Annotated in this window: 110 protein-coding genes, 3 tRNA genes, 2 pseudogenes and 1 other annotated feature (2 of these 116 cut by a window edge); of the genes and pseudogenes, 50 read left to right on the top strand and 65 right to left on the bottom strand. The window is 53.3% G+C overall.

Going from position 1 to position 114,008, the window contains the following annotated elements; genetic code table 11:
• Nucleotides 1-2,498: the 3' portion of an RNA polymerase-associated protein RapA gene (rapA, locus tag ACFX4O_RS14770; RefSeq protein ID WP_380209085.1), read on the top strand. 409 nt of this gene lie to the left of the window's left edge; the window shows 2,498 of its 2,907 coding nt (coding positions 410-2,907); its start codon lies beyond the left edge, outside the window; it ends in the stop codon at nt 2,496-2,498.
• Between the two features lie 11 nt (nt 2,499-2,509).
• Nucleotides 2,510-3,169 carry a bifunctional tRNA pseudouridine(32) synthase/23S rRNA pseudouridine(746) synthase RluA gene (rluA, locus tag ACFX4O_RS14765; RefSeq protein ID WP_131408130.1) on the top strand — a complete coding sequence of 220 codons (660 nt, stop codon included), beginning with the start codon at nt 2,510-2,512 and terminating at the stop codon, nt 3,167-3,169.
• Nucleotides 3,170-3,208: 39 nt separating this feature from the next.
• On the opposite strand, the gene djlA is transcribed toward rluA, so the two are convergent.
• Complete coding sequence (gene djlA, locus ACFX4O_RS14760) at nt 3,209-4,030, bottom strand: co-chaperone DjlA (RefSeq protein WP_131408132.1); 822 nt, start codon at nt 4,028-4,030, stop codon at nt 3,209-3,211.
• Nucleotides 4,031-4,226: 196 nt separating this feature from the next.
• Between djlA and lptD the strand changes: the two genes are divergently transcribed.
• From lptD to apaH, 6 genes are read left to right on the top strand one after another with little or no spacing between them, the layout of a single operon-like run.
• Entirely contained in the window at nt 4,227-6,569 is a 2,343-nt protein-coding gene (lptD, locus tag ACFX4O_RS14755; protein ID WP_380209083.1) for an LPS assembly protein LptD, read from the top strand.
• Between the two features lie 53 nt (nt 6,570-6,622).
• The gene (surA, locus tag ACFX4O_RS14750) at nt 6,623-7,909 is read left to right on the top strand and encodes a peptidylprolyl isomerase SurA (protein ID WP_131408136.1); all 1,287 of its coding nucleotides are present in this window, start codon (nt 6,623-6,625) and stop codon (nt 7,907-7,909) included.
• Nucleotides 7,909-8,895 (top strand): 4-hydroxythreonine-4-phosphate dehydrogenase PdxA, encoded by a 987-nt coding sequence (pdxA, locus tag ACFX4O_RS14745; protein ID WP_380209080.1) that lies wholly within the window; start codon nt 7,909-7,911, stop codon nt 8,893-8,895. Before surA ends, pdxA begins: the two co-directional genes overlap by 1 nt.
• A complete protein-coding gene (rsmA, locus tag ACFX4O_RS14740; RefSeq protein WP_131408140.1) occupies nt 8,892-9,713 on the top strand; it encodes a 16S rRNA (adenine(1518)-N(6)/adenine(1519)-N(6))-dimethyltransferase RsmA in 822 nt (273 codons plus the stop codon). The genes pdxA and rsmA overlap by 4 nt, the downstream gene beginning before the upstream one ends.
• A 3-nt stretch (nt 9,714-9,716) precedes the next feature.
• Entirely contained in the window at nt 9,717-10,094 is a 378-nt protein-coding gene (apaG, locus tag ACFX4O_RS14735) for a Co2+/Mg2+ efflux protein ApaG (protein ID WP_131408142.1), read from the top strand.
• 4 nt (nt 10,095-10,098) lie between these two features.
• The gene (gene apaH / locus ACFX4O_RS14730) at nt 10,099-10,947 is read left to right on the top strand and encodes a bis(5'-nucleosyl)-tetraphosphatase (symmetrical) ApaH (RefSeq protein ID WP_380209078.1); all 849 of its coding nucleotides are present in this window, start codon (nt 10,099-10,101) and stop codon (nt 10,945-10,947) included.
• A 63-nt stretch (nt 10,948-11,010) separates the two neighbouring features.
• Here apaH and folA read toward each other — a convergent pair whose 3' ends face one another.
• The 13 genes from folA to ribF form a co-directional block, all read right to left on the bottom strand.
• A complete protein-coding gene (gene folA, locus ACFX4O_RS14725; protein WP_380209076.1) occupies nt 11,011-11,490 on the bottom strand; it encodes a type 3 dihydrofolate reductase in 480 nt (159 codons plus the stop codon).
• A 185-nt stretch (nt 11,491-11,675) separates the two neighbouring features.
• Nucleotides 11,676-13,532 (bottom strand): glutathione-regulated potassium-efflux system protein KefC, encoded by a 1,857-nt coding sequence (gene kefC, locus ACFX4O_RS14720; protein ID WP_131408148.1) that lies wholly within the window; start codon nt 13,530-13,532, stop codon nt 11,676-11,678.
• Nucleotides 13,525-14,055, bottom strand: coding sequence for a glutathione-regulated potassium-efflux system oxidoreductase KefF (gene kefF, locus ACFX4O_RS14715; protein WP_380209074.1), 531 nt, complete (start codon nt 14,053-14,055; stop codon nt 13,525-13,527). The genes kefC and kefF overlap by 8 nt, the downstream gene beginning before the upstream one ends.
• Nucleotides 14,056-14,187: 132 nt before the next feature.
• Nucleotides 14,188-14,421, bottom strand: a complete 234-nt coding sequence (locus ACFX4O_RS14710) for a YgdI/YgdR family lipoprotein (protein WP_131408153.1) — start codon at nt 14,419-14,421, stop codon at nt 14,188-14,190.
• A gap of 141 nt (nt 14,422-14,562) precedes the next feature.
• Entirely contained in the window at nt 14,563-17,787 is a 3,225-nt protein-coding gene (gene carB, locus ACFX4O_RS14705) for a carbamoyl-phosphate synthase large subunit (RefSeq protein WP_380209072.1), read from the bottom strand.
• Between the two features lie 16 nt (nt 17,788-17,803).
• Nucleotides 17,804-18,952, bottom strand: a complete 1,149-nt coding sequence (carA, locus tag ACFX4O_RS14700) for a glutamine-hydrolyzing carbamoyl-phosphate synthase small subunit (RefSeq protein WP_380209070.1) — start codon at nt 18,950-18,952, stop codon at nt 17,804-17,806.
• Between the two features lie 454 nt (nt 18,953-19,406).
• Nucleotides 19,407-20,228, bottom strand: coding sequence for a 4-hydroxy-tetrahydrodipicolinate reductase (dapB, locus tag ACFX4O_RS14695; RefSeq protein ID WP_380209069.1), 822 nt, complete (start codon nt 20,226-20,228; stop codon nt 19,407-19,409).
• 136 nt (nt 20,229-20,364) lie between these two features.
• A complete protein-coding gene (rihC, locus tag ACFX4O_RS14690) occupies nt 20,365-21,279 on the bottom strand; it encodes a ribonucleoside hydrolase RihC (protein ID WP_380209067.1) in 915 nt (304 codons plus the stop codon).
• Nucleotides 21,280-21,355: 76 nt separating this feature from the next.
• Nucleotides 21,356-22,306: a 4-hydroxy-3-methylbut-2-enyl diphosphate reductase gene (ispH, locus tag ACFX4O_RS14685; RefSeq protein WP_131408164.1), complete on the bottom strand. Its 951-nt coding sequence runs from the start codon at nt 22,304-22,306 to the stop codon at nt 21,356-21,358.
• Nucleotides 22,287-22,757, bottom strand: a complete 471-nt coding sequence (gene fkpB / locus ACFX4O_RS14680) for an FKBP-type peptidyl-prolyl cis-trans isomerase (RefSeq protein ID WP_380209065.1) — start codon at nt 22,755-22,757, stop codon at nt 22,287-22,289. Before fkpB ends, ispH begins: the two co-directional genes overlap by 20 nt.
• A gap of 74 nt (nt 22,758-22,831) precedes the next feature.
• The gene (lspA, locus tag ACFX4O_RS14675; protein ID WP_086870449.1) at nt 22,832-23,332 is read right to left on the bottom strand and encodes a signal peptidase II; all 501 of its coding nucleotides are present in this window, start codon (nt 23,330-23,332) and stop codon (nt 22,832-22,834) included.
• On the bottom strand, nt 23,332-26,148 hold the full coding sequence (gene ileS, locus ACFX4O_RS14670; protein WP_380209062.1) for an isoleucine--tRNA ligase: 2,817 nt from the start codon (nt 26,146-26,148) through the stop codon (nt 23,332-23,334). The genes lspA and ileS overlap by 1 nt, the downstream gene beginning before the upstream one ends.
• 45 nt (nt 26,149-26,193) lie before the next feature.
• Entirely contained in the window at nt 26,194-27,135 is a 942-nt protein-coding gene (gene ribF, locus ACFX4O_RS14665; protein ID WP_020456497.1) for a bifunctional riboflavin kinase/FAD synthetase, read from the bottom strand.
• 326 nt (nt 27,136-27,461) lie between these two features.
• On the opposite strand from ribF, the gene rpsT reads away from it, so the two are divergent.
• A complete protein-coding gene (gene rpsT, locus ACFX4O_RS14660; protein WP_003856458.1) occupies nt 27,462-27,725 on the top strand; it encodes a 30S ribosomal protein S20 in 264 nt (87 codons plus the stop codon).
• A gap of 47 nt (nt 27,726-27,772) precedes the next feature.
• Here the strand turns inward: rpsT and nhaR are convergent, their stop codons facing one another.
• The 4 genes from nhaR to dnaK form a co-directional block, all read right to left on the bottom strand.
• The gene (gene nhaR, locus ACFX4O_RS14655; RefSeq protein WP_131408170.1) at nt 27,773-28,672 is read right to left on the bottom strand and encodes a transcriptional activator NhaR; all 900 of its coding nucleotides are present in this window, start codon (nt 28,670-28,672) and stop codon (nt 27,773-27,775) included.
• Between the two features lie 21 nt (nt 28,673-28,693).
• A complete protein-coding gene (gene nhaA, locus ACFX4O_RS14650) occupies nt 28,694-29,857 on the bottom strand; it encodes a Na+/H+ antiporter NhaA (RefSeq protein WP_131408172.1) in 1,164 nt (387 codons plus the stop codon).
• Nucleotides 29,858-30,022: 165 nt separating this feature from the next.
• Entirely contained in the window at nt 30,023-31,168 is a 1,146-nt protein-coding gene (gene dnaJ / locus ACFX4O_RS14645) for a molecular chaperone DnaJ (RefSeq protein ID WP_131408174.1), read from the bottom strand.
• An 85-nt stretch (nt 31,169-31,253) separates the two neighbouring features.
• Nucleotides 31,254-33,167, bottom strand: coding sequence for a molecular chaperone DnaK (gene dnaK / locus ACFX4O_RS14640; RefSeq protein WP_380209057.1), 1,914 nt, complete (start codon nt 33,165-33,167; stop codon nt 31,254-31,256).
• Nucleotides 33,168-33,462: 295 nt separating this feature from the next.
• On the opposite strand from dnaK, the gene satP reads away from it, so the two are divergent.
• Nucleotides 33,463-34,029: an acetate uptake transporter gene (gene satP, locus ACFX4O_RS14635; protein WP_380209055.1), complete on the top strand. Its 567-nt coding sequence runs from the start codon at nt 33,463-33,465 to the stop codon at nt 34,027-34,029.
• 49 nt (nt 34,030-34,078) lie between these two features.
• On the opposite strand, the gene ACFX4O_RS14630 is transcribed toward satP, so the two are convergent.
• From ACFX4O_RS14630 to tal, 3 genes are all read right to left on the bottom strand, one after another.
• On the bottom strand, nt 34,079-35,386 hold the full coding sequence (locus tag ACFX4O_RS14630) for an MFS transporter (protein WP_380209053.1): 1,308 nt from the start codon (nt 35,384-35,386) through the stop codon (nt 34,079-34,081).
• A 126-nt stretch (nt 35,387-35,512) separates the two neighbouring features.
• Nucleotides 35,513-36,100 carry a molybdopterin adenylyltransferase gene (gene mog, locus ACFX4O_RS14625; protein WP_131408180.1) on the bottom strand — a complete coding sequence of 196 codons (588 nt, stop codon included), beginning with the start codon at nt 36,098-36,100 and terminating at the stop codon, nt 35,513-35,515.
• A 107-nt stretch (nt 36,101-36,207) separates the two neighbouring features.
• Nucleotides 36,208-37,161: a transaldolase gene (gene tal, locus ACFX4O_RS14620; protein ID WP_380209051.1), complete on the bottom strand. Its 954-nt coding sequence runs from the start codon at nt 37,159-37,161 to the stop codon at nt 36,208-36,210.
• 295 nt (nt 37,162-37,456) lie between these two features.
• On the opposite strand from tal, the gene ACFX4O_RS14615 reads away from it, so the two are divergent.
• Both ACFX4O_RS14615 and yaaA read left to right on the top strand, forming a co-directional pair.
• Nucleotides 37,457-38,887 (top strand): alanine/glycine:cation symporter family protein, encoded by a 1,431-nt coding sequence (locus ACFX4O_RS14615; protein ID WP_380209049.1) that lies wholly within the window; start codon nt 37,457-37,459, stop codon nt 38,885-38,887.
• 79 nt (nt 38,888-38,966) lie between these two features.
• Nucleotides 38,967-39,740 (top strand): peroxide stress protein YaaA, encoded by a 774-nt coding sequence (gene yaaA / locus ACFX4O_RS14610; RefSeq protein ID WP_380209047.1) that lies wholly within the window; start codon nt 38,967-38,969, stop codon nt 39,738-39,740.
• 42 nt (nt 39,741-39,782) lie between these two features.
• Here yaaA and thrC read toward each other — a convergent pair whose 3' ends face one another.
• The 6 genes from thrC to yjjY all read right to left on the bottom strand — a co-directional run bounded on the left by thrC (nt 39,783) and on the right by yjjY (nt 46,052).
• Nucleotides 39,783-41,069, bottom strand: coding sequence for a threonine synthase (thrC, locus tag ACFX4O_RS14605; protein ID WP_380209045.1), 1,287 nt, complete (start codon nt 41,067-41,069; stop codon nt 39,783-39,785).
• 3 nt (nt 41,070-41,072) lie between these two features.
• Entirely contained in the window at nt 41,073-42,002 is a 930-nt protein-coding gene (gene thrB, locus ACFX4O_RS14600; protein ID WP_131408190.1) for a homoserine kinase, read from the bottom strand.
• A gap of 1 nt (nt 42,003) precedes the next feature.
• Complete coding sequence (gene thrA / locus ACFX4O_RS14595) at nt 42,004-44,466, bottom strand: bifunctional aspartate kinase/homoserine dehydrogenase I (protein ID WP_380209043.1); 2,463 nt, start codon at nt 44,464-44,466, stop codon at nt 42,004-42,006.
• A 24-nt stretch (nt 44,467-44,490) separates the two neighbouring features.
• Nucleotides 44,491-44,608 (bottom strand) — a sequence feature (Thr leader region).
• Nucleotides 44,547-44,615 (bottom strand): thr operon leader peptide, encoded by a 69-nt coding sequence (gene thrL, locus ACFX4O_RS14590; protein WP_110093700.1) that lies wholly within the window; start codon nt 44,613-44,615, stop codon nt 44,547-44,549. Its footprint overlaps the feature before it by 62 nt.
• A 211-nt stretch (nt 44,616-44,826) precedes the next feature.
• The gene (locus ACFX4O_RS14585) at nt 44,827-45,513 is read right to left on the bottom strand and encodes a tRNA/rRNA methyltransferase (protein ID WP_131408194.1); all 687 of its coding nucleotides are present in this window, start codon (nt 45,511-45,513) and stop codon (nt 44,827-44,829) included.
• Nucleotides 45,514-45,911: 398 nt separating this feature from the next.
• Nucleotides 45,912-46,052: a protein YjjY gene (yjjY, locus tag ACFX4O_RS14580; RefSeq protein ID WP_086870418.1), complete on the bottom strand. Its 141-nt coding sequence runs from the start codon at nt 46,050-46,052 to the stop codon at nt 45,912-45,914.
• Nucleotides 46,053-46,146: 94 nt separating this feature from the next.
• Between yjjY and arcA the strand changes: the two genes are divergently transcribed.
• Nucleotides 46,147-46,863, top strand: coding sequence for a two-component system response regulator ArcA (gene arcA, locus ACFX4O_RS14575; protein WP_003856501.1), 717 nt, complete (start codon nt 46,147-46,149; stop codon nt 46,861-46,863).
• Between the two features lie 42 nt (nt 46,864-46,905).
• Here the strand turns inward: arcA and ACFX4O_RS14570 are convergent, their stop codons facing one another.
• The 3 genes from ACFX4O_RS14570 to creA are packed head-to-tail and all read right to left on the bottom strand — an operon-like array spanning nt 46,906 to nt 48,847.
• On the bottom strand, nt 46,906-47,661 hold the full coding sequence (locus ACFX4O_RS14570) for an inner membrane CreD family protein (protein WP_380209227.1): 756 nt from the start codon (nt 47,659-47,661) through the stop codon (nt 46,906-46,908).
• A gap of 11 nt (nt 47,662-47,672) precedes the next feature.
• Nucleotides 47,673-48,368 (bottom strand): two-component system response regulator CreB, encoded by a 696-nt coding sequence (gene creB / locus ACFX4O_RS14565; RefSeq protein WP_380209039.1) that lies wholly within the window; start codon nt 48,366-48,368, stop codon nt 47,673-47,675.
• Nucleotides 48,369-48,373: 5 nt separating this feature from the next.
• The gene (gene creA, locus ACFX4O_RS14560; RefSeq protein WP_131408200.1) at nt 48,374-48,847 is read right to left on the bottom strand and encodes a protein CreA; all 474 of its coding nucleotides are present in this window, start codon (nt 48,845-48,847) and stop codon (nt 48,374-48,376) included.
• A 214-nt stretch (nt 48,848-49,061) separates the two neighbouring features.
• Between creA and robA the strand changes: the two genes are divergently transcribed.
• A complete protein-coding gene (gene robA / locus ACFX4O_RS14555) occupies nt 49,062-49,937 on the top strand; it encodes an MDR efflux pump AcrAB transcriptional activator RobA (protein WP_380209037.1) in 876 nt (291 codons plus the stop codon).
• Here the strand turns inward: robA and gpmB are convergent.
• On the bottom strand, nt 49,934-50,581 hold the full coding sequence (gpmB, locus tag ACFX4O_RS14550; protein WP_017457855.1) for a 2,3-diphosphoglycerate-dependent phosphoglycerate mutase GpmB: 648 nt from the start codon (nt 50,579-50,581) through the stop codon (nt 49,934-49,936). The genes robA and gpmB overlap by 4 nt on opposite strands.
• A gap of 98 nt (nt 50,582-50,679) precedes the next feature.
• Here gpmB and yjjX point away from each other — a divergent pair, with 98 nt between their 5' ends.
• On the top strand, nt 50,680-51,195 hold the full coding sequence (yjjX, locus tag ACFX4O_RS14545) for an inosine/xanthosine triphosphatase (RefSeq protein WP_380209035.1): 516 nt from the start codon (nt 50,680-50,682) through the stop codon (nt 51,193-51,195).
• Here the strand turns inward: yjjX and trpR are convergent.
• Together trpR and sltY are read right to left on the bottom strand one after the other, a co-directional pair.
• A complete protein-coding gene (gene trpR / locus ACFX4O_RS14540; protein WP_131408206.1) occupies nt 51,186-51,515 on the bottom strand; it encodes a trp operon repressor in 330 nt (109 codons plus the stop codon). The two genes, yjjX and trpR, sit on opposite strands and share 10 nt — an antisense overlap.
• Before the next feature lie 74 nt (nt 51,516-51,589).
• Nucleotides 51,590-53,530 (bottom strand): murein transglycosylase, encoded by a 1,941-nt coding sequence (gene sltY / locus ACFX4O_RS14535; RefSeq protein ID WP_380209033.1) that lies wholly within the window; start codon nt 53,528-53,530, stop codon nt 51,590-51,592.
• A gap of 214 nt (nt 53,531-53,744) precedes the next feature.
• Between sltY and ettA the strand changes: the two genes are divergently transcribed.
• Nucleotides 53,745-55,412, top strand: coding sequence for an energy-dependent translational throttle protein EttA (gene ettA, locus ACFX4O_RS14530; RefSeq protein WP_017457851.1), 1,668 nt, complete (start codon nt 53,745-53,747; stop codon nt 55,410-55,412).
• Between the two features lie 325 nt (nt 55,413-55,737).
• The gene (locus ACFX4O_RS14525) at nt 55,738-56,232 is read left to right on the top strand and encodes a hypothetical protein (RefSeq protein ID WP_380209031.1); all 495 of its coding nucleotides are present in this window, start codon (nt 55,738-55,740) and stop codon (nt 56,230-56,232) included.
• Between the two features lie 47 nt (nt 56,233-56,279).
• Here the strand turns inward: ACFX4O_RS14525 and nadR are convergent, their stop codons facing one another.
• From nadR to serB, 3 genes are read right to left on the bottom strand one after another with little or no spacing between them, the layout of a single operon-like run.
• Complete coding sequence (gene nadR, locus ACFX4O_RS14520; RefSeq protein ID WP_131408212.1) at nt 56,280-57,506, bottom strand: multifunctional transcriptional regulator/nicotinamide-nucleotide adenylyltransferase/ribosylnicotinamide kinase NadR; 1,227 nt, start codon at nt 57,504-57,506, stop codon at nt 56,280-56,282.
• 30 nt (nt 57,507-57,536) lie between these two features.
• Nucleotides 57,537-58,919 (bottom strand): DNA repair protein RadA, encoded by a 1,383-nt coding sequence (gene radA / locus ACFX4O_RS14515; protein WP_380209029.1) that lies wholly within the window; start codon nt 58,917-58,919, stop codon nt 57,537-57,539.
• A gap of 8 nt (nt 58,920-58,927) precedes the next feature.
• The gene (serB, locus tag ACFX4O_RS14510; protein WP_380209027.1) at nt 58,928-59,899 is read right to left on the bottom strand and encodes a phosphoserine phosphatase; all 972 of its coding nucleotides are present in this window, start codon (nt 59,897-59,899) and stop codon (nt 58,928-58,930) included.
• A gap of 118 nt (nt 59,900-60,017) precedes the next feature.
• On the opposite strand from serB, the gene ACFX4O_RS14505 reads away from it, so the two are divergent.
• On the top strand, nt 60,018-60,662 hold the full coding sequence (locus ACFX4O_RS14505) for a YtjB family periplasmic protein (RefSeq protein WP_131408218.1): 645 nt from the start codon (nt 60,018-60,020) through the stop codon (nt 60,660-60,662).
• Between the two features lie 49 nt (nt 60,663-60,711).
• Nucleotides 60,712-61,728 carry a lipoate--protein ligase LplA gene (lplA, locus tag ACFX4O_RS14500; protein WP_131408220.1) on the top strand — a complete coding sequence of 339 codons (1,017 nt, stop codon included), beginning with the start codon at nt 60,712-60,714 and terminating at the stop codon, nt 61,726-61,728.
• Nucleotides 61,729-62,009: 281 nt separating this feature from the next.
• On the opposite strand, the gene deoD is transcribed toward lplA, so the two are convergent.
• The 4 genes from deoD to deoC all read right to left on the bottom strand — a co-directional run bounded on the left by deoD (nt 62,010) and on the right by deoC (nt 66,243).
• Nucleotides 62,010-62,729, bottom strand: coding sequence for a purine-nucleoside phosphorylase (gene deoD / locus ACFX4O_RS14495; RefSeq protein ID WP_131408222.1), 720 nt, complete (start codon nt 62,727-62,729; stop codon nt 62,010-62,012).
• Between the two features lie 63 nt (nt 62,730-62,792).
• Nucleotides 62,793-64,016, bottom strand: coding sequence for a phosphopentomutase (gene deoB / locus ACFX4O_RS14490; RefSeq protein WP_131408224.1), 1,224 nt, complete (start codon nt 64,014-64,016; stop codon nt 62,793-62,795).
• A 51-nt stretch (nt 64,017-64,067) separates the two neighbouring features.
• The gene (deoA, locus tag ACFX4O_RS14485; RefSeq protein ID WP_380209024.1) at nt 64,068-65,390 is read right to left on the bottom strand and encodes a thymidine phosphorylase; all 1,323 of its coding nucleotides are present in this window, start codon (nt 65,388-65,390) and stop codon (nt 64,068-64,070) included.
• 73 nt (nt 65,391-65,463) lie between these two features.
• On the bottom strand, nt 65,464-66,243 hold the full coding sequence (gene deoC, locus ACFX4O_RS14480; protein WP_131408228.1) for a deoxyribose-phosphate aldolase: 780 nt from the start codon (nt 66,241-66,243) through the stop codon (nt 65,464-65,466).
• 254 nt (nt 66,244-66,497) lie between these two features.
• On the opposite strand from deoC, the gene ACFX4O_RS14475 reads away from it, so the two are divergent.
• On the top strand, nt 66,498-68,048 hold the full coding sequence (locus ACFX4O_RS14475; RefSeq protein ID WP_380209225.1) for a YjjI family glycine radical enzyme: 1,551 nt from the start codon (nt 66,498-66,500) through the stop codon (nt 68,046-68,048).
• Nucleotides 68,020-68,883, top strand: coding sequence for a YjjW family glycine radical enzyme activase (locus ACFX4O_RS14470; protein ID WP_380209022.1), 864 nt, complete (start codon nt 68,020-68,022; stop codon nt 68,881-68,883). Before ACFX4O_RS14475 ends, ACFX4O_RS14470 begins: the two co-directional genes overlap by 29 nt.
• On the opposite strand, the gene ACFX4O_RS14465 is transcribed toward ACFX4O_RS14470, so the two are convergent.
• The 8 genes from ACFX4O_RS14465 to ACFX4O_RS14430 all read right to left on the bottom strand — a co-directional run bounded on the left by ACFX4O_RS14465 (nt 68,872) and on the right by ACFX4O_RS14430 (nt 75,328).
• A complete protein-coding gene (locus ACFX4O_RS14465) occupies nt 68,872-69,654 on the bottom strand; it encodes a TatD family hydrolase (protein WP_380209020.1) in 783 nt (260 codons plus the stop codon). The two genes, ACFX4O_RS14470 and ACFX4O_RS14465, sit on opposite strands and share 12 nt — an antisense overlap.
• Nucleotides 69,651-70,721, bottom strand: coding sequence for a patatin family protein (locus ACFX4O_RS14460; protein ID WP_380209019.1), 1,071 nt, complete (start codon nt 70,719-70,721; stop codon nt 69,651-69,653). Before ACFX4O_RS14460 ends, ACFX4O_RS14465 begins: the two co-directional genes overlap by 4 nt.
• A gap of 120 nt (nt 70,722-70,841) precedes the next feature.
• Complete coding sequence (locus tag ACFX4O_RS14455) at nt 70,842-71,003, bottom strand: DUF1328 domain-containing protein (RefSeq protein ID WP_007373037.1); 162 nt, start codon at nt 71,001-71,003, stop codon at nt 70,842-70,844.
• 129 nt (nt 71,004-71,132) lie between these two features.
• The gene (gene osmY, locus ACFX4O_RS14450) at nt 71,133-71,750 is read right to left on the bottom strand and encodes a molecular chaperone OsmY (RefSeq protein WP_131408236.1); all 618 of its coding nucleotides are present in this window, start codon (nt 71,748-71,750) and stop codon (nt 71,133-71,135) included.
• Nucleotides 71,751-72,134: 384 nt separating this feature from the next.
• Complete coding sequence (prfC, locus tag ACFX4O_RS14445; RefSeq protein WP_380209017.1) at nt 72,135-73,724, bottom strand: peptide chain release factor 3; 1,590 nt, start codon at nt 73,722-73,724, stop codon at nt 72,135-72,137.
• Between the two features lie 91 nt (nt 73,725-73,815).
• Nucleotides 73,816-74,493 (bottom strand): pyrimidine 5'-nucleotidase, encoded by a 678-nt coding sequence (gene yjjG, locus ACFX4O_RS14440; protein ID WP_380209015.1) that lies wholly within the window; start codon nt 74,491-74,493, stop codon nt 73,816-73,818.
• Nucleotides 74,494-74,505: 12 nt separating this feature from the next.
• Nucleotides 74,506-74,946, bottom strand: coding sequence for a ribosomal protein S18-alanine N-acetyltransferase (rimI, locus tag ACFX4O_RS14435; protein WP_131408243.1), 441 nt, complete (start codon nt 74,944-74,946; stop codon nt 74,506-74,508).
• A complete protein-coding gene (locus ACFX4O_RS14430; RefSeq protein WP_380209012.1) occupies nt 74,915-75,328 on the bottom strand; it encodes a DNA polymerase III subunit psi in 414 nt (137 codons plus the stop codon). Before ACFX4O_RS14430 ends, rimI begins: the two co-directional genes overlap by 32 nt.
• 134 nt (nt 75,329-75,462) lie before the next feature.
• On the opposite strand from ACFX4O_RS14430, the gene rsmC reads away from it, so the two are divergent.
• The 4 genes from rsmC to ACFX4O_RS14410 all read left to right on the top strand — a co-directional run bounded on the left by rsmC (nt 75,463) and on the right by ACFX4O_RS14410 (nt 76,979).
• Nucleotides 75,463-76,491, top strand: coding sequence for a 16S rRNA (guanine(1207)-N(2))-methyltransferase RsmC (rsmC, locus tag ACFX4O_RS14425; RefSeq protein WP_380209010.1), 1,029 nt, complete (start codon nt 75,463-75,465; stop codon nt 76,489-76,491).
• A gap of 168 nt (nt 76,492-76,659) precedes the next feature.
• A tRNA-Leu gene (locus tag ACFX4O_RS14420) sits at nt 76,660-76,746 on the top strand.
• A gap of 28 nt (nt 76,747-76,774) precedes the next feature.
• Nucleotides 76,775-76,861, top strand: a tRNA-Leu gene (locus ACFX4O_RS14415).
• Nucleotides 76,862-76,892: 31 nt separating this feature from the next.
• Nucleotides 76,893-76,979, top strand: a tRNA-Leu gene (locus tag ACFX4O_RS14410).
• A gap of 33 nt (nt 76,980-77,012) precedes the next feature.
• Here the strand turns inward: ACFX4O_RS14410 and ACFX4O_RS14405 are convergent.
• A complete protein-coding gene (locus ACFX4O_RS14405) occupies nt 77,013-77,291 on the bottom strand; it encodes a DUF1435 domain-containing protein (protein WP_380209008.1) in 279 nt (92 codons plus the stop codon).
• Nucleotides 77,292-77,508: 217 nt separating this feature from the next.
• On the opposite strand from ACFX4O_RS14405, the gene ACFX4O_RS14400 reads away from it, so the two are divergent.
• The gene (locus tag ACFX4O_RS14400; protein WP_380209007.1) at nt 77,509-78,573 is read left to right on the top strand and encodes a GGDEF domain-containing protein; all 1,065 of its coding nucleotides are present in this window, start codon (nt 77,509-77,511) and stop codon (nt 78,571-78,573) included.
• Between the two features lie 102 nt (nt 78,574-78,675).
• Complete coding sequence (gene fhuF / locus ACFX4O_RS14395; protein WP_380209005.1) at nt 78,676-79,464, top strand: siderophore-iron reductase FhuF; 789 nt, start codon at nt 78,676-78,678, stop codon at nt 79,462-79,464.
• Between the two features lie 43 nt (nt 79,465-79,507).
• On the opposite strand, the gene ACFX4O_RS14390 is transcribed toward fhuF, so the two are convergent.
• Nucleotides 79,508-80,848 carry a PTS sugar transporter subunit IIC gene (locus ACFX4O_RS14390; RefSeq protein ID WP_131408256.1) on the bottom strand — a complete coding sequence of 447 codons (1,341 nt, stop codon included), beginning with the start codon at nt 80,846-80,848 and terminating at the stop codon, nt 79,508-79,510.
• Between the two features lie 339 nt (nt 80,849-81,187).
• Between ACFX4O_RS14390 and ACFX4O_RS14385 the strand changes: the two genes are divergently transcribed.
• Nucleotides 81,188-81,646, top strand: a complete 459-nt coding sequence (locus ACFX4O_RS14385; RefSeq protein WP_017457826.1) for a YbaK/EbsC family protein — start codon at nt 81,188-81,190, stop codon at nt 81,644-81,646.
• Between the two features lie 51 nt (nt 81,647-81,697).
• On the opposite strand, the gene bglJ is transcribed toward ACFX4O_RS14385, so the two are convergent.
• Both bglJ and ACFX4O_RS14375 read right to left on the bottom strand, forming a co-directional pair.
• Nucleotides 81,698-82,318: a DNA-binding transcriptional activator BglJ gene (gene bglJ / locus ACFX4O_RS14380; RefSeq protein WP_131408274.1), complete on the bottom strand. Its 621-nt coding sequence runs from the start codon at nt 82,316-82,318 to the stop codon at nt 81,698-81,700.
• 11 nt (nt 82,319-82,329) lie between these two features.
• Nucleotides 82,330-83,052 carry a LuxR C-terminal-related transcriptional regulator gene (locus ACFX4O_RS14375; RefSeq protein WP_131408260.1) on the bottom strand — a complete coding sequence of 241 codons (723 nt, stop codon included), beginning with the start codon at nt 83,050-83,052 and terminating at the stop codon, nt 82,330-82,332.
• A gap of 533 nt (nt 83,053-83,585) precedes the next feature.
• On the opposite strand from ACFX4O_RS14375, the gene ACFX4O_RS14370 reads away from it, so the two are divergent.
• From ACFX4O_RS14370 to opgB, 8 genes are all read left to right on the top strand, one after another.
• Complete coding sequence (locus tag ACFX4O_RS14370; RefSeq protein ID WP_131408262.1) at nt 83,586-84,362, top strand: threonine/serine exporter ThrE family protein; 777 nt, start codon at nt 83,586-83,588, stop codon at nt 84,360-84,362.
• On the top strand, nt 84,353-84,826 hold the full coding sequence (locus ACFX4O_RS14365) for a threonine/serine exporter (protein ID WP_131408264.1): 474 nt from the start codon (nt 84,353-84,355) through the stop codon (nt 84,824-84,826). Before ACFX4O_RS14370 ends, ACFX4O_RS14365 begins: the two co-directional genes overlap by 10 nt.
• A gap of 346 nt (nt 84,827-85,172) precedes the next feature.
• Nucleotides 85,173-85,628 (top strand): MarR family winged helix-turn-helix transcriptional regulator, encoded by a 456-nt coding sequence (locus ACFX4O_RS14360; protein WP_380209001.1) that lies wholly within the window; start codon nt 85,173-85,175, stop codon nt 85,626-85,628.
• 83 nt (nt 85,629-85,711) lie between these two features.
• Nucleotides 85,712-86,140, top strand: a complete 429-nt coding sequence (locus tag ACFX4O_RS14355; RefSeq protein WP_380209000.1) for an organic hydroperoxide resistance protein — start codon at nt 85,712-85,714, stop codon at nt 86,138-86,140.
• A 160-nt stretch (nt 86,141-86,300) separates the two neighbouring features.
• A complete protein-coding gene (gene dnaT / locus ACFX4O_RS14350) occupies nt 86,301-86,840 on the top strand; it encodes a primosomal protein DnaT (RefSeq protein ID WP_380208998.1) in 540 nt (179 codons plus the stop codon).
• Nucleotides 86,841-86,842: 2 nt separating this feature from the next.
• The gene (gene dnaC, locus ACFX4O_RS14345; protein WP_131412702.1) at nt 86,843-87,580 is read left to right on the top strand and encodes a DNA replication protein DnaC; all 738 of its coding nucleotides are present in this window, start codon (nt 86,843-86,845) and stop codon (nt 87,578-87,580) included.
• Between the two features lie 75 nt (nt 87,581-87,655).
• On the top strand, nt 87,656-88,153 hold the full coding sequence (locus tag ACFX4O_RS14340; RefSeq protein ID WP_131412704.1) for a DUF2501 domain-containing protein: 498 nt from the start codon (nt 87,656-87,658) through the stop codon (nt 88,151-88,153).
• Nucleotides 88,154-88,375: 222 nt separating this feature from the next.
• Nucleotides 88,376-90,664: a phosphatidylglycerol--membrane-oligosaccharide glycerophosphotransferase gene (gene opgB, locus ACFX4O_RS14335; RefSeq protein WP_380208996.1), complete on the top strand. Its 2,289-nt coding sequence runs from the start codon at nt 88,376-88,378 to the stop codon at nt 90,662-90,664.
• A 3-nt stretch (nt 90,665-90,667) separates the two neighbouring features.
• Here opgB and ACFX4O_RS14330 read toward each other — a convergent pair whose 3' ends face one another.
• Together ACFX4O_RS14330 and tsr are read right to left on the bottom strand one after the other, a co-directional pair.
• Nucleotides 90,668-91,480 (bottom strand): GNAT family N-acetyltransferase, encoded by an 813-nt coding sequence (locus ACFX4O_RS14330; RefSeq protein WP_380208994.1) that lies wholly within the window; start codon nt 91,478-91,480, stop codon nt 90,668-90,670.
• Nucleotides 91,481-91,565: 85 nt separating this feature from the next.
• Nucleotides 91,566-93,236 (bottom strand): methyl-accepting chemotaxis protein, encoded by a 1,671-nt coding sequence (tsr, locus tag ACFX4O_RS14325; RefSeq protein ID WP_380208992.1) that lies wholly within the window; start codon nt 93,234-93,236, stop codon nt 91,566-91,568.
• Between the two features lie 348 nt (nt 93,237-93,584).
• Here tsr and ACFX4O_RS14320 point away from each other — a divergent pair, with 348 nt between their 5' ends.
• The 3 genes from ACFX4O_RS14320 to yjiA all read left to right on the top strand — a co-directional run bounded on the left by ACFX4O_RS14320 (nt 93,585) and on the right by yjiA (nt 97,082).
• The gene (locus tag ACFX4O_RS14320; protein WP_017457813.1) at nt 93,585-95,738 is read left to right on the top strand and encodes a carbon starvation CstA family protein; all 2,154 of its coding nucleotides are present in this window, start codon (nt 93,585-93,587) and stop codon (nt 95,736-95,738) included.
• Nucleotides 95,739-95,911: 173 nt separating this feature from the next.
• Complete coding sequence (locus ACFX4O_RS14315) at nt 95,912-96,115, top strand: YbdD/YjiX family protein (protein WP_007373011.1); 204 nt, start codon at nt 95,912-95,914, stop codon at nt 96,113-96,115.
• Nucleotides 96,116-96,125: 10 nt separating this feature from the next.
• Nucleotides 96,126-97,082 carry a GTPase gene (yjiA, locus tag ACFX4O_RS14310; RefSeq protein ID WP_380208989.1) on the top strand — a complete coding sequence of 319 codons (957 nt, stop codon included), beginning with the start codon at nt 96,126-96,128 and terminating at the stop codon, nt 97,080-97,082.
• Nucleotides 97,083-97,110: 28 nt separating this feature from the next.
• Here yjiA and ACFX4O_RS14305 read toward each other — a convergent pair whose 3' ends face one another.
• The 3 genes from ACFX4O_RS14305 to ACFX4O_RS14295 all read right to left on the bottom strand — a co-directional run bounded on the left by ACFX4O_RS14305 (nt 97,111) and on the right by ACFX4O_RS14295 (nt 99,184).
• Entirely contained in the window at nt 97,111-97,416 is a 306-nt protein-coding gene (locus ACFX4O_RS14305) for a BrnA antitoxin family protein (RefSeq protein ID WP_380208987.1), read from the bottom strand.
• Nucleotides 97,403-97,684 (bottom strand): BrnT family toxin, encoded by a 282-nt coding sequence (locus ACFX4O_RS14300; RefSeq protein ID WP_380208985.1) that lies wholly within the window; start codon nt 97,682-97,684, stop codon nt 97,403-97,405. Before ACFX4O_RS14300 ends, ACFX4O_RS14305 begins: the two co-directional genes overlap by 14 nt.
• 129 nt (nt 97,685-97,813) lie before the next feature.
• On the bottom strand, nt 97,814-99,184 hold the full coding sequence (locus ACFX4O_RS14295) for an NAD-dependent succinate-semialdehyde dehydrogenase (RefSeq protein ID WP_380208983.1): 1,371 nt from the start codon (nt 99,182-99,184) through the stop codon (nt 97,814-97,816).
• A gap of 135 nt (nt 99,185-99,319) precedes the next feature.
• On the opposite strand from ACFX4O_RS14295, the gene ACFX4O_RS14290 reads away from it, so the two are divergent.
• The 3 genes and pseudogenes from ACFX4O_RS14290 to ACFX4O_RS14280 all read left to right on the top strand — a co-directional run bounded on the left by ACFX4O_RS14290 (nt 99,320) and on the right by ACFX4O_RS14280 (nt 101,588).
• Nucleotides 99,320-99,739, top strand: a complete 420-nt coding sequence (locus ACFX4O_RS14290; protein WP_380208981.1) for a hypothetical protein — start codon at nt 99,320-99,322, stop codon at nt 99,737-99,739.
• 484 nt (nt 99,740-100,223) lie between these two features.
• A pseudogene (locus ACFX4O_RS14285) lies at nt 100,224-101,117 on the top strand (DEAD/DEAH box helicase family protein); the annotation flags it as partial.
• Nucleotides 101,099-101,588 (top strand): annotated as a pseudogene (locus ACFX4O_RS14280) (VOC family protein). The pseudogenes ACFX4O_RS14285 and ACFX4O_RS14280, both read left to right, overlap by 19 nt.
• 3 nt (nt 101,589-101,591) lie before the next feature.
• On the opposite strand, the gene ACFX4O_RS14275 reads toward ACFX4O_RS14280, so the two are convergent.
• From ACFX4O_RS14275 to ACFX4O_RS14265, 3 genes are read right to left on the bottom strand one after another with little or no spacing between them, the layout of a single operon-like run.
• On the bottom strand, nt 101,592-102,695 hold the full coding sequence (locus ACFX4O_RS14275; RefSeq protein WP_380208980.1) for a M20 peptidase aminoacylase family protein: 1,104 nt from the start codon (nt 102,693-102,695) through the stop codon (nt 101,592-101,594).
• Between the two features lie 17 nt (nt 102,696-102,712).
• A complete protein-coding gene (locus ACFX4O_RS14270; protein ID WP_017457806.1) occupies nt 102,713-103,180 on the bottom strand; it encodes a YjiG family protein in 468 nt (155 codons plus the stop codon).
• Nucleotides 103,173-103,856, bottom strand: a complete 684-nt coding sequence (locus tag ACFX4O_RS14265) for a nucleoside recognition domain-containing protein (protein WP_131412716.1) — start codon at nt 103,854-103,856, stop codon at nt 103,173-103,175. The genes ACFX4O_RS14270 and ACFX4O_RS14265 overlap by 8 nt, the downstream gene beginning before the upstream one ends.
• 377 nt (nt 103,857-104,233) lie before the next feature.
• On the opposite strand from ACFX4O_RS14265, the gene ACFX4O_RS14260 reads away from it, so the two are divergent.
• The 8 genes from ACFX4O_RS14260 (at nt 104,234) to ACFX4O_RS14225 (ending at nt 110,491) form a co-directional block, all read left to right on the top strand.
• Nucleotides 104,234-105,130: a LysR substrate-binding domain-containing protein gene (locus ACFX4O_RS14260; RefSeq protein ID WP_131412718.1), complete on the top strand. Its 897-nt coding sequence runs from the start codon at nt 104,234-104,236 to the stop codon at nt 105,128-105,130.
• A gap of 42 nt (nt 105,131-105,172) precedes the next feature.
• Nucleotides 105,173-105,943, top strand: a complete 771-nt coding sequence (locus tag ACFX4O_RS14255; RefSeq protein ID WP_380208977.1) for an AraC family transcriptional regulator — start codon at nt 105,173-105,175, stop codon at nt 105,941-105,943.
• A 49-nt stretch (nt 105,944-105,992) separates the two neighbouring features.
• Entirely contained in the window at nt 105,993-106,634 is a 642-nt protein-coding gene (locus ACFX4O_RS14250; protein WP_380208975.1) for a LysE family translocator, read from the top strand.
• A gap of 40 nt (nt 106,635-106,674) precedes the next feature.
• Nucleotides 106,675-107,955, top strand: a complete 1,281-nt coding sequence (locus ACFX4O_RS14245) for a DUF445 domain-containing protein (RefSeq protein ID WP_131412724.1) — start codon at nt 106,675-106,677, stop codon at nt 107,953-107,955.
• A gap of 16 nt (nt 107,956-107,971) precedes the next feature.
• Complete coding sequence (locus ACFX4O_RS14240) at nt 107,972-108,211, top strand: DUF2164 domain-containing protein (protein ID WP_131412726.1); 240 nt, start codon at nt 107,972-107,974, stop codon at nt 108,209-108,211.
• A gap of 118 nt (nt 108,212-108,329) precedes the next feature.
• Nucleotides 108,330-109,481, top strand: a complete 1,152-nt coding sequence (locus tag ACFX4O_RS14235) for a double-cubane-cluster-containing anaerobic reductase (protein ID WP_131412728.1) — start codon at nt 108,330-108,332, stop codon at nt 109,479-109,481.
• Between the two features lie 9 nt (nt 109,482-109,490).
• The gene (yjiL, locus tag ACFX4O_RS14230) at nt 109,491-110,255 is read left to right on the top strand and encodes a putative 2-hydroxyacyl-CoA dehydratase activator YjiL (RefSeq protein WP_380208972.1); all 765 of its coding nucleotides are present in this window, start codon (nt 109,491-109,493) and stop codon (nt 110,253-110,255) included.
• Complete coding sequence (locus ACFX4O_RS14225; protein ID WP_380208971.1) at nt 110,255-110,491, top strand: DUF3343 domain-containing protein; 237 nt, start codon at nt 110,255-110,257, stop codon at nt 110,489-110,491. Before yjiL ends, ACFX4O_RS14225 begins: the two co-directional genes overlap by 1 nt.
• Before the next feature lie 86 nt (nt 110,492-110,577).
• On the opposite strand, the gene ACFX4O_RS14220 is transcribed toward ACFX4O_RS14225, so the two are convergent.
• The 5 genes from ACFX4O_RS14220 to ACFX4O_RS14200 form a co-directional block, all read right to left on the bottom strand.
• Nucleotides 110,578-111,645, bottom strand: coding sequence for a DUF2955 domain-containing protein (locus ACFX4O_RS14220; protein WP_380208969.1), 1,068 nt, complete (start codon nt 111,643-111,645; stop codon nt 110,578-110,580).
• Nucleotides 111,635-112,702: an HlyD family secretion protein gene (locus ACFX4O_RS14215; RefSeq protein WP_380209223.1), complete on the bottom strand. Its 1,068-nt coding sequence runs from the start codon at nt 112,700-112,702 to the stop codon at nt 111,635-111,637. Before ACFX4O_RS14215 ends, ACFX4O_RS14220 begins: the two co-directional genes overlap by 11 nt.
• 4 nt (nt 112,703-112,706) lie before the next feature.
• Nucleotides 112,707-113,174, bottom strand: a complete 468-nt coding sequence (locus tag ACFX4O_RS14210; RefSeq protein ID WP_380208968.1) for a MarR family transcriptional regulator — start codon at nt 113,172-113,174, stop codon at nt 112,707-112,709.
• A 93-nt stretch (nt 113,175-113,267) separates the two neighbouring features.
• Nucleotides 113,268-113,684 (bottom strand): FosA family fosfomycin resistance glutathione transferase, encoded by a 417-nt coding sequence (locus ACFX4O_RS14205; RefSeq protein WP_380208966.1) that lies wholly within the window; start codon nt 113,682-113,684, stop codon nt 113,268-113,270.
• Nucleotides 113,685-113,762: 78 nt separating this feature from the next.
• A protein-coding gene (locus tag ACFX4O_RS14200) for a DUF1176 domain-containing protein (protein WP_380208964.1) crosses the window boundary here: on the bottom strand, nt 113,763-114,008 show its end. 804 nt of this gene lie beyond the right edge of the window; the window shows 246 of its 1,050 coding nt (coding positions 805-1,050); its start codon lies off the right edge, out of view — the gene reads right to left on this strand; the stop codon is at nt 113,763-113,765.

Genomic DNA, 114,008 nt, shown 5'->3' with positions numbered 1-114,008 from the left:
GTGAACAGTACCGTATGCCGTGGAGCGGCTTGCGTGGCCAGCGCACCAACCTGATCCCGCACCAGTTGCACATCGCGCATGATGTGGGCCGTCGCCATGCCCCGCGCGTATTGCTGGCAGATGAAGTGGGTCTTGGAAAAACCATCGAAGCCGGGATGATCCTGCACCAACAGTTACTTTCTGGTGCAGCTGATCGCGTGCTGATCGTGGTGCCGGAAACCCTGCAACATCAGTGGCTGGTCGAAATGCTGCGCCGCTTCAACCTGCGTTTCGCCCTGTTTGATGATGAACGTTACGCCGAAGCGCAGCACGATGCCGACAACCCGTTCGAGACCGAGCAACTGGTGATTTGCTCGCTCGATTTCGTGCGCCGCAATAAGCAGCGCCTGGAGCATCTGTGCGATGCCGAATGGGATCTGCTGGTGGTCGACGAAGCGCACCATCTGGTGTGGAGCGAAAACGAAGCCAGCCGTGAATATCAGGCGATTGAGCAACTTGCCGAGCGCGTACCGGGTATTCTGCTGCTGACCGCTACCCCGGAACAACTGGGGATGGAGAGCCACTTTGCACGCTTGCGCTTGCTGGATCCGAACCGTTTCCATGATTTCGCCCAGTTCGTTGAAGAGCAGCAAAATTACCGTCCGGTCGCCGACGCCGTTGCCCTGCTGCTGGCGGGTGAACGCCTGAGTAACGATGATCTCAATATGTTGAGCGATCTGGTGGGCGAGCAGGATATCGAACCGCTGCTGCAAACCGCCAACAGCGATCGCGACGGCGCGACTGCCGCGCGCCAGGAACTGATTTCCATGCTGATGGACCGACACGGCACCAGCCGTGTGCTGTTCCGCAACACCCGTAACGGTGTAAAAGGTTTCCCGAAACGCGAGCTGCACACCGTTAAGCTACCGCTGCCGACGCAGTATCAAACGGCGATTAAAGTCTCCGGCATCATGGGTGCGCGTAAAAGTCAGGAAGAGCGCGCTCGCGATATGCTCTACCCGGAGCAGATTTATCAGGAATTTGAAGGTGATACCGGTACATGGTGGAACTTCGACCCACGTGTTGAGTGGCTAATGGGCTATCTCACCAGCCACCGCTCGCAAAAAGTGCTGGTGATTTGCGCCAAAGCCGCCACCGCGCTGCAACTGGAGCAGGTGCTGCGTGAACGCGAGGGTATCCGTGCGGCGGTGTTCCATGAAGGTATGTCAATCATTGAACGCGACCGCGCAGCGGCGTGGTTCGGTGAAGAGGACAGCGGCGCGCAGGTCCTGTTGTGCTCGGAAATCGGTTCTGAAGGGCGTAACTTCCAGTTCGCCAGCCATCTGGTGATGTTCGATCTGCCGTTTAACCCGGATCTGCTGGAGCAGCGCATCGGCCGTCTGGATCGTATTGGTCAGGCGCACGATATTCAGATCCATGTGCCTTATCTGGAAAAAACCGCGCAGTCTGTGCTGGTGCGCTGGTATCACGAAGGGCTGGACGCCTTTGAGCACACCTGCCCGACCGGGCGCACTATCTACGATAGCGTCCACAATGATCTGATTAATTACCTGGCAGCGCCGGAAGATACCGATGGTTTTGATCAGTTGATCAAAACCTGCCGTGAGCAGCATGACGCGCTGAAAGCACAGCTGGAACAAGGCCGCGACCGCTTGCTGGAGATCCACTCTAACGGCGGTGAAAAAGCGCAGGCGCTAGCCGAAAGCATTGCCGAGCAGGACGACGACACCGCGCTTATTGCCTTCGCCATGAACCTGTTCGATATCATTGGTATTAACCAGGACGATCGCGGTGAAAACATGATCGTCCTGACGCCATCGGATCATATGCTGGTGCCGGATTTCCCGGGCCTGCCGGAAGATGGCTGCACCATTACCTTTGATCGTGACGTCGCGCTTTCACGCGAGGATGCGCAGTTTGTCACCTGGGAACACCCGATCATTCGTAATGGTTTGGATCTGATCCTTTCTGGTGATACCGGCAGCAGTACCATTTCGCTGCTGAAAAACAAAGCGCTGCCAGTCGGTACGCTGCTGCTGGAGCTGATTTACGTAGTGGAAGCGCAGGCACCGAAACAGCTGCAACTTAACCGCTTCTTGCCATCAACGCCGATCCGCCTGCTGATGGACAAAAACGGCACTAACCTCGCCGGCCAGGTGGAGTTCGAAAGCTTTAACCGCCAACTTAGCGCAGTGAATCGCCATACTGGCAGCAAGCTGGTAAACGCGGTTCAGCAGGAGGTTTACACCATTCTGCAAAAAGGTGAAGCGCAGGTGGAAACGGCCGCACGCGAACTGATTGAGGCCGCGCGCAGCGAAGCGGATGAAAAGCTGTCGGCAGAACTGGCGCGTCTGGAAGCATTAAAAGCGGTTAACCCGAACATTCGCGACGACGAACTTGCCGCCATTGAGAGCAACCGTCTGCAAGTGATGGAAAGCCTGGCGCAGGCGGGCTGGCGGCTTGATGCGCTGCGTTTGATTGTCGTGACGCACCAATAACGGAGCCCGCAATGCTGATGGAACCCTACAATCCGCCGCAGGATCCCTGGCTGGTGATTCTGTATCAGGATCAGCACATTATGGTCGTCAACAAGCCCAGTGGTTTGTTGTCGGTGCCAGGACGTCTGGATGAGCATAAAGACAGCGTGATGACGCGTATTCAGCGCGACTTCCCGCAAGCTGAATCCGTACACCGCCTGGATATGGCGACCAGCGGTGTGATTGTAGTGGCGCTGACCAAAGATGCCGAGCGTGAGTTAAAACGCCAGTTCCGCGAACGTGAGCCGAAAAAGCAGTATCTGGCACGCGTTTGGGGTCATCCGGAAAAAGCCGAAGGGCTGGTAGATTTACCGCTGATTTGCGACTGGCCGAACAGACCAAAGCAGAAAGTGTGTTTTGAAACCGGCAAAGCGGCGCAGACCGAGTATGAAGTGCTGGCGTATGAGGAAGATGGCACCGCTCGCGTGCGTCTGAAGCCGATTACCGGGCGCTCGCATCAGTTACGCGTGCATATGTTAGCGTTAGGACATCCGATCCTCGGTGACCGTTTTTACGCCACGCCAGAAGCGCTGGCTATGGCACCGCGTTTGCTGCTGCATGCAGAGACGCTGACCATCACCCATCCGGCATTTGGCAATAGCATGACATTTAAAGCACCGGTGGATTTTTAAAAGGTTCCCCGGCTTTGCGCCCGGGGAACCTTTATAACGTTAACGAAAACCCTTCTGCTCGCGAATCAGCTCGTAAGCTTTCTGAATTTCCTGCGCTTTTTGTTTCGCCATCTCCATCATCTCCGGCGGCAGCCCTTTCGCTACCAGTTTGTCCGGATGATGCTCGCCCATCAGCTTACGGTAGGCACGCTTGATGGTGGTCGCATCGTCCGACGGCTTCACACCCAGCACATTACAGGCATCTTCCAGCGTCGGTCCACGTTGCGCCTGCTGCCAGCCACCACCACCCGCTTGCTGCTGATGCTGATAACCACCGCCAAACTGCGCTCCGCCCTGCATCATGCGCAAAAACTGATCGAATTGCAGACGCGAAATACCCAGCTCCTCGGCGATAACGTACAACACTTCACGTTCGCTGGGGTGCAAAGAACCATCGGCGAAGGCCGCCTGGATTTGAATTTCCAGAAACATCCTAATCAAGTCGAAACGTCCGAAACAGACGCTGCGAAACTGACGCATCTTGTCGCGTAACGGGTAATTATCCGTCTTGCCGACGCGAAACGCCTGCTGCGCTGCGCTGCGCGACTCACCGTGCAGGTTTAAGCGATCCATAAACAAGCTGGCCACCTGGATATCCGCCTCGGTCACCCGGCCTTTCGATTTGGTTAGATGCCCCATCACCTCAAAGGTGGTGGCGAAAAAGAGCGTCTGACGTTCGCGCTGGTTGGCAAACCACGCCATTTTTCGGCTGCGCGCCTTGTCAAAAAAGTGCCCGACTAACAACCCAAGAACCGCGCCCCAAAAGCCGCCGCCCATGAAAAGAGCGATGACAACACCAACCACTTTTCCCCAATACTGCATATACTCCCCAAATCGTCATGCCGTCGGCTAAAATTTGCTTTATCATACCCGTCATTCTATGCCATGCACAGGCGCAGTCTTCTCCCCCTGGCTCGAACGCGGGCAGGATTAAAACTAGCGTTGCAAAGGCGAGTAAGTTAGTCTCAGACCGTTTGCCAGCGTAAAGCCACAGATGACGGAACAACAAATACAACGTATGAAAAAACGTATCCCCACCCTCCTGGCCACCATGATTGGCTCTGCCCTTTACAGCCAGCAGGGGATGGCAGCCGATCTTGCCTCGCAGTGTATGCTTGGCGTTCCCAGCTACAACCGCCCCCTGGTACAGGGCGACACCAATAATTTGCCGGTGACGATCAATGCCGATCACGCAAAAGGTAACTACCCTGACGATGCCGTTTTTACCGGCAATGTCGATATTAATCAGGGAAATAGCCGTTTGCAGGCCGATGAGGTGCAGCTTCATCAGCAGCAGCCAGAAGGTCAGACGGACCCGGTTCGCACAGTGGATGCACTCGGTAATGTGCACTATGACGATAACCAGGTCATCCTGAAAGGTCCTAAAGGTTGGTCAAACCTGAACACCAAAGATACCAATGTCTGGCAAGGTGATTACCAGATGGTGGGTCGTCAGGGGCGCGGCACCGCCGATCTGATGAAACAGCGTGGACAAAACCGCTACACCATTCTGGACAATGGGATGTTTACTTCTTGCCTGCCTGGTTCAAACACCTGGAGCGTTGTCGGCAGTGAAGTTATTCAGGATCGCCAGGAGCAGGTTGCAGAAATCTGGAATGCGCGCTTTAAGCTCGGCCCGGTGCCGGTGTTCTACAGCCCGTATTTGCAATTACCTATCGGTGACAAGCGCCGCTCAGGTTTTCTGATCCCCAATGCCAAGTACAGCACGACGAACTATTTCGAGTTCTATCTGCCCTACTACTGGAACATTGCGCCAAATATGGATGCGACGATCACGCCGCACTACATCCATAAACGTGGCAACGTGCAGTGGGAAAACGAATTCCGTTATCTGACGCAGGCAGGTGCTGGCCTTATTGAGTTCGATTACCTGCCTTCAGACAAAGTGTTCCAGGATGAATACCCGACCGAAGGGGAACGTCACCGCTGGCTATTTTACTGGCAACATGCCGGGGTGATGGATCAAGTTTGGCGCTTTAACGCCAATTACACGAAGGTCAGCGATCCACACTACTTTAACGATTTTTCGTCGAAATATGGTTCCAGTACAGACGGCTATGCCACGCAGATTTTCAGTGCGGGTTATGGAGTAGAGAACTTCAATGCCACAGTAACAACCAAACAGTTCCAGGTATTTAATCGCCAGAACAGTAACTCGTACGCTGCGCTACCGCAGGTGGATGTTAACTGGTATCACAACGATCTGGGTCCGTTTGATTTCCGTATGTACGGCCAGGCGGTGAAATTTACCAATACAAATTCGAGTTTACCTGAAGCGACGCGTGTGCATCTGGAACCTACGCTCAGTCTGCCCGTTTCCAACGCCTGGAGCAGCCTGAACACCGAAGTGAAAATGCTGGCGACCCACTACCAGCAAAGTAACCTCGACGCTTACAACACCAGTAACAGCACCAACTATAAAGAGTCCGTTAGCCGCGTTATGCCGCAATTTAAAACGGACGGGAAACTGGTGTTTGAGCGCGATATGAACTGGGCGGAGGGCTATACCCAGACGCTGGAGCCGCGCGCTCAGTATCTGTATGTGCCGTATCGCGATCAGAGCCATATCAACAACTACGACTCCTCGCTGCTGCAATCCGACTACAGCGGGCTGTTCCGTGATCGCACTTATGGCGGTCTGGATCGTATCGCGTCAGCAAACCAGGTTACCACCGGCGTCACAACCCGCATTTATGATGAAGCGGCGGTTGAACGTTTTAACGTTTCTGTTGGTCAAATCTACTATTTCACCGAGTCCCGTACCGGTGATGACAACATTAACTGGGAGAAAGACAACAAAACAGGTTCGCTGGTGTGGGCAGGCGATACGTACTGGCGTATCTCCGATCGTTGGGGTCTGCGCGGCGGGGTGCAGTATGACACCCGTCTGAATAATATCGCTAACAGCAGCTCGTCGCTGGAGTATCGCCGCGATGAAGACCGGATGCTGCAATTGAGCTACCGTTACGCCAGCCCGGAATACATTCAGGCTACGCTGCCCAACTATGCAACCGCAGCGCAGTATAAAGATGGTATTTCGCAGGTAGGTGCCGCAGGAAGCTGGCCAATTGCGGACCGCTGGTCCATCGTTGGTGCGTATTATTTCGATACCAATACCAGTAAACCTGCCGATCAGATGGTGGGGCTGCAATATAACTCCTGCTGTTATGCGATTCGCGTTGGCTATGAGCGCAAAATCAACGGCTGGGAAAATGAACAAAGCAAATATGACAAAGTCATCGGTTTCAACATTGAGCTGCGTGGCTTGAGCTCCAACTACGGTCTGGGGACGCAACAAATGCTGCGTTCGAACATTCTGCCGTACCGTAGCTCAATGTGATCTCTTTGATTTGCAACGTAATCCGCATTGCGGTTAATTGAAATGGAAAAGGTATGAAGAACTGGAAAACGCTGCTTCTCGGTATCGCTATGGTTGCGAATACCAGTTTTGCCGCGCCTCAGGTTGTTGATAAAGTCGCCGCCGTGGTCAATAACGGCGTGGTGCTGGAAAGTGACGTTGATGGTTTGATGCAATCCGTGAAGGCCAACGCAGGCCAGGCGGGGCAACAGTTACCGGACGACGCAACGCTGCGCCACCAGATCCTTGAACGTCTGATCATGGATCAAATCATTTTGCAGATGGGCACGAAAATGGGCGTCAAAGTAACTGACGAACAGCTTGATGCCGCCATTGCTGACATTGCCAAACAAAACAATATGACGATGGATCAGATGCGTAGCCGTCTGGCCTATGACGGGGTGAATTTCAACACCTACCGCAATCAGATCCGCAAAGAGATGATCATCTCAGAAGTCCGTAATGGTGAAGTTCGCCGTCGCGTTACCGTTCTGCCGCAGGAAGTTGAAGCCCTGGCGCAGCAGGTTGGCAACCAGAATGATGCCAGCACTGAGCTGAACCTGAGCCACATTTTGATCCCATTACCGGAAAATCCAACCTCCGATCAAGTGAACGAAGCAGAAAGCCAGGCGCGTTCAATTGTGGAACAAGCTCGTAATGGCGGTGACTTTGGCAAATTGGCCATCACCTACTCTGCCGATCAGCAAGCACTGAAAGGCGGCCAGATGGGTTGGGGCAGAATCCAGGAACTGCCGAGCATTTTTGCACAGGCACTGAGCACGGCGAAAAAAGGCGATATAGTTGGCCCAATCCGTTCAGGTGTTGGCTTCCATATCCTGAAAGTGAACGATCTTCGCGGTCAGACACAGAGTATCTCTGTGACGGAAGTTCATGCCCGCCATATCCTGCTGAAGCCGTCACCAATCATGAGCGACGATCAAGCACGCGTGAAACTCGAACAGATCGCAGCCGATATTAAGAGTGGCAAAACCACTTTTGCTAACGCGGCGAAAGAGTTCTCTCAGGATCCGGGCTCTGCAAACCAGGGCGGCGATCTCGGCTGGGCGTCAGCGGATATTTACGATCCGGCCTTCCGCGATGCGCTGATGAAACTGAAACGCGGTCAGATGAGCGGCCCGGTTCACTCCTCCTTTGGCTGGCACCTGATCGAAATGCTGGATAGCCGTAACGTCGACAAAACCGATGCGGCGCAAAAAGACAAAGCCTATCGCATGCTGATGAACCGTAAGTTCTCTGAAGAAGCGGCAACCTGGATGCAGGAACAGCGCGCCAGCGCCTATGTCAAAATTCTGAGCAACTAATGAAAACACAGCGTGTCGTTATTACTCCCGGCGAACCCGCCGGGATTGGCCCGGATCTGGTAGTGCAACTCGCCCAGCGCGACTGGCCGGTTGAACTGGTTATCTGTGCAGACGCAACGCTGCTTACCGACCGAGCCTCACGGCTCGGTCTACCGCTTCAACTGCGCGGTTATGACCCAATGGCCGCCGCAGTACCACAACAGGCAGGCACATTAACGCTGTTGCCAGTTCCTCTGCATACGCCCGTCACCGCTGGCGTACTCAATACGCTTAACGGTTCTTATGTTGTTGAAACTCTTGCCCGCGCCTGCGATGGCTGCCTGAGTGGTGAATTTGCCGCGCTGATTACCGGCCCGGTGCATAAAGGGGTGATCAACGATTCAGGAACACCGTTTACCGGTCACACGGAGTTTTTCGAAGAGCGCTCTCACGCTGCAAAAGTGGTGATGATGCTGGCAACCGAAGAGCTACGCGTGGCGCTAGCGACCACACACTTGCCCATTAAAGCCGTGGCCGACGCCATTACGCCTGATTTGCTGCGAGAAGTGATCGGCATTCTGCACACGGATCTGCAACAGAAGTTCGGTATCTCCCAACCGCATATTCTTGTTTGCGGCCTGAACCCTCATGCCGGTGAAGGCGGCCACATGGGGACGGAAGAGATTGATACCATTATTCCGGTGCTCAATGAAATGCGCGCGCAGGGCATGAATTTAAGCGGTCCGCTGCCTGCCGACACGCTCTTTCAGCCCAAATACCTTGATAATGCCGACGCCGTACTGGCGATGTACCACGATCAGGGTCTGCCCGTGCTAAAATACCAGGGCTTTGGCCGCGGCGTGAACATTACCCTCGGTTTACCCTTTATTCGTACATCCGTCGACCACGGCACCGCGCTTGAACTCGCGGGCAAAGGAACAGCGGATGTCGGCAGTTTTATTACGGCGCTTAATCTCGCCATCAAAATGATTGTTAATACTCAATGAATACTCGCGTCCATCAGGGCCACTTAGCTCGCAAACGCTTCGGGCAAAACTTTCTCCACGACCAGTTCGTGATCGACAGCATCGTCTCAGCCATCAACCCGCAAAAGGGTCAGGCTATGGTCGAAATCGGCCCAGGCCTTGGCGCGCTCACCGAACCGGTGGGCGAACGTCTGGATAAATTAACGGTCATCGAGCTTGACCGCGATCTGGCGGCACGCCTGCAAACTCACCCGTTCCTTGCACCTAAACTGACCATTTATCAGCAAGATGCAATGACCATGAACTTTGCGGAGCTGTCACAAACTATTGGTCAGCCGCTGCGTGTTTTCGGCAACCTGCCGTATAACATCTCTACGCCGTTGATGTTCCATCTGTTTAGCTATACTGATGCCATTGCCGACATGCATTTTATGCTGCAAAAAGAGGTGGTGAATCGCCTGGTTGCGGGTCCAAACAGTAAGGCGTATGGTCGATTAAGCGTCATGGCGCAGTACTACTGCCAGATTATTCCGGTGTTAGAAGTACCGCCTACCGCATTTGCGCCGCCGCCGAAGGTGGATTCTGCTGTGGTTCGTCTGGTGCCGCACGCTCAATTGCCACATCCGGTGAAAGAGCTCCGCACGCTGAGCCGCATTACCACCGAAGCGTTTAACCAGCGTCGTAAAACCATTCGCAACAGCCTCGGCAACGTCTTTACCGTTGAAGTGCTGGCGTCGTTAGGTATCGATCCGGCGATGCGCGCGGAAAATATTTCTGTTGCGCAATATTGCCAGTTAGCGAACTACCTGACTGAGAATGCGCCGCCGAAGGAGAGTTAACGTATGATCAATTCGCCCCGAGTTTGTATTCAGGTTCAAAGCATCTACATCGAGTCTCAGTCTGCTCCCGACGACGAACGCTATGTTTTCGCTTACACCATTACTATCCGTAACCTGGGGCGAACCCCTGTCCAGTTGCTCAAGCGCTACTGGCTTATCACCAATGGAAATGGCCGCACAACGGAAGTTCAGGGCGAAGGTGTTGTTGGCGTACAGCCGCACATTGAGCCGGGTGGCGAATACCAATATACCAGCGGCGCGGTGATTGAAACGCCGCTGGGCACTATGCAAGGCCATTACGAAATGATCGATGCACAGGGAGAAGCCTTCCGCATCGCTATCCCGGTTTTCCGACTCGCCGTTCCAACGCTGATCCATTAAAACAATGTCTACATATCTTATTGGTGACGTTCATGGTTGCTACGATGAACTCGTCGCGCTGTTAAAACAGGTTGAATTTTCGCCTGAGCAGGACACGTTATGGCTGACGGGCGATCTGGTCGCGCGCGGCCCTGGCTCGCTTGAAGTATTGCGCCTGGTCAAATCACTTGGTGACAGCGTACGCATCGTACTCGGTAATCACGATTTACATCTGCTCGCCGTTTTTGCCGGCATCAGTCGTAACAAGCCCAAAGACCGGCTGAACCCACTGCTGGAAGCGCACGACGCCGATGAGCTGATTAACTGGCTGCGCCGCCAGCCGCTGCTGCAAATCGATGAAGAGAAAAAACTGGTGATGGCGCACGCCGGAATCACCCCGCAGTGGGACATGGAAACCACAAAGCGCTGCGCACGCGATATTGAAGCCGTGCTGTCGAGCGACTCTTATCCGCTCTTTCTCGACGCCATGTACGGCGATCTGCCGAACCACTGGAGTCCTGAGCTCAGCGGCCTTGCCCGCCTGCGCTTTATCACCAATGCGTTTACGCGCATGCGCTACTGCTTCCCGAACGGGCAGCTCGATATGTATTGCAAAGATATTCCCGAGCACGCACCCGCGCCGCTAAAACCATGGTTTTCGATTCCGGGGCCGGTCGCGCAAGAGTACAGCATCGCCTTTGGTCACTGGGCATCGTTGGAAGGTACGGGAACGCCAGAAGGCATCTACGCGCTGGATACGGGCTGCTGCTGGGGTGGCGTGCTAACCTGCCTGCGCTGGGAAGATAAACAGTACTTCACGCAAGCGTCAAATCGCCAGATGGATTTGGGTGATGGCGAGGCAATCGCCTCCTGAAATAATTTCCCCGGTCTGGGCCGGGGAAATATTGCCGTGAAATCACTGCCGCTGCACAGTGAATTAACGGCGCTCGAGGATCTCGAAACAGTAACTGTGTGAGTTCTGCGCATCCGCGTCGTGAAACTCGCTAAATACAGACTCCCAATCGTCCGGATCATAATCCGGGAAATGGGTATCACCTTCCACTTCCGCATCAATGTGCGTCAGGTACAAACGTTGCGCTTTCGGCAGAAACTGCTCGTAGACACGACCGCCGCCAATCACCATGATCTCTTCAGCATCGCCACATTGCGCGATAGCTTCATCAACGGATGTCACCCACTGCACACGATCATCAGTACCCGGCTGGCTACTGATCACGATATTCTTACGCCCGGGCAGCGGACGACCGATGGATTCCCACGTCAGGCGCCCCATCACGACAGGTTTGTTTAACGTATTGCGTTTAAACCAGGCGAGATCGGCAGCTAAGTTCCACGGCATCGCATTCTCCATACCGATGACGCGATCCACTGCCAACGCCGCAATCAAACTGATCATTTATTCATTCCTGGAAGCCAAAAAATTGTCGCCACTATACGGAAAGCGCAATCTTTCGTCGACGGGGCGCGAGGTAAAGAATAAGAAAATTTTCTATTCTGCTGGCGGCACCGCACCCCGAATCTGCACCGCCAACTTTCCAGCCGTGTTGAATCAGCAAGTTATCCGTAAGCCCCCATTTACGCCTAAGGCTTAACCGCCGGTTCGTCTGCGGGATCGCCGGTATGACGCCCCTCTTCCGTACCCTGCCAGCCGTGACGCTGGGTTAATGACAGATGAGCCCTGTCTTCCGAGATGATTTCCGTTAGCATCGCGCTGGTTCGTTTAAACACGGCCGCGCGCGCCTGGGCATCGTTTTCCACCTGCGCCATCTCTTCCACCATCGACGTATTGAAACGGCGAAAATGATCGGCACGTTCACGCGCTTCATACGAGCCAAGCCCCAAACCTTCCAGCGCCAGCCTTCCCGTTTTCAATGCCGCTTCGAAGGTTTCACGCTCCGGTTTCTCGACACCGGCCTGACGCAAGCGAATGTAGTGATCGACATCGCGGGCGCGGGCAATAATGCGCAGATCCGGAAAGTGCTCTTTTGCCAGCTCCGTTAATTGTAGGCTGGCCTGCGGATCGTCGATGGCATTAATTAACACTTCTGCACGCCCGGCACCGGCAGACTCCAGCAAATCAACGCGTGTCGCATCGCCATAAAACACCTTCATGCCGAATTTACGCAGCGTTTCAATATGATCGGGATCGTGATCCAGAACCACCATCTTCACGCCGCTGGAGAGCAACAAACGCCCGGCGATCTGCCCGAAACGTCCGAACCCGGCAATAATAACCCGAGCTTCTTCTTCGTCGATTTCATCCGCTTCGCGCTCTTGCTGGCTACCGGATGCTTCAAGACGGGCCAACAGCACCAGTAACAGCGGCGTTGCTGCCATCGATAGCGCGACCGTCAGCGTTAGCGCTTTCGCCCATTCGCTATCCAGCACCTGTGCCGTTTGCGCGGTGCCAAATACCACAAAGGCGAACTCACTCCCTTGCCCCAGCAGAGCGGCAAACCACAACCGCTGCTTGCCGGGAACGCGTAACGGACGAGCAATCAGCCACAGCACCACGCTTTTTATCACTAAAAAACCGACCAGCAGCAATAAGATGCGCAGTGGGTGCGTCACCAGCGTGCCGAAGTCAATCGACATCCCCACGCCGATAAAAAACAGCCCGAGCAGCAAACCTTTAAAGGGCTCAATATCGCTTTCCAGCGCATGGCGATATTCGGAGCTGGCGAGTAGCACACCGGCAAGAAACGCCCCCATCGCCATCGACAAACCCGCTTCTTCCAGTAATAAGCCGAAACCGAAGACCAGGAACAGCGCCACGGCGCAGAACACTTCCCGTAATCCAGATCGCGCAACGAAGCGCAGCGCAGGGCGAGCAACATAGCGCCCGATCAGCACCACCAGCGTCAGCGCAGCAACAACTTTGAGCGCCGAAAGTGCAAAGGCACTGAGCGTCATCGCCCCGCCGCTGGCAGCCAGCAAAGGGATCATCGCCACCAACGGGATCGCAGCGATATCCTGGAACAGCAGCACGGAAAAAGCGCTGCGCCCCATTTGCGACACCGTGAGGTTGCGCTCATTCATCGCCTGCATAGCAATTGCCGTCGATGACAGCGCCAGCGTCAGACCAATTAATACTGCGACCGGCCACGGTAACCCGAGCAGCGCGCAAAAACCGCCGAGCAACAACCCGCAGCTGGCCATTTGCAGCGCACCGCCGCCAAACACCGACGCACGCAGTTTCCATAAACGCTGCGGATCCAACTCAAGGCCAATCACAAACAGCATCAGTACGACGCCGATTTCCGCAAAGTGGAGAATAGATTCCGCGTCAGTCACCAGCCGCAATCCCCACGGGCCAATAATGCCCCCGGCAATCAGATAGCCAAGCACCGACCCCAGCCCCAGGCGCATGGCAATCGGCACAACCAGTGCCGCCGATCCCAGATAGATCAGCGCCTGAATTAACGAATGGCTATCCATGTTGCACCTCCTGCCACTCCAGTAAACGTTGTTTGTAATGGCGTGCCTGCGCCTGCAACGTTTCATCGTCGCAGATAAATGTACAGTGCACGGCAAAAGGCGGCAGCCAGTTCATTCCGCAGTAGAGTGCCGTCGCCTGTAGCGGCTGGGAAAGAACATCAAAACCGGGGTGCAAGCCGATATCAAAATGGTTGTCGCCACCCCCCGTCGTTACCGCCCACAGCACGCTTTTACCGCGTAGCGCCGTTCCACCGTGACCATAAGCCCAGCCGTGCGATAACACTTTATCCAGCCAGAGTTTGAGTAATGGCGGCACGCTGTACCACTGCATCGGATGTTGCCAGATAACCAAATCGGCACGGGAAATCGCCTCCTGTTCGGCGGCGATATCAATGTTGAAGTCAGGATAGAGTTCGTACAGAGAACGTATTTCAACGTTTTCCAGCGTCCCTGCCTGCTCAATCATGCGCTTATTCGCATGCGAATGGTGCGGATAAGGGTGGGCATAAATTATGAGGATCATTGATTAACCTGTTTTCACTACACGCTTTTTCTTGAAAGTGTAGTCAGTTAATCGTCTGGCTAAAAGCGGCAATCTGTGCGGGAATTCGGGAAAGGCATGCGGCAGCCGGAACTACCGCAGATGAGGAAGGGATTAATTATCCAGTTCGCTCATGTTTTTCACCTGATCGCGGTTAATCTGCTCGGTTTTGCCAGTTTCGGCATTTTTATAAGAAACCAACCCGGTGTCTTTATCCACCTGCGGTTTGCCGTCGGTCACAATGGTGCGGCCATCGGTCGTGCGCACCGCCTGGTTGGATGAACATCCGGCAACGGTAAACAGTGCTGCAGCCGTAAAAATTGAGCTCATCAGAAGTTTAGTTCGCATGGTTATCTCCCTGCTTTCCAGTGAATGATATTCGTCTGTTTAGCTATTTTAGGTTAACTACCTGAACGGCGGGGAAAATGCAGAACACTCTGAAGGGGGTAGAAAAGAACCCTCTCTCCGCAAGGGAGAGAGGGGGGCGGATTATTTATTAATCTGCGCGTGCATTTCCTGCACGGAAATCACTTTTTCAGTGGCATCGGCATTCAGCGCCATCGCGGTAGCAAAGCCGCCGTTCAGCGTGGTGTCGTAATGCACTTTATACTGCAGCGCGCTGCGGCGAATCAGCTTGGAATCCTCAATCGCCTGGCGCCCCGCCGTGGTGTTGATGATGTAGGTGTATTCGCCATTCTTAATACGATCCTGAATGTGCGGACGACCTTCATGCACCTTGTTCACCAGACGCGGGTTAATGCCGGCCTCACCCAGCACAATCGCTGTACCGTGGGTTGCATCCAGCTCAAAGCCCTGTTTCAGCAGTTTGGCGGCGAGATCCACCACGCGCTCTTTATCCCCTTCGCGTACCGACAGCAGCGCGCGCCCCTGTTTCTTCATGGTCGAGTTACTGCCAAGTTGCGCTTTAGCAAAGGCTTCGGCAAAAGTACGCCCCACGCCCATCACCTCACCGGTAGAGCGCATTTCTGGCCCTAACAGCGGGTCAACACCCGGGAATTTATTAAACGGCAGCACCACTTCTTTCACCGAGTAGTACGGCGGGATAATCTCTTTGGTGTGGCCTTGCTGTGCCAGCGTTTTGCCGGTCATCACGCGCGCAGCCACTTTTGCCAGCGGCAAGCCGGTGGCTTTTGAGACGAAAGGAACAGTACGCGCGGCACGTGGGTTCACCTCAATCAGATAAACTTCGTTATCTTTCACCGCAAACTGCACGTTCATCAGGCCGCGAACCTGCAACTCAAACGCCAGCTTCTGTACTTGCTGGCGCATCACATCCTGAATTTCTTGACTCAGGGTGTAAGCAGGCAGCGAGCACGCGGAGTCGCCGGAGTGCACACCCGCCTGTTCGATATGCTCCATGATGCCGCCAATCAGCACACTTTCGCCGTCGCAAATCGCATCGACATCCACTTCCACCGCGTCGTCGAGGAACTTGTCCAGCAGTACTGGTGCATCGTTGGAAACGCTGACTGCGGTCATAAAGTAGCGGCGCAGGTCGATTTCGTCGTAGACGATTTCCATGGCGCGACCGCCGAGGACGTAAGAAGGGCGCACCACCAGCGGGTAAGTGATCTCTTTCGCTTTTTCAATCGCCTGCTCCAGCGCCGTCACCGTGGCGTTAGCAGGCTGTTTCAGTTTCAGGCGTTCAACCGCATGCTGGAAGCGCTCACGGTCTTCCGCACGGTCGATAGCGTCCGGGCTGGTACCAATCACCGGGACACCGGCAGCTTCCAGTGCACGCGCCAGTTTCAGTGGTGTCTGACCACCGTACTGCACGATAACGCCTTTCGGTTTTTCGATACGCACAATTTCCAGCACGTCTTCGAAAGTAACCGGCTCGAAGTAGAGACGGTCAGAGGTGTCGTAATCGGTCGACACGGTTTCCGGGTTGCAGTTGACCATAATGGTTTCGTAACCATCTTCACGCAGCGCCAGCGACGCATGCACGCAGCAGTAGTCGAACTCAATCCCCTGGCCGATACGGTTTGGCCCGCCGCCGAGCACCATGATTTTTTCACGATCCGGGTTCGGATTGGCTTCGCACTCTTCTTCATAGGTGGAGTACATGTAAGCAGTATCAGTCGCGAACTCCGCCGCACAGGTATCCACACGCTTGTAAACCGGGTGCAGGTTGTACTGGTCGCGCAGTTTACGGATTTCTGCTTCGCGCACACCAACCAGCATTGCCAGACGCGCATCGGCAAAACCTTTACGCTTCAGGGTGCGCAGGAAGTCAGCATCCAGCCCGTTGATGCCAACGCTTGCAACCTGCTCTTCCAGGCGCACCAGCTCTTCGATTTGCACCAGGAACCAGCGGTCGATGTTGGTCAGGTTGAACACACCGTCAACAGACAACCCCGCGCGGAACGCATCGGCGATGTACCAGATACGCTCGGCTCCCGCGTCTTTCAGCTCGCGGCGGATTTTCGTCAGGGCTTCCGGGTCCTCAAGACTCACTTTCGGGTCGAAACCGGTCACCCCTACTTCCAGCCCACGCAGCGCTTTCTGCATTGATTCCTGCTGAGTACGACCAATCGCCATCACTTCACCGACAGATTTCATCTGCGTGGTCAGACGGTCATTCGCGCCCACAAATTTCTCGAAGTTAAAGCGAGGAATTTTGGTCACAACATAGTCGATAGACGGTTCAAACGACGCCGGAGTACGCCCGCCGGTGATGTCGTTCATCAGCTCATCCAGCGTGTAGCCCACCGCCAGTTTCGCCGCGACTTTAGCAATCGGGAAACCAGTCGCCTTCGATGCCAGCGCCGAAGAACGCGATACACGCGGGTTCATTTCGATAACAATCAGACGACCGTTTTTCGGATTCACCGCGAACTGTACGTTAGAACCGCCGGTTTCAACGCCGATTTCACGCAGTACCGCCATCGAGGCATTACGCATGATTTGGTACTCTTTATCGGTCAGTGTCTGCGCGGGTGCAACAGTGATGGAGTCGCCAGTATGAATGCCCATGGCGTCGAAGTTTTCAATCGAACAGACAATGATGCAGTTGTCGTTCTTATCGCGCACCACTTCCATCTCGTACTCTTTCCAGCCAATCAGCGACTCATCAATCAGCAGCTCATTGGTAGGCGAGAGATCCAGCCCACGGGCGCAAATCTCTTCAAACTCTTCGCGGTTATACGCGATACCGCCGCCGGTGCCGCCCATCGTAAAGGAAGGGCGAATAATGCACGGATAGCCGACATCAGCCGCCACCGCCAGCGCTTCATCCATGGTATGCGCGATACCGGAACGCGCCGTGTCGAGGCCGATTTTTTTCATCGCAATGTCGAAACGACGGCGGTCTTCCGCTTTATCAATCGCATCGGCAGTCGCGCCAATCATGGTGACACCAAACTCTTCCAGCACGCCCTGGCGTTCCAGCTCCAGCGCGCAGTTCAGTGCGGTCTGACCGCCCATGGTCGGCAGAACCGCATCCGGGCGCTCTTTTTCGATAATTTTGCGCACTACTTCCCAGTGGATCGGCTCAATATAGGTCGCGTCCGCCATCTCCGGGTCGGTCATAATGGTCGCCGGGTTAGAGTTCACCAGAATGACGCGGTAACCCTCTTCGCGCAGCGCTTTACACGCCTGCGCGCCAGAGTAGTCAAATTCACATGCCTGGCCGATAACAATCGGGCCAGCACCAAGGATCAGGATACTTTTTAGGTCTGTACGTTTTGGCATTGCTCTTTTCTCCTGATTATTTGGCGGTATTACGATACTGCTCAATTAACTCAATAAAGTGGTCAAACAGCGGCGCGGCGTCGTGCGGGCCAGGGCTTGCTTCCGGGTGTCCCTGGAAACTAAACGCCGGTTTATCGGTGCGATGAATGCCTTGCAACGTGCCATCGAACAGGGATTTGTGCGTTACGCGCAGATTTGCAGGCATTGACGCTTCATCAACCGCGAAACCGTGGTTCTGTGCGGTAATCATCACCGTATTGTTGTCGATATCTTTTACCGGATGGTTACCGCCGTGGTGGCCAAACTTCATTTTTACCGTCTTCGCACCGCTCGCCAGCGCCAGTAACTGATGGCCCAGGCAGATACCGAACACCGGAATATCCGTTTCAAGGAACGTTTTAATCGCTTCGATGGCGTAATCGCATGGTGCCGGGTCGCCAGGACCGTTAGACAGGAAGATACCGTCCGGATTGAGCTTCAGGACATCCGCCGCCGGGGTTTTAGCCGGAACGATTGTCAGACGGCAGCCTCTGTCCACTAACATGCGCAGGATGTTGCGTTTTGCGCCGTAGTCGTATGCCACGACGTGGTACGGCAGCTCACTCTCGCTTTTCGCTGGTGGCAGATCATCCGCCAGTGTCCAGCTGCCTTGTGTCCAGTTGTAGGTTTCCGCTGTTGTGACTTCTTTTGCCAGATCCATGCCGTTCAGACCCGGGAACGCTTTCGCTTTTTCCAGCGCCAGTGCGGCGTCAACATTATCGCCGGCGATAATGCAGCCGTTCTGCGCGCCCTTCTCACGCAGCAGACGGGTCAACTTACGGGTATCGATATCAGCAATCGCCACAATATTATGGCGCTTCAGGTAAGAAGAGAGGTCTTCGGTATTGCGGTAGTTGCTGGCAATCAGCGGCAGGTCGCGGATGACCAGGCCTTGCGCATGTACCTGAGAGGATTCTTCGTCAGCAGAGTTGGTGCCGACATTGCCGATATGAGGATAAGTAAGAGTAACGATTTGGCGGGAATAGGAAGGATCAGTGAGGATTTCTTGATAACCGGTCATTGAAGTATTGAAAACGACTTCCCCAACCGCCGTGCCCGTTGCCCCTATGGCCCGACCGTGAAACTGGGTTCCGTCTTCCAGAACCAATAGCGCTGACTTAATCAAAACACCCTCCAGAGAATATTCACTCACTTTATTTGCATATTAATTCATATTGAGAGCTTGAATCAATGCAAATTTGCTTGCCGTGGATTTTTGGCAAACGGCGGCATTCTGGAGAGATGTCGGTTAAAAGTCAACTTTTCTCCGGTATTTTTCTTATTGTTTTACGCCACTGCCCCTTTTTACTGGATTTAATCGATAAAAATAGCAAACAAACTCACAGGGAAAACGCTTGCGCGCTGAGAAAATTGCAATTTCTAACGGTGGATATCAAAAAAGTAGACCAGATGGTCAAAATTTACAATTAAGAAACATAAAACAGAGAGATAAACAGAAATTATGGCTGGATTGGGTAAAATGAAGGGTGAAAAAGGAAAAATAAAAGGGCAATAAAATATTGCCCTTTGCAATCAATTAATTATGACTGCAACAACCACATCACGATGGGTAATAAACCTTATAAGTTATTGAGATCAAGCACGTCTCGCATATCAAAAAGGCCATTATTCTTTCCTTTCAACCATAAAGCGGAGCGAACCGCACCATTGGCAAAAGTCATGCGACTGGAGGCTTTATGTGTGATTTCAACACGTTCGCCAATATCGGCGAACATCGCGGTATGTTCGCCGACGATGTCGCCTGCACGTACCGTAGCAAAGCCAATCGTGCCGGGCACACGCTCGCCGGTGTGCCCTTCGCGTGCATAAACCGCACACGTTTTTAAATCTTTATTCAGTGCACCGGCAATCGCCTCGCCCATCGCCAGCGCCGTTCCCGACGGAGCATCGACTTTGTAGCGATGGTGCGCTTCGATAATTTCGATATCGGTGTAATCTCCCATTACTTTTGCCGCTTTCTCCAGCAGCTTCAGCATGACATTGACACCAACGCTAAAGTTGGCAGCAAAAACAATGGCGATAGCCTGCGCCGCCTCGGTAATGGCCTGCTTGCCAGCATCATCAAAACCGGTGGTACCAATTACCATTGCTTTATGGTGCTGGCGACAGAAAGCCAGATGCGCCAGCGTGCCTTCCGGGCGGGTGAAATCGATAAAAACATCGAAATCATCTTTCACCGCCTCGAGGCTGCTCTGCACGGTCACACCGGTTTTCGCCGCGCCAGCCAATTCCCCCGCGTCGCTTCCCAGCAGGGAAGAACCTTCGCGCTCCAGCGCAGCGCCTAGTTCGACGCCGTCCATTGCCAGTGCCGCCTGAATCAGCTGACGGCCCATACGCCCGCCAGCGCCCGCGATGGCTACGCGGATTGGTGCATCATGCATAGTTGTGCTCTTTTGTTAAAAAAATGCGTAAGAATCGTTTCCAGATTAACCAGCCCGTGTCGGAGCCACCAGCCGAAAACGCCGATAATAAGAAATTAATGATATACAGCCGGAAATATCAGTAAAAGGCATGATATTAAGGTGCCAGCACCAACACCTCGGCGACCCAATGACGAAAACCCTCTACGTCGATTTCCAACGCCACCTGCGCATTGGGTTGCCGTCCCAGTTTGCCTTCAATGTCCACCACCGTCGTCCCGGCGGTGTATTGCCCCTGAGTCTCCACGGCGACAAAACAGGATTTCAGCGTAAACAGTTCCGGACGCGCCAGCCAGGCAATAGCGCAGAGGTCGTGCATCCGCAGCCCGGTCGCCATGTTGCCGCTGCGATAGTGGCTAAATAACGCATGCAACATTTTTCCGGTGTTATTGAGCGCAGGCAGCGCCGCAAGATATTCCGGTGTCAACGTCGCACGGTTGGTCACATCCAGACCGCACATCACGATCTCCAGCCCGCTGTTGAACACGCGCGCGGCGGCCTCGGGATCGATAGCGATATTAAATTCAGCATTGGGCGTAAAATTGCCGCGTCCGGCGGAGCCGCCCATCATCACCAGACGGCGAATGTTGAACTGGCACTCCGGGTAATGCGTTAGCAGCAGCGCAATGTTGGTTAACGGGCCGATGGTGACCAGCGTTACCGGTTCCGGCGAGGCCAGCAGCGCATCGCGGATGGCCTGAAAAGCCGGGATAGCCAACGGCTGGCGCTGATGCGCAATAAAATCGTAGCCATCCATGCCGGATTCGCCATGTACCTCGGCGGCGCTGTACAACGGGCGCAACAGAGGGGTTGCGGCGCCCTGCGCCAGCGGAATATCCGCCTGCCAGAAATTCAGCAGTTGCAGGGCATTACGGGTGGTTTTTTCCAGCGAAACATTACCGGCAACAGTGGTGACAAGTTTGAGATCGCACTGCGGCGCGAACAGCGCAGCGGCAAGGGCAACGGCATCATCGATACCGGGATCGGTGTCGAGAATCATGGGTAAACGCATAACGCCTCCACAAAAATTATCCATAAAAAATGCCAGACTCAGTCTGGCATCTTCGCATAAAGCTTCGCGTAAAACGTTATTCGACTTCGCGAACATCCACCCGCAGCTCTTTTGGCACTTCGAAGACAATATTCTCTTCGCGCCCTTCCAGCGGAATCGCTTCGCCGCCGCCCAATTCCTGCAAGCGGACAATAACATTTTGCACCAGGATATCCGGCGCGGAAGCCCCGGCGGTGACGCCCACGCAGTTAATGCCTTTCACCCACGCCTCCTGAATATCAGAAGCATCATCGATGAGATACGCCGCCTTGCCCATCCGCTGCGCCAGTTCAGCCAGGCGGTTAGAGTTAGAGGAGTTTTTCGAACCAACCACCAGCACCACTTCCGCCCGCTCCGCCAGCGCACGTACGGCTTCCTGCCGGTTGGTGGTGGCGTAGCAAATATCGTCTTTGCGCGGGCCGACAATCTGTGGGAAACGCGCACGCAGCGCGTCAATCACATCTGACGTATCGTCCACGGAGAGCGTGGTTTGCGTCATAAACGACAGTTTACCCGCGTCTTTGATATCCAGTGTGCCAACATCTTCCGGCGATTCGACCAGGTACATACCCCCTTTCGGGTTGCTGTACTGGCCCATAGTGCCTTCCACTTCCGGGTGTCCGGCGTGGCCAATCAGAATAGCTTCTTCACCGCGGCGACTGGCGCGCGCCACTTCCATATGCACTTTGGTCACCAGCGGGCACGTGGCGTCAAAGACGGTCAAATCGCGGCTTTTCGCTTCGTTACGCACCGCCTGAGAGACGCCATGAGCGGAGAAAATCAGGATCGCGCCATCCGGCACTTCGCTGATTTGCTCAATAAAGATTGCGCCACGTTCACGCAGGCTATCGACAACATAGCGGTTGTGCACTACTTCATGGCGCACATAAATCGGTGCGCCGTAGAGAGCCAGCGCGTTTTCAACAATGCTGATAGCGCGGTCAACGCCGGCGCAAAAACCGCGCGGGTTAGCCAACAGGATCTGCATTTGTTTCCCCCAGTGCCGGATCAACTTCCAGCACGTCGATATCAAAATGAACGGTTCTGCCCGCCAGCGGATGGTTAAAATCGACGGTAATCGAATCACCGTTGACTTCACGGATCACGCCCGGCATTTCGCTGCCGTCCATTGCGGTAAAGAGCATAATCGCACCGACTTCCGGCTCCCCGGCATCCATAAATTCGCGACGCGAGAAGTACTGAATCAGATCCGGGCTCGGCGTGCCAAATGCGGCGTCTGGCTCCAGAGAAAAGACTTTTTTTTCCCCGGCTTTCAAGCCAAGCAGATGTTGTTCCAGTCCTTCGGAGAGTGAACCGTCGCCAAGACGAAACAGCGCCGGTTTGCCATTATTGCGGGTTGACTCGGCAAGAGAGCCATCTTCGAGCTTAAGCGTGAAGTGCACCAGCACCGCGCTATCGCTCTGTACGGATTTAGACATGCAGGTTGCTCTTTATGTTTTCGTGTTGTATTGCCCGGCAGTCATTAGCTTACCGGGCCTACAAAGCGGTTTGCTTATGCTTGCTTCTTCGCGGCCGTTGAGGGCAGGAAACCTTCCAGCACGATCAGCGCCGCGCCAATACAAATTGCAGTATCGGCAAGGTTAAAGGTAGCAAAATGCCAGTCGCCCATATAAAAATCGATCATATCGACGACAAAGCCATGCCACAGGCGATCAAAAAGATTACCCAGCGCGCCGCCGATGATCAGCGCATAGGCGATATTGTTCAGTTTTTGCGAGGCCTTAGCGCGATACATCAGCACCGCCAGCACCACGCAGATACCAATAGCGATACCTGCGAAGAACCAGCGCTGCCAGCCGCCGCTGTCCGCCAGAAAACTGAATGCCGCGCCATAGTTGCGCGCGTAGTGCAAATTAAGCGACGGGAACAGCGACACCGTATCCCCCAGAGCAAAATTCTGGAGGATCAGGTATTTGCTGCCCAGATCGATAATCAGCACGACGACTACCAGCCACAGCCAGCGCAGCCCTGTTGAAGAAATCGATTTACTCATCAGGCAAACTTACGTTTTTCGCCGTCACCGGCGACGTTGCTTACACAGCGTCCGCAAATATCTGCGTGTTCCGCCACCTGACCGACATCGGTGGTGTAATGCCAGCAGCGCGGGCATTTCTCACCTTCGGCTTTGCTCAATGCGACTTTCAGACCTTTGAGCAGCTCGCTCTGCTGTGCATCCGCAGAAGCGCTGGCATAATCCGCAACTTCCGCGCCGGAGGTCAACAGGACAAATCGCAATTCCGTGCCCAGCGCTGTCAGCTTCGCTGCCAGTTCCGGCTCGGCAAACAGCGTCACCGCAGCTTCCAGCGAACCACCGACTTTCTTGTCGGCGCGCGCCTGCTCGATAACCTTGTTCACTTCACCACGCACTTTCAGCAGCTCGTCCCAGAAGGCATCGTTCATCGCTTCGCTGTCTGCCAGGCCAAACAGACCTTCATACCACTCACCGGTGAACACATATTTCTCGCGGGGACCTGGCAGATAACCCCAGATTTCATCAGCGGTGAAAGACATGATCGGTGCCATCCAGCGCACCAGTGCTTCACAGATGTGATACAGCGCGGTCTGACAGCTACGGCGCGCCACGCTGTCCGCTTTCGCGGTGTACTGGCGGTCTTTGATGATGTCGAGATAGAACGAGCCCATTTCGATGGAGCAGAAACGCATCAGGCGCTGCACCACTTCGTGGAAGTCATAGGATTCATAGGCTTTCAGGATATCGTCCTGTGCCGCTTTCGCGCAGCCGACAGCCCAGCGATCCAGCACCACCATCTCTTCCGGTTTCACCATATCTTTTACCGGATCGAAACCGTTCAGGTTCGCCAGCAGGAAGCGCGCGGTGTTACGGATACGGCGATAGCTGTCGGCAGCGCGTTTGAGGATCTCGTCGGAAACCGCCATCTCACCGGTGTAGTCAGTCGATGCTACCCAAAGACGCAGAATATCCGCGCCGAGTTTGTTCATCACTTCCTGCGGTGAAACGGTATTGCCGATGGATTTGGACATTTTGCGTCCTTGGCCATCAACGGTGAAGCCGTGAGTTAACACCTGGCGGTACGGCGCCTTGCCTTTCATCGCCGTGGAGATCATCAGCGAGGACATAAACCAGCCGCGATGCTGATCCGAACCTTCCAGATACATATCTGCCGCATGACCAGCAAATTCCGGGCGCACGTCGACAACAGAGGCATGGGTTGAACCTGAGTCAAACCAGACGTCCAGCGTATCCGGCACTTTGACATAGTTGTCGGCATCGTCGCCCATGATGTCGCGCGGGTCGAGATCCCACCATGCCTGAATGCCATCGACTTCAACGCGTTTGGCAACGGCTTCAATCAGCTCCAGTGTGCGCGGGTGCAGCTCTTCGGTGTCTTTATGCACGAACAGCGACATCGGCACACCCCAGGTACGCTGACGGGAAATACACCAGTCCGGGCGGTTAGCAACCATCGATTCGATACGCGCCTGGCCCCAGTCCGGGATCCACTGCACGCCTTTGATCTCACTCAGCGACTGCGCGCGCAAACCTTTCTGATCCATGCTAACGAACCACTGCGGCGTCGCACGGAAGATGATCGGCGACTTATGACGCCAGCAGCACGGGTAGCTGTGCTGCATTTTTTCAACGTGCAGCAACGCACCTTTGTCTGTCAGCAACGTTACGATGAGGTCGTTCGCTTTAAAGACGTTAACGCCATCCAGCGTCGGATAAGTCCCCGGCAGATAGGTGCCATCCGGGCCAACCGGGTTGGCGATTTCCAAACCGTATTTCAGGCTAATGGTGTAGTCATCCGGCCCGTGACCACCTGCGGTATGCACCGCGCCAGTACCGGCTTCCAGTGTGACGTGATCGCCGAGGATCGCCGGAACGTCGAAGTCGAGGAACGGATGCTTAAAGCGCGTCAGTTCCAGCTCGGAACCTTTTACCGTGCCCAGCACCGTGTAATCAGTAACGCCGATGCGTTTCATCACGCTATCGACCAGATCTTTCGCCAGGATCAGCGCCTGACCGTCAATCTGCACCAGCGCATAGTCAAACTCCGGAGAGAGAGAAATTGCGCGGTTCGCAGGCAGCGTCCAAGGTGTGGTGGTCCAGATAACCAGCGAGATTGGGCCATTAACGGTAGAGGTACCAAATTTCGCTTTCACTGCATCTTCATCGACAGCGTGGAACGCAACATCAATAGACGGAGAGGTTTTGTCGTAGTACTCCACCTCTGCTTCTGCCAGCGCGGAACGGCAGTCAACGCACCAGTGCACCGGTTTGGCGCCTTTCAGCAGGTGACCATTGCCGATGATTTTACCGAGCGCACGAATGATATTGGCTTCGGTTTTGAAATCCATGGTCAGGTAAGGGTGCGACCAGTCGCCCAATACGCCGAGGCGGATAAAGTCTTTACGCTGACCATCAACCTGCGTGGCGGCGTATTCGCGGCATTTGGCGCGGAATTCGGCGGCGGTAAACTTCTCCCCCGGTTTGCCGTATTCCTGCTCCACTTTCAGTTCAATCGGCAGACCGTGGCAATCCCAACCCGGAACATAAGGCGAGTCAAAACCTGCGAGCCCTTTGGACTTCACAATAATGTCTTTGAGAATTTTGTTAACCGAGTGACCAATATGAATGCTGCCATTCGCATATGGAGGGCCATCATGCAGAATGAAGGTTTTTTTGCCTTTTTTCGCCGCACGGATGATGCCGTACAGATCATCATCAGTCCAACGCGCCAGCATCCCCGGTTCGCGCTTAGCGAGATCGCCGCGCATCGGGAACCCTGTTTCCGGCAAATTCAGGGTAGATTTATAGTCACTCATCAGATTCTCGGTTCCGTATTTCGGTTTGATTAATACCACCAGGCCTTAAGAAGCCGGTTTAGATAGCCCAAAAAAGTCGCGGGCCGCTACCTCATCTCGGGCGATTTGCGCTTTCAGCTCGTCAAGCGAGGCAAATCGCTGCTCGTTGCGTAATTTTTTACGCAGTACAACATCTATATGGCGCCCGTAGAGGTCCATTACAACGTCCAGCAAATGCACCTCCAACTGCTGGCGCACACCGGCGACTGTTGGGCGAGTGCCAATATTGGCAACGCCGGGAAGGACAGCATCGCCCAGTCCAGCCACTTCGACCGCATACACCCCTTTGACCGGGGATACCTGACGGCGCAGCGGTAAGTTCGCCGTCGGGAAACCAATGGTGCGCCCCAGTTCATCGCCGTGCACAACGCGCCCGGAAATCGTAAATGGGTGGCCCAGTAAATTGGCAGCCAGTTCCAGATTATCTTCCGCCAGCGCCTGTCGCACGGCCGTGCTACTCACGCGCACGCCACCTTGACAGAAGGTTTGTGTGCTGGTGACGCTGAAACCGTACTTTTCACCGGCCTTCTGTAATAACAAGAAATCCCCCTGGCGACCAGCGCCAAAACGGAAATCGTCACCGACTGCGAGGAATTTCACACCAAGGCGTTCAACCAGCAAATCGCTGACAAACGTTTGTGCGGTGAGCGCCGCAAAACGGCGATCGAAACGTACGCAGAGCACGTAGTCCACGCCACAATCGGCCAGCAAGCGCAGCTTTTCACGCAGGCGGGTCAGCCGCGCAGGGGCTTTTTCCCCAGCGAACAATTCCAGCGGCTGCGGCTCAAAAATCATCACGACCACCGGCAGGCCACGAGCACGCCCTTCGGCACCAAGCCCTTGTAATAGCGCCTGATGGCCTCGATGCACACCATCGAAATTACCAATAGTCAGCACACACCCATGCGGTGCCTGGCTGAGATTATGTATGCCGCGTATCAGCTTCATGTCTGGCTCAAAACAGTGAAAATCGTCGGATTATACCTTGTACAGCGGGCGACGTTAACCGACGATTGCCTTAACAACGCAGAAAGGGGAAGGATTTCATTGGGCTGTCTACCTATGCCATGAAAATCTGCCTTCGATAACGATTTTTCTGGCGGAAAAGCTGTATTCGCGACACGCAAGCTGTTAGAATCCTGCGCCATCAATACGTAACGAGCGTTGTATCTTAACGGCGCTTATTTGCACAAATCCATTGACAAAAGAAGGCGAAAAGGGCATATTCCCCGGCCTTTGAATTGTCCATATAGATCATATTTGGGAGTTGGACCTTGGCTAATATCAAATCAGCTAAGAAGCGCGCCGTTCAGTCTGAAAAGGCTCGCAAGCACAACGCTAGCCGCCGCTCAATGATGCGTACTTTCATCAAGAAAGTATACGCAGCAATTGAAGCTGGCGACAAAGCCGCTGCGCAGAATGCATTTAATGAAATGCAACCGATCGTGGATCGCCAGGCCGCTAAAGGTCTGATCCACAAAAACAAAGCAGCGCGCCATAAGGCTAACCTGACCGCGCAGATCAACAAACTGGCTTAATCGCTACTTTGTTGGCTTTGTGAAAAAACCCGCTTCGGCGGGTTTTTTTATTTCTGCGCTGGCGTGAAAAGCGTGGCGTAATCCCGATTGCAGATACGCTGTACAGCAGGGTGCTGGATCATCCGTTCTGCAAAAATGGCGTGATACTCTTCCATCACGTTTTCCACCCGGCCGATTTCTACCATGCGATCGTCAGCGTAGAAATCATCGGCATATAATGTCGGTGCAACGAAAATGGCATTATGCGCCGCACCAAAGGCTTTCATTAGCGCCGCATCATCAAACTCGCCCAATATTTCCACCTGCAATCCCTGCGCGTTAAACCAGTTCAGCAACTTGCGTCCGAGCATCGAACGGCGGCCAGGTATTAACAGGCGTCGTTCTTCCAGGCAAGCCGGAAAAGTTTTTTTGAAGGATAAGTCGCCGCACCAGAAACTGACGCTACATTCGCCAATTTTTACCGAAAACAGCCCTTCCTGTTGCGTGGAGTCGATAGGGCAATCGGAGATAATCATATCAAGTTGATGCTGGCTCAACTGTTCCAGCAGCAGTTCGTGCGTGGATTCAAAGCAACGTAAATGAATCGGTTCCCCTTCCTGCACAACAGCATCAAGAATACCGCTTACCAGCCTTTTCGAGAGCGCATCAGCGACGCCAACATCAAACAGCAAGTTTGACTCTTTGCGATAGTTGATGATGTCGAGCATCTCCTGGCTGAGAGTGAACATCTTGTCAGCATAACGGAAAACCAGCGCTCCCAGTTCGGTGGGTTCCAGCCCTCTTCCTCTACGTTTGAAAAGCTTGCCCTGTAAGCGATCTTCGAGCGCTTTGATCTGCCCGGTGATGGTTTGTGGCGTCAGAAAGAGCGCCTCCGCCGCGCCAACGACGGAGCCTTCCCGATAGACATGCCAGAAGTAATAGAGATGATTGTAATTTATATACGACATCGTCCTTTGTCCTACTCACCGTCAGGCACGGATAATACGCGTACGCAGCAGGCAGTAACCTGTTACCGCCGAGATAATAGAGCCCGTCAGGATCCCAAGCTTACTCCAGGCAACCATCTCCGCATGCGCGTCACCAAAGGCCAATGAGGAGATAAATATCGACATGGTAAAGCCAATACCACACAGCACGCCGACGGCCATAATTTGTTTGAACACCGCACCTTGTGGCAACCTCGCCAGTTTTAAGCGCAATGCCAGCCAACAAAACAGCGAGATCCCCAGCGGCTTGCCAATAACAAGACCTGCGATAATACCCAATGGCAGCACATCTCCCAGCCCGGACAGGGACATTCCATGTAATGAGACGCCCGCATTAGCAAACGCGAACAACGGCAGGATCAGCCAGCCAACCCACGGGTTAATAGCATCTACCAGTTGATGGAGCGGCGAGACGCCCTTTTCTTCACGCAGTGGAACAAAGAAACCGACAACGACACCTGCAAGCGTCGCATGTACACCGGATTTCAGTACCGCTGTCCACAAGACAACGCCGACCAACATATAAAGACCAATACGGCGGACATTGAGGGCATTCATCAATGCCAGCACCACAATGGAGGCAGCCGCGACACCCAACGCCAGGGTGGAAAGGTCGCTGGTATAGAACAGTGCGATGATGATAATCGCGCCAAGGTCATCAATGATCGCCAGCGCCATCAAAAACACTTTTAACACGGGCGGAACGCGGTTGCCCAACAGCGCCAGCACTCCGAGAGCGAAAGCGATATCGGTAGCTGTGGGAATGGCCCAACCATGGCTTGCCAGCGGATTGTGGTAATTAAACAGCAGGAAGATCAGCGCCGGTGCCACCATGCCGCCAAGCGCTGCGATAACCGGGAACACAGCCTGCTGACGGCTGGCGAGCGTGCCCTGAACCAGTTCATATTTCACTTCCAGACCGACCATCAGGAAAAAGATTGCCATCAATGCATCGTTGATCCACAGCAGCATATCTTTTTTGATCTCCAGCGAGCCGACTTTCAGCTCAACGGGCGTTTGCAGAAAAGAGCTATATAAATCCTGAGTAGCACCGAGGTTGGCGCATAGCATCGCCAGTGCCGCCGCAATGATCAGCACAATGCCGCCCGAGGCATCGCTGCTAAAGAAGCGTTGCAATAATTTCATCTTGTTCTCCGATCCCTGTAACGTCGTGGCGGCTATCTTACTCCGCTCTAATCCTCGACAAAATCAGATTATTATTGCGTATAAACTCTCTTTTTCCGAGCAATTGAAAAGCTGATAAAAAAAGCCCGGCAGAAGCCGGGCCTGATAACGTGCTAAGAAGAAGGATTAGCGGGTTAAATCGTCAAAGAATTTCTTCACGCCATCGAAGAAGCTTTTGGAACGCGGGCTGTTATGTTCACCTGTCGGGCCGCCAAAACTATCCTGCAGATCTTTCAGCAACTGTTTCTGCTTGTCGTTCAGTCCGACCGGAGTTTCGACCACCACGCGACACAGCAAGTCACCTTGCGCACCGCCGCGCACGGATTTCACACCTTTGCCGCGCATACGGAACAGTTTACCTGTCTGAGTTTCGTTCGGCACTTTCAGCTTCACGCGCCCGTCCAGCGTCGGTACTTCGATTTCACCGCCCAGCGCCGCCATGGCAAAGTTGATCGGCACTTCGCAGTACAGGTTGTTGCCTTCACGTTCAAAGATCGGGTGCTGTTTCACCTGCACCTGAACATACAGATCGCCTGCCGGTGCACCGTGCTCACCCGCTTCACCTTCACCGCTCAAACGGATACGATCGCCGGTATCCACGCCCGCTGGGATTTTAACAGACAGGGTTTTGGATTTTTCGACGCGGCCATGACCGTGACATTTGTTGCACGGATCTTTAATCAGCGTACCCCGGCCCTGACAGTGCGGACAGGTCTGCTGCACGGCAAAAAAGCCCTGGCGCATCTGCACCTGGCCTGAACCGTGACAGGTCGGACAGGTCTGCGGCTGCGTACCCGCTTTCGCGCCGCTGCCGTGGCACACGTCGCACTCTTCAAGCGTAGGAATACGGATCTCTTTCGTGACGCCGCGAACCGCTTCTTCCAGCGTCAAATCCATGTTGTAGCGCAAATCCGCGCCGCGCGCCGCGCGCTGACGACCACGGCCACCACCGAAGATATCGCCAAACACGTCGCCGAAAATATCGCTGAAGTCCGCACCGCCGCCAAAACCGCCGCCGCCGAACCCACCACCGCCCATGCCGCCTTGTTCAAACGCCGCATGGCCATATTGATCGTAAGCCGCACGTTTTTGGGCGTCGGTCAGGACTTCGTAGGCTTCTTTAATCTCTTTAAATTTGGCTTCGGCCTCTTTATCGCCCTGGTTGCGGTCCGGGTGATATTTCATGGCCAGGCGTTTATACGCCTTTTTGATTTCACGCTCTTCCGCTGTTTTCGGAACGCCTAAAATCTCGTAATAGTCTTGCTTCGCCATCGGTTTATCTGCCCCTTAACATACGAGCACGGGCGTGGAGAAAACCCCGACGCCCGTGCTGGTTATCTACCCTGCATCAGGGCGATTATTTTTTGTCTTTTACTTCTTCAAACTCGGCGTCAACAACATCGTCATCTTTCGCGTTATTCGCAGAAGCATCAGCACTCGCCTGCTGCTGCGCATGCTGTTGCTGTGCGATTTCCAGCAGTTTCTGGGAAGCCTGCGCCAGTGCCTGCATTTTCGCTTCGATATCTGCTTTATCTTCGCCTTTCAGCGCAGTTTCCAGCTCGCTCAGCGCAGCGTCGATAGCAGTTTTATCTTCAGCTGGCAGTTTGTCGCCGGCTTCTTCAACCTGCTTACGGGTGCTGTGCAGCAGATGGTCGCCCTGGTTACGGGTCTGCACCAGCTCTTCAAATTTACGGTCAGCTTCAGCGTTTGCTTCAGCATCGCGTACCATTTTCTGGATTTCGTCTTCGTTCAGACCAGAAGAAGCCTTGATGGTAATCTTCTGCTCGCGGTTGGTATTTTTGTCTTTTGCAGACACATGCAAAATACCATCTGCGTCGATGTCGAACGTGACTTCAATCTGCGGCATACCGCGCGGAGACGGGTTGATGCCATCAAGATTGAACTGACCCAGCGATTTGTTATCAGACGCGCGTTTACGCTCACCCTGCAGCACATGGATGGTTACCGCAGACTGGTTGTCTTCCGCAGTAGAGAACACCTGGCTGTGCTTGGTCGGGATAGTGGTGTTTTTGTTGATCAGCGCAGTCATCACGCCGCCCATGGTTTCGATACCCAGCGACAGCGGGGTAACGTCCAGCAGCAGAACGTCTTTCACTTCACCCGTCAGAACACCGCCCTGCACCGCAGCACCGATAGCAACGGCTTCGTCCGGGTTAACGTCTTTACGCGGCTCTTTACCGAAGAACTCTGCCACTTTTTTCTGCACCATCGGCATACGCGTCTGGCCACCAACCAGGATCACGTCGTTGATGTCAGATACGGACAGGCCCGCATCCTGCAACGCAACTTTCAGCGGCTCGATGGAACGGTTAACCAGGTCTTCAACCAGGCTTTCCAGTTTCGCGCGAGTCACTTTGATGTTCATGTGTTTCGGACCGGTCGCATCTGCAGTGATGTACGGCAGGTTCACGTCGGTCTGCTGCGCGGAAGAAAGCTCAATTTTCGCTTTTTCTGCCGCTTCTTTCAGACGCTGCATCGCCAGTGGATCGTTACGCAGATCGATGCCCTGATCTTTCTTGAACTCTTCTACCAGGTAGTTGATCAAACGGCTGTCGAAGTCTTCACCACCCAAGTGAGTATCACCGTTGGTTGCCAGAACTTCGAAGGTTTTTTCGCCATCAACTTCATCGATTTCGATAATAGAGATATCGAAAGTACCGCCACCCAGGTCATATACCGCGATAGTACGGTTGCCGGTTTCTTTATCCAGACCGTAAGCCAGCGCTGCCGCTGTCGGTTCGTTGATAATACGTTTTACTTCCAGACCTGCGATACGACCAGCATCTTTGGTTGCCTGACGCTGCGCATCGTTAAAGTAAGCCGGAACGGTGATAACAGCTTCAGTTACCGGTTCACCCAGGTAATCTTCAGCGGTTTTCTTCATTTTTTTCAGCACTTCAGCAGAGATCTGCGGCGGTGCCATTTTGGTGCCTTTTACATCAATCCACGCATCACCGTTGTCGGCTGCGATGATTTTGTACGGCATGATAGATTCGTCACGCTGGACTTCCTCGTCCTGGAAGCGACGGCCAATCAGGCGTTTGATCGCAAACAAGGTGTTTTGCGGGTTCGTCACTGCCTGACGTTTAGCCGGCTGACCTACCAGAGTTTCGCCATCCTGTGTATAAGCGATAATAGAAGGCGTGGTGCGATCGCCTTCGGCGTTCTCCAGCACACGAGCCTGAGCACCATCCATAATGGCTACACAAGAGTTGGTTGTCCCAAGGTCGATACCAATAATTTTACCCATCTAAACGTCTCCACTAAAAATTCGTCATCATGTGGTTGTGAACCTGTAATAAGGGCGAAACGTGCGGTTTCAACTACCCTGTATTGTTTTTTTTCAGACTCACACACTGCGGTTGACTACAAGATGGGGTCGCAAGCTCGCGCATCAAGGGGGAGCGGTAAAAAATTTTTTAATTTACACCTGTTCAGATCATAGACAGGTTCAATGGCGCTATTTATGATGCCGCGCCCCGCCTCCTCAATACTGACGCGGGGCTTTCATTTTCCCTTTTCATATTGATTTATTTTGAGGAATTATGGGCAACACTAAGTTGGCTAATCCGGCTCCGCTGGGCTTAATGGGCTTCGGCATGACCACTATTCTGCTTAACCTGCACAATATTGGTTTATTCCCGATGGATGTCATTATCCTGGCGATGGGCATTTTCTATGGTGGTATCGCACAAATTTTTGCTGGTCTGCTTGAGTATAAAAAAGGCAATACCTTCGGCTTGACTGCGTTCACCTCCTATGGCTCTTTCTGGTTGACGCTGGTGGCTATTCTTCTGTTCCCGAAAATGGGGCTGGCAGAAGCAACAAACGGCCACTTCCTGGGCGTTTATTTAGGCATCTGGGGCGTATTCACACTGTTTATGTTCTTCGGTACGCTGAAAGGCGCACGCGCGTTGCAATTCGTCTTCCTGAGCCTGACGGTGCTGTTCGCACTGCTGGCGATCGGCCACCTGGCCGATAACGAAGGCATTGTCCACGTTGCAGGCTGGGTAGGTCTGGTATGTGGCGCAAGCGCTATCTATCTGGCGATGGGCGAAGTGCTGAATGAACAGTTCGAGCGCACCGTACTGCCAATTGGCGAGAAGCATTAATCCTTCCGCAAACGGATAAAACAAAACGGAGCCATTTGGCTCCGTTTTTTTATGATTGCTGTACCGCGCCTTCAGCCACTTTATCCTGGTGATGAAGATCCTGGCGCAGCAAAATCCCCAATCCAAGGCCAAGCAGCGACAGCGCCAGCACGTACCATGCGGGAGCCATCGGCGAGACACCCATCAGCATGGTGACGGCAATCGGCGTCAGCCCGCCGAAAATGGCGTACGAAACATTATAAGAGAATGAAATACCGGTGAAACGCACTTCTGCCGGGAAGGCACGCACCATGACATAGGGCACCGCACCCACCACGCCAACGCACAACCCCACCACGCCATACAAAAGAAACAACTGCTCAGGATGGCTACCGACCAGGTGATAGAAAAACCAGCTGGAACAGGCCAGCAGAATGCTGCCAACGATAAAAGTACGGCTGGCACCAAATTTATCCACCAGCAGCCCGGCAGCAAGGCAACCAAAACAGAGCATCACAGTGGCGATACTGTTCGCCTGGAGCGTCAGCGCTGGCGCGAAACCATACTGTTTTTGCAGCCAAACTGGCGACATCAGGATCACCACCACAATCCCGGCGGACAACAACCAGGTCAGCAGCATGGAAACTACCACTGCTTTTTTATGGTTTAGCACCACGGATTTGACCGGCAACTCCTGCGCTAATGCCTTTCGCTGCTGCATCTCAAGGAAAATCGGCGTCTCCTGCAACCAGCGGCGCAAGTACATTGCCACCAGACCAAACGCCCCGCCAAGCAGGAATGGAATACGCCAGCCGCCATCATGAACAGCCTGCTGCGTCATGCTGGTATTCACCAGCGTAGCGACTACGGAGCCGAGCAAAATGCCCACCGTCAGCCCCGCGGTCAACGTCCCGCAGGCGATGCCAATCCGGCGAGCCGGAACATGTTCTGCGACAAAAACCCAGGCGCCAGGCACTTCGCCACCAATCGCCGCGCCTTGCAGCACGCGCATTAACAACAACAGTAACGGCGCAACAATTCCCATCGAGACATAGGTCGGCAGCAAACCAATCGCCAACGTGGGCAGCGCCATTAGCAGGATGCTGAGCGTAAACATCTTTTTGCGCCCAACCAAATCGCCGAAATGTGCCATTACAATACCGCCAAGCGGGCGAGCCAGGTAACCGGCGGCAAAAATGCCAAAGGTTTGCACCTGGCGAAGCCATTCCGGAATGTCGGGAGGGAAGAAGAGCTCGCCGACAACAGCGGCAAAGAAGACAAAAATGATGAAATCGTAAAACTCCAGCGCGCCACCCAGCGCGGCCAGCGTCAGCGTTTTATAATCCTGTCTGTTCAGAGGGCGTGTGTAAGTTGACATAGCGGACCGTTTGTAAAGAGGGAGTGTTAATTTAATTATTACAAATAATGTAAATTAAAAATTACTATACCGTAAATAAATCAACACTCCAGAGACGGCATTGCTTATCTTAGAAAAGCGTCATTTTTAGGATAATGTTTCGCGCCTTGCGCTTTTAGGCCGGAAAGATGCTACTACTTGCGGATCAGTTTCGACATATGGCCCATCTAATAACTGTACACAATACGGTACACTGGCAAAAATACCCGGCACTTTCACGGTGCCATCCTGGTCTTTAAGCCCTTCCAGCGTTTCTTTTATCGATTTCGGCTGGCCAGGCAAATTGAGGATCAGCGCCTGTTTGCGGATCACACCGACCTGTCGGGAAAGTATGGCGGTTGGCACAAAATTGAGGCTGATTTGCCGCATCTGCTCGCCAAACCCTGGCATCTCGCGGTCGGCTACCGCCAGTGTTGCATCCGGCGTCACATCGCGGCGAGCAGGTCCGGTTCCACCGGTAGTGAGCACCAGATGGCAACTCATCTCATCGACCAGCTCGCACAGGGTTTGCTCAATAACGCTTTGCTCATCCGGGATCAGGCGAGTTTCAATATGAAAAGGCGTCGTCAGAGCGCTCGCCAACCACGCTTCCAGTGCAGGTAAACCTTTGTCCTGATAAACGCCACTGGAGGCGCGATCGGAAACCGAAACTAAACCAATGCGTAGTGTGTCCATATTCATTCCGTGCAAAAAAACAATTTAACGAAATGATACACGCTGAGGAGAAAGGCAAACAGAGTAGAGAGAAGAAGCGTGACCGGGAACCCGGCCACGCCTGATGATTACAGCAGATCGCCGATCATTTTTTCCAGTTTTTCCTGATCAACGGCAAACTTACGAATACCGTCCGCCAGTTTATCTACCGCCATCGGATCCTGGTTGTGCTGCCACAGGAATTCCGCTTCGGTGATGCGCTCAGGACGCGCTTTCACTTCGCCGGTGTAAGCGAGTTTACGCTCAATAGCGCCCGCGCTTTCAGACAGATCTTTCAGCAGCGGCGGAGCGATGGTCAGACGGTCACAGCCCGCCAGCTCAATGATTTCGCCAGTATTGCGGAAGCTTGCGCCCATCACCACGGTTTCATAGCCGTGCTGTTTGTAGTACTGATAGATTTCCGTGACGGAAACCACACCCGGATCTTCTGCCGGTGCGTACTCTTTCTTGTCGGTATTGGCTTTGTACCAATCGAGAATACGGCCAACGAACGGAGAGATTAGGAACACGCCCGCTTCGGCACATGCCCGCGCTTGTGCAAAAGAGAACAGCAGCGTCAGGTTACAGTTGATGCCCTCTTTTTCCAGCTGTTCAGCCGCACGGATACCCTGCCATGTAGACGCCAGTTTAATCAGGATACGATCGTTGCTGATGCCCGCATCGTTGTACATTTTGATCAGGCGTTTTGCTTTCGCGATGGACGCGTTGGTGTCGTAAGAGAGACGAGCATCCACTTCGGTAGAGATACGGCCTGGGATCAGTTTGAGAATTTCCAGACCAATGTTCACTGCCAGTCGGTCTGTTGCATCGACAACCTGCTGCGCACGGTCGCTGCTCTGGCTGCGCGCCCAGGTCACGGCGTCATCAATCAGTTTGCGGTATTCCGGGATTTGGGCAGCCCCAAGAATCAGAGAAGGGTTGGTTGTTGCATCCTGCGGCTGGTACAGCTTCATTGCCGCGATATCTCCGGTATCAGCCACGACTGTGGTGTACTGACGCAGGGAGGTCAATTTATCCGTCATGATAATATTTCTCTTTAAACGATACCCTAATACTCCACGCTAAGACCGACGACGCGTTGCTGCGCCTGGCGCATTAACGCAGCCAGCGCACCTGAACGAGAAGTATGACGAGTATACTTGTTAGGGGGATGTAACCGGTCTGCCCTGATGATAACACGACGCCTTGCCAGCGCAACCGCAGACAATGCTCTGAAAATTGTATGGTAAACTCACTTAATTAATTGCCTGCGAAGTGATGCGTACACTCCGACACCCACCCCCCAGGCCAACCCCGGCATCAACAAGAGGAATGTTAATGCCTGAATTTTTCTCATTCATCAGTGAAATACTCTGGGGCTCATTGATGGTTTACCTGCTGGCGGCGGCAGGTATCTGGTTTGCTTTTCGCAGCCGGTTTGTCCCCTTCCGTTTCATTCGTGATTTTGGCCAAAGTCTGAAAAGTAGCCGTGTGGCACAACCTGGCGCGCTCTCCTCGTATCAGGCGTTATGCCTGAGCCTTGCGACCCGGCTCGGCAGTGGCAACCTGGCGGGCGTGGCGTTTGCCCTGACCACCGGCGGCCCTGGGGCGATTTTCTGGATGTGGATTTCCGCCATCATTGGCATGATCATTAGCTTTGCCGAGTGCTCGCTGGCGCAATTGTACAAAGAGCGTGATGCCAACCAGCAGCTGCGCGGCGGCCCCGCCTGGTATATGGAGCGCGGGCTGGGTATGCGCTGGATGGGCGTGCTGTTTTCCATTTTTTTGCTACTAACCTACGGCCTGGTGTTTAACACTATTCAGTCCACGGCGATGGCACAGGCCATGCGTTATGCGTGGAACGTACCCGGTTTTATCAGTGGGATCGTGCTTGCGGCTTGTGCTTTCCTGTACATGCTCAAAGGGCTTAATAACGTTGCACGCTTGATGCAGTGGGTGGTGCCGGTAATGGCGCTGGCCTGGATTGTCGTCAGTTTTGGCGTCAGCCTGTGGCATGCCAATCTGCTACCCACTGTTCTTGTGAACATTGTTAAAAGCGCTTTTGGCTGGCAGGAAGCGGCAACCGGAACCATGGCTTACACCCTAAGCCAGGCCATCACCAGTGGTTTTCAACGTAGCATGCTCGCGAATGAAGCAGGTATGGGATCGTCACCCAACGCCGCCGCAACCGCGGCATCATGGCCTCCACATCCTGTCGCCCAGGGTTTTGTGCAGATGATCGGCGTCGTGACAGATACCTTTCTGGTCTGTACCGCCAGTGCGCTTATTCTGCTGCTATCGGGAATTGCGCCAGCCACGGGCGCGATCGGCGGAACACAATTGATGCAGCAGGCGATGGTGTCACTGACAGGAAGTTGGGGCGCGGGTTTCGTTGCCGCCATCGTGGCGCTGTTTGCGTTTACCTCGATTGTGGCGAACTACACCTATGCGGAAAACAACCTGATCTTCTTGCGTCGTAATAGTGCAAGGAATATCTGGTTACTGCGCATGGCGGTGTTGCTGATGGTGCTGATGGGTTCTTTTTTCAGCCTGCCGATAATCTGGCATATCGCCGATGTGATGATGGCGCTGATGGCCATTACCAACCTGACCGCGATCCTGCTGCTTTCGCCAGTGGTGAGAGTGCTGGCTCGTGATTACCAGCGCCAGCGTAAACTTGGCGTCATGCCGGTCTTTGATCCGAAGCGCTACCCGGAGATCAAACGCCAGCTGGCGCCGGGTAGCTGGGATGACATTCCCCGTTCGTAGCGCTAATCGCAACTATCGATCAAGTCTGTTGGTTTTTTGCTAAAGTCAGCGGAAATTTCTCGCACAGCAAGGACTGAGTATGCTGATTTTGATTTCACCTGCAAAAACGCTCGATTACCAAAGCCCGCTGGCGACCACGCGTTTTACCCAGCCGGAACTGCTGGATCACGCCCAGCAATTGATTAAGACCGCTCGCAAACTCTCTGAGCCGCAAATCAAAGCGCTGATGGGCATCAGCGATAAACTCGCCGATCTGAACGCGACTCGCTTTCACGACTGGCAACCTGATTTCACCCCGGACAATGCACGCCAGGCGATTCTGGCATTCAAAGGTGATGTCTACACCGGTCTGCAAGCGGAAACCTTCAGCGAGGCGGATTTCGACTTTGCCCAACAGCATCTGCGCATGCTCTCCGGGTTATACGGCGTGCTGCGCCCGCTGGATCTGATGCAGCCGTATCGGCTGGAGATGGGTATCCGGCTGGAGAACGCCAAAGGCAAGGATCTGTATCAATTCTGGGACGATACCATTACCCACAAACTCAACGACGCCATTGCCGCCCAGGGCGACGATATTGTTATCAACCTGGCATCAGATGAATATTTCCGCTCGGTCAAAATCCAAAAACTGAAAGCCAGAGTAATCAAACCCGTGTTCCTTGATGAGAAAAACGGCAAGTTTAAGGTCATTAGCTTCTACGCCAAAAAAGCGCGCGGGTTGATGAGCCGCTACATCATTGAGCAGCGTTTGACGAAACCGGAGCAGTTAGCCGGGTTTGATAGCGAAGGGTATTTCTTTGATGAAGAAGCGTCCGTGCAGGACGAAATGGTGTTTAAGCGTCACGAGAAATAAGCGTTATGTTTCCCCCGCCAGCAGGCAGGGGAAACACAGACATTACGCTTTGCTCATCATCAACTGACGCAGTGCGGAGAAATCCGCAGGCAACTGGTGCGAAAGCAGAGGTAAGTCGGCGCGATCTGCCAGCTCTTTCGGCAGCGGCAAGGTTTCACCGAGGATCGCTTCGACGCTCTCTTTAAACTTCGCCGGATGCGCGGTGCCGAGGAACAGACCGTACTCACCCGGCTGCAGTTGATCGCGCAGCGCGCGGTAAGCAATGGCAGCATGCGGTTCAGAAACGTAGCCCTTGCCTTTCAGCTCGCGGATAGTGGCTTTCGTGGTTTCGTCATTCACCGCCGCATAACCCAGCTCGTTTAAGCGCCAGATCTTACGACGGAACAACTCTTCCACACGCGGCCAGTTATTCGGCTGGCTCACATCCATCGCGTTCGACAATGTCGCCTGCGTCGCTTTAGGCTGCCATTGCCCCTCTTTCAGGAAGCGCGGAACCGTGTCATTGGCGTTAGTGGCGGCGATAAAACGCTTGATCGGCAGCCCCAGCGATTTCGCCAGCAAACCGGCGGTCAGATCGCCGAAGTTACCGCTCGGCACGGAAACCACCAGTTGATTGCGTGCCTCCTGCGGCAGTTGTGCAACCGCTTCAAAGTAATAACAAATCTGCGCCAGCAGGCGGCTGATGTTGATCGAGTTCGCCGAGTTCAACCCCAGTGCCGTTTTCAACTCTTCATCGTCGAATGCCTGTTTCACCAGCGCCTGGCAGGCATCGAAATCCGCGTCGATAGCAACGGTTTCGATATTGCCACCCAGCGTACAGAACAGTTTTTCCTGCAGCGGGCTGATTTTGCCCTGCGGATAGAGGATCACCACACGCACGTTCTTCATTCCGTAGAAGGCGTGCGCCACAGCGGCGCCCGTATCGCCTGATGTCGCCGTCAGAATGGTCACCGGCCTGTCGCCGCTGATAGCACTCAGCATCTGTGCCATAAAACGCCCGCCAAAATCTTTAAACGCCAGCGTTGGCCCATGGAAAAGTTCCAGACAGCCGATATCGCTCTCCACCGGCTTGACCGGCGCGGGGAAGGCAAACGCGGCACGCACGCGGGCTTCCAGCACATCTTCTGGAATTTCATCGCCAATAAACGCCGCAAGGATTTTCGCGCTGCGGGTGATGAAATCCTGCTCCAGCATCGCATCGACTTCGGTCAGGTTAAATTCCGGCAGATCGTGCGGGAAGAACAGCCCCTGATTTTTGCCCAGCCCCTGAGTGACGGCCTGCGCAAAGCTGACCTGTTCGTTATGATCTTTTAAGTTGTAAAGTTTCATTGGTTATCCCACTACGCGAGCGCCCGCCGTGTCCAGCCGGCAAATATGAACGAAGCCTTCCTGATTTTGCAGATAGTGTTTGCCGAGCCAGTCGGCAACACGCTGAGCGGTATCCGGCTTGTCACACAAGGCAAACAGCGTTGGCCCGGAACCCGAGATCCCACAGGCCAGTGCGCCAATATCCGCCACTGCCTGACGCGCTTCCCCAAACCCCGGCAGCAACTTCATGCGGTACGGTTCGGCAATCACGTCTTTCATTAATTTTGCGGCCAGCGCAGGCTGGCGGCTGTAGCAAGCATGGATAAAGCCCGCCAGATGGCGACCGTGAGCAATACAATCCTGGCGGCGGTATTGCGCTGGCAGAATCGCGCGCGCTTCAGCCGTCGAGACTTTAATGCCTGGATACGCCAAAACCCACAGCCACTCGTCAAAGCCTGGCACCTGCTGGCTGATAATGCCGCTTTCCTCGATCATCAATTGCATGCCGCCGAGGTAGCAAGGCGCGACGTTATCGTAATGCACACTACCGGAAATACGCCCTTCCAGCTCGCCCATCAGCGCCAGCATGCGTGTTTCGTTCAGCGGCTTACCGCAGAACTCATTCATTGCCACCAGCGCAGCAACCACCGAACAAGCGCTAGAGCCAAGCCCGGAACCGATCGGCATATTTTTTTCCAGCGTCATCGCGACCGGAACCTGCTTGCCGATCTCCTGGCAGAACAGCTCCCAGCATTGATAAACGATATTTTCTTTCGGCTCGGTCGGCAATTTACTGGCGAAGCGGCCCATGTTCTTCAGGCTAAAATGATCGGCCGCTTCCACACTGACATTATCGCCCAACAACGTACCATCCACGGGCGTAACCGCCGCACCAAGCACATCAAAACCCACGCTCATATTGGCACTGGAGGCCGGAGCATACACCTTCACCATCTCAGACTCCTAACTTCCAGGACAGGGTGCGCAACAGGTCGGCGAACACGCCCGCTGCCGTCACATCGTTACCCGCGCCATAACCGCGCAGCACCAGCGGTAATGGCTGGTAATAGTGGCTGTAGAACGCCAGCGCGTTCTCGCCGTTTTTCACTTTGAACAGTGGATCGTTGCCGTCAACTGCTGCCATCTTCACCCGGCAAGTGCCATCTTCTTCAATGTTGCCGACATAACGCAGCACTTTACCTTCATCGCGCGCTTTTGCCACTCGCGCGGCAAAATCATCATCCAGCCCCGGCAGACGCGCCATAAAACTCTCAACATCGCCTGAACTGTCAAAACTCGCCGGCAGCACCGGTTCGATGACAATATCCGACAACTCCAATTCGCGACCGGTTTCACGCGCCAGAATCAGCAGCTTACGCGCCACATCCATGCCGGAGAGATCATCTCGCGGATCGGGCTCGGTGTAGCCCATTTCACGCGCAAGATTCGTTGCTGCCGACAAGCTCACCCCTTCATCCAGCTTGCCGAAAATAAACGACAAAGAACCGGAAAGAATGCCGGAGAAGTGCTGCAACTCATCCCCCGCATTCAGCAGGTTTTGCAGGTTTTCAATAACTGGCAAGCCCGCGCCAACGTTAGTGTCGTAGAGAAATTTACGCCGCGATTTTTCCGCCGCGCGACGCAACTGGTGGTAATAATCCAGCGAAGAGGTGTTAGCTTTTTTGTTCGGCGTCACAACGTGGAAACCTTCTCGCAGGAAATCCGCGTACTGGTCGGCCACCGCCTGGCTGGAAGTACAGTCAACAATCACCGGGTTTAGCAGATGATACTCTTTCACCAGGCGAATCAGGCGGCCCAGATTGAACGGCTCTTTGGCTTGTGCCATTTCCGTTTGCCAGTTATCCAGATTCAGGCCGTGAACATTGGTCAACAGCGCTTTCGAGTTCGCCACACCGCAAACACGCAGGTCAATATGTTTGTTTTTTAGCCATGTTTGCTGACGCTTGAGCTGTTCCAGCAGCGCGCCGCCGACGCCGCCAACACCAATCACAAACACTTCGATCACCTGGTCGGTGTTAAACAGCATCTGGTGCGTGACGCGCACCCCGGTGGTGGCATCGTCGTTGCTTACCACCACGGAGATCGAGCGTTCAGAAGAGCCTTGAGCAATCGCCACAATATTAATATTCGCGCGCGCCAGGGCTGCAAAAAACTTCGCCGAGATCCCGCGCAATGTGCGCATACCGTCGCCGACAACAGAGATGATCGCCAGACGCTCCATCACCGCCAACGGCTCCAGCAGGCCTTCTTTCAATTCGAGATAGAATTCTTCGCTCATGGCACGCTGGGCACGCGCGCAATCGGATTGCGGCACACAGAAGCTGATGCTGTACTCCGAGGAAGATTGCGTGATCAACACGACCGAAATGCCGTTGCGGGACATCGCGGCGAAGACACGTGCCGCCATGCCGACCATGCCTTTCATCCCCGGGCCGGAGACGCTGAACATCGCCATGTTATTCAGATTCGAAATGCCTTTTACCGGCAGACCATCTTCATCAGAGGTCGCGCCAATCAGCGTGCCCGGTGCTTGCGGGTTTCCGGTGTTTTTGATCAGGCAAGGAATTTGAAACTGAGCGATGGGGGTAATGGTACGAGGGTGAAGAACTTTGGCGCCGAAGTAGGAAAGCTCCATGGCTTCCTGGTACGACATCGACTTCAGCAGCCTGGCGTCTGGCACCTGGCGCGGGTCGCAGGTATAAACACCGTCGACATCGGTCCAGATCTCACAACAATCTGCGCGCAGACAGGCCGCGAGCACGGCAGCAGAGTAGTCGGAGCCGTTACGTCCAAGCACCACCAGTTCGCCCTTCTCGTTTCCGGCAGTGAAACCGGCCATCAGCACCATATGATCCGCAGGAATGCGGCTGGCTGCGATGCGGCGAGTGGATTCAGCAATATCGACCGTTGATTCCAGGTAATGACCGACTGCGAGTAGTTTTTCGACCGGATCGATAACGCTGACTTTGTGACCGCGCGCTTCGAGCAGGCCCGCCATGATAGCGATGGAGAGTTTCTCGCCACGGCAAATTAACGCGGCGTTGATGCTGTCCGGGCACTGGCCGAGCAGGCTGATACCATGCAAAACGTGTTTGATCTGCGCGAACTCTTGTTCGACAAAAGCTTTTAATTGCGCGAGGGGAAATCCGGGTTGTGCATCTGCCAGCCCTTGCAGCAGGTCGGCGAAAATACGCTCGGCGCCGCTAATATTCGGAATCGCATCCTGGCCGCCAATCGTTTTTTCGATCATCGCCACCAGATGGTTAGTAATTTTCGCCGGGGCAGAAAGCACGGTGGCGACCTGCCCCTGCCTGGCATTACTTTCCAGGATATCGGCAACACGCAGAAAACGCTCTGCATTTGCCACTGATGTACCGCCGAACTTCAACACTCGCATGGTTTTACCCCTTAATCTCTGGTCGAAAAAAAAGCCCGCACTGTTCAGGTGCGGGCTTTTTTCTGTGTTTCCTGTACGCGTCAGCCCGCACCGTTACCTGTGGTAATGGTGATGGTTGTAATTGTGGTAATGGTGCTGATGCGTTTCATGGATGTTGTGTGCTCTGTAATCATTATCTGTCTGTGCTGTATGCCTATATTGGTTAAAGTATCTGCCTGCTCAAGTCAATTTATTTTTATTTTTCGCCCTTTTGCCGTTATTCCCGGCTGCGCTGGAACAGGCGTCACTTTCAACCTATTAGGATCATTCCCGCCATGTATCGCAGTGACTTTAACTATAAAAAAACGTTATGGCAGCAATTTACTCGGCGAGTTTTTTTTCGATATCGTGGAGCAAACGATGCAACATTGCGGTGTCACGCTGCTCCAGCAGACCAAGACGCTGATCAAGCCAGTCGGCCATTTTAATGTCATCCGCTACGCCTAATTTTTCCAGTAATCCGCGCGTACGCAAACGCAACGCTTGCAATTGATTACCGTCAACCGTGGCTGCCTCTTTTGGGGTATGTTGCATTAAAGATGCTAATTGATAGCAGAAAACCATCACCGCCTGTCCGAGATTAAGCGAAGGATAATCCCCCACCATCGGAACACCCGTTAAAATATCTGCCAGCGCCAGCTCTTCATTCGTAAGCCCGGAATCCTCACGACCAAATACCAGCGCAGCACTGCTCAACCACGCACTTTTCTCTTGTAACAACGGAACCAGTTCCGCGGGTGTCGCGTAATAGTGGAATTTCGCCCGGCTACGCGCCGTGGTTGCGATGGTAAAGGGAATATCTGCCAACGCTTCAGCAAGGGTTGTATAAGTTTTAATATTATCAAGGATATCGCCGGAACCGTGCGCCACGCGGCGCGCGCCTTCTTGCAAGTGCGCGTCGCTATCAACGATACGTAAATCACTAAAACCCATGGTTTTCATGGCACGGGCAGCGGCGCCGACATTTTCCGCTCTCGCGGGGGAAACAAGGACAACGGCCAATTGCATTTTATTTTCTCTTCTTACTGATACCACGGAATAATGTGATCTTTGTCATCATACTACGCGGTGCGAATTTACAATTATGTAACACAAATCACTGATTTAGCCCTTGTCTACGGTTAAAAAAAGCTAAACTATTTATCAGCGATATTACCTGCTAAAATGTTAACAGAAGGGGCTTATCCCTATGTTTATTCATGGCATTTTAATATAGAATTTCCCACTTGTATTGGATTCGCCCTGTTTATCAATTAATATGCGCAACTAGTTGGTTTATTGAAAAATTGTAAGAAACGCTAGCATTTGGCTATCAAGATTTCTCCAAACTGTTAACGTGCTACAATTGAACTTGATATATGTCAACGAAGCGTAGTTTTATTGGGTGTCATTTACGTCTTAGCCTGTTATGTTGCTGTTAAAATGGTTAGGATGACAGCCGTTTTTGACACTGTCGGGTTCAGAGGGAAAGTGCCCACGACCAAGCTAATGATGTTGTTGACGTTGATGGAAAGTGCATCAAGAACGCAATTACGTACTTTAGTCATGTTACGCCGTCATGTTAATTTTCGACATGCACCAGGCTGGTCAGGGACTTTTGTACTTCCTGTTTCGATTTAGTTGGCAATTTAGGTAGCAAACATGCAGACCCCGCACATTCTTATTGTTGAAGACGAGTTGGTAACACGCAACACGTTAAAAAGCATTTTCGAAGCAGAAGGCTACGATGTCTTTGAAGCGACTGATGGCGCTGAAATGCATCAGATCCTTTCTGAAAATGATATCAACCTGGTGATCATGGATATCAATCTGCCGGGTAAAAACGGTCTTTTGCTGGCGCGTGAATTACGCGAGCAGGCGAATGTCGCGCTGATGTTCCTGACGGGCCGTGATAACGAAGTCGATAAGATTCTGGGCCTTGAAATTGGTGCCGATGACTATATTACCAAACCGTTTAACCCACGCGAGCTGACTATCCGCGCGCGCAACCTGCTGTCCCGTACCATGAATCTGGGCACGGTCAGCGAAGAACGCCGCAGCGTTGACAGCTACAAGTTCAACGGTTGGGAACTGGATATTAATAGCCGTTCACTGATTAGCCCGAACGGCGAGCAGTATAAGCTGCCGCGCAGCGAATTCCGCGCGATGCTGCACTTCTGCGAAAACCCGGGCAAAATTCAGTCTCGTGCTGAGTTGCTGAAAAAAATGACCGGTCGTGAACTGAAGCCTCACGATCGTACAGTCGACGTGACTATCCGTCGTATTCGTAAACATTTCGAATCAACGCCGGATACCCCGGAAATCATCGCCACCATTCACGGTGAAGGTTACCGTTTCTGCGGTGACCTGCAGGAATAAGCCAGAATAATGATGAAAAAGCGGCGCTCAGCGCCGCTTTTTTTATTTCCAAATCCGCAATTCTTCGTCATCCGCGGGTTGCGGTATTTTCTTCACCGAACCAGAAAGCGCATACCAGTCAAGCCTGCGCGTCAACACCATCACTGCGCTCAAGGCGATAAACAGAACACCGGTGCCGAGCAACAGCGCATTATCTTCTGAGTTCAGCAGGCCCCACATCACCGCATCAAGAACTAACAGTGCGATACTAAACGACAACCCCGCACGCCAGCTTTTCAATACGCCCTGCAAATAAACACCGTTCAGCAGTGCGCCGAGCAAACTGGCAATACCCCAGGCGATGGTGAAACCGGTATGTTCAGAAAGCGCCAGTAAAACCAGATAGAACATCACCAGCGATAGCCCCACCAGCAAATACTGCATCGGGTGCATCTGCCGCGCGGTTAAACTTTCGAAGACGAAAAACGCCAGATAAGTCAGTACGATTAGCAAAATCGCGTATTTAACGGCTCTGTCGGTCATATAGACGTGATACTCATTGCGCACTTTATGGATGCCGCTGATATGTGCATTGATTGGATGGTGATTTAACGTCGAGAAAGCCTGCGCCAGGCGACCATCCTGCGCGTGACCAGAACGCAAATCTTCGCGAGCCAGCTCCGCCAGCAGTGTCGCGGTATCAATAAGTGTCCCTTCGGTGGCGCGTCGTACGCCGGGTTTGATCTCCTGCACAAAAATCGACAGCACAAACCACGCGGCAACCGCCACGATCAGGAAATACCCCAGTAACAGGCGCATGCCAATGCGCATCAGCGGATCCCCAGGCTGTAGCCCATACCACGATGCGTATTGATAGGCGTGAGTTCAGCATTGATGGCGCGTAGCTTGGCACGCAAGGTCTTGATATGGGTATCGACAGTGCGATCAAAACTCTCCTGAGCATCGCTCCAGACCTGATCCATCAATTGCTGGCGAGAAAAAACACGTTCTGGCGCCAACAGTAGTGTTTTCAACAACAAAAATTCGTAGCGGGTCAGCAGCAGCGTTTCGCCGCACCAGCGAATAATCGCGGCTTGCTCGTCCAACTCAAACTGACCGATTCGCCGCATTTCGTTGTGAAGAGATGCTTTTTGCAACCTACGCAGCACAGTGCGCACCCTGGCGCATACTTCGCGTGGTGAAAAGGGCTTGGCAATGTAATCATCCGCGCCCATCTCCAACCCCAGCAGCTTGTCGACTTCATCGCTACGCGCGGTGAGAAACAGCACCGGCAACGCTGGTGCGCGCGCCAATAGCCGCCGACACAGTTCGAAACCGCTGATATCCGGCAGGCCGACATCCAGTATCGCCAGCTCAGGCAGACGCTGCTGCGCCGCATCCAGTACCGGTAAACCTCGCTCAAACGCGGTGACGGCAAAGCCGTCCTGTTGCAACATGTAAATCAACGTTTCAGCGATGCTGGTTTCATCCTCTACCAGCCAAATCAGCGGTTGCGGCGTAGACATTGGGCTTATTTACTCCAGGGAATGATGGGTACCGCGCTTAAGGCGTTTTTCGGCGATCCTTCGACCACTTTATCGGAATAAGCTAAATATGCCAGTGTGTTACGTTTTGCGTCATAGAAACGCACCACCTGCAGTTTCTTGAATACTAACGAGGTCCGTTTCTGGAAAACTACATCGCCCTGCGCCTTACCGTTTTTGATCTTATCGCTCAACTCAACCGGCCCAACCTGCTGGCAAGAGATAGCCGCGTCGGACGTGTCTTCCGCCAGCCCCAGCCCGCCTTTGATGCCACCGGTTTTCGCCCGACTGATGTAACAGGTGACATTTTTCACATCAGGATCATCAAACGCTTCGACCACAATTTTGTGATCCGGACCAAACATTTTAAACACGGTATCCACTGAACCAATTTCTTCTGCGTGTACAGAGCCCATCGTGGCCAACATCACTACAGGAAGGATTAACTTTGTATATTTCATATTGTTACCATTTTTGAATATTACGTTAAGCAACTATTCAGCTTTCAAATGAGAAACTGTTTGCAGATCACTAATTTACAAAATTTATGATGAAAATCAGTCACAATGCGTATTTGTACACAAAAAAAACACCGAATGCTAAACACCTAAAAACCCGTTATTATCCGTTGCCTGGTATCAGGCGTTAATGCTGTTTTAAGGAAGAGGATATTGTATGGATCAGGCTGGGATCATTCGCGACTTACTTTCCTGGCTGGAAAGCCATCTGGATCAGCCGCTCTCTTTGGATAATGTGGCGGCAAAAGCGGGCTATTCCAAGTGGCACCTGCAAAGGATGTTCAAAGACGTGACGGGTCATGCCATCGGCGCTTACATTCGTGCGCGTCGTCTGTCGAAATCCGCAGTTGCTCTGCGCCTTACTGCCCGACCCATTCTGGATATTGCACTGCAGTATCGCTTTGATTCGCAACAAACCTTTACCCGCGCTTTCAAAAAACAGTTTGCTGTCACCCCCGCGCTCTATCGCCGTTCGCCAGACTGGAGTGCGTTTGGCATTCGTCCGCCGATGCGTCTTGGCGAATTTGCCATGCCAAAACATGATTTTGTCACTCTGCCGCCAATGCACCTTATCGGTACCACCCAGAGCTACACCTGTGCGCTGGAGGAGATCTCCGATTTCCGTAATCAGATGCGCATTCAGTTCTGGCGGGAATTTTTGAGCAATTCACCGAAAATTCCACCGGAAATGTATGGGCTGCATGAGCCGCGCCCAAGCCAGGAAAAGGATGACGAACAGGAAGTATTTTACACCACAGCGCTAACGCCGGAGATGGCGAACGGCTATCTGAGCAACGCTCAGCCGGTGTTGCTGGAAGGCGGCGACTACATCTCCTTCGCGTATGAAGGTTCACCGCATGGTTTTCAGGATTTCATCCTGACCGTTTACGGAACGTGCATGCCGATGCTTAACCTCACGCGCCGTAAAGGCCAGGATATTGAGCATTTTTACCCGCAGCATGAAGAGCCACGCGAAGATGGCGAACCGCCAGAGCACATCCGCTGCGAGTATCTGGTGCCGATTCGCCGTTAACGCTGCAACTCATCCAGCGCTGGAGCGTCCAGATGCGAGACGTCTCCTGCGGTTTCCACCACCCAGCCGGAAGCCAGCCACGGGCTCTGTTGATAATCAATGCGGGAAATGGAGCAGTTGCGCAGACGCAGGCGGCGTTCAGCATAAGCCGGAAGCCCAAGGATCGTGCTCACCAGGCAGCCCAGCGCCATACCATGGCTGACCAGCAATGGGCGGCTCCCTTCGGGAAGATCCAAACAGGTTGCCAGCGCCGCATGCATACGATCGCTTAACTCCTGCATCGATTCGCCATCAGGAATGCGGCCATCGGCTGTGCCATTCACCAACTGGCGACGCCAGCTCTCTTCTTCTTCAGTCAGGGAATCGATATGACGGCGTTCCAGCACGCCCATATCCAACTCGCGCAAACGCGGCTCAAAAGTGATATCACAACCGCAGACTTCAGCGATGATCTCAGCCGTCCGGCGGGTACGCCCCAGGTCGCTGGCAATAACGTGAGTAATGCCCAGCGCTTTCGCGCGCTCAGCCACCTGCCACGCCTGCTTCTCCCCTTTTTCGGTTAACGGACTGTCTGACTGGCCTTGAATACGACGCTCGGCGTTCCACTGCGTTTCACCGTGGCGAACAAGGTATACCTGTAACATGCTTTTTTATCCATTATACTGCGATGAATTTATTATCTGAGGAAGGTCTCTGTCCGGGGTAAAGAACGCGTCTCATTCCGAACATACCGTTATTAATTATGCACCATGTTGTCTCAGCTACCACAAATCCCGCGAAAATTCGGGCGATTCTGCACGCTTTTAACGAGATCTTCGGCGAAGGATCCTGCCATATAGACGCCGTTTCCGTCGATAGCGGCGTGCCGGAACAGCCGTTTGGCAGTGAAGAAACGCGTACTGGCGCACGAAATCGCGTGGTCAATGCTCGCAACGCACGCCCCGAAGCGGATTTTTGGGTAGCTATTGAAGCCGGGATCGACGAAGGCAGTACATTTAGTTGGGTGGTGATAGAAAGCAAACAGCAGAAAGGTGAAGCTCGCTCGGCAACGCTGCCTATACCGGAGATCATTTTGCAGAAAGTGCGTGCCGGTGAAGCGCTCGGGCCAGTGATGTCGCGTTATACCGGAATTGATGAGATCGGTCGCAAAGAGGGTGCCATCGGCGTTTTCACCGCAGGTAAACTCACTCGCGAAAGCGTTTACCATCAGGCGGTGATCCTTGCGCTCAGCCCCTTTCACAATGCGATTTACCGCTGAGTATTCAGCAGCGTCTCCTCCAGCCATAAACGTAAATCGGCAGGCGCGGCTTTCAGGCTATTTGAGCCACGAGTAATGGTCGCGATACCTGCCCCGAGCTCGCTTTTTAGTTCACGCTGACTCATCTCGCCGCGCAGCAGTTCTTCAATGATCCGCACTCTTGTGCCCAACGACTCGCGCTCATCTGGCGTAAGCATCAGATTAAGCAACGGAATGTGCAGATCCTTTTCGTAAGATTGCCGGACCAGATCAACGAAGCGTTGCCACTCCTGATCGCGCTGTTCGGCCATCGCTGCTGAATAGGGTGATTGCTGAGTCATAATTTGCCGCCATGTTAAAGGTTTACTGATGTGTACTCTTTAGCGAGTACACATCATAGCATAAACCACGGAAATCAATAACGGCGCTGCCATTCAGCATCATTAAAGACAACCGGCTTATCTCCGCTCAGGAAATAGCGGTAATAAGCATCATAAGCCAGCACGTTTTTCACATAGCTGCGCGTTTCCGAGAACGGGATGCTCTCAATAAACGCCACTGCATCCAGTTTGCCGCCGCTGTTGTTCAACCAGTTGCGCACCCTTCCCGGCCCGGCGTTATAGGCCGCCGACGAGAAAATACGGTTATTGCCAAACTGCTGGTAAACATACTGCAGGTAGCTGGTGCCGATGTTGATATTCGTTTCTGGATCAAAGAGTTGGCCAGAATTGCTGTAGCCAGGAATATTAAACATCTTCACCGTGTGCGTGGCGGTACCCGGCATAATCTGCATTAAACCTGCCGCGCCGACCGGCGAGCGCGCCGTCGGGTTCCAGGCACTCTCCTGGCGAGATATCGCCATCGCATAGCTTTGTGAAATCCCTTTGCCACTGGTGTAGCGGGCATACAGATCGCTATACGCCAGCGGGAAACGCTCTTCAAGTTGATCCCACAGCTTGCCAGCTATCGTGGCCTGCACGCTCAGATCCCACCAATGTTGATTAAAAGCATAACGCGCCAGCTGCGCCTGTTCTTGCTGGGTTCGGCTGGTCACCAGATTCGCCCACTCACTGCGCGCGGTATTATCAAGCCCCCAATACATCAGCTCACGCACGCGCGCCATTTCTGCGCCCTGCGTTAGCGTTGCAGAGACATTCCCCTGCGCTTTGTCTATCTGCATTGCGTAATCTTCACCCAGACGCTGCGCTGCGGCCATCGGGTAAAAACCACGCTGCTTCATCAGGGCGTGGAGGATCTCTTTGGCTTCATCCTCGCGTCCGCGCTCCAGCAACAAATCCGCCTGCCAGTAGCGCCACTCGTCTTTCTCTTTTGCGTCCATTGGCAAGCGCGAAAGCCAGGTATTCAGCCCGCGACGATCGCCGTTGCCAATCGCCATACGCACCCGGCGCTCCAGCAAAGAGACCGATTGCGAGCGCATGATCGCATCATCACGCCAGCGCGCCTGATCGCTGGTAACGTCATTACCCATCAACCGCCATGCGACAATATCGCGCAGCGTCTGAGTTTGCTCCTCATTCAACTGCTGCGCCTGTACCAGAGACGGGATCATCAGGCGGGCGTTTTCCACATCCTGACGCGCAACGCTTTCAAAGGCTTCCGCCGCCATCTGCCGGGTAAAATCCGTTGCGCCGGTAGTGGTGGCAAAGGACATCACGCTCAAGGGATTATTGGCAAGGTTGATGATAGCCGCCGAAATGGTTTGATAATCAGACGGCATCTGCCCGGCCAGTAGTGTGACCAGTTTGGTGTTACCCGCTTTCATCGCCAGGCGAATACGCTCCAGAAACGCCAGCGGATCCTGGTTTCCTGACGCACGCCATGCGCCAAACAGCTGATCGCATGCGTTGGGCTGACTTTTGCCGCTTAGCCACAGTTCTTTCGCGCCTGCCCAGGCTTCGTCAGCCTGTCCGGTATTCCACTTCGCAAAGTAATAGTTACATTGCGCTTCGGTGGAGGCCGGTTTCTCCGGGCTGAACGCCAGCAGACCACGCCAGTCTTGTCGCCGGGCCAGTTCATTAACAAAGCGAGATTTCAGCGTGCGCGCCGCCGGCAAGGTCGGGTTGGCCTGCACAAAGTTGGTCACCGTAATCGCGGGTTGATTCATCAGATCGTCGGTAATCTGACGATATTGCAGATACGGGTAAAGCGGATACGTTTGTAGCGTGGGCAGCAATTGCTGCACCACGTCCATCTGTTTGTTGTCCCATGCGGTTTTAATCTGCGCGTAACGGTTACGTTGTTCATCCAGTGAATCTGCTCGCGCCACATTGCTGAGGGACAGCAAACAAACGCAGGCCGCCGCGAATCGCCAGGCGGCATGTTTAGCTCTCTGCACAGCTCTTTCCTCTTATCTGTCACGTTTTTGCAGCGTCATGCCGCGTAATGCGTTAATGCTAACCGGGCAACTCGTAACGCGCCACGTTGTGCACACTTTTTTACCTTTCTGGCGTGATTTAACACGCCCGTAGCGGCTGGCTGGGATTAAGCAGCGAAAACGGCTACACTCCGCTGTTGAATACTACTCTCATTACAAAGAGGCGAAGTCCAACGTGGCTCAATTCGTATATACCATGCATCGTGTCGGCAAAGTTGTCCCGCCGAAACGTCATATTCTGAAAAATATCTCGCTAAGCTTTTTCCCGGGCGCAAAAATCGGCGTGCTGGGTCTTAACGGTGCCGGTAAGTCTACCCTGCTGCGCATCATGGCCGGCATCGATACAGACATCGAAGGTGAAGCCCGCCCGCAGCCTGGCATCAAGATCGGTTACCTGCCGCAGGAACCGCAGTTGAATCCGGAGCAGACCGTACGTGAATCGGTTGAAGAAGCGGTCGCTGAAGTGGTTAGCGCGCTGAAAGGCCTGGACGAAGTCTATGCCAAATACGCTGAACCGGATGCTGACTTCGACAAACTGGCTGCGCAGCAAGGTAAATTTGAAGAGATTATCCAGGCGCATGACGGTCATAACCTGAATGTGCAACTGGAACGCGCCGCTGATGCGCTGCGTCTGCCGGACTGGGATGCAAAGATTGCCAATCTTTCCGGTGGTGAACGCCGCCGCGTCGCGCTGTGCCGTCTGCTGCTGGAAAAGCCAGATATGCTGCTGCTCGACGAACCCACCAACCACCTGGACGCCGAGTCCGTTGCCTGGCTGGAACGCTTCCTGCACGACTTCGAAGGCACCGTGGTGGCAATTACCCACGACCGTTACTTCCTCGATAATGTCGCCGGTTGGATCCTCGAACTTGACCGCGGTGAAGGTATTCCGTGGGAAGGTAACTACTCTTCCTGGCTGGAGCAGAAAGATCAACGCCTGGCGCAGGAAGCCTCTCAGGAAGCTGCTCGCCGTAAATCCATTGAGAAAGAGCTGGAGTGGGTGCGCCAGGGCGCGAAAGGCCGTCAATCTAAGGGCAAAGCCCGTCTGGCGCGCTTTGAAGAACTCAACAGCACTGAATACCAGAAACGTAACGAAACCAACGAACTGTTTATTCCACCGGGACCTCGCCTGGGCGATAAAGTGGTTGAAGTCAGCAACCTCAGCAAGTCTTATGGCGATCGCCAGCTGATTGATGGCCTGTCCTTCTCCGTGCCGAAAGGCGCGATTGTCGGCATTATCGGCCCGAACGGCGCGGGTAAATCCACGCTGTTCCGCATGATGTCCGGCCAGGAGCAACCAGATGGCGGCACCATTACGCTGGGTGAAACCGTGAAACTGGCCTCGGTTGATCAGTTCCGCGACGCGATGGATAACAGCAAAACCGTGTGGGAAGAAGTTTCCGGTGGGCTGGACATTATGCGTATCGGTAACACCGAAATGCCGAGCCGCGCGTACGTTGGCCGCTTCAACTTCAAAGGTACCGACCAGGGTAAACGCGTGGGCGAGTTGTCCGGCGGTGAGCGCGGTCGTCTGCACCTGGCAAAACTGTTACAGGTTGGCGGCAACATGTTGCTGCTTGATGAACCGACCAACGACCTGGATATCGAGACCTTGCGTGCGCTGGAAAACGCCCTGCTTGAGTTCCCAGGCTGCGCCATGGTTATCTCGCATGACCGTTGGTTCCTTGACCGTATCGCCACCCACATTCTGGATTACCAGGACGAAGGCAAAGTGGAGTTCTTCGAAGGCAACTTCACCGAATACGAAGAGTATAAGAAACGCACGCTGGGCGCGGATGCGCTGGAGCCGAAGCGTATTAAGTACAAACGTATCGCCAAATAAGCTGGCACAAAAGCGAATGGGGAAACCCATTCGCTTCATTCCCAAACACTCAGAGAATTCCTCTGCAATAAGCGTATAAAAAAGTTTTTTTGTTTTCATACTATCTTCGCCACAATCCTGGGGCAGATGCATTCATCGCAGGAATAATCTAAAACTAAAAACCTGAATAAAACTCACCATGCAGAATAAACATCCAGCAATTTAATTTCCTTAGACTAATGCTTTTAGTATTCACAATTTAGTCCCAATATTGCTTAACGCTAAGACCAGACGTTAACATGATACTCATTACCTCAGTTAATAAATGAACGTCTGGTTATAACAAATGCATATCATTACGGAAGATGTTTTTCTTAAAAACGGATTACAGACATTTATTAAGCAGAAAGAAATTCTGATGGATAATAATGATGTTATTTTAGATTTCGACAACAACTTTATTATCATCACAACGCTATCCACGTTGAACAGAATAATAAAAAATGACAATGCATTTGAATGTTATTTATTGCACTCATTTTTAAAAATCAAAAAAGACACGAAATTAACTGAAATATTCCGCACATTAAAATATAAATCGTGGCGTAATAAGCAATGTCAGGAGTACAGGATAACGCTAACGCGAAAAGAGAGAATGCTGCTTAGCCATATCATTAGCGCAGATAAAAAGAAAAGTATGTTAATCCATAGCGGGCTGGATATAAAAACAGTCAGCACACATAAATATAATATGTTGAGAAAGGTGAATCAGCCGTCAATCGCCACGCTGACGCAGGTGCATAACCGCTGGGAAAATTTTCGCAATCAACCTGCAAACTAACCGATATACAGGCCGTGGAATATACCAGACCGGCCTGCCATTTCAGCCTACGGCCCCATTAACTGTTTAACCAGATCGACGCACTGTAAAAAACGAGAGTCATAATCCGCAGCTTCAACACGCACGTACTCGATATTATTTTCCCGCAGCATCGATACCAATAAATCCTGAAACTCCTTGCGATCGACAGAACTGCCGAGACTTCTCAGGCCATCATTCACCCACGGCGTATTATTTTCCAGCAAGATTACCAGGTCAAAACGGTATTCATCAATCAAGGCCTGAACGAAAGGATGTTCACGTCCTTCATATTTTTTGCAGAACGCCTGCGTGGTGACAAAATCCGTATCGATAAACGCCACTTTATTGGCGTACTTCACGGCAAAATCGATGTACTGCGCGTGTCCAAGGGCGATTTTGTCATAGTCAGAATATTGCAGCGCAATTTCGTCACCGCCAAGATGAGAAAATACGTAATCGCGGCCATATTCCCATGCGCTGGTGGTATTGAAGATATTGGCGAGTTTATTAACCAGCGTCGACTTGCCGCTGGACTCTCCTCCCAGAATCGCCACCGTGCGCACGAAAAAGGGCTTTACCTCAGTCGGAATATAATCCCAATAACGGAACGGGTTCTCGCGGATTTGCGAACCGCTGATATTCATAAAGGTGCGCTTAGGGTCGACCAGCACGGCTTCAATCCCCAGGTGTTGCCGGTACTGCGGCGCATCGGCCTCTTCAGAGGTGTAAATCCAGTTTGGCGTGATGCCTTTTTCGGTCATAAACGCTTTGATGCCTTTACTCCAGACATCCCAGCCGTGCGGATAAGGTTCCATGCCTTCTTCGTTAAATGCATGAATACGAATATTTTTCTGGTACTTAAAAGTCTGTAGCAGCCAGCGCAAGCGATCGCTGACCGTCGGCTGTTGGGACATCGCGCTGTCTTCGAACAGCTCGCGATCGCGCGTATCGTCATAGCCAAGGATGATATGCAGCTCATCCACCTGGCTGCAGGCGCGCTGGATTAAGTAGATATGGCCGGTGTGCAGCGGATAAAACTTGCCAAAGACCACGCCAATATTCTTCTGCCGACGGGGAAACTCAAGATCGAGGAAGCGGTGCAGCGCCTCCAGCTTTTGCGCACTGGGGCTCTTAATTTTGGCATTCAGCAGTTGGCTCAGGTAGCCTTTGGTCATACCGCTGGCGTCGGCTACCTGCTGTAACGTGCAGCCTTTCTGGCGAATTGCGGTTTTTAAGTAGTCGAATGACGACATTGTTGCCTCCTGCAAAAAAACATTAGCCAATTATAAGTCGTCAAAGACGTTTAGCGCATCCGTGAGCTTCTTCACGCCGAAGATTTGCATCCCTTCCGGTACTTTTTTCGGCACATTCGCTGCCGGGACGATAGCGCGACGGAAACCATGCTTCGCGGCTTCAGAAATGCGCTCCTGGCCGCTCGGCACCGGGCGAATCTCCCCTGCCAGCCCGACTTCGCCAAACACCACTAAATCCTGCGGCAACGGTCTGTCGCGCAGGCTGGAAACCATTGCCAGCAACAACGCCAGATCGGCACTGGTTTCGGTCACTTTGACCCCACCGACCACGTTGACGAATACATCCTGATCCGCCATCTGCAAGCCACCGTGGCGGTGCAGCACCGCCAGTAAAATCGCCAGACGGTTTTGCTCCAGCCCTACCGCCACGCGGCGCGGGTTGGACATCATCGAGTGATCAACCAACGCCTGAATTTCAACTAACAGCGGTCGCGTCCCTTCCCACACTACCATCACCGAACTGCCGGACGTGACTTCATCGCCGCGGCTTAAAAAAATCGCCGACGGGTTACTGACTTCACGCAGTCCCTGCTCAGTCATGGCGAATACGCCAAGTTCGTTGACCGCACCGAAACGGTTTTTATGGCTGCGCAAGGTGCGAAAACGTGAATCCGCGTCACCGTCGAGCAACACCGAGCAGTCAATGCAGTGTTCGAGCACCTTCGGCCCGGCCAGCGAGCCGTCTTTGGTGACGTGGCCGACCATTACAATCGCCACGCCGCGCGTTTTCGCAAAACGTGTCAGATAAGCCGCCGTTTCACGCACCTGCGCCACACTGCCGGGCGACGACTGAATATCCGCCATGTGCATGACCTGAATCGAGTCGATCACCATCAGCTTCGGCTGTTCCTCTTCGGCGATCATGCAGATTTGCTCAATGCTGGTTTCCGACAACATATTAAGGTTGCCGGTCGGCAACCCGAGACGATGCGCGCGCATCGCTACCTGCTGCAATGACTCTTCACCAGTGACATACAGCGTTTTCATCTGCTCGGCGAGTTTACACAGCGTCTGTAACAGCAGCGTCGATTTCCCCGCACCAGGGTTGCCGCCAATCAGAATCGCGCTACCGGGTACAACACCGCCGCCGAGCACACGGTCGAACTCTTTAAAACCGGTGGAAAAGCGCGGCAGCTCTTCGAGGCTGATATCCGCCAGCTTTTGCACTTTTGATACGCCTGCGTTGCCCGCGTAACCGGAAAGACGCTCATTACGCGCCACAGTGGGCGAAGCGGCAACGCGCACTTCCGTAATGGTGTTCCATGCGTGACAGGCGCTGCACTGCCCCTGCCAGCGCGGATAATCCGCACCGCATTCATTACAGACAAACGCACGTTTGGGAGCTTTCGCCACAATAACCTCTACTTCTTATTGATGCCGCAGGAAAGAATACAAAATACGCCCATCAGATCGGCGTGGCGAATGATGACTTCCGCCTTCTCATTCACTTTTGGTTTGGCATGAAACGCAATGCCAAGCCCGGCAGCTTTGATCATCGGTAAATCGTTCGCGCCATCGCCGATAGCCACAGTTTGCTCCGGCTCAATTTCATACTTTTCGGCCAGTTGCTTCAGGGTGTTAGCTTTGAACTGCGCATCCACGATATCACCCAGTACCTGGCCGGTGAATTTACCGTCCATGATCTCGAGTTCGTTGGCGACCGCCGCCGTTAAATGCAGCTTGTCGCGCAGGTAATCGGCAAAAAAAGTAAAGCCGCCCGAGGCGATAGCCACTTTCCAGCCCAATGTTTCCAGCTTCAACACCAGTTGCACAAGCCCTGGCATTAACGGCAGTTTTTCCCGCACTTGCAGCAAAATATTGGCGTCTGCACCTTTCAGCGTTGCCACACGACTGCGCAGACTGGCGGCAAAATCGAGCTCGCCGCGCATCGCACGTTCGGTCACTTCCGCCACCATTTCACCAGTGCCGGCAAGCTTAGCGATTTCATCAATACATTCGATTTGTATGGCGGTAGAGTCCATATCCATCACCAGCAGCCCTGGCGAGCGCAGATGCGGGATTTTTCCCAGCGGGGCGACGTCCATACCTTCATCGTGTGCGAGGCGCGTCGCGCGCGGCGTCAACGAACCTGCCAGGCGAAGAACCTGATAATCGTCTACGCTCCACGCGGCAACAATCACCATTGCCGCACCCAGTTTACGCTGATAGGTCGTCAGGCGTTGCTTATCCAGATTACGGGCGTACAGCAGCCAGCCGCTGCGACCAGCGTGATAGTCCAGAGGCATCACCTCATCGCCACTTAAAGAGAGCGGCAATCCCGGCCACTGAGAAACATCATCGGGCAGATCGCACCAGGTCAAACTGTTAGGCATTAAAGCTCCTGTAAAAACGTTCGCGCCAGAAAGCATCGGAGGGGAAAATAACGCATGAGGCTACCTTGTAACCAGCGCTTCTGGCAACATTAAGCCTCAAATTTTCAACAGGTGGAATATGGCTCGCGCAAAACTTAAATTTCGGCTGCATCGCGCCGTTATCGTCCTCATCTGTCTGGCACTGCTGGTGGCGCTGATGCAGGGTGCGTCCTGGTTCAGCCAAAACCATCAGCGCCAGCGCAATCCGCAGTTTGAAGAACTGGCGAGAACACTGGCGCGCCAGGTAACGCTGAATCTCACGCCGCTGATGCGCACAGAAACCCCGGACGAAAAACGTATCAACGTTGTGCTGCGCCAGCTTACCGAAGAGAGCCGCATTCTGGACGCAGGGGTGTACGATGCGCAAGGTGATCTGATCGCGCGCTCCGGTGAAAGTATTGATGTGCGTGACCGGCTGGCGCTGGACGGTAAAAAAGCAGGCGGTTATTTCAACCAGCAAATTGTTGAGCCGATTCAGGGAAAGAGCGGCCCGCTGGGCTACCTGCGGCTGACGCTGGATACGCACACGCTGGCGACAGAAGCCAAACAGGTGGATAACACCACCAATATTTTGCGCTTGATGTTGCTGCTGTCGCTGGCCATTGGCGTGGTGCTGACGCGCACCCTGTTGCAAGGCAAACGCACCCGCTGGCAGCAATCGCCGTTTTTGCTGACGGCCAATAAATCCGTACCGGAAGAAGAAGAGCACGACAGGAAAGCGTAGCTCAGGCCGCTACCGGTAAAAACTACAGGTTACAGAAAGGAAATCTGCTATGTCGACGCTTCGTCTGCTTATCTCTGACTCGTACGATCCCTGGTTCAACCTGGCGGTTGAAGAGTGCATTTTCCGCCAGATGCCTGCCACGCAACGCGTACTGTTCTTATGGCGCAACGCGGATACGGTGGTCATTGGGCGGGCGCAAAACCCATGGAAAGAGTGCAATACCCGTCGCATGGAAGAAGATAACGTGCGGCTGGCAAGGCGTAGCAGCGGTGGCGGCGCGGTATTCCATGACCTTGGCAATACTTGTTTCACCTTTATGGCCGGAAAGCCGGAGTACGACAAAACCATCTCCACGGCGATTGTACTTAATGCATTGAATTCGCTTGGTGTGACAGCGGAAGCCTCCGGGCGCAACGACCTGGTGGTGAAAACAGCGGAAGGCGATCGCAAAGTGTCTGGTTCTGCCTATCGGGAAACCAAAGATCGTGGCTTCCATCATGGCACGTTGCTGTTAAATGCCGATCTGAGCCGCCTGGCTAATTACCTCAATCCGGACAAGAAAAAGCTACAAGCCAAAGGGATTACTTCGGTGCGCGGTCGCGTGGCGAATCTGGTGGATTTACTGCCGGGCATTACCCATCAGCAAATCTGCGACGCGGTCACCGAAGCCTTCTTCGCCCACTATGGCGAGCGGGTTACGGCTGAGGTTATCTCGCCAGATAAAACCCCGGATCTGCCCAATTTCGCCGAAACCTTTGCCCGCCAAAGCAGCTGGGAGTGGAACTTCGGCCAGGCACCGGCATTCAGCCATTTGCTTGATGAGCGCTTTACCTGGGGCGGCGTGGAGCTGCATTTTGACGTGGAAAAAGGGCACATCACCCGCACGCAAGTGTTTACCGATAGCCTGAACCCCGCGCCGTTAGAAGCGCTGGCCGCACGTTTACAGGGCTGCCTCTATCGCGCGGATATGCTGGCGCAGGAGTGTGATGCGCTATTAGTCGATTTTCCTGAACAGGAACAAGAGCTGCGCGAGCTTTCCGCATGGATTGCCAGCGCGGTGCGCTAGACCTTAATAGCCTGATGACGCCATGCTTATCAGGCCTGAATGGCCATTACACCAGCCCATGTACTATCCGTTTCACCTGTGCCCGTTTATCGCGCATGTCAGGCGCATTATGGGGTAATCATTCGTTGATATGCGCATCATGAATAGATTCGTGACTAGAGGCTTGAGTAAATCATTAGCACTACTTTATGAATCGCATGGAAAAAATAGAAATGATGCGTATTGATAGATTGAAGTGAATAGATAAAAAAGGGCAGAGAACCTGCCCTTAGAAAAGCAACTTACGCTTTATCGCCCAGCAGGACAGATTCCAGCGCAATTTTGATCATGTCGTTGAACGTGGTTTGACGCTCAGCGGCAGTGGTCTGTTCGTGCGTACGGATATGGTCAGAAACGGTGCAGATTGTCAGCGCTTTCGCACCGAACTCCGCCGCAACGCCATAAATACCCGCCGCTTCCATTTCCACGCCCAGGATGCCGTATTTTTCCATCACGTCGAACATTTCGCCGTCCGGAGAGTAGAACAGATCGGCAGAGAACAGGTTGCCCACGCGCGCGTCTACGCCCAGCGCTTTTGCCGCATCAACCGCGTTACGCACCATGTCGAAATCCGCAATTGCCGCGAAATCGTGATCTTTAAAACGCATACGGTTCACTTTGGAATCGGTGCAGGCACCCATGCCAATAACGATGTCACGCAGTTGCACATCCATACGTACCGCGCCGCAGGAGCCGACACGAATGATTTTTTTCACGCCGAAATCGGTGATCAGCTCTTTGGTATAGATGGAGCACGACGGGATTCCCATGCCGTGACCCATAACAGAAATTTTGCGTCCTTTATAAGTACCGGTGTAACCCAGCATGCCGCGCACGTTGTTCACTTCGCGGTAGTCTTCGAGGAAAGTTTCCGCAATATGTTTTGCACGCAGCGGATCGCCCGGCATCAACACTACGTCAGCGAAATCGCCCATTTCTGCATTAATATGTGGGGTAGCCATCGTCAATTCCTTTATGTCGTTGTCGTTGAAACAGAAAGGGCGGGAATCACCCGCCCAAAATCATCAGAACATGGCCTTGCCATATTCCATATCAGAGACGCCGAAGTACTTCGCAATCGTCTGACCAATATCCGCGAAGGTGTCACGGTGCCCCAGCGAGCCCGGTTTCACTTTCGGGCCGTAAACCAGCACCGGAATGTGCTCGCGGGTGTGGTCAGTGCCTTTCCAGGTCGGATCACAGCCGTGATCGGCAGTAAGGATCAGAATGTCGTCTTCACCGACTAATTCCATCAACTCCGGCAAACGGCGATCAAAAAGCTCCAGACCGCCAGCATAACCGGCTACATCGCGACGATGGCCCCATGATGAGTCAAAATCGACGAAGTTGGTAAAGACGATTGTCTTATCACCGGCTTCTTTCATCTCTTTTATGGTGGCGTCAAACAGCGCATCCAGGCCGGTGGCTTTCACTTTTTTGGTGATGCCGCAGTTGGCATAGATATCGGCAATTTTACCGACCGAAACCACGTGGCCATCTTTCTCTTCGACCAGTTTTTGCAGCACGGTAGCTGACGGCGGTTCAACGGCCAGATCATGGCGGTTACCGGTACGCTGGAAGTTACCCGCTTTATCGCCAACAAACGGGCGCGCAATCACGCGGCCAATGTTGTAGCCACCTTCGGTCAGCTCTTCACGCGCAATTTCGCACAGCTCATACAGCTTATCCAGACCAAAAGTCTCTTCGTGGCACGCAATCTGGAACACCGAGTCTGCAGAGGTGTAGAAAATCGGCTTGCCGGTTTTCATGTGCTCTTCGCCGAGCTGGTCAAGAATCACCGTACCGGAAGAGTGACAGTTGCCAAGGTAACCTGGCAGATTAGCGCGTTTCACCAGCTTATCCAGCAGTTCCTGCGGGAAGCTGTTTTCGGTGTCGCTAAAGTAACCCCAGTCGAACAGCACCGGCACACCGGCGATTTCCCAGTGGCCTGACGGCGTATCTTTCCCGGAAGAGAGTTCATGCGCCCACGCATAAGCACCGGTGATTTCCGCGTTGGCGTCCATCCCAGCAGGAATAAAACCTGTTGCGCCTTCGTGCGCTTTCGCCAGCCCCAGACGGGTCAGATTGGGTAAATTCAGCGGGCCTTTGCGCCCGGTGTCGGCTTCACCTTTCGCGCAAACTTCAGCGATGTGACCGAGGGTATCGGAACCCACGTCACCAAAGCGCTCCGCGTCTTCGGTCGCACCGATGCCGAAAGAGTCCAGCACCATAATAAATGCACGTTTCATATGTTCTCCGTACCTTGTGCTTTGTAAAAAAGCGATCGGATCAGTATACCGCTATTCAGTAATGCGGCGATAGACCGTCGGTGTCTCTTTTGGTGCGCTGTCGCCCATCGCAATGGCCGCTTTCACCGCCTGCGCAGCCTCTTGCCAGCTGGCTTCGTCTTTGGCGTGGATCACCGCCAGCGGGCGCTGGCCATCAACGCGTTCACCCAGACGCACCATATCGGTAAAGCCCACGCTGTAATCAATATTGTCCGACGCCTGGCGACGGCCGCCGCCCATCGAAACGACCGCCATGCCCAGCGCGCGAGTATCCATCGCCGTGATAAACCCTTCATCATCGGCATATACAGCTTTGCTGAGCGTCGCCGTTGGCAGGTATTTCGTGTAGTTTTCCACGAAATCGCTCGGCCCTTTTTGTGCCGCAACCATGCGCCCAAAGACCTCTGCCGCTTTACCGTTATCCAGCACCGCTTGCAGCTTCGCCCGCGCTTCGGCGTCATCTTTTGCCAGTTTGCCGGAAATCAACATCTCCACGCACAGCGCCATGGTGACGTCAAACAAGCGCGGATTGCGGTATTCACCGGTCAGGAACTGCACCGCTTCACGCACTTCCACCGCGTTACCCGCACTAGAAGCCAGTACCTGGTTCATATCGGTCAGCAGTGCGGTAGTTCGCACGCCGGCGCCGTTGGCAACACCAACAATCGCTTCCGCCAGTTGTTCAGAAAGGGCGTAAGTCGGCATAAATGCACCGCTGCCCACCTTGACATCCATTACCAGCGCATCGAGGCCTTCCGCCAGTTTTTTGGCGAGGATCGATGCCGTAATTAGCGGAATGGAGTCCACCGTCGCGGTGATATCGCGCGTGGCGTAGAAACGTTTATCCGCTGGAGCCAGCGAATTGGTCTGGCCGATAATCGCCACACCGACATCCTTAATAATCTCGCGAAAGCGGTTATCTTCCGGGAAGATATCAAACCCCGGGATCGCCTCCAGTTTGTCGAGCGTGCCGCCAGTATGGCCAAGACCGCGCCCGGAAATCATCGGAATATACCCGCCGCAGGCCGCTACCATCGGGCCGAGCATCAACGAGGTGACATCGCCCACGCCGCCGGTCGAGTGTTTATCCACCACCGGGCCGTTAAGATCGAGCGGTTTCCAGTCCAGAACGGTGCCCGAATCTCGCATCGCCATGGTCAGCGAAACGCGCTCCGGCATCGTCATATCGTGGAAAAAAATGGTCATTGCCAGGGCTGCAATCTGCCCTTCAGAGACGGTGTTATCGCGTATTCCGTTGATAAAGAAACGGATTTCTTCATCACTCAGCGCGAGACCATCGCGTTTTTTTCGAATAATTTCTTGAGCGAGAAACAAGGTAACCCCCTGAGGAATAAAGCCGGAAAATCCATTGACGCCGGGCAGCGATGCACCGCCCGGCAATGACAAATTAATAGCTGCTTGCGCTCTTACCGTCGCCGTGGCCCAACGCTTTCAGCAGGCTTGCCAGCAGGCTGGAGGCGCCAAAACGGTAATGACGGGCATCGGCCCAATCGGCACCAAACAGGTCATCGGCAATCGCCAGGTACTGCTGCGCATCTTCCGCGCTACGTACGCCACCCGCCGGTTTGAAACCGACGGTTTTCTCAACGCCCATATCGCGAATCACTTCCAGCATGATACGCGCGCTTTCCGGGGTTGCGTTTACTGGCACTTTGCCGGTTGAGGTTTTGATAAAATCTGCGCCGGCTTTAATGGCGATTTCAGAGGCTTTACGGATCAGCGCTTCCGTTTTCAGCTCACCGGTTTCAATGATTACTTTCAGCAGCACGTTCGCCGCTGCACAGGCCTCTTTACAGGCTTTCACCAGATCAAAACCCACCTGCTCATTACCGGCGATCAACGCGCGGTACGGGAACACCACATCAACTTCATCCGCGCCGTAAGCAATGGCAGCACGCGTTTCGGCCAGCGCGATGTCGATATCGTCGTTACCATGCGGGAAGTTGGTCACTGTTGCGATACGCACATCCGGTGTACCTTGCGCGTTCAGGGTTTTGCGCGCAATCGGGATAAAACGCGGGTAGATACAGATGGCGGCGGTGTTGCCCACCGGGGTTTTTGCCTGATGACACAGGGCGATGACTTTCTCGTTGGTGTCATCATCATTCAGGGTGGTCAGGTCCATCAATTTCAGCGCACGCAGGCTGCTTGCCGTTAAATCACTCATAGTCTCTCCGACGGCATAATGCCGGTTTTCTGTTCGGGTTTGTTAGTATTTTAACATCAACCCACTTTCACACTTCGACATCCATCACAGTTAATGAAAACCAAATTCACGTTTGCAAAACCATAATGGGACATTGATCAAACTTTTAAATTCACATCAGTAATGATTGTGCTGACAGGGGACGGGATCAAAAGCGACAAACAGCAGGCTCCGTACACTCATCCCCATCTCTCAAGGAAATAAGAGGAACGATGATGTCCCCGTCTGTTGATCCCTCATTGCTGTCACACTGCCAGCAAATTGTTACCAGCCCAACGCTCACGCCAGAACAAAAGCGCCACTTCCTGGCGCTGGAAGCGGAAAACGCCCTGCCCTATCCGGCGTTGTCACAAGCGGCCCGCGCGGCACTTGATGAGGGCGCCATCTGCGATATGTTTGAAGGCCACGCCCCCTACAAACCGCGTTATGTACTGCCGGATTACGCCAAATTTCTCGCTAACGGTTCCGCATGGCTGGAGCTGGAAGGGGCGGAGGATCTTGATGATGCTCTCTCGTTGCTGACAATCCTCTACCACCATGTTCCATCAGTGACATCAATGCCTGTTTATCTCGGCCAGCTTGATGTCCTGCTACAACCATATGTTAGAATTCTAACACAACAGGAAATCGATAGCCGCATAAAACGTTTTTGGCGCTATCTCGACAGGACGCTGCCAGATGCCTTTATGCATGCCAATATTGGCCCATTCGACACCCCCATTACGCGTGCCATTTTGCGTGCGGATGCCGAACTGAAGCAGGTTGCGCCAAACTTAACCTTTATCTATGACCCGGATATTACGCCAGATGATCTGCTGCTGGAGGTGGTGAAAAATATCTGCGAATGCAGTAAACCGCACATCGCTAACGGCCCCGTGCATGATAATATTTTCACAAAAGGCGGCTATGGCATTGTGAGCTGCTACAACTCTCTGCCGCTGGGCGGCGGTGGCAGTACGCTGGTACGTCTCAATCTGAAAGTAATTGCTGAACGTAGCACATCGCTGGAGGATTTTTTCACTCATCAGTTGCCACACTATTGCCAGCAGCAAATGGCAATTATTGATGCCCGCTGCGATTTTCTGTATCAACAATCCGGTTTCTTTGAGCATAGCTTTCTGGTGCAGGAAGGCTTGATTTCTGCCGATCGTTTTGTGCCCATGTTCGGCATGTATGGGCTGGCCGAAGCGGTCAATACGCTTTGCGACAAAGCCGGGCTCACTGCGCGTTACGGCAAAGATGAACAGGCCAACGCACTCGGTTACCGCATCAGTGAACAACTGGCGAACTATGTGGTAAATACGCCGGTAAAACACGGCTGGCGACAGCGGGCCATGCTCCATGCGCAGTCGGGTATCAGCTCCGATACCGATACCACGCCAGGCGCGCGCCTGCCTTATGGCGATGAACCGGATCCGATTACCCATCTGCTCACCGTCGCGCCGCATCACGCTTGGTATCACGCCGGGATCAGCGACATTTTGACCCTTGATGAAACGGTGAAACGTAACCCGCAAGCGGTGGTGCAACTTTGCCTTGGCGCGTTTAAAGCTGGCATGCGCGAATTCACTGCCAACGTGGCGGGAAACGATCTGGTTCGCGTCACCGGTTATATGGTGCGCCTGTCAGATCTCAAGAAATTCCGTGCCGAAGGCTCACGCATCAATACCACCTGGTTGGGTGAAGAGGCGGCGCGTAACACGCATATTCTGGAGCGACAACCCCGCGTGGTCAGCTATGAACAGCAGATGCGCTTTCGTCAGTAAAATCATCCCTTTCTCGTGTGTGGATGGGCCAGGCAGCCGCCTGGCGCTGTTTTTACAGGGCTGCAATATGCGCTGTAAAAGCTGCCATAACCCGTGGACCATCGGTCGCTGCAACCACTGCGGCGGCTGCGTATCGGGCTGCTCGCAACAAGCGCTCTCATTCAGTGGGGGAAAAGTACAATGGAACGCTGCGCGTTGTGAGCAGTGCGACACGTGCCTGCGGATGTGCCCGCAGCAAGCCACGCCGATGGCGCAGCAAATGAGTGTGGAAAACCTTGTGGCGCAGATTCGCAAAGTTGCCCTGTTTATTGAAGGCATCACCGTCAGCGGCGGCGAAGCGACGCTGCAACTGCCCTTCCTGCATGCGTTGTTCTCCGCGCTGCGACGCGATGCACAACTGCGCCATTTGAATTGCCTGGTCGACAGCAACGGCCTGCTCAGCGAAACCGGTTGGCACAAACTGTTACCGGTCTGCGACGGCGCGATGATCGATCTCAAAGCCTGGGGCAATGAGCGGCACCGTTTTCTTACCGGGCGGGATAATAGGCAGGTGAAAGCCAGCATACGGTTACTGGCGGCAGAAAAAAGATTAGCGGAGCTGCGCCTGCTGGTGATCCCGCAACAGAGCGATTATCTGGCGCATATCGATGAGCTGGCAGCCTTTATTCATGAACTCGGCGAGGTGCCGGTGCGGCTAAACGCCTTTCATGCCCATGGTGTTTACGGTGAGGCGCAAACATGGCGCAGCGCCACGCCAGAGGATGTGGAACCGCTCGCTCTGGCGCTAGAGGAACGGGGCGTGAAAACCGTGCTGCGCCCGGCGTTATATCTGTAGAGCAAAGAGCCGCTGCGTATTTTCCAGCAGCGCCTGTGCAATGATATCCGGCGCTTCCGGGCGCAATTCGCACAAAGTGTCGAACACCTGCGCGGCCCGTTCAGGCCGATTGGGCTGCCCCTGAAAACCATTGAGCGGCATGTCTGGCGCATCCGTTTCCAGCAGCAATGCGGAAAGCGGCAACTGTGTCATCACATCACGGGTTTTACTGGCGCGCGGGTAGGTAATGGTGCCGCCCACGCCGATGCAATAGCCCAGTTCAATAAAGCGCTGCGCCTGCTGCAGGCTGCCGGCGAAACCATGCACCACGCCACGGCGGGGTAAATCATGTTTTTTCAAATGCATGGCCAGCTTGTCATGCGTGCGGCGTGAATGGAGGATCACCGGCAAATCAAAGCGTTTTGCCAGTTTTAACTGCGCGTCCAACACCTGCTGTTGGCGCTCAAACTGCGGATCGTCGCGGTAAAGATCAAGACCAATTTCCCCTATCGCCACTACTTTCTCGGGTTTCGCCGCGAGTATCTGTTCGAGCTGTTGCAGGCTGTCGTCGCAGTGCTCTTCAATCACTATCGGGTGTAGCCCGAGCGCGGCATAGAGCGCGGTATGCTGGTGTGCTAAGTGGCAAACGCGCTCAAAATAACGGGCCGCAATGGCCGGCACAATAATGCGCTCTACGCCTGCATCGCCCGCACGGGCGATACTCTCAGCCTCATCGCCGGTAAACGGCGGGAAATCGAAATGACAGTGGGTATCGATAAAGCGGAAACTCACGCCGTATCCTCTTTATTGATAGGTAAATCGTTGGCCTGCACAGTGCTGACCAACGGCGTATCCAGCGCATCGTTAGCCACCGCAGCCGGAGGAACAACACGCGTTGCAGGCGTGATAATCGGTGCGTGGCGCACAAGCGGCGGCGTTTCCGCCAGCAATTTGCCCACCGTCGCCAGGAAATAGCGCCCACACAAACGCCCGATTCTATAATCATCGCGCAACGCCGGTAAACGGCTACCCAGCGCCATGCTGTTCAATAACTTCGGCGGGTATATTTCAAAGATACGCAATTTACCCGGCGGCGTTTCAATGAAGCGTTGGATTGCCAGGTAACTTTTCTCATGGTGCTGCACCAGATTGATTAAGGATTGAAGGCTGCTCTCTCCCAGCCAGCGTTCCATTCGTTTGAACCACTGCGGCGTGTAGTACATTTGCGACGGTACGGTGCGGATCACCACGATCGTGTTCGCACCACGTTTTGCCGCCTCCTGCACCGGAATGGCATCACTGACGCCACCGTCCAGATAATTAATGCCCCCCAGCGCCACCCCCGGCCGGTAAAAACCCGGAATCGCGCTGGAAGCGCGAATCAAATCGAGCCATGTCTGGTGAGTGGGGGAAAAATAGGCCGGAGAGTAATCATCCTGCCGACAGGCGCACATATAAAATTCTTTGCCCGCATCGAAAGCCCGCGCGGCGTAGTCCATCGCCAGCGGCATCTGGCTTGAGGTCGATTCTACCAGCCAGTCGAGATCGATAAGGTTGCCGCCGCGCACAAAGCGCACCGGATTGAAAAATTCCCGCGAAGTGGTATAGCGCATTATCACTTTGCGTGCGTAGCCTGGTTGATTGCAGACGTAAGCGGAAAGATTTTGCGCACCGGCAGAGCTACCGAAATAGAGATCGAAAGGATTAAATTCCGCACGCATAAACTCGTCCAGAACTCCGGCGGTAAAAATGCCCCGCTGTCCACCGCCTTCGCATACGAGTGCGAGACGGCCCGGACGAAAAGGTTTTAACGCCAGCGGTGCGATGTTGCCGAGCGTAACGGGAATATGCTGGCCCACTCTGCTTTCCTTATTGATGCGCTGAATATCTCAAAGTAGCGCACTTTTCCCGCAGCCGAAACAGCAAAGCCAGTCACGAGGACTGGCTTTAATGTAACCGAAATTTAAGCGTGTAATACGCTATGGACGCCGACGGCCCATAAACAGGCTGACGAGGAACAGGATAATACCGACGATAAAGACAATTTTCGCGGCCCCTGCTGCCGTACCCGCAAGACCACCAAAGCCCAGTGCGGCGGCAATTAACGCGATAACCAGAAATATAATGCCCCAACGAAACATAAAACTCTCCTTTACCATAGTTAATTTCAACCGCTTAAGGTGGGCGCTCAGGATGCCCACCGGCGATGTTTTCCTGGTACGTGCTTGTCATACCCGGTTTTAACCGGGTAGTGACGTTTTCAGGATTAGTTACTTCACTTTGAGATCGTTTTTCACGCTTTTCACGCCTTCGATTGCTTTGGCGATACTTTCAGCGCGTTCACTTTGTGCCTGTGAATCTACGGTACCGGACAACTGCACCACGCCATCGGTGGTTTCAACCTTCACCTTACGGGAAGGGACAACATCGTCGGCCAGCAGTTTTGCTTTGATTTCACTGGTTGTTGCGGTATCACCCGCATAACCTTTCATGGTCTTGTTTTTGCCGTCACGCACGTGCAGCTTATCGCTCACAGAAGCCACGCCCTCGACGCCTTTGGCCACAGAGACGGCCTGTTCGGCCTGCGCCTGGCTTTCAACAAAGCCGCTCAGCGTGACGACTTTTTTGTCTGTTTTTACAGAAATATCAGTGCTTTTAATGTTTTCATGATCCACCAGCGCTGCTTTTACTTTCGCGGTGATGGTGCTGTCATCCATGAAACCACCGACTTTATTCATTGAGCTATCGATTGATTCCCCTGCGCTAGAAGCAGCATTTTGCGCTTTGTCGGTAGTCGTCTCCGCAGCGAATGCGGAACCACTTGCCAGAACAGAACCCAACATCACGGCCAGCAGAGTCTTGGAAATAGTCAGTTTTTTCATAGTCATCGATGTTCTTCCTGTTGGTTTGCCCACAATTTGGGCTACAAGCAGCAACGTGTGCCACTCTACTGCTGTGGTGAAAACCACCCAATTCTGCCCTTGATGACGCGTTTACAATCCCGCTGCACATCGCGCCAAAGCAGTTGTTAATATTACTTAGTGAAGAAATCATTGAATAAAAGGCTGTAATTCACGCATTGAACAGGACTTTTACCCACCCGATTTGTCATCACTTTGTTAAATATAGATCACAATCGACAAAAATCATGGCCGAGTGGGTAAAAAACGAACAAATGGAGGCGAAATGACGGGTTTTAAGAACAATCCGCAAGGGGCTAATAAGACAGGAGAAGTGGCAGAGCACGGCGTAAACCGTGCTCTGTAGAAGGATTAATGCTCGCGAGTTTTGTGGAAAGTCACTTCCGGATAGCGTTCCTGCGTCAGGTTCAGGTTTACCATCGTTGGGGCGATATAGGTCAGGTTATCACCGCCATCGAGCGCCAGCTGCATTTCGTTCTTACGTTTGAATTCTTCGAATTTCTTCACGTCAGCACTTTCAACCCAGCGTGCAGTCGCCACGTTGACAGACTCATACACCGCTTCCACGTTGTATTCGCTCTTCAGACGGGAAACCACCACGTCAAACTGCAGTACGCCCACTGCGCCGACAATCAGATCGTTGTTGGCGATGGGGCGGAACACCTGAACCGCGCCCTCTTCTGAAAGCTGAACTAGGCCTTTGAGTAGCTGTTTCTGCTTCAGCGGGTCACGCAGGCGGATGCGACGGAACAGCTCCGGTGCGAAGTTCGGAATACCGGTGAACTTCATCATCTCGCCCTGGGTGAAGGTGTCGCCGATCTGAATCGTCCCGTGGTTATGCAGACCAATAATGTCACCCGGGTAGGCTTCTTCTACATGAGAACGATCGCCGGCCATAAAGGTCAGGGCATCAGAGATAACCACATCTTTGCCGGTGCGCACCTGGCGCAGCTTCATGCCCTTCTCATAACGCCCGGAAACCACACGCATAAACGCCACGCGGTCGCGGTGTTTCGGGTCCATGTTGGCCTGAATTTTAAAGACAAAACCGGTGAATTTGTCATCATCCGCTTTTACTACGCGGGTGTCTGTTTTACGCGGCATTGGCGCAGGCGCCCATTCCACCAGACCATCCAGCATGTGGTCGACGCCAAAGTTACCCAGCGCGGTACCAAAGAACACCGGCGTGATTTCGCCGCTCAGGAACAGCTCTTTATCGAACTCGTTCGATGCGCCCTGCACCAGCTCCAGCTCATCGCGCAGCTGTTTCGCCAGGTCTTCGCCCACGGCTTTATCCAGATCCGGGTTATTCAGCCCTTTAACGATGCGCACTTCCTGAATGGTGTGCCCCTGGCCTGTTTGGTACAGGTAGGTTTCATCTTTATAGAGATGGTAAACGCCCTTGAACAACTTACCGCAGCCAATCGGCCAGGTAATCGGCGCACAGGCGATCTTCAGCTCGTTTTCCACTTCATCCAGCAGCTCCATCGGATCGCGGATGTCACGGTCAAGTTTGTTCATAAAGGTCAGGATCGGCGTATCGCGCAGACGGGTAACTTCCATCAGCTTGCGGGTCCGGTCTTCAACCCCTTTTGCCGCATCGATAACCATCAGGCAGCAGTCCACCGCCGTCAGTGTGCGGTAGGTATCTTCGGAGAAGTCTTCATGCCCCGGGGTATCCAGCAGATTGACCAGACTGGTTTTATACGGAAATTGCATCACGGAGGTGGTAATAGAGATACCACGCTGCTTTTCCATCTCCATCCAGTCGGATTTTGCATGCTGGCTGGAGCCGCGGCCTTTTACCGTACCGGCGGTCTGAATCGCCTGTCCGAACAGCAGTACCTTTTCCGTGATGGTCGTTTTACCGGCATCGGGGTGCGAGATAATAGCGAACGTGCGGCGCTTCGCTACCTCTTGTAAATAAGGAGACAACGTCATAATGAAATCTTCTGTGTAATTGCGCGGCCTCAGGCCTCGCGATGAAATACGAAAAATGCGGCTATTGTACTCAACGGCGGAGTGCAGACAATCAATGTTTACACAGGAGTTGCTCCAGTTCGTTCAAGGACGAGACGGTCCAGGTCGGGTTGATGCCTTCTGGCAGCGTGCGATCGTGCGCATTCAACCAGCAGGTCGAAAGCCCAGCGTTAATGCCGCCCAGGATGTCGGATTCCGCCGTATCACCAACCATCAGCACGCGGTCGCGATCCGGGTTACCCGCTTTTTGCAGCGCGTAATCAAAAATCTTCGCATCGGGCTTCGCCACACCGACTTCTTCGGAAATCACTAATACATCAAAATAGTCGCGAAGGCCGGTGCGTTCCAGGCGAATTTGCTGCAAGGCGGTGAAACCGTTGGTGATGATGCCGAGCTTCGCTTTGCCTTTGAGGCTATTCAGTAATGATACAGCGCCTGGCAGTGGCGCGCAGATTTCAGCCATCGCATTCAAAAACGCGTCGTTAAGCGAACCGGCGGGGACATTCAGACGTTCAGACCAGCTCTGAAAGCGCTGCGTCTGCAACTGCAATGCGCTAATGGCACCATTTTGGTAATCCACCCACAGCGGTTTGTTAACCGATTGATATTCTGTAAAATCCTGATCGGTGAATGTCACGCTATAGTCAAGAAACATCCGTTGTAAGCCGCCAAACGCATCAAAGGTAAACAGCGTTTCGTCGGCATCAAAGAGTATCCAGTCCCATTTCATTACATCACCTTTTTAAATTGCTAAAGCCATTACTATCGCGTCTTCACGCCCGTTGGCAGTGGGGTAATAGTTACGGCGAATCGTCGCTTCGTTAAATCCTAAACTTTCGTACAGTGCGATAGCGCCACTGTTAGAGGCGCGAACTTCCAGCCATAGCGTCAGCACATCGCGCACTTCCAGTTCGCGAATCAGATGTTCCAGCAACTGACGCCCTAGCCCTTTACGCTGCCAGGCCGGATCAACGGCGATGTTAAACAGCGTGGCTTCGTCGAGCACTACCTGGGTAATGGCAAATGCGGCCATTTCATTTCCAACCATCAACCGGTAGTTGAGATAGCGTTCGCCCTGATTACTGGCCAGCGTTTTTTCGCTCCAGGGGAAGGCATGCGCCTGTGTTTCTATTTGGTATGCGCGGGCTAAATCAGCCGTGCTGAGGGAAGAAATTGTGTTCATGTTCGCAGATTTGTTGCCATAAAGCGGCGCGAGCCGCAGGGTTTGTGCGTAGCTCATCAACCGTCGGCGTCGCAACCTGAGCACCCGCCAGCGCCTGCTGCGCTTCAACACCCAACCACCAACTGTTGCACTGGCTTTCGGGCGGTAGCATGGCGACGCGATCGGGCGTCAACTGGAGGACTTGATCGTCTGTCACGGTTAGCGCGCGCAACACGTCGCTGACCAACGGATCGCTCAGCGTCGGCAATGTTGGTGAAACCATCACCAACCGGATATGCGCGGGCAGCGAAATAGCTATTTCCCCCTGCAGCGCCGCCGGGCGTCGCAAGGTCCACTGGGTAATGCCCAGTTGCTGTAATTGCCAGTCGCGTCGGGAAGTCATCGTGAAACACTCCTGTATCAGGCGCGCAAATATAACAAACTCGACGAAATTGCGCCATCAACACGCAGCCAACAAAGAGGCAGTTTGAAGGATAACGTGTATAATCGCCGCCTGAATTTAAAGAGGAACCATTCATGTCTGCTTATACCCCGGCAAGTGAAGTCTTGCTGCGCCACAGTGACGATTTCGAACCAAGCCGTATTTTATTTGCCGGCGATTTGCAGGATGACCTGCCCGCTCGCCTGGACACCGCTGAAAGCCGTGCCTGGACGCAACAATTCCATCAATGGCAGACCTTAAGCCAGCAGATGGGTGAACATGCCCGTTATAGCCTCGTGGCCGATAGCGAGACAGTCGGCGACAGCGACACGCTTATTTATTACTGGCCGAAAAATAAACCGGAAGCCCTGTTTCAGTTGATGAACCTGCTGTCGCTGCTGCCAGTAGGCACTGACATTTTCGTGGTGGGTGAAAACCGTAGCGGTGTGCGCAGTGCCGAACAGATGCTGGCAGAGTATTGTCCGCTGAATAAAGTCGACAGCGCGCGTCGCTGTGGGTTGTATCACGGTCGTCTGGAGAGGCAACCGACGTTCGATTCGAATGGTTTCTGGGGCGAATACACGCTGGATAATCTGACGATCAAAACCTTACCGGGTGTGTTTAGCCGTGACGGCCTGGACGTCGGTAGCCAGCTCCTGTTGTCGACCTTAACGCCGCACACCAAAGGGAAAGTGTTGGATGTGGGTTGTGGCGCGGGTGTGCTCGCAACGGTACTGGCAAGCCATTCGCCAAAAGTGCGCCTGACGCTGTGCGATGTTTCCGCCCCGGCGGTTGAAGCCAGCCGCGCAACGCTTGCGGCGAACGGTTTTGAAGGTGACGTTTTCGCCAGCAATGTCTTCTCAGAAGTGACGGGCCGCTTTGACATGATCATCTCCAATCCGCCATTCCATGACGGTTTGCAAACCAGCCAGGAAGCCGCGCAAACGTTGATTCGCGGAGCGGTGCGCCATCTGAACAGCGGCGGCGAGCTGCGAGTTGTTGCGAACGCCTTCCTACCTTACCCGGATATTCTGGATCAAACGTTTGGTTTCCATGAAGTCATTGCGCAGACAGGCCGATTCAAAGTGTACCGTACGGTGATGACGCGCCAGGCGTTAAAGTAACCCGCAGGCCCGGTGGAATCACCCATCGGGCAAATTTCACCACCTCACCACGCCGCGCCCATTTTTACAGCGTTCAGCCTCAGTCTGTGCAATTAACTATTGACGAAAAGTTGAAAACATCTAGAATGCGCCTCCGTGGTAACGATACTTCAACAGTATCGATGGTATGCGAAGGTGGCGGAATTGGTAGACGCGCTAGCTTCAGGTGTTAGTGTCCTTACGGACGTGGGGGTTCAAGTCCCCCCCCTCGCACCATAAATCACGTTGATATCGCTTGCACTGTGCGAAGGTGGCGGAATTGGTAGACGCGCTAGCTTCAGGTGTTAGTGTTCTTACGGACGTGGGGGTTCAAGTCCCCCCCCTCGCACCAACGAGGCGATATCAAAAAGTAAGATGACTGTGCGAAGGTGGCGGAATTGGTAGACGCGCTAGCTTCAGGTGTTAGTGTCCTTACGGACGTGGGGGTTCAAGTCCCCCCCCTCGCACCAGATATCTTACTCCTTCCCTGTATATCTCCCCTGTTACATCATCATCTTTAGATTCAATAGCATCAACGTCATTGCGCCAACCAGTGCAACGCCTGAAGGCAATAAAATAAAGTGACGTAAACGCTTGTGGTAAAGCATAACGGGTGTCAGTAATAGCCCCAGAACAATCACTACTCGCCACGCATTGACAGATAGATCCGCCAGCATCAGGGCAGCGACAACCACTCCAGACACAACAATTCCCCAACCACTTCCCAGCGCCCGCTGCAACATGGTTTCATCTCTCAAACTGATAATGATAACCAATATCATATGATATCTTTTCTCAATTGTCAGCCTGCAGTCATGCGGTCGTATGAAGATTACTCATCATCTAATGACAGCCATTCAGTAAGGTGATAAATTAAGCACTGCTTAAATCTAAATCCAAATCACTAATTTTTCACAATGATAGTTTCGTTGTGTTACTTCTTTTTCCCTTTGACTCATAGCGCAGTAGTATATTGCGGATAAATAACGATTTTTAGGTATGACATTACAAACCTGGCAATCTCTATGTAATAAGAGATATCGATTGTCCCTACGACTCTTTTTACTGCTCAACGCAATCTCAGCTTTGTTCTCAATCGCTCTGCCGCTCTACAATCAGCGCGCTTTCACGTTTCCCGTATGCGCTATCTTTGTTGCGAGCATTGTGCTGCCAGCGTGGCAGCGCTGTTATCCAAAAGCAAAAATCAATATTACATTCATCTCATTTATCTTTGGCTGCTTGTGGGCATGGCATGTGATAACCAAAGTCAGGTTGCTCAATGACAACGCCTCAACCTACTTGCTTATTGCCTTGCTAAGCGTGCTCTTTATCGGCTCGATCGCTTTTTCAAATAACGTTGTCGCGTTTTTGCTGCACTCTTTGCCTGTGTTTGTCACATGTTTGTGGCTGAACGAAGGGGAAAGCGGACTCAGGCTTATTTACACTTTTGCGTTGCCGGTGCTCGGGATATCTATCCAACATGCGATTCAAAAGCGTAATGACAGCTTTGCCCTTGCGCTGATGAACCGCCTGATGCAAGAGCGCAAAACGCTCAACGATCTGAGCATGCTCGATCCATTAACCGGCCTGTATAACCGTCGTGGTTTGCAACACAAACTCAATAACTTGCTGACCGTCGATGAGAGTTCGCGTTTCGTCCTGCTGCTTGATATTGATCACTTCAAAGCCTACAACGACCACTACGGCCATATGATGGGCGATCAGGCACTTATCCGCGTTTCCGCCGCCTTGCGCGACGCCGTGCGCTCCCGTGATATCGTCGCACGCTTTGGTGGCGAAGAGTTCATGATTCTGTTGAATAATGTGGACCTGGAAGAGGCCCGTCTGACCGCAGAGCGTATCCGCCAGAAAGTTTACGATTTGAAAATCCCGCATATGTTTAACGAAAGCGTTGCCACGAACGTGACTATCAGCATCGGGATTGCGCCACTTACCGATCACGATATTGATGCAGCGCTTTCGCTCGCCGATAAAGCGTTATATGAAGCCAAACATTTAGGTCGCAATAACATTCTGGTGAGTGGAGAGCTGCAAGTCGCTTAAGTAGTGGCCGGCACTAACTTTACGATAAAAATGTTGCTATCGATTTTACCTCTAGCTAGGATTGGCAATCATTATCATTTAGATTCCATATCAGCTGGCGCTATGACTTATCGCACTGCATCGAGCACCGAAAACCTTATCTGGAGAAGCCGACGCACTGATGAGCGCGACTCGCTGGCAAATGCCATGCGGGAAACTATCGCCAGCACCCGTGAATATTTGCTCGATTTTATTCGTCTGAATGAACCCGCGCCGTACCCGGCAATGACGCTGACAGAGTGGTCGCGTCCTGCAGCATTACAATCGCTTATCGCCACTTATTCCGATCATATTTACCGCAACCAGTTGATGCAGCCTCGTGAAAATAAACCGTTGCTGTCGCTATGGGCACAGTGGTATCTCGGGCTGCTGGTGCCGCCACTATTATTGACGTTGCTGACGCAAAAGAGCGCCATTGACCTCTCCCCGGAACATTTTCATGTCGAGTTCCATGAAACCGGCCGCGCCGCGTGTTTCTGGATTGATGTGCAACGGGATAATAAATTGTCTTCATACAACGATGCGCAGCGAATTTGTGCATTAACGACACAGGCGATGCTCCCGGTAGTGCAGGTGCTGGAAGCCACCGGCGATATCAACGGTAAACTTATCTGGAGCAATACCGGCTACTTGATCAACTGGTGCCTGGGAGAGCTGATCCCTCAGCTAGGAGAAACACGTGTCGCCGCGCTTCGCCAGCTTTGCTTTTTCGAAAAACAGCTAGCTAACGGCAGTGATAACCCATTGTGGCGCACAGTTGTTCTGCGCGACGGCGCTCTGGTGCGTCGCACTTGCTGCCAGCGGTATCGCCTGCCGGGTGTTCAGCAGTGCGGTGATTGTACGTTGAAATAAGCAGAGGGCGATAAATCGCCCTCTTCGTTTTTATACGACACCATCACGCAACCTGCTTCTCTTCCTCTGCGCGTTGTGCCTCTTCAGCTTCCTGTTCCAGCAACTGTTTCTCATACACTTTGAAGAACGGGTAGTAAATCACTGCGGAAATACAGGCCAGCAGCACGACAAGAATCGCGGCGCGGAAATCCCAACCTAACGCCCATGCACCGCCAATCGGTGCAGGTGCTGTCCAGGGGACAACGGAAATGACGCGGCCAATCAGATCCAGTTTCATTGCCGCCCAGGCAATAATCGCATTGATGGTCGGTGCCAACAGGAACGGGATAAAGAACACCGGGTTCATTACAATGGGAGTACCGAAAATAACCGGCTCGTTGATATTGAACAAACTGGGCACCACGCTCAAACGTCCGATCGAACGCAAATGCACCGAGCGGCTACGCAGGTAGCAGAACACCAGCCCCATTGTCGCCCCGGATCCGCCAATAACAATAAAGAATGTCCAGAACGCTTCCATAAAGATATGCGGTAACGGCGCACCTTGCGCCAGCGCGCTCTGGTTAAGCCCGAGATTCGTTAACCAGAACATCTGCAGCATCCCGGAAACAATTGCCGCACCATGGATACCCGCAAACCACAGCAAATGACCGATGATCACCGCCAGTAAAATCGCGGGCAGCGAGTCCGCCGCTGCCACCAGCGGTTTGAACAGCGCCATAATCGCTTGCGGGATTAACATATTGAACTGCGTCTGAATGAGCAGGCTCAGCGGATAAAGCGTCAGCACCACGACCAGCACCGGGATCAGCAAATCAAAAGAGTTTTTGATCATCGGTGGCACCTGGTCTGGCAAACGGATACCTATATTGTGCGCTTTCAGAAAACGCATCATTTCGACACAGTAAACAGCCACGAGGATCGCCGTGAAAATACCGGTACCGCCCAGGCTATCCACCGGCAATGTGCCGCTGGTTTTCGGCGCTGCAACCAGTAAAAAAGCCATCAGCGACAGCATCGCGCACATAAACGGATCCAACTGATGCGACTTCACATAATGTTTACCGAGGTTGTAAGCAATCGCCGCACAGATATAGATAGACATAATGCCCATCGTCATATCAAAAGGCGTGAGGATCCGCCCTTCATACTGCTTCGCCAAGTCCAGCCATGTACGGGCAAAACCCCAGGTCGTGTCTGGCGAAAATGGAGGGTAAGCAAATACCAGCAAGAATGAGCCCACAATCATAAACGGCATCGCGGAGATAAAACCGTCGCGAATCGCCATAACATGACGCTGGGAAGAGATGCGCCCGGCTACCGGACTGACATAATTTTCTATAAACCGGAAAATAAGATTAAACGCAGCATGGTTGGCAGACATAGTAGATCTCCTATCAGGCTAACAAAGTAAGTGCATCAGCAACCGTTCTGCCGTGCAGCGATCCATGTTTTTGACGTGAAACCATGCAGGTTTTCGAACCAGCATTACAGCAAAGATGAGTAGGTTTCATAGACGGCTCTTTTTTAATTTTATGGACAGAGGGAAATGACAAAATGAGTATTAACCCGGCTTGTTAACACTGCAACCGGTTACTGTAACCGGTTTCCGCGATTGTGAAGAGGATCGAGAATCTGGCAGTAAGATGTTTGTTAGGCCCGCGTATTTACACACATAACAGCCTTGTGACAGATTAATGGCGGTCATTTGCTGGAGAACATCATGAGCTTGCAGTCCGTGCGGCAGTTCTTTGCCGATAACGCCCCCGACATTGATATTATTGAACTTAACCAAAGCACAGCGACTGTGGCACTGGCCGCCGCCGCGCATAATGTCGAACCCGGGCAAATCGCTAAGACGCTGTCGTTAAAAGTGAAAAACGAAGTGATATTGGTCGTCGCGAAAGGTGATGCACGCCTTGATAACAAAAAACTAAAAAATACCTTTGGCGCGAAAGCCCGAATGCTAAGCAGTGATGAGGTCGTCACCATTACCGGGCATCCAGTCGGTGGTGTCTGCCCGTTTGGTCTGGAAAACCCGTTACAGGTGTATTGTGACGTATCGTTAAAACGCTATCAGGAAGTGTTACCGGCAGCGGGAGCGATTCACAGCGCGATTCGTATTTCTCCCGACAGGATGGCGGAGTTAACTCGCGCGAAATGGATTGATGTGTGTCTGTAGCTGAGTAATAAAGCGCCAGGAATATCCTGGCGCCAGTTCCCAAAACCCCTTTTACATTAACTCAGACGCAGCGCGCGCGCAGGGCGGCTTCCATGTCAGAATATCCGCCGCATCAAGCAAACCGACATCTGATGTGACTCCTAGCTTTGCCATCGCGTTGAATTTATGCGCACGAATAGTTTTCACATTACGATCCAGTTGCGATGCAATCTCGGCAACAGAAAAACCCCGCGTCATGTAGTTCAAAATTTCCCTTTCTGTCGGGCTGAGCATACGACACTGGCTCACATACCAATGGTTAATCATGTTTTCGTTAATACGCCGCGTCTCACCAAACAACGTGACCAACTCCTCCAGTAGCACAGCTAATGGCGATGATTTACTCAATATTCCGTGCAACTGTGAGGGTGATAGATGCCCAACCAGCCGCGCTTCACGGTTGTCTCCCGCTAATACTATGCGTTGCATTCCTGGATGAGAAAGGGAGAGTAAATGCAGACACATCAGGCATTCCAGCCGCTCTTTCCGCTGACCAAAAAGGGAATAGATGACGGAAAAAAACGAAGTCTGTTTCAGCGCCTGCCGAAACGCCGAATGATCTTTAAAAAAATAAAAGCGATATTGATTAATAGCAGATTCATCAAATAAATGTCGTAGGCCCTCCCCGCTCATTATGCATTTTTCTATGATGGCAATATTTCCCTTCTTCCTGGTATTTTCCATTCATTATGTTCTCCGTCCGCTGTACCAAAATCCAGCTGTTTCATTCCCTGGCTACTATTAATCCATGTATACAAATCTGCGTTACTACGTAGTGATAATCGCCGCATTGCGCTATTCTTTTGCGCGCTGACTGTCTTATTACTTTTTTTAAGCAGTGTGGCGATTTGATTAATCCCCCACCCTTTTCCAAGGAGACGTAACACTTTACGCTCAGACAACGTTAACATTGCGTTCGAAAAAGAATTGTCGTTGTGTTTATGCCATCCTGAAGTCAATAAGGTTTGGCTAATATTCTCAACATCTTTATGCCCATTACGAATGGCGTCAATGACGCCCTCGATCGGTTCCACATCGGCCAGCAATGTTGTTTTGGGCTGCATAAGAAGCTCAGCGGCCACAGGATAGAGGCTGCGCGAGACGAAGAATAGCCAGCGCGCGTTATCGCATTGAGAGAACAGTGAATAATATTGCTGGCAGCTTTTCCTTGCATAACGCTGCTCCCCCGATAAATCAGTGATTATCAATCTGGCACATTTTAATTTAACCGGTGCAACCTCTTCCACTGACGAATAATAATTGAGCGCATATTCTGGAAAATGCCGCTCAAGAATGCCGCCAATCCCGACCCTAAGTACCGGCGTTTTGCTGATGATAATCCCCTGATTGCCGTCTTTCGATAGCATAAAACCTCCGCTTCCATTTGCGCGTTCTATCAATCTTATTTATAAGTATTTACTCAGTTAATACTCATATTGCGTAAGGTAGCAACACCGTTTTGATGCAGCCACCATAAAATTGGCACAATTTATGAATGGCAATAAATATAATGTACTGAATTATAATATCCACGAGTAACGTGTCAACATTGCACAATGCGCATTAAAACATCCGATACATTATTAATAATAAAATAAGAAATTTAAAATAGTCGATACATATAGAGATAAGGGAAAAGTAATTATCTTAAATAAGATATAAGATCTTATTAACGCTAACTTCATCATTATTCTCAGCTAAGCGAAAAAAAATCTGCTGTTTCTTTTCCGTTATTACTTCATTCTTAACATGCGATAAGATCTCCTTTTGACCACGAGCAAGCGTGATTGAATGCACAATTCTTGATCTTTCTTAGCGCCATCCAACCCTTATCCTGTGCTAAAAATAGGCTTTCCGCTCCACCCTTCGTGAGCGTTGGTGCAACAATACCAGGGTAATCATGCAAACAGACCAGTCATCACAGCGGGCCATTACGCGGCTGTGCATTCAGTGCGGCCTTTTTTTGTTACAGCACGGCGCAGAGAGCGCGCTGGTTGAGGAGCTTTCAACGCGTCTGGGACTGGCGCTGGGCATGGACAGTGTTGAAAGCTTGATTTCTTCCAATGCCATTGTCCTTACCACGATTAAAGACGGAAAGTGCCTGACATCGACCCGCAAAAATAGCGATCACGGCATCAATATGCACGTGGTGACGGAAGTCCAGCATATTGTCATCCTCGCTGAGCATAAGTTATTGGATTCTAAAGACGTCGAGAAGCGCTTCGCTCAAGTCAAACCCTTACGTTACCCGCGCTGGCTGGTCACGTTGATGGTGGGTCTCTCTTGCGCCTGTTTTTGCAAGCTCAATAATGGCGGCTGGGATGGTGCTTTTATTACTTTTTGCGCCAGTAGTGTCGCGATGTACGTCCGCCTGGTTCTGGCGGGTCAACACTTACATCCACAAATCAACTTTTGTATCACCGCCTTTGTCGCCACCACGGTTTCCGGCTTAATGCTGACGCTACCCGCTTTTCTGCAATCATCAACCGTTGCCATGGCCGCCAGCGTTTTGCTTTTAGTACCGGGTTTTCCGTTGATTAATTCGGTTGCCGATATGTTTAAAGGACATATCAATACGGGGCTTGCGCGTTGGGCTATCGCCAGCTTATTAACGCTTGCTACCTGTATCGGTGTGGTAATGGCAATGACATTGTGGGGGTTACGCGGATGGGTGTGATTTTGTTCATCCTGGCACTGGCGCAGGATATGTTACTGGCGGCCATCCCTGCCGTTGGCTTTGCCATGGTATTTAACGTCCCGCACCGCGCTCTGCCCTGGTGCGCACTGCTTGGCGCAATTGGTCATGGTTCGCGCTTCGCCATGGTGCAGTGGGGATTCAATATCGAATGGTCGACCTTTGCCGCCTCAATGCTGGTCGGCTCAATTGGTATTCACTGGTCACGCTGGTACCTGGCGCACCCGAAAGTCTTTACCGTGGCGGCGGTGATCCCGATGTTTCCGGGGATTTCTGCCTATACCGCGATGATTTCGGCGGTCAAGATCGGCCATTTTGGCTACAGCGAAGAGCTGATGATTTTGCTGTTAACGAATTTCCTGAAAGCATCGTCGATTGTCGGCGCACTCTCTATCGGCCTGTCGATTCCTGGGCTGTGGATTTACCGCAAACGCCCCCGCGTATAAGGTTAGTTTTCTGCCGTCACAGTCATCATCCACCAGTAATGAAGGTGGAATTCCGTGTCGGCAAATTTTGACGCAGAGAGACTTATTGCTATTACGAAACGCGTAGCGTAATCCCATGATATTTCTTTAAATTTCCCAAAATCGCGATTCATCAAACATGCAGTGAGTAATGTTCATTTTTACTAGATCGGCAACATGAAGACCTTCCCCATCTTTTTGCAAAAACCCCGTTTCCGGTTGCGAAGCAGCAATACAATGCTGAAACGGCAGGCACGTTCTCATGCATTATAACTGCTCGCATAAAAATAACTTGCAATAAAATCGCACACTATCTATATTCAATCGCATGAAGAAAACATCGACTCCAACCGCGAATGCGCAGCTCGCGTTAGATAATCAGTTTTGTTTTGCCCTGTACTCAACAAACCTGGCGCTGCATAAGCTCTACCGGCAGCTACTGGCACCGATGAATCTGACCTACCCGCAATATCTGGTGATGCTGGTGCTGTGGGAGAAAGATGACATTACAGTGTCAGAAATCGGCGAGCGCCTGTTTCTCGACTCCGCCACGCTGACGCCGCTGCTGAAGCGTCTGGAAAGCGCCGGGCTGATTCGTCGCCAACGTTCGCGCCAGGATGAACGCCAGGTGGTGATCACCCTAAGCGAAAACGGGCGTGACCTGCAGCAGCAAGCGACGTCGATTCCGGAAGCAATCGGCTGTGCAATGGCTTGTGATAGCGCAACGCTTGCCGATATCAAGCAGCAACTGGAACAGCTTCGCCAACAGTTTCAACGGGCATAAACTCTCTTTACAGGGAGTTTATTTCCAGCAACAACATAGCGCACTATTTTATAGCAAACACTCTAGATAATAAGGAACCTGCCATGTCTTTAGAAAAAGTTGTTTACACTGCAAAAGCCAAAGCAACCGGAGGCCGTGATGGCCGCGCAACCTCTTCCGACGGCGTACTGGATGTCAAACTGGGCGTACCGAAAGAGATGGGTGGCGCTGGCGGCGAAGTGACTAACCCGGAACAGTTGTTTGCTGCGGGCTACTCCGCCTGCTTCCTTGGCGCGATGAAATTTGTCGCCAGTCGCGACAAAATCAGCATGCCGAAAGAGGCCTTTATTGAAGGTGAAGTCGGTATCGGACCTTTGCCAACCGGTTTTGGTATCGAAGCCAAACTGAATATCCACCTGCCGGGGATGGACGCCGCTGAAGCCAAAAAACTGGTCGATGCTGCGCATATTGTTTGCCCTTATTCCAACGCCACGCGCGGCAACATCGACGTTACGCTGAATATCATTGCGTAAGGCAAAATAAGCCAACATGTTGAAAAATGACAAGCCGGGAAAACCCGGCTTTTTCATGCTGTACTGCCCTTTCTGCTCACTGTGTTACTATGTGTGATTATGCCTGTGTGAAAAAAACACAGTGCACCGTATCCGTAGTAATCCTGTTTGAGAACGCGTTATGTCTTCCAAAATCCTGACGCCGAATGTCATTGGCATTGATGAATTTGTGCGCGATCCTGCCTGCGTACTGGCACGCACGGAAGGCGGCGCCATTGCCGTTTTTGCCAATAATAGCCCCGCGTTTTACGCAATTTCGCCCCAGCGCCTTGAAGAGCTTCTGGCGCTTGAAGCGCAACTGGCACGTCCGATGAGCGATATTTCGCTCGATGCACAGTTTTATGAAGAACCCGCCGCTGCGCCGGTAAATGTGCCAATGGGCAAATTCGCCATGTACGAGGGCTGGCAGCCGGATGCTGACTTTCAGCGCCTGGCGGCGATGTGGGGTATTGCGCTATCACACCCCGCAACGCCTGAAGAACTGGCCTCATTTGTGGCTTACTGGCAGGCAGAAGGTAAAATTTTCCATCACGTCCAGTGGCAGCAAAAACTGGCGCGCAGCTTGCAAATAGGCCGTAGCAGCCAGAGCGGCACGACAAAGCGGGACATTAACGCCCTGTCCGAACCAGATAATCAAATCCCACCAGGTTTTAGAGGATAACGATGAAAAACGTCGGCGAATTGATGAAGCGACTGCAAAAAATGATGCCTGCCAACACTGAGCCTGCGTTCAAAACCAGCGAAGAGTTGATGGCCTGGCAGAAGCAACAAGGCGAAATCCGTTCGGCGGCGCTGGAGCGCGAAAACCGCGCCATGAAAATGCAGCGCACCTTCAACCGCTCCGGCATTCGTCCACTGCACCAGAACTGTTCCTTCGATAATTATCGTGTCGAAACGGAAGGCCAAATGCGGGCGCTGAGCCAAGCGCGGCAATATGTGGAAGAGTTCGACGGTAACATCGCCAGCTTTATCTTCTCTGGCAAACCCGGCACCGGCAAAAACCATCTGGCCGCCGCTATCTGTAATGAACTGCTGTTGCGTGGTAAATCGGTACTGATCATCACCGTTGCCGACATTATGTCGGCCATGAAAGAGACCTTTGGCAACAAGGAAAACAGCGAAGAGCAACTGCTCAATGACTTAAGCAGCGTTGACCTGCTGGTGATTGATGAAATCGGTATGCAAACGGAATCCCGCTACGAAAAGGTCATTATTAATCAGATTGTTGATCGCCGTTCTTCATCCAAGCGCCCGACTGGTATGCTGACGAACAGCAACCTGGAAGAGATGAATAAGCTATTGGGCGAACGCGTGATGGACAGAATGCGCCTCGGCAACAGCCTGTGGGTGATCTTCAACTGGGAGAGTTACCGCAGCCGCGTCACCGGTAAAGAGTATTGAGAATTTTCCCATCCGTGGCGCGCCCGCGCCCGGGTGTATACTGGCCGCCTTTGTTGATATCAGGATCCGCACGATATGAAATTCACCCAACGCCTGCTTTGCAGCGCCGCACTCAGTAGCGCGCTGCTCACTGGTTTCGCTCACGCCACCTCCTGGCAGGACACCCTTTCCAGCGCCGCCAGCGAACTCAGCCAGAAATCGACGGCATCACAAACACAGCAAGGTGGCCTGTCGCTCTCTTCCCTGACGGGTCTGCTTAATGGCGGTAATCAGTCACTCAGCGCTGATACCATGAACAATGCGGCGGGCGTGATGAGCTGGTGCGCGAAAAACAAACTCTCCAGCCTGACCAATACCGAAAATGTGAAAAACCAGGTGCTGGATAAACTGGGCCTGGGTGCCGCTCAGCAGAAACAAGACACCAATTATCTGGAAGGGATCCAGGGCATGCTGAACACCAAAAACGGGGAACAGCTGAATCTGAGCAACATCGGTAGTACACCGCTGGCGGAAAAAGTGAAATCCAAAGCCTGCGACATCGTCCTCAAGCAGGGCGTGAACTTCCTCTCCTGATATCCCGCCGCGTTCAGTCGGAGCGCGGCCTTATCCTTCCCCGCTATACCGAAACGCCGCAGTGCGACGGCTGTCACTATTCCCTTTTTCTAAACCAATTCTGAATAAATCCACGAAAAAGTGACACTACAATTGCAGCTATGTGACATCAACATTAAATTATACGCCCTGTTACAAAAATTAATGGCCAGCAATATGTCTGGCGTTGATGAGGAATAACGGTTGTCTGAGTTACTCTCTATCGCGCTGTTTCTTGCCTCTGTGGCGATCTATGCCTGGAAAGCGGGCCGTAATACCTGGTGGTTTAGCGTTACCCTGCTAGTGCTGGGTCTGTTTGTCATCCTGAACATCACGCTTTACGCCAGCAATTATTTTACCGGCGACGGCATCAACGACGCGGTGTTATACACCCTGACCAACAGCCTGACAGGCGCAGGGGTCAGCAAATATATGCTTCCCGGTGCCGGGTTAGTGCTGGCGCTGGTGGCGGTGTTTTGCGCACTCGGCTGGGTGCTGCGCCGTCGTCGCCATCTGCCGCACCATTTCGGCTATAGCTTACTTGCGCTCGCACTGGCGCTCGGCTCGGTGGACGCCAGCCCGGCATTCCGCCAGATTACCGAGCTGGTAAAATCCCAGACGCGCGAAGGCGATCCTGATTTCGCCACCTTTTATAAAGTGCCGGCAAAGCAGATCCCCAACCCCAAACTGAACCTCGTCTACATCTACGGGGAAAGTCTGGAGCGTACTTATTTTAACGAAGAGGCGTTTCCCGGCCTGACGCCAGAACTGGGCGCGCTAAAAGAAGAAGGCATTGATTTTAGCCATACCGAACAGCTACCCGGCACCGATTACACCATCGCCGGCATGGTCTCTTCGCAGTGCGGCATTCCGCTTTTCGCGCCGTTTGAAGGCAACGCGTCGGCCTCCGTTTCCAGCTTCTTTCCGCAGAATCTTTGCCTCGGCGACATCCTGAAAAACTCCGGCTACGAAAACCATTTCGTACAAGGCGCTAACCTGCGTTTTGCCGGGAAAGATGTATTTTTAAAATCTCACGGCTTTGATTACCTGACGGGCGCAGAAGAGCTGAAAAGCCAGGTCGCGGACCCGCATTACCGTAACGACTGGGGTTTCTATGACGATACGGTGCTGGACACCGTATGGAAACAGTACGAGGAACTCTCTCGTTCCGGTAAACGCTTTTCGCTGTTTGCGCTGACGGTGGATACCCACCACCCGGACGGTTTTATCTCGCGCGGCTGCGAACGTAAAAGCTACGCTTACGATGGCAAGCCGAACCAGTCCTTTAGCGCGGTAACGTGTAGCCAGCAAAATATCGCCGCGCTTATCAACAAAATCAAAGCATCGCCGTGGTTTAAAGACACAGTGATAGTAGTGTCGTCAGATCATCTGGCGATGAATAACACTGCGTGGAAATACCTTAATAAGCACGATCGCAGCAACCTGTTCTTTGTGCTGCGCGGCGATGAACCGCAACAGGATATCTCCGGAATTAAGCGCAGCACCCTCGATAACGGCGCAACGGTGCTGGATATTCTCGGCGGCGATAATTTCCTCGGACTTGGTCGTAGCAGCCTCTCCGGGCAGTCGCTTTCGGGTATTTTCCTCAATATGAAAGCGAAAATGCTGGCGTGGAAACCGGACATTATCCGGCTGTGGAATTTCCCGAAAGAGATGAAAGACTTCAGCATCGACACGGATAAACAGATGGTGGCGTTCTCTGGCAGCCAGTTCCGTTTGCCGCTGCTGGTGCGGGTATCGGATAAAGTCGAGCCGTTGCCAGAAAGCGAATATTCCGCACCGCTGCGCTTCCAGTTGGCGGATTTCGCCCCGCGCGATAACTTCGTCTGGATCGATCAATGCTACAAAATGGCGCGTTTATGGTCACCGGAACTGGCACTTTCTACCGACTGGTGCGTCTCGCAGGGGCAACTGGGCGGCGAACAGCAAGTCCAGCATATCGACAAAGCGCAGTGGAAAGGGAAAACCGCGTTTAAACAAACGGTGATCAGCAGCGATCGCTACCAAAAGAACGTCGATACCCTGAAGATCCTCGACGATAGCATTCGTTACAAAGCCGACAGTTTTGTCTTTAACGTTGCAGGTGCGCCGGAAGAGGTGAAACAGTTTAGCGGCCTATCGCGCCCGGAAAGTTGGGGGCGCTGGTCGAATGCGAATCTGGGCGGGGAAGTGGCTATCGAATATAACCAACCGCTGCCGGAACAGTTCGAGCTGGTGATCACTGCCAAAGCCTTTGGGTCGAATGCCAATCAGCCCATTCCGGTGCGCATTGGCGATCAGCAACAAATGCTGACACTGGGCAATGCGCTCAGCACCACCACGCTGCACTTTAGCAATCCGTCTCACAGTAACCGGCTGGTCATCGCACCGCCGGATCCGCAATCAACCAACGAAGGCAATATTCTGGGTCATTCGCCGCGCAAACTGGGCGTCGGCCTGGTGGAAATCAAAGTGGTGAACCGCGAAGGCTGACCGCTAAAGCTCAGCTTTCATTTCATACTGGCTGATGGCCATTGTCGTGTAGCCCGCACGCTGGAACAGGGATGAAAAACGCTCTGGCACCGCCACGGTGGTGCCAAGCGCCGGAAAATGCTGGTTCAGTGCCTGCAGCAGCTCGCCGGCAAACCCCTTGCGGCGATACTCTGATTCAACATAGATAAATCGCAGCAATGGTTTGTCACCGAGGATGGAAACCAGCGCATAGGCATGTTTGCGGTACTCGAATACCCGCGCGGGTAGCGATACCGCAGTGAGCGGATCCACCTGCCACGGCAGTCGGTCATGGCATTCACTTATGGCGCTGCGCACCACTGCCAGCGGATCGCGCTCCTGTAACGTGCAGTTCTCTTCAGCCAGATCCGCACGCCCCTGGTAGCCAAACAGCGGCTGAACGGTGGCAAACCCCAGTGCATGATAAAGGGCGATACCGGCGTGGTTATCGCTCATGACTTCCAGCCACATCTGGCGAACACCTTTGGTACGCAGCCCGGCCATTAACGGCGGTAAGATTTGCCTTCCTAAGCCCTGGCCGCGAAATTGCGGGCGAATGGCAAAGGCAGCTAGCCGGGCGCAATCGCCACGACGGGCGATCAGGGCTACAGCGGCAGGCGTGTCGCCCGCCAGCCAGACGTAGGAATCGACAAGGCTCAAGCCTTCGGCAAGAAAGCGTTGTGCAAAAACATCGGGCGGCAGGGAAAACGGTACGCTATAGCCTTCAAAACACGCACCGGTGAGGGTGGCCAGGGTTTCGCAACTATAGTGGATGGCAGAAACAGCGACGAGGTTCATAAGGCTTCTCCGCAGAGCGATGAAAAGAGAATAGCACGCAAAAGCCGGAGAAAATGCGCCCTGACTGGCAGGGCGCGAATATCGATTAGAAGGTTTCCCAGTTCTCGCCCGCATCGGTCGCGGCTTTACGCGACAGCGCGGTAGCCGGTTCAGCTTTGACAAAACTGGTCGGCGTTGCACCAGCGTTTTTACGCTGATCCTGCATAATGCGGAACACGGAAACAGCCTGCGTCAGGCGGCTGGCTTGTTCTTCCAGCGCTGCCGCAGCGGCGGCAGACTCTTCCACCAGCGAGGCGTTCTGCTGAGTAACGCGATCCATTTCAGAAACCGCCAGGCCAACCTGGTCAATCCCGCGGCTCTGCTCATCAGACGCAGAGGCGATTTCGCCCATGATGTCGGTAACACGGGTAACGGCGTTGACGATCTCATCCATGGTTTCACCAGCGCTTTCCACCAGCGTGGAACCCACTTCAACACGGCCAACGGAGTCTTCAATCAGGCTCTTGATCTCGCGAGCCGCCTGGGCGCTACGCTGTGCAAGGTTACGCACCTCACCTGCAACCACGGCAAAGCCGCGACCCTGTTCACCCGCACGCGCTGCTTCGACCGCAGCGTTAAGCGCCAGGATGTTAGTCTGGAAAGCAATGCCGTCGATCACGCTAATAATGTCAGCGATTTTCTGCGAACTGGCGGTAATGTCGCGCATTGTCTGCACCACGTTATCCACCACTTTACCGCCTTTCTGCGCAGTCTCGGACGCGCTCAGCGCCAGATGGCTGGCCTGACGGGCGTTTTCGGCGTTCTGTTTCACCGTGGCAGTCAGCTCTTCCATGCTGGCGGCAGTCTCTTCCAGAGAAGCCGCCTGCTGTTCAGTACGGGAAGAGAGATCGTTGTTACCCACGGAAATTTCACTGGCACCGCTGTAAATGGCGTTTGCGCCATTACGGACATCGCTAACGGTACGCACCAGTTCGCTTTGCATATGGCGCAGGCTCTCTGCCAGCACGCCCATTTCATTGGAACCCTGCACTTCGATGCGCTGCACCAGATCGCCACCAGCAATATGGCGGATATTGTCGATCAAATGGTTGAGCGGCTTAATCAGCGCCCCTTTGATGCCAATCCAGACACAGACGATCACCGCCAGAACCACAATCAGTACGGAGATAATGACCCACACCGCAGAGCCATAAGAGCTTTCGCTGTCGTGAACCGCTTGTTCATACAGGCTATCGTTCTGCTGCAAATAGTTAACGTATTGTTTCTCAAAACCATCCTGATAGCTCTGAGTCGGCTGGTCAAAAAAGTCATTGATCTTACCGGCGCCGAGCAGTTGGATCAGCTCCGCCAGTGCGTTGTGGTAGATATCGTAGTTACGTTTGATCTCTGCCGCAGCTTCTTCGCTCTGGCGCGGATCGCGCGGCAGTGCCTGGTAAGCATTCCAGTTCGCTTCTGCCTGTTTCAGCGAGGTGCTGGCAATTTGCATCAGATCCGACACGGTCGCACCGCTGCCGATATTGCTCTGATCCATCATGTAGCGGATACCCGCGCGGTTAAGGGTATTACGGGTTTGCAGCAACGCGACCCAGCTACCATTCAGCGTGGATTGCTGCTGGCGAATGGTTTGCAAGACGGTGAAGTTTTCTTTGTCGTGTTTCAGCGCGTTAAAGAACAAGCCGCCGGAGGTGAGTTGTAACAAGCCAAATAACGCCAATACCAGCAACAAACTGGTCACAAGTTTAATACGAGTCAACATGTTTTCTCTTTCCCTATAAACAGATACCAGGTTTTCGGCCTGGCATAGGAAAACTTTATGGTTTAACGTGCTATTTTTTCACCAGTTACACATTGATTACAGTGCGGCAAAAATCGCGCTATCCCTTACCAGACAAGGGTTCAGCGTGACGCGTATCACAGATTCCCGTCCTCTTTCGCCCACCGAAAACCGCTTATTGCGCATTCATTACCGCTCACCACCTTTTTCCAACCACTCAGCCAAATCGCTGCCGATTCGCGCACGTAATTTGCCATCATAAATGCCAGCATTTCAGCCAATTCAAGTTTCAAATCCAATTCACTATTTCTGCTAAAAACCAGGTCTGATATGGATACTAAAAAACTACTCAAGCACATACCCTGGGCAATCCTCGGGATCATCGGTGCTTTTTGTTTATCTGTTGTCGCATTACGCCGGGGCGAGCATGTTAGCGCGCTATGGATCGTGGTCGCGTCCGTTTCCGTTTACCTTGTGGCCTACCGCTACTACAGCCTTTACATCGCTCAGAAGGTGATGAAACTCGATCCCACCCGTTCCACACCGGCGGTGATCAATAACGACGGCCTCAACTATGTGCCAACCAACCGCTACGTGCTGTTTGGCCACCATTTTGCCGCGATCGCCGGGGCTGGTCCGCTAGTTGGCCCGGTATTGGCCGCGCAAATGGGCTACCTGCCAGGCACATTGTGGTTGCTGGCGGGCGTGGTGCTGGCCGGTGCAGTGCAGGACTTTATGGTGCTGTTTATCTCTTCACGCCGTAACGGCGCATCTCTCGGTGAGATGGTGAAAGAAGAGATGGGCCGCGTGCCGGGCACTATCGCGCTGTTTGGCTGCTTCCTGATTATGATCATCATCCTCGCGGTGCTGGCGCTGATTGTGGTGAAAGCGCTGGCGGAAAGCCCGTGGGGTGTCTTCACTGTCTGCTCCACCGTGCCGATTGCCCTGTTTATGGGGATCTATATGCGCTTCCTGCGCCCAGGACGCGTAGGCGAAGTGTCGGTTATCGGTATTGTGCTACTGGTTGCGTCAATCTGGTTTGGTGGCGTCATCGCGCACGATCCTTACTGGGGCCCGGCGCTGACCTTTAAAGACACCACCATCACCTTCGCGCTGGTGGGTTACGCCTTTGTCTCCGCGCTGCTGCCGGTGTGGTTGATCCTCGCTCCGCGCGACTACCTGGCGACCTTCCTGAAAATCGGCGTGATCGTCGGCCTGGCGCTGGGCATCGTGATCCTCAACCCGGAACTGAAAATGCCTGCGGTCACGCAGTATATCGACGGTACGGGTCCGCTGTGGAAAGGTGCGCTGTTCCCGTTCTTGTTTATCACTATCGCCTGTGGCGCGGTTTCTGGCTTCCATGCCCTGATCGCTTCCGGCACCACGCCGAAACTGTTGGCTAACGAAACCGACGCGCGCTTTATCGGTTACGGCGCGATGCTGATGGAATCCTTTGTGGCGGTGATGGCGCTGGTTGCTGCCTCCATTATCGAACCGGGTCTCTACTTTGCAATGAACACGCCGCCAGCAGGGCTGGGCATTACCATGCCGAACCTGCATGAACTGGGCGGTGATAACGCGCCGATGATTCTGGCGCAGCTGAAAGATGTCACCGCGCACGCGGCGGCGACCGTCAGCTCCTGGGGTTTTGTGATTTCGCCGGAGCAGATCCTGCAAACCGCGAAAGATATCGGTGAGCCGTCCGTACTGAACCGCGCAGGTGGCGCACCGACGCTGGCTGTCGGTATTGCGCACGTGTTCCACAAAATCATCCCGATGGCGGACATGGGCTTCTGGTACCACTTCGGTATTCTGTTTGAAGCGCTGTTTATCCTCACCGCGTTGGATGCCGGTACCCGTGCAGGCCGCTTTATGCTGCAAGACTTGCTGGGTAACTTCGTACCGTTCCTGAAGAAAACCGACTCGCTGGTTGCTGGCGTCATTGGTACTGCGGGCTGTGTGGGTCTGTGGGGTTACCTGCTGTACCAGGGTGTGGTTGATCCGCTGGGCGGCGTGAAAAGCCTGTGGCCGTTGTTCGGTATCTCTAACCAGATGCTCGCAGCCGTCGCGCTGATGCTGGGCACCGTGGTGCTGGTGAAAATGCAGCGTACCAAATACATCTGGGTCACCGTGGTTCCTGCCATGTGGCTGCTGCTGTGCACCACCTGGGCGCTGGGTCTGAAACTGTTCAGCACCAATCCTCAGTTGGAAGGTTTCCTGTATATGGCGAACCAGTACAAAGAGAAGATCGCCGCTGGTGGCGGTGATCTGACCGCGCAGCAGATTGCCAACATGAACCATATCGTGGTGAACAACTACACCAACGCCGGGTTGAGCATTCTGTTCCTGGTGGTGGTGTACAGCATCATCTTCTATGGCATCAAAACCTGGCTGCAGGTGCGCAACAACACCGTGCGTACCGACAAAGAAACGCCGTATGTGCCAGTGCCGGAAGGCGGTGTGAAAACCTCTTCACACCATTAAACCGGATGCCGGATGGCGCTACGCAATCCGGCATACAACGCATCATGATGTAAACCACCCTGAGGGTGGTTTACATCCGTTTCGCAGGCGTCAATTTGAGCGTGTACAGCGCGCAGTAGGTCCAGGTTCAAAATCGCCTGCAACGCCGGAACCACCTATACCTGGGACACATAATGTTTGGTAACTTAGGCGAAGCAAAAAAGTACCTCGGTCAGGCGGCAAAGATGCTGATTGGCATCCCGGACTATGACAACTACGTTGATCATATGAAAACCAACCATCCGGATAAGCCGTACATGACTTACGAAGAGTTCTTCCGCGAACGCCAGCAAGCGCGTTACGGCGGAGATGGCAAGGGCGGAGTCCGCTGTTGCTAAAGGAGAATTTATGACCCCGATTGCAGTAACATTGTTGACCGGCTTTCTCGGCGCAGGCAAAACCACCCTCTTACGCCATATTCTCAATGAACAACACGGTTACAAGATTGCCGTTATTGAAAATGAGTTCGGCGAAGTTTCTGTTGATGATCAACTTATTGGCGATCGCGCCACGCAAATCAAAACCCTGACCAATGGCTGTATCTGCTGTAGCCGCTCCAGTGAGCTGGAAGATGCATTGCTGGATCTGCTCGACAGTCTTGATCGCGGCGACATTGCCTTTGATCGACTGGTGATTGAGTGCACCGGCATGGCCGATCCAGGGCCGATTATTCAGACCTTTTTCTCCCATGAGATCCTCTGTCAGCGCTATATGCTGGATGGCGTCATCGCGCTGGTCGATGCGGTACATGCCGATGAGCAGATGAATCAGTTCACGCTGGCGCAGTCGCAAGTGGGCTATGCCGACCGCATTCTGCTGACCAAAACGGATGTCGCCGGCGAGTGCGAAAAACTGCGCGAACGCCTGAGCCGCATCAACGCCCGCGCGCCAATTTACACCGTGACGCACGGCGATATCGAGCTGGCGCAACTGTTTAATACCAATGGGTTTATGCTGGAAGAGAACGTGGTGACAGCAAAACCGCGCTTCCACTTTATCGCCGACAAACAGAACGACATTAATTCGATTGTGGTCGAGCTGGATTATCCGGTGGATATCAGCGACGTCTCCCGCGTGATGGAAAACCTGTTGCTGAGCTTTGCCGACAAACTGCTGCGCTATAAAGGCATGTTGTGGATCGACGGCGAACCAAATCGCCTGCTGTTTCAGGGCGTGCAGCGCCTCTACAGCGCAGACTGGGATCGTCCGTGGGGCGACGAAGCGCCACACAGCACGTTGGTGTTTATTGGCGTACAGCTACCGGAAGATGAGATCAGAGCCGCGTTTGCGGGTTTGAAGAAATAACAAAGGCCACCCACAGGTGGCCTGCTCATCATTTTTTGTTTTGCAAATCGCGCAGCATTGCTTCACGTAAAATAGCGTTAAGCCGGGTCTGATACCCTTTTCCCGGCCGCTTCAGCCATTCCATAACATCCGCATCAATACGCACCGATGCCTGCGTTTTTAAAGGGCGGAAAAATTTACCGCGAACCGCATCCGCCCAAAGCGCCTCTTCCGTCGCTGGAATATCGCTGTAATCAATCTCATCGTCGGGTTTATCTGCCAGTGCTTTGAGTTCAGCTTCACGCTGCTTATTGCGCGCAGGCATCTCGCCCTGCTTATGTTTAACCATGCTCATAACGGCTCCTCTCCTTTCTGTCAGCCTTACGCGCGCTGATAATACGAACTACTTCGTGCCCACTTTCAAAACGGATGGTATGCGCGACCAAAATAACGATCACACCATGAACCAGCCCGATGGTTTGCCATCGATATTCGCCGTTTTCAAACCTGTCTTGTATCGACAGATGTTGCGGGTCATCAAAAATAAATATGGCATCTTCAAAGCGAATACCATGCTTGCGCAGATTGCTGGTCGCTTTTGTTGCGTCCCATTCGAACTCCATGTCACATTTCTCATCCTTGAATGTATATACAGTTAAGTATATACAAAGTTGTCATGCAATGCTTATTTTATTCAGTGCCAGGAAGGGTTTCCTCTCCCATGTGGGAGAGGAAAAAGGGAAAGGAGACAATTACTGGCGCACAACCACCAGCTTCTGATTCACAAACTCTTTGATGCCCAAATCAGACAGCTCGCGGCCAAATCCGGAGCGTTTCACCCCGCCGAATGGCAACTCTGCGGCGGTATCCGTCAGCCAGTTGATATAGACCATGCCGGTTTCAATGCGCGAAGCCATCTGTTTAGCGCGCTGAATATTGCGGCTGAAGATCGCCCCGCCAAGGCCGTAGTGTGAATCGTTGGCCAGGCGTACCGCTTCGTCATCATTATTCACCACATAAATTTGCGCCACCGGGCCAAAGAACTCTTCAAAATAGGCCGGGTTGTCGCGTGTAATGTGCGTCAAAATGGTGGGTTCGAAGAAGTTGCCTTCGCTGTTCGCCGGTTTGCCGCCAAAATGCAGTTTTGCTCCGTTTTGTACCGCTTCACTCACCTGTTGGCTCAGCGTATCAAGCGCTTCTTTCGAGGAGAGCGGGCCAAGCGTGGTGCTTTCATCCAGCGGATCGCCCAGCTTCACCTGTTTGAAGGCGTCGGTGAATTTACGCAGGAACTGATCGGCAATATCCTGATGGATAATAAAACGTTTCGCGGCAGTACAAACCTGCCCGGCGTTCGCCAGACGGGCTTGCACACCAGTCTCAACCGCTTTTTCCAGATCCGCATCGTCCAGCACGATAAATACGTCATTACCGCCAAGTTCCAGCGTCGATTTCTTGATGTGTTTCGCCGCTTGCGCTGCCACCGCGCTACCGGCTTTTTCCGATCCGGTCAACGCCGCACCCTGTACGCGCGGATCGGCAATGATCGCGGAAACCTGATCGGAAGAGATAAACAGATTCGTCCACGCACCTTCCGGCGCGCCCGCTTCGCGCACCAGCTGCGCAAAGGTTTCGGCGCACTGCGGCACAATGCTGGCATGTTTACAGATAACCGGGTTACCGGCAGCGAGATTCGGCGCCAGTACACGCATCAACTGGTAGTAAGGGAAATTCCACGGTTCCACCGCCATGATCACGCCGATTGGATGATGTTCCACCCACGCCTCTCCCAGCTCCGTTTCATACTTAACAGGCGCAAGGAATTGTTTTGCGTTATCCGCGTAGTAGCGGGCGATCTGCGCGCAAATCTTCACTTCACTGCGGCTCTGCTCAATCAACTTCCCCATCTCCCGGCTGGCGATTTTTGCCAGTTCTTCCTGCTGGTTTTCCAGCAAGTCGGCAAGTCTGTGCAGTATCGGCAGCCGCTGTTCGATATCCCCCTTTGACCAGGAAGAGTGGTATAGCGCGTCCGCCTGGCGCAGCGCGACCTCAATATCGGCATCGCTGTGGTTCGCATACTCTTTAATGAGCTGGTTGTTAAAAGGATTCACTGTCTGGTAAGCCATATTCGCCTCCTTATTTACCGCTTAGGGTAATAAGGGTAGTAAAAATGACCGGGTCTGAAAGTAAAGTTGGGTATATACAGAGGGTTCTGATATAAATAGAAACGTAACCCCACCCTCTGTTACAGCGGAGTAATTATGAAAATAAAAAATGAAATATTACAAAAAGCAGTTGAGATTATACCAGCAAAAGATTTTTATCACGACATGACAACATTTATTAGGCACCCTGAAATTTATGATGGAGAACATGAGTACATACCGTTACAAAATGCTCTCGCAAATCTTTTTAAATCGCTGATGTCTTTGCTTTTATTAATAACGTTAATAAAAGGGTTAATGCTCGATAATTCTTTAATTGCAGATTTTAACTCAGTTATTAATCTCTTAGCTCTTCAAGTGATACTTTTTATTCATGCAATGACTGCTGCAATTGCATTCGGTTCGACTATCTCAATCTTTACATTTTTAAGCGAAGGGAAAATTTATAAAGTTTACTTCCTTCAGGTTATACAGACTTGGTCGATCATTAGTTTGCTGGCGTTAATATTAAGCTGAATGGCTTTAAATCGATTATTAGAAAATGGCACCACTAATATAGCGATTAACAGCTTTGATTTATGGTTTGGTGGTTTTATTGGTTTATTAACTTTTTATCTCCTCGGTCGACTGACCGTAAAACCTGTATTTAATCATCTTCGCCAAAAATATAATACGTTCATTTCTACAATAATCGTATTCGTGGGAATGGCTATAGCATTACTTTCTATCGCGTATATACCGACAGGTTTATCAGACTATCTAGTAAGTAAAAAAGCGCTTTGCAATATTGTTTATCAAAAAAACATACAACCTGAATTCGATAACGCGAGAAATAAGAACATATTCCTCACTCAATGCCTTAAAGAGTAGAGTTTAGTCAGCAAACCACGAAGAAAAATTGATGGATTAAACAGGCGTCGGGAAAGTTCGGTGTTAATCCATTCACGCGTTACGTTTTTGTGTAAAACCAGAACCGTCCTGTTTTAAGTGAGAGCACGCTATGGCTGGCATAAACCTGAGTAACCTGACGGAAGCAGATATCATTACCAAACGCATTCTGCCTGCGGTTTTAAAAGCGGGTTGGGATGACACGGTACAAATCAGGCAGGAGGTTAAACTCCGCGACGGCAAGGTGATTGTGCGTGGTAAGGTCGCCGCGCGTAAGACTGTCAAATCCGCTGATATCGTGCTCTACCACAAACCCGGCATTCCTCTGGCGGTGATTGAGGCCAAAGCCAACAAACATGAAATCGGCAAAGGGATGCAGCACGCTCTCGGTTATGCGCAGCTTCTCGATGTGCCCTTCGCATTTGCCTCAAATGGCGACGGCTTTATCTTCCACGACAAAACCGCCAGCGATCAGATCGAGCGTGAAATTAACCTTGAAGATTTCCCCTCTCCTGCCGAACTGTGGCAAAAACTCTGCGCCTGGAAAGGCTACACCGAGGAACAGCTACCGGTTATTACTCAGGACTATTACGACGACGGTAGCGGCAAATCGCCGCGTTATTACCAGCTCCCGGCCATTAACAAAACCGTAGAAGCAGTTTCCGCTGGCTCAAACCGTATCCTGTTAGTAATGGCAACCGGCACGGGTAAAACCTACACCGCTTTTCAGATTATCTGGCGCTTATGGAAAGCAAAAAATAAGAAACGCATCCTGTTTCTGGCCGACCGCAATATCCTCGCCGATCAAACCAAAAACAACGACTTTCAGCCCTTTGGTAATGCCACGACTAAGATAACCGGGCGCACTGTCGATCCGGCTTACGAAATCCATCTGGCCTTGTATCAGGCAATCACGGGAAATGAAGAGCATCAGAAAGCCTATAAACAGGTCGCTCCAGACTTTTTCGACTTGATCGTTATCGACGAATGTCATCGCGGTACGTCCCGGATATTGAAGAGGCAACCCGTTTTCTGATTGAAGCGTTGGCGCAGAGCTGATTTATCAGTCCGTCTCGCCAGAAGATGAAGATCTTGATAACGAGGCGCAGCAAAAAACGTTGCGCCTCGTGCCGGGTACGACGATCACATCCATACGCATGCTCAAACCTCAGCACGGCCCCGGTATCGAACTCTTCGAAATGCACGGGCCAGAACAGCGCGAGCCGCTGTGGATCAACGATTTTGGTCTGCAACATTTGCGGTCTATCCCGAGGACATCGACGTTGCGCGGCAACGCTTTAAAGCGGCGGGCGGCGACGTTTTTACCGCGCCGCCGCTACGTTTTCCCCTGAAGAAAGGTGCAGGCAACGGCTTTTGCTATTGACGCACACCCCGGGGCAGCATCGTCGAGTTTATTACTTACCCCACGCCGATGCCCTATGAGCAGGAGACCACGCTGCGCCGCAGGAAGCCGTAACCGTCAACCCAGCACATCCTGTACGCAGGCTTTAAACACTTTCACGCCGAGCGCCAGGGCATCACGGTCAAAGTGCATCTCCGGGTGATGCAGACCCGGCAGCAGGTTGGCACCCAGCCCCCAGAATCCCCCTTTCACCTGCGGGCGCAGGCGCAAGTAGTGGAAAAAGTCTTCGCTGCCAGGCGTGGATTTTGGCGCGGTCAGGCCCGCTTCGCCAAACACACTGCGAATCGCCCGCGAAACCACCTCGGTTGCCTCATCATCAATGATCGCCGCAGGCATCTCTTTCAGAATGCGAATCTCAGTCCGCGCGCCATAAGCCGCCGCACTGCTTTCAATCGCGCGCAATACCTGCGGTTTTAGCGCATCCATGGCGTCGTTTTCTGCAGCACGCAGATCCCAGCACACCAGCGCTTTGTCAGGAATCGAGTTAGTCACCCCGGCGTCGCAGAGAAAACGCGTCGCTTTGGCGCTCCAGGTGAGCGATGGCGCAAGATGAATGCCGTTTACCGCCTGCACAGCATGCGCGGCGGCATCCAGCGCATTCACGCCTAAATGGGGGCGCGCCGCGTGCGCCGCTTTGCCGTGGAACACCACTTCCACCGTGGCAGACGCCGAGTAATACATAGCCGGCACCGCCTGGCCCATCGGGCACTCTTCCAGCGGACGCAGGTGGAAACCAAGCAGCATGTCGACATCGTCCAGCACGCCAGCTTCAGTCAGCGCAATCGCCCCGGTACCCAGCTCCTCTGCGGGCTGGAAGATAAACTTCAACTTACCCTTTTTCACTAACCCTTCGGCGATCACTTCCTGCGCGGTGGTCAGCACCACCGTGGAGTGCCCATCATGACCGCAGGTGTGGCGCGCAACATGCTCGCCATCAATGATATGCCCAAGCGCATCCATATCGGCGCGCAGCGCCAGCACTGGCCCCGGCTTACCGCTGTCCAGCACCGCGACAATGCCGGTCGTGTTGTTAATCTGGCGCGTGACCTGGTAGCCCGCCGCCTCCAGTACCCCGGCGATATAAGCGGAGGTTTTATACTCTTCGAACCCGAGTTCCGGGATCTGATGCAGGTAATTGAAATGCTCAAGTGTGCGTGACACGTCTTACTCCTTGGTACTCAGGCAATAACGCGCATAATCAGCATGGCGATTACGGCATTGAGAATGCTGACCGCCATCAGTAACGGCCAGTACTTCTTCGGCACATCGGCCACGCCCAACAGGCGGCCCATATACTGTAGTTGCGAACCCATTAAAAAGATGGCGGGCGCGAGAATGGTGATTTGCCCGACATCAAGCTGTCCTTTGCTGAGCAGGCTAACCGCCACGCCAGTCCCTGCGGAGGAGGAGAGCCAGGCGGTGAGCAACACAGTAATCGCTTCCCCCGGCAGACCGAACAGCCCCATTAACGGCGCGCAAAGATGACCGATAATCTGCATCACGCCGAGTAAATTGAGCATTTCGGCGATCACATAGGCCATTAATACATTCGGCATCAGATTATTAATGGCGATATTAAAACCTTTGCGCGCACCAATAACGAAAATATCGAATGGATTACCAGAGACTTTTGCAGAATTATTCATTGTCGAAATCTCGCTTATAAGCAGTATTTAATGCCAGACGAACCACGGCTGCGCCCACGAATTTGAGGACGAACATTAAAACCAACGGCACAATAATCGGGATGGTTAATGAAGCGAACATCGCCGAGCCAATCGAAAAATAATTATTGATTAACCCCGCACCGGAATATTGCCACGCTCCCATAATCACTACGTCTTTACGGGTAATTTTATCGCTGTCATATAACTCTTTGGTTAATGCCGCCCCTGCATCGGTGCTTTGCAGGTCGGTAATTAGCGCCAGTCCCGTATAACCCGGAATACCCAGCAGCGGTTTAAGCAAAGGTGTCAGCAACTTATGCGCCGCGCGGATCGCACCGTAGTGGGTAAAAATTTCCAACAGCCCCAGCGCCAGCATTACCGTTGGCACCAGCGACAGCGCGAACAGGAAACCGGCTTTCGCGCTGATACCGCCGCTACCGATAAAAGTGTTGGTTTCGGGTGTCTTCATGGTGCCGAACGCGCCGCCCAGCGTGGTAAAGTCAAACGCTCCGAGCCACGCCATACCTTCGACTTTGAAAAAGAAGCCGGAAAAGACCAGCAGAACAATCACTAAGGAGATCCAGGCACCAGGCCCGACTTTCCACTCTTCCGCGTGCTCTTTCGCGGGTTGCTCCAGCGTTTTCGATTCACTCATAACGTCTCTCTTTGAAATAATTAGATGACAATGACTCATTACTAAGCAGGATCCGTGCCTGAATATCCTGACGCCAAAATAAAAATCTTTTACCGCGAATTATTACGCAATAAAAAACCTTCCCGTGAAATACAGAGAATAAAAAGCAAAGTAACTGAAAAATTATTTAATTAAGCACTAAGAACATCCTAATAAAATAATTTCTCACCGTTATCGGGCACCCTTTTGGTGCAAAAACACAGACTCAGCTTTTCATTTTCTTTCACTCACAAAATAGGGCGGTTATTTCGATTATCACTATTCAATCCGGATGATAAATATCCGCTTAATGATGTTATTGTTGCTCTCAAGTCAACAGTTGAGAAGGAATGTGGCGGATGTTCCAGGACAAGCAGGTGGGTTATTTGTATGAAGTGGGTAACCAGGGCGGGATTCGTCGTGCGGCGGATATCCTTGGTATTAACCCATCCGTGGTCAGCCGCCAGATCGCGCAACTGGAGCGTGCGCTCCAGCTTCCGTTGCTGGAGCGGCGCGGGCGTAACGTGGTGTTAACCGAAGCGGGACGCCTGCTGGCAGAAGACTATTTTGCCAGTCGCCAGCGGCGTGAAAAGCTGGAAAGTCAGTTAAAAGATCTGCGACATATGCGCGGCGGCACCATCTCGGTACGCATTGGCGGCGGGCTGATCACCGCCTTTATCGAAGGGGTGATGCGCGAGTTTGCCAAGTCATACCCGCAGGTTTTTGTCGATATTGTGGTGGGCAGCATGCAGGAGATGCTCAACGATATCGTCAGCGGCGAAGCGGATATGGCGCTGGCCTTTGGCCCAATCGGTACGCCGGAACTCAAGCGCCACAGCTTTCAGTGGGGGCCAATCTGTGCCGTCGTCTCGCCACAACACCCCATCGCGCAGCGGCAAAGTATCACCATTGAAGAGTTGGTCGACTACCCATTGATAGCCCTGACAGAAAACTTCGGCCTGCAACGCCATATGAATGCCATGTTCAAAAGCCAGGGTTTGCAATTCCACCCGGCGTATCGCTGCAACCAGTTCTCTACCGCGATGGGGCTAAGCCAGGCGGGGCTGGGTATCTCGTTTATGACTGCTTACGCTGCCGCCGATCCCATTCGTCTTGGCGCGCTGGTTGCCGTGCCGCTCGATCATCCCATCGCCAGCAGCGCTCAGTGCCACCTGCTGCGTAACTCCGATCGGCGCTTTACGCCAGCCGCCCACCATATGTGGCGGCTTCTGCATAATGCCTTTCGCGACAAATAAAGGGGTGTGGTATACCAGAAAGCCAACCAAATGAGGCATAGCATGTCGATGACGCGCGATATACAGCAATCATTTTGCCGCCCGCTGGCATTACCGGGCGTCGAGCTACGCAGCACCTGGCGCAGCCAACAAGCCTATAAGCGCCATCGCCATGCAGAGTTGTCGATCGGCGCGATTGTTGAGGGGCAAACCCGCTGCCTTTGCAACGGGCAGGAATATCTGCTCCAACCGGGCGATCTGATTGTCATTCCGCCGCGCGCGCCCCACAGCTGTAACCCTCTTGATGGGCAGCCACGCAGCTACCATATGCTTTACCTGCCGAATGAAAACAGCCAACAGCAGGTGATTCGCGACCCTACGTTATTCCAGTTGTACTTGCGTATCGTGGCAATGATTGAGCGTGACGACACGCCACTATTACCCGCCGCACTCCAGGCCCTTCTCAGCGTATTACCTCGCGGTGCGGATCACCGCGCGCCGCTGCGCCCCATAAGCCAGCAGGTGCTGACGGCGTTGACCCACGATTTGCAGCAACCGCCCACACTGGATGCGCTGGCCAGCGCTTTTTCCCTGCGCAAAGAGACGTTAATCCGCACCTTCAAGCAAGACACCGGCCTGACGCCGGGCAGCTTTTTGAATATCGCGCGCGTTGAGTTTGCCAAAAGCCGCCTGCGCGCGGGCGATACGCTGGCGGATGTCGGCTACCAGAGCGGGTTTGCCGATCAGAGCCATTTCCACAGAACCTTTGTAAGCTACACCGCCGCCACGCCGCGCCAGTACGCGTTTGGCCGATCAATATCCGACAATAAATAGCGCCGCCGCGCCGCTAAGGTGAGCTTCACTTTTTTCTGTGGAGGTCCCAATGGCGTTATTTCCCACCGCGTTTCCGGCACTGGCGCTGGCGCATTTTGTCGCCCTGCTCAGCCCCGGCCCGGATTTCTTTTTGTTAATGGGGTTTGCGATTCGCTATCGCCTGCGCGGCAGCGCCGGGTTGTGCGCGGGCATCGCCGCAGGCAACGCCTTTTATATCCTGATAGTGATTATCGGTGCGAGCGCGCTACGCCAGTTCACGGCACTCTTTAGTGCCATTGAACTGCTGGGCGCGATCTATTTGTTGTGGATTGGCTGGCACCTGCTGCACAGCCGCGCGCAGGCGCTTAGCGTCGATGAAACCCGCCAGCCGTGCCCGAGCTTGAGAAAACAGTTTTTACTCGGGCTCGGCTCCGCGCTGCTCAATCCCAAAAATGCGCTGTTTTACCTTGCGCTCATGACCGCCCTGCTCGGCCCGGACGTCACGCTGCTCCAGCAGTCGGTGAGCGGCGTATGGATGGTGATGGTCGTCCTGATGTGGGACTTAGCCGTGGTGTCGCTGATTGGCCTGCCCGCCGTGCAACAGCGGCTGAGCCAAAGCGTATGGTGGATAGAGCGCGTCGCAGGCGCGGTGTTAATGGCGTTCGGGATGTGGATTTTGTGGAGCATGCTGCGCAATCTGCTTAGGATTTAACCTTTTGCAAGAACCCGGCGTTGGGTTATATGCTTAAACCATGAATAAATTCGCAGAACTCAAGCGCGCCAAGCGCCTCGCGCTGTCGCTGTTGCTGGTTGCGGCCGCGACGTTTATCACCACACTCTTCTTGCCGCCCAACTTCTGGGTAAGCGGGGTGAAAGCCATTGCTGAAGCGGCGATGGTCGGCGCGCTGGCAGACTGGTTCGCGGTGGTCGCGCTGTTTCACCGTGTGCCTTTCCCGTTTATATCCCGCCATACGGCGATTATCCCGCGTAATAAAGAGCGGATCGGCGACAATCTCGGCCAGTTCGTGCAGGAAAAATTTCTGGATACTCAATCGCTGGTGGCATTAATTCATCGCCACCAGCCTGCACAGATGATCGGCGTCTGGTTCAGCCAGCCCGAAAATGCGCAGCGCGTGGGTGTGCACCTGTTGCAGGTGATGAGCGGCTTTCTGGAGATGGCCGACGACAGCCGTATCCAGCGTCTGTTACGCCGTGCGGTGCACAAAGCCATCGACAAAGTGGATCTCACCGAAACCAGCGCCCTGCTGCTGGAAAGCCTGACCCGCAACAATCGCCACCAGAAATTGCTGGATACCTTAATTGCACAATTGATCGCGCTGCTACAGCGGCAAAGTAGCCGCGACTTTATTGCCCGCCAGATTGTGCACTGGTTGAAAACCGATCACCCAATGAAAGCGAAGATCCTGCCCACCGAATGGCTGGGTGAGCAGAGTGCCGACTGGGTTTCCGAGGCGGTGAATTCGCTGCTCGACGATGTCAATGCCGACAGCACGCATCAGATCCGCCAGGCGTTTGATCGCGCAACGATGAAGCTGATCGCCAATCTTAAAAGCGATCCGGAAATGGCCGAACGCGCGGAAAACATCAAAGAATATTTAAAAAACGACGAGACATTTAACCGCTACGTCGGCGAAATGTGGGCGGACCTGCGTAACTGGATGAAAGCGGATATGCAGTCTGAAGATTCACGCATGCACAAACGCATCACCGACGCGGGCCTGTGGTTCGGCGAAACGCTATTGGCAGATGGCGCGCTGCGCGCCTCGCTGAATGAGCATCTGGAACAAGCCGCGCACCGCGTGGCACCGGAGTTCGCTGCGTTTCTCACCCGTCATATCAGCGACACCGTGAAAAGCTGGGACGCGCGGGATATGTCGCAGCAAATAGAGCTGAACATCGGCAAAGATCTGCAATTTATCCGTATCAACGGCACGCTCGTCGGCGGGACGATCGGCCTGATCCTCTATTTACTGTCGCAGTTGCCTGCGCTGCTGCACGTTAGCGCTTTCTAAGTTGCCAGGAGAAACGATGGCCGACATTACCCTCACCACCAGCGAACGCGAGCAGTTACGCAAAAAATTACAGACCTATTGTGAACAGAATTTTGCGCTGGAACTGGAGCAGTTTGATGCCGAGTTCTTTATCGATTTCATTGCTGAACAGATTGGCCCGGCTTTTTATAACGCAGGCATCGACGAAGCGATTCGCACACACGCGCTCTACAGCGAGCGTATTCAGGAAGAGATGGATCTCAAAAAAATAATCTGACCTGACTGAAAACGGTTTTTCCCCTTCTCATCCGCCAGAGATCAATATCTCCACATTTTTTACATGCCTATAATGCGGCCTCTTTTCAATCTCTCCCGTGTCACGGGGAAGGAAAATCATGTCGCTTATCACCGCACTTCCAGATGTTTTCGAACAGTTTTCTGAAGCCCGCCAGAAAGGTTTTCTCACCGTGATGGATCTCAAAGAGCAAGGGATCCCGCTGGTTGGCACCTACTGCACGTTTATGCCGCAAGAGATCGCCATGGCCGCTGGCGCGGTAGTGGTTTCCCTCTGTTCAACCAATGATGAAACCATTGAAGAGGCGGAAAAAGACTTGCCGCGCAATCTCTGCCCGCTGATCAAAAGCAGCTACGGCTTTGGCAAAACTGACAAATGCCCCTACTTCTACTTTTCCGATTTGGTGGTGGGCGAAACCACCTGTGACGGCAAAAAGAAAATGTATGAATACATGGCGGAGTTTAAAGCGGTCCATGTGATGCAGTTGCCAAACAGCGCAGCCGACGCCGCTTCCCGCGCGTTGTGGAAAGCGGAGATCCTGCGTTTACAGCACGCGATTGAGCAACGTTTTGGCCAGCCGATTAGCGAAGCCGCGCTGCGCAAAGCCATCGCGCTGAAAAACCGCGAGCGCCAGGCGCTGGCGAATTTCTACCGCGTTGGGCAGCTCAACCCGCCAGCGCTCAGCGGTGCGGATATCCTGAAAGTGGTGTACGGCGCGACCTTCCGTTTTGATAAAGAAGCCTTGATCGACGAGCTTAATACCATGGCCGCACGGATCCGCGACGAGTGGCAAGCGGGTAAACGGCTGGATCCCCGTCCGCGCATTTTGATAACGGGTTGCCCGATTGGTGGCGCGGCGGAAAAAGTGGTGCGCGCCATCGAGGAGAACGGCGGCTGGGTGGTGGGCTATGAAAACTGTACCGGCGCAAAAGCGACCGAGCGCTGCGTTGACGAGAGCGGCGATGTGTACGACGCGCTGACCGACAAATACCTGGCGATCGGCTGCTCCTGTATTTCCCCTAATGATGAGCGCCTGAAGCTGCTCAGCCAGATGGTCGACGAATACAAAGCCGATGGTGTTATCGATGTGATTTTGCAGGCCTGCCACACCTATGCGGTGGAATCGCTTGCGATTAAACGCCATGTCCGCCAGCAGCACAACATTCCCTATATGGCGATTGAAACGGATTATTCGACAGCGGATATCGGGCAGCTCAGCACCCGCGTTGCCGCGTTTATCGAGATGTTATAAGGAGCGGGCGTGACGTTTACCGTGGGTATTGATTCCGGTTCGACCACCACCAAAGGCATTTTGCTCGAAGGCGAGACGATTGTGCGGCGCTTCCTGTGCCCGACCTCGTTTCGCCCGGCGACATCGATTGTCGACGCGTGGGAAACGCTGCGCGCAGGGCTCGATGAAAAACCCTTTCTGACACTGACCGGTTACGGGCGGCAACTGGTCGATTTCGCTGATAAACAGGTCACCGAAATCTCCTGCCACGGTCTTGGCGCACGGTTGTTGCTCGCGCAAACACGCACGGTGATCGACATTGGCGGGCAGGACAGCAAAGTGATCGCGCTGGATGAACAGGGCAATCTCACCGATTTCCTGATGAATGACAAATGCGCCGCCGGAACCGGGCGTTTTCTGGACGTTATCTCCCGCACGTTGGGTACGCAGGTGGAACATCTGGACACCATTACTGAAGGCGTGGAGCCGCATCCGCTAACCAGCATGTGTACGGTGTTTGCCGAATCCGAAGTCATCAGCCTGCGCTCGGCAGGCATCGCGCCGGAAGCGATTCTCGCCGGGGTGATCAACGCCATGGCACGACGCAGCGCGCATTTTATCTCGCGGCTTTCCACGCAAGGGCCGTTGCTGTTTACCGGCGGTGTCAGCCACTGCGCTACCTTTCGCCGCATGCTGGCCGGGCATCTTGCCAGCGATGTTTTTACGCATGACGACGCCCAGTACGCCGGCGCGCTGGGTGCGGCGTTGATCGGTCAGCGGCAGGGGAAACGCTAATGGCGGAATATGTATTGCTGTTCCACACCACGCCCGGCGTGCTGCAAACGCGCAAAGCGATGCAGTCGGCGGGGATCACTTTTCGTGTGCAGGATATTCCGCGCCAGCTCAAAGGCGGCTGCGGGTTATGCATCCGTTTTCACAGCGAAGCGGAAGCGGTCAAGCAGTGGATGATGCCGCATGTCACAGAGGCGATTTATCGCTGTGACGGTGACGAATTCACGCGAGTGGGATAATGAGTCGGTGCCTTATCAGGCCAGGAAAATCGCTGCTGCTCACTGTTTAAGCCCGATAAACACCGAGTTTTCGGGCTTATTCCTGCTTACTGCTCCTCAATCACAAACCGTGTGGCTTCGAAGCGATTCAAAATCAGATGTACCAGATAGATCATCGTTAAGGTCGCCAGCAGCGCCACCGTCACGGAAACAATGCGGTAGAGATCGCTGAACACCAAATCCGTGTCCGGATGCAGGTTCTGACCAAACATGATGCCGATGGTGGTCACACTGGCAAAACCGACGCCGGCGCCGACTTTCTCCATCACGTGCAATCGCGCGCTGAACGCCAGTCCAAGGCCAATCAGCGGCATCATCAGCAACATATGGCTGCTGTGGTTATAGAGGATCAACTGCACCAGCAGGATATACAGGCAGGCGAGTATCACACCGACCACGCGCCACACCGAGCTCATTACCGCGCCGCGATAATGCATCGGGAACAGGATCAAGATCCCGGCCATCAGTGCTGATAACGAATCGCTCAGATCGCTCAGTTGAAAAACCACAAAAATCATTGTCGCTACAGTGCCGGAGAGCAGCGATTCGTGGCGCACGCGCGCGGCGTTTTTCTCGATCATCGGCGGACGGGTGCGCGGCTCGACATCCGGGATCAGATAGTTCATCAGCGCACTCAGCGCTACTGCCATAATGCTGGCTTCGATATTGGAAAACAGCAGCGTGTGCCAGTCGCTGGAAGGGTAACTCATAAAGTTGAGCATCGTGCTCTGGCAAACCACGCCTGCCGAACCAAACAGAAATAGCGCACCTTTGCTCATAAAGCGAAAACGCATCACGTACAGCGCAAATACCACCAGCGTCATAATCAGCGGCCAACGCGACAAATAGCCGATGATAAACACCATTTCGATGCAGTTAATCACCGCGCTAAAGATGAACTGTTTCGCCACATGACGGTTAAACACCGGTACCAGCGATAAAAGCATCACCGGGTAAACCACGTAAAACACGCCGTACTGCGTGTTATAAAAACTCGACACGCTAAGCGCTATCATCCCGGCAAAGACGATGCGCAGCGTCTGGCGAAAGTCATTCGCCGTGTAAACGATATTGCCGTGAGGCGTGAAAACCCGCGCCAGCGTATTAATAGACATAGTGGAGCAGGCTAACGAGGTGGATTTGCAGGCCCGAGAAGAAACGCGCAAACAGGCCTTCGCTGTTATACAACTGCACCGTGGCGCGCGCGCCGGTTGGCAACTGTTTCGGCAACGGTTCATCCAGCGCGACGTGGATGCGCATACGCTGCGCGTCACGCACCCAGCGGTTAGAGGTTTGCGGCTCAGAAAGCTCGCCGTTCACCGCCTGTTGCCCGGCCAGTACCCCGGCATCGCTGCTGGTGACATGCGCCTTGAACACATGACCCGGCAGCGCATCAAACACCACCGCCGCATCGGTGCCAACGCGCGTATGGCGCAGGCTCTTCTCACGGAAATCCGCCACGATATCGGTTTTATCGTGCACCAGCGCCAGTGCGGCTGTACCGGTCGCGGCATAAAATCCGGGGCTTAATTGCAGATTGCTGACCACGCCATCAGCCTCTGCGTGAACCTGTGTCCAGTTCAGGTTCAGTTGCGCCTGTTGCAGGGCATTGCGGTATTTTTGCAGCGTCACGTTGCGGGCATCATCGCGATCGCCGCGCTCAACATTCAGCGCATCAATTGAGGCACTCAGATTGTTCACCGACTGCACGCTGCTCTGCCAGGTGGTGCGCACTTTATCAAGGTCGGACTGCGAAACATTGTGCATCGCACTCAGGTTCTGGTAGCGCTCAAAGGTTACCCGATCATTTTGCGCAGTAAGCTGCGCCGTCTTCAGGCGGGCCTGCGCGGCAACGATTTGTGCATCCAGTTGTTGATTGGTGAGCTTTGCTTGTGCCAGCGCGATTTGCGCGGCTTCCACCTGGTTGTTAAACGGCGTGGCATCCAGTTCGAACAGCAAATCGCCCTTCTTCACCAGACTGTTGTTCTGCACGAACACTTGCGCGACATAGCCGGAAACGCGGGCGGAAACCGGTGTGACCACGCGCATGACGGTGGAGTCCGGCGTCAGCGGGATCCAGATATCGGCAACGATAAAATAGACAAACATCAGCAGGAAAGAGGCAATACTCACCCTTACCCAGCGGGCAAACTTTTGTTCTGGCGTCATGATTTTCTTATTCGGTGTTGTTGTCTTCTTCGCGCATCACACGCAAATTACAGGCGATTTGATTCAATGTGTCGCTAAAGGCGTGCAGATCCGCTGGCGGAATATTTCCCGCAGCCCGCGCCTGGCAGGTTTCAATCACTTGCGTGATTTTGCCCAGCATACGCGTCCCCTCGGCGGTGAGCGCCAGCAGGCGAATGCGCTTGTCGTACGGCGATGTCGTACGCACAATCAGCCGCTGGTTTTCCAGCTGTGTCAGCGTGCGCATTAGCGGCGGCAACTCAATGCCCTGCACTTCCGCCAGTTCACTGACGGAGACGTTATCCCCTAACTGATGAAGCTGCATCAGCACCGTCCAGCCGGACTGCGTGATGCCTGTATCGCTCAATGCGTAATCGATAGTCGCGCGCCACTGGCGCACAACCATCGCCATACGCATACCCAGCGGTCGACGGGCGAACAGTTCATCTTCAGTCATCGCGATCCCCTCATTTCACAGGCGGGGTACGATAATAGTTATCAGGGTAAGTATCAAGAAACGAGGATAACAAAGAGCATGGATTGCGAAAGCCTAGTCAAAAAATTCCATCCCTTTGTACGGTTTCTCACGACATGCAGCCAGCCGCTGGGCAAGGTTGCTGACATGCGCTTCGAGCTTGTGCCCGTCGGGATCGAGGAAGTACCAGGAGTCGCCTTCGCTGGTGTTCGCTTTCCAGCTCACCACGCCAGCCTGTTCAAGGCGAGTGACAAAGCGTACTAAATCACGCGCATCAATACTGAACGCATAATGGGTATAGTCACTTTGTGTTGGCGGTACATACTGGCGCTGTGCGTCGACCGATAAACAAAGCCACAACTCACCGCAGGCGAGATAAGCGCCGTTATCCCAGCGCGCATGGAGCTTTAGGCCAAGAAGGAGGTGATAAAAATCGATGCTGCGGGCAAGGTCGCTAACCGCCAGGGTCAGGTGGTTGAGGCTGCTTAACATGCGTTGTACTCCGGCCTGAAAAAGGGAAAACACTGCACCTGGCAAAAGCGCTAAATGCAGTGTTTATCGGACTGCGAATTACTTCGCCTCTTTCACTTCCGAGACGAATTCCGGCAGATCCCAGGTGCCGCCTGCGCGCACATAGCGGCACATGCCAGAGGTGGATTCGCTGCTCTTACGGAAGGTTTCACCATCCCAGACCCACTCTGCCGAAGCCCAGCAGTCGCCAATGCCGCGACCACGCTGGCCCAAAGAGATCACGCCATCGCTGTAATCAGAGGCGGAGTTAGTAATAAATTGCGGCGTCCCTTTCAGCGCTTTATC

The organism is Kosakonia sp. YIM B13571 (genome assembly GCF_042788095.1).
GTDB lineage: Bacteria > Pseudomonadota > Gammaproteobacteria > Enterobacterales > Enterobacteriaceae > Kosakonia > Kosakonia quasisacchari.
Note: the sequence above shows the minus strand (reverse complement) of the source record. Positions and strands in the feature narration are given on the sequence as shown.

What these genes read in the sequence shown, in the direction of transcription:
- ACFX4O_RS14505 (WP_131408218.1), top strand. Translation starts at nt 60,018, where the DNA reads ATGGCTCGCGCAAAACTTAAATTTCGGCTGCATCGCGCCGTTATCGTC.
- ACFX4O_RS14210 (WP_380208968.1), bottom strand. Translation starts at nt 113,174, where the DNA reads ATGACTGAAGATGAACTGTTCGCCCGTCGACCGCTGGGTATGCGTATG.
- lplA (WP_131408220.1), top strand. Translation starts at nt 60,712, where the DNA reads ATGTCGACGCTTCGTCTGCTTATCTCTGACTCGTACGATCCCTGGTTC.
- ACFX4O_RS14455 (WP_007373037.1), bottom strand. Translation starts at nt 71,003, where the DNA reads ATGTTTCGTTGGGGCATTATATTTCTGGTTATCGCGTTAATTGCCGCC.
- creA (WP_131408200.1), bottom strand. Translation starts at nt 48,847, where the DNA reads ATGAAATATACAAAGTTAATCCTTCCTGTAGTGATGTTGGCCACGATG.
- yjjG (WP_380209015.1), bottom strand. Translation starts at nt 74,493, where the DNA reads ATGAAATGGGACTGGATACTCTTTGATGCCGACGAAACGCTGTTTACC.
- ileS (WP_380209062.1), bottom strand. Translation starts at nt 26,148, where the DNA reads ATGAGTGACTATAAATCTACCCTGAATTTGCCGGAAACAGGGTTCCCG.
- ACFX4O_RS14245 (WP_131412724.1), top strand. Translation starts at nt 106,675, where the DNA reads ATGAATAAATTCGCAGAACTCAAGCGCGCCAAGCGCCTCGCGCTGTCG.
- surA (WP_131408136.1), top strand. Translation starts at nt 6,623, where the DNA reads ATGAAGAACTGGAAAACGCTGCTTCTCGGTATCGCTATGGTTGCGAAT.
- gpmB (WP_017457855.1), bottom strand. Translation starts at nt 50,581, where the DNA reads ATGTTACAGGTATACCTTGTTCGCCACGGTGAAACGCAGTGGAACGCC.
- ACFX4O_RS14405 (WP_380209008.1), bottom strand. Translation starts at nt 77,291, where the DNA reads ATGATATTGGTTATCATTATCAGTTTGAGAGATGAAACCATGTTGCAG.
- yjjY (WP_086870418.1), bottom strand. Translation starts at nt 46,052, where the DNA reads ATGACTAAAGTACGTAATTGCGTTCTTGATGCACTTTCCATCAACGTC.
- lptD (WP_380209083.1), top strand. Translation starts at nt 4,227, where the DNA reads ATGAAAAAACGTATCCCCACCCTCCTGGCCACCATGATTGGCTCTGCC.
- djlA (WP_131408132.1), bottom strand. Translation starts at nt 4,030, where the DNA reads ATGCAGTATTGGGGAAAAGTGGTTGGTGTTGTCATCGCTCTTTTCATG.
- kefF (WP_380209074.1), bottom strand. Translation starts at nt 14,055, where the DNA reads ATGATCCTCATAATTTATGCCCACCCTTATCCGCACCATTCGCATGCG.
- dapB (WP_380209069.1), bottom strand. Translation starts at nt 20,228, where the DNA reads ATGCATGATGCACCAATCCGCGTAGCCATCGCGGGCGCTGGCGGGCGT.
- ACFX4O_RS14710 (WP_131408153.1), bottom strand. Translation starts at nt 14,421, where the DNA reads ATGCGAACTAAACTTCTGATGAGCTCAATTTTTACGGCTGCAGCACTG.
- ACFX4O_RS14320 (WP_017457813.1), top strand. Translation starts at nt 93,585, where the DNA reads ATGGATACTAAAAAACTACTCAAGCACATACCCTGGGCAATCCTCGGG.
- dnaT (WP_380208998.1), top strand. Translation starts at nt 86,301, where the DNA reads ATGTCTTCCAAAATCCTGACGCCGAATGTCATTGGCATTGATGAATTT.
- fkpB (WP_380209065.1), bottom strand. Translation starts at nt 22,757, where the DNA reads ATGTCTAAATCCGTACAGAGCGATAGCGCGGTGCTGGTGCACTTCACG.
- yjjX (WP_380209035.1), top strand. Translation starts at nt 50,680, where the DNA reads ATGCACCATGTTGTCTCAGCTACCACAAATCCCGCGAAAATTCGGGCG.
- osmY (WP_131408236.1), bottom strand. Translation starts at nt 71,750, where the DNA reads ATGACTATGAAAAAACTGACTATTTCCAAGACTCTGCTGGCCGTGATG.
- rsmC (WP_380209010.1), top strand. Translation starts at nt 75,463, where the DNA reads ATGTCTGCTTATACCCCGGCAAGTGAAGTCTTGCTGCGCCACAGTGAC.
- arcA (WP_003856501.1), top strand. Translation starts at nt 46,147, where the DNA reads ATGCAGACCCCGCACATTCTTATTGTTGAAGACGAGTTGGTAACACGC.
- ACFX4O_RS14250 (WP_380208975.1), top strand. Translation starts at nt 105,993, where the DNA reads ATGGCGTTATTTCCCACCGCGTTTCCGGCACTGGCGCTGGCGCATTTT.
- serB (WP_380209027.1), bottom strand. Translation starts at nt 59,899, where the DNA reads ATGCCTAACAGTTTGACCTGGTGCGATCTGCCCGATGATGTTTCTCAG.
- yaaA (WP_380209047.1), top strand. Translation starts at nt 38,967, where the DNA reads ATGCTGATTTTGATTTCACCTGCAAAAACGCTCGATTACCAAAGCCCG.
- ACFX4O_RS14385 (WP_017457826.1), top strand. Translation starts at nt 81,188, where the DNA reads ATGAGCTTGCAGTCCGTGCGGCAGTTCTTTGCCGATAACGCCCCCGAC.
- ispH (WP_131408164.1), bottom strand. Translation starts at nt 22,306, where the DNA reads ATGCAGATCCTGTTGGCTAACCCGCGCGGTTTTTGCGCCGGCGTTGAC.
- rimI (WP_131408243.1), bottom strand. Translation starts at nt 74,946, where the DNA reads ATGAACACAATTTCTTCCCTCAGCACGGCTGATTTAGCCCGCGCATAC.
- ACFX4O_RS14295 (WP_380208983.1), bottom strand. Translation starts at nt 99,184, where the DNA reads ATGGCTTACCAGACAGTGAATCCTTTTAACAACCAGCTCATTAAAGAG.
- satP (WP_380209055.1), top strand. Translation starts at nt 33,463, where the DNA reads ATGGGCAACACTAAGTTGGCTAATCCGGCTCCGCTGGGCTTAATGGGC.
- ACFX4O_RS14255 (WP_380208977.1), top strand. Translation starts at nt 105,173, where the DNA reads ATGTCGATGACGCGCGATATACAGCAATCATTTTGCCGCCCGCTGGCA.
- ACFX4O_RS14615 (WP_380209049.1), top strand. Translation starts at nt 37,457, where the DNA reads ATGCCTGAATTTTTCTCATTCATCAGTGAAATACTCTGGGGCTCATTG.
- ACFX4O_RS14260 (WP_131412718.1), top strand. Translation starts at nt 104,234, where the DNA reads ATGTTCCAGGACAAGCAGGTGGGTTATTTGTATGAAGTGGGTAACCAG.
- ACFX4O_RS14365 (WP_131408264.1), top strand. Translation starts at nt 84,353, where the DNA reads ATGGGTGTGATTTTGTTCATCCTGGCACTGGCGCAGGATATGTTACTG.
- folA (WP_380209076.1), bottom strand. Translation starts at nt 11,490, where the DNA reads ATGATCAGTTTGATTGCGGCGTTGGCAGTGGATCGCGTCATCGGTATG.
- ACFX4O_RS14340 (WP_131412704.1), top strand. Translation starts at nt 87,656, where the DNA reads ATGAAATTCACCCAACGCCTGCTTTGCAGCGCCGCACTCAGTAGCGCG.
- ACFX4O_RS14375 (WP_131408260.1), bottom strand. Translation starts at nt 83,052, where the DNA reads ATGCTATCGAAAGACGGCAATCAGGGGATTATCATCAGCAAAACGCCG.
- ACFX4O_RS14265 (WP_131412716.1), bottom strand. Translation starts at nt 103,856, where the DNA reads ATGAGTGAATCGAAAACGCTGGAGCAACCCGCGAAAGAGCACGCGGAA.
- thrA (WP_380209043.1), bottom strand. Translation starts at nt 44,466, where the DNA reads ATGCGAGTGTTGAAGTTCGGCGGTACATCAGTGGCAAATGCAGAGCGT.
- ACFX4O_RS14220 (WP_380208969.1), bottom strand. Translation starts at nt 111,645, where the DNA reads ATGTCTATTAATACGCTGGCGCGGGTTTTCACGCCTCACGGCAATATC.
- nadR (WP_131408212.1), bottom strand. Translation starts at nt 57,506, where the DNA reads ATGTCGTCATTCGACTACTTAAAAACCGCAATTCGCCAGAAAGGCTGC.
- nhaA (WP_131408172.1), bottom strand. Translation starts at nt 29,857, where the DNA reads ATGAAATTATTGCAACGCTTCTTTAGCAGCGATGCCTCGGGCGGCATT.
- lspA (WP_086870449.1), bottom strand. Translation starts at nt 23,332, where the DNA reads ATGAGTAAATCGATTTCTTCAACAGGGCTGCGCTGGCTGTGGCTGGTA.
- ACFX4O_RS14430 (WP_380209012.1), bottom strand. Translation starts at nt 75,328, where the DNA reads ATGACTTCCCGACGCGACTGGCAATTACAGCAACTGGGCATTACCCAG.
- ACFX4O_RS14525 (WP_380209031.1), top strand. Translation starts at nt 55,738, where the DNA reads ATGCATATCATTACGGAAGATGTTTTTCTTAAAAACGGATTACAGACA.
- ACFX4O_RS14390 (WP_131408256.1), bottom strand. Translation starts at nt 80,848, where the DNA reads ATGTCTGCCAACCATGCTGCGTTTAATCTTATTTTCCGGTTTATAGAA.
- apaH (WP_380209078.1), top strand. Translation starts at nt 10,099, where the DNA reads ATGTCTACATATCTTATTGGTGACGTTCATGGTTGCTACGATGAACTC.
- yjiA (WP_380208989.1), top strand. Translation starts at nt 96,126, where the DNA reads ATGACCCCGATTGCAGTAACATTGTTGACCGGCTTTCTCGGCGCAGGC.
- tal (WP_380209051.1), bottom strand. Translation starts at nt 37,161, where the DNA reads ATGACGGATAAATTGACCTCCCTGCGTCAGTACACCACAGTCGTGGCT.
- trpR (WP_131408206.1), bottom strand. Translation starts at nt 51,515, where the DNA reads ATGACTCAGCAATCACCCTATTCAGCAGCGATGGCCGAACAGCGCGAT.
- prfC (WP_380209017.1), bottom strand. Translation starts at nt 73,724, where the DNA reads ATGACGTTGTCTCCTTATTTACAAGAGGTAGCGAAGCGCCGCACGTTC.
- ACFX4O_RS14240 (WP_131412726.1), top strand. Translation starts at nt 107,972, where the DNA reads ATGGCCGACATTACCCTCACCACCAGCGAACGCGAGCAGTTACGCAAA.
- dnaC (WP_131412702.1), top strand. Translation starts at nt 86,843, where the DNA reads ATGAAAAACGTCGGCGAATTGATGAAGCGACTGCAAAAAATGATGCCT.
- nhaR (WP_131408170.1), bottom strand. Translation starts at nt 28,672, where the DNA reads ATGTCGTATATAAATTACAATCATCTCTATTACTTCTGGCATGTCTAT.
- ACFX4O_RS14300 (WP_380208985.1), bottom strand. Translation starts at nt 97,684, where the DNA reads ATGGAGTTCGAATGGGACGCAACAAAAGCGACCAGCAATCTGCGCAAG.
- ACFX4O_RS14360 (WP_380209001.1), top strand. Translation starts at nt 85,173, where the DNA reads ATGAAGAAAACATCGACTCCAACCGCGAATGCGCAGCTCGCGTTAGAT.
- robA (WP_380209037.1), top strand. Translation starts at nt 49,062, where the DNA reads ATGGATCAGGCTGGGATCATTCGCGACTTACTTTCCTGGCTGGAAAGC.
- deoC (WP_131408228.1), bottom strand. Translation starts at nt 66,243, where the DNA reads ATGAGTGATTTAACGGCAAGCAGCCTGCGTGCGCTGAAATTGATGGAC.
- dnaJ (WP_131408174.1), bottom strand. Translation starts at nt 31,168, where the DNA reads ATGGCGAAGCAAGACTATTACGAGATTTTAGGCGTTCCGAAAACAGCG.
- ACFX4O_RS14370 (WP_131408262.1), top strand. Translation starts at nt 83,586, where the DNA reads ATGCAAACAGACCAGTCATCACAGCGGGCCATTACGCGGCTGTGCATT.
- ACFX4O_RS14270 (WP_017457806.1), bottom strand. Translation starts at nt 103,180, where the DNA reads ATGAATAATTCTGCAAAAGTCTCTGGTAATCCATTCGATATTTTCGTT.
- ACFX4O_RS14400 (WP_380209007.1), top strand. Translation starts at nt 77,509, where the DNA reads ATGACATTACAAACCTGGCAATCTCTATGTAATAAGAGATATCGATTG.
- kefC (WP_131408148.1), bottom strand. Translation starts at nt 13,532, where the DNA reads ATGGATAGCCATTCGTTAATTCAGGCGCTGATCTATCTGGGATCGGCG.
- thrB (WP_131408190.1), bottom strand. Translation starts at nt 42,002, where the DNA reads ATGGTGAAGGTGTATGCTCCGGCCTCCAGTGCCAATATGAGCGTGGGT.
- ACFX4O_RS14630 (WP_380209053.1), bottom strand. Translation starts at nt 35,386, where the DNA reads ATGTCAACTTACACACGCCCTCTGAACAGACAGGATTATAAAACGCTG.
- ACFX4O_RS14225 (WP_380208971.1), top strand. Translation starts at nt 110,255, where the DNA reads ATGGCGGAATATGTATTGCTGTTCCACACCACGCCCGGCGTGCTGCAA.
- apaG (WP_131408142.1), top strand. Translation starts at nt 9,717, where the DNA reads ATGATCAATTCGCCCCGAGTTTGTATTCAGGTTCAAAGCATCTACATC.
- ACFX4O_RS14290 (WP_380208981.1), top strand. Translation starts at nt 99,320, where the DNA reads ATGAAAATAAAAAATGAAATATTACAAAAAGCAGTTGAGATTATACCA.
- ACFX4O_RS14585 (WP_131408194.1), bottom strand. Translation starts at nt 45,513, where the DNA reads ATGCAATTGGCCGTTGTCCTTGTTTCCCCCGCGAGAGCGGAAAATGTC.
- dnaK (WP_380209057.1), bottom strand. Translation starts at nt 33,167, where the DNA reads ATGGGTAAAATTATTGGTATCGACCTTGGGACAACCAACTCTTGTGTA.
- deoD (WP_131408222.1), bottom strand. Translation starts at nt 62,729, where the DNA reads ATGGCTACCCCACATATTAATGCAGAAATGGGCGATTTCGCTGACGTA.
- rsmA (WP_131408140.1), top strand. Translation starts at nt 8,892, where the DNA reads ATGAATACTCGCGTCCATCAGGGCCACTTAGCTCGCAAACGCTTCGGG.
- ACFX4O_RS14330 (WP_380208994.1), bottom strand. Translation starts at nt 91,480, where the DNA reads ATGAACCTCGTCGCTGTTTCTGCCATCCACTATAGTTGCGAAACCCTG.
- ACFX4O_RS14205 (WP_380208966.1), bottom strand. Translation starts at nt 113,684, where the DNA reads ATGTTAAGCAGCCTCAACCACCTGACCCTGGCGGTTAGCGACCTTGCC.
- ACFX4O_RS14305 (WP_380208987.1), bottom strand. Translation starts at nt 97,416, where the DNA reads ATGAGCATGGTTAAACATAAGCAGGGCGAGATGCCTGCGCGCAATAAG.
- ACFX4O_RS14470 (WP_380209022.1), top strand. Translation starts at nt 68,020, where the DNA reads ATGAACAGCAGATGCGCTTTCGTCAGTAAAATCATCCCTTTCTCGTGT.
- carB (WP_380209072.1), bottom strand. Translation starts at nt 17,787, where the DNA reads ATGCCAAAACGTACAGACCTAAAAAGTATCCTGATCCTTGGTGCTGGC.
- deoB (WP_131408224.1), bottom strand. Translation starts at nt 64,016, where the DNA reads ATGAAACGTGCATTTATTATGGTGCTGGACTCTTTCGGCATCGGTGCG.
- mog (WP_131408180.1), bottom strand. Translation starts at nt 36,100, where the DNA reads ATGGACACACTACGCATTGGTTTAGTTTCGGTTTCCGATCGCGCCTCC.
- rluA (WP_131408130.1), top strand. Translation starts at nt 2,510, where the DNA reads ATGCTGATGGAACCCTACAATCCGCCGCAGGATCCCTGGCTGGTGATT.
- ribF (WP_020456497.1), bottom strand. Translation starts at nt 27,135, where the DNA reads ATGAAGCTGATACGCGGCATACATAATCTCAGCCAGGCACCGCATGGG.
- ACFX4O_RS14570 (WP_380209227.1), bottom strand. Translation starts at nt 47,661, where the DNA reads ATGCGCCTGTTACTGGGGTATTTCCTGATCGTGGCGGTTGCCGCGTGG.
- thrC (WP_380209045.1), bottom strand. Translation starts at nt 41,069, where the DNA reads ATGAAACTTTACAACTTAAAAGATCATAACGAACAGGTCAGCTTTGCG.
- rihC (WP_380209067.1), bottom strand. Translation starts at nt 21,279, where the DNA reads ATGCGTTTACCCATGATTCTCGACACCGATCCCGGTATCGATGATGCC.
- ACFX4O_RS14235 (WP_131412728.1), top strand. Translation starts at nt 108,330, where the DNA reads ATGTCGCTTATCACCGCACTTCCAGATGTTTTCGAACAGTTTTCTGAA.
- bglJ (WP_131408274.1), bottom strand. Translation starts at nt 82,318, where the DNA reads ATGAGCGGGGAGGGCCTACGACATTTATTTGATGAATCTGCTATTAAT.
- ACFX4O_RS14355 (WP_380209000.1), top strand. Translation starts at nt 85,712, where the DNA reads ATGTCTTTAGAAAAAGTTGTTTACACTGCAAAAGCCAAAGCAACCGGA.
- fhuF (WP_380209005.1), top strand. Translation starts at nt 78,676, where the DNA reads ATGACTTATCGCACTGCATCGAGCACCGAAAACCTTATCTGGAGAAGC.
- ACFX4O_RS14315 (WP_007373011.1), top strand. Translation starts at nt 95,912, where the DNA reads ATGTTTGGTAACTTAGGCGAAGCAAAAAAGTACCTCGGTCAGGCGGCA.
- ACFX4O_RS14475 (WP_380209225.1), top strand. Translation starts at nt 66,498, where the DNA reads ATGTCCCCGTCTGTTGATCCCTCATTGCTGTCACACTGCCAGCAAATT.
- tsr (WP_380208992.1), bottom strand. Translation starts at nt 93,236, where the DNA reads ATGTTGACTCGTATTAAACTTGTGACCAGTTTGTTGCTGGTATTGGCG.
- creB (WP_380209039.1), bottom strand. Translation starts at nt 48,368, where the DNA reads ATGTCTACGCCGCAACCGCTGATTTGGCTGGTAGAGGATGAAACCAGC.
- pdxA (WP_380209080.1), top strand. Translation starts at nt 7,909, where the DNA reads ATGAAAACACAGCGTGTCGTTATTACTCCCGGCGAACCCGCCGGGATT.